Annotated in this window: 76 protein-coding genes, 10 tRNA genes, 1 other RNA gene, 1 pseudogene and 2 riboswitches; of the genes and pseudogenes, 48 read left to right on the forward strand and 40 right to left on the reverse strand. The window is 70.9% G+C overall.

Annotated elements, in window-relative coordinates:
* The first annotated feature begins 126 nt into the window (after positions 1–126).
* Positions 127–3,333 carry a bifunctional cytochrome P450/NADPH--P450 reductase gene (locus ACFY1E_RS09125; protein WP_389073170.1) on the forward strand — a complete coding sequence of 1,069 codons (3,207 nt, stop codon included), beginning with the start codon at positions 127–129 and terminating at the stop codon, positions 3,331–3,333.
* Between the two features lie 195 nt (positions 3,334–3,528).
* A complete protein-coding gene (locus ACFY1E_RS09130; RefSeq protein WP_389073172.1) occupies positions 3,529–4,728 on the forward strand; it encodes an MFS transporter in 1,200 nt (399 codons plus the stop codon).
* Positions 4,729–4,818: 90 nt separating this feature from the next.
* On the opposite strand, the gene ACFY1E_RS09135 is transcribed toward ACFY1E_RS09130, so the two are convergent.
* Entirely contained in the window at positions 4,819–5,442 is a 624-nt protein-coding gene (locus tag ACFY1E_RS09135) for a TetR/AcrR family transcriptional regulator (RefSeq protein WP_389073174.1), read from the reverse strand.
* A 172-nt stretch (positions 5,443–5,614) separates the two neighbouring features.
* Here ACFY1E_RS09135 and ACFY1E_RS09140 point away from each other — a divergent pair, with 172 nt between their 5' ends.
* The 3 genes from ACFY1E_RS09140 (at position 5,615) to ACFY1E_RS09150 (ending at position 7,466) form a co-directional block, all read left to right on the forward strand.
* Positions 5,615–6,028 carry a hypothetical protein gene (locus ACFY1E_RS09140; protein WP_389073176.1) on the forward strand — a complete coding sequence of 138 codons (414 nt, stop codon included), beginning with the start codon at positions 5,615–5,617 and terminating at the stop codon, positions 6,026–6,028.
* Positions 6,029–6,087: 59 nt separating this feature from the next.
* On the forward strand, positions 6,088–6,738 hold the full coding sequence (locus ACFY1E_RS09145) for a hypothetical protein (RefSeq protein ID WP_389073178.1): 651 nt from the start codon (positions 6,088–6,090) through the stop codon (positions 6,736–6,738).
* A gap of 92 nt (positions 6,739–6,830) precedes the next feature.
* Positions 6,831–7,466 (forward strand): hypothetical protein, encoded by a 636-nt coding sequence (locus ACFY1E_RS09150; RefSeq protein ID WP_389073180.1) that lies wholly within the window; start codon positions 6,831–6,833, stop codon positions 7,464–7,466.
* Here ACFY1E_RS09150 and ACFY1E_RS09155 read toward each other — a convergent pair.
* The gene (locus tag ACFY1E_RS09155) at positions 7,444–11,184 is read right to left on the reverse strand and encodes a hypothetical protein (protein WP_389073182.1); all 3,741 of its coding nucleotides are present in this window, start codon (positions 11,182–11,184) and stop codon (positions 7,444–7,446) included. The genes ACFY1E_RS09150 and ACFY1E_RS09155 overlap by 23 nt on opposite strands.
* Before the next feature lie 299 nt (positions 11,185–11,483).
* On the opposite strand from ACFY1E_RS09155, the gene ACFY1E_RS09160 reads away from it, so the two are divergent.
* The 4 genes from ACFY1E_RS09160 (at position 11,484) to ACFY1E_RS09175 (ending at position 15,865) form a co-directional block, all read left to right on the forward strand.
* A complete protein-coding gene (locus ACFY1E_RS09160; protein WP_389073184.1) occupies positions 11,484–11,645 on the forward strand; it encodes a hypothetical protein in 162 nt (53 codons plus the stop codon).
* Between the two features lie 146 nt (positions 11,646–11,791).
* Positions 11,792–12,322, forward strand: coding sequence for a SigE family RNA polymerase sigma factor (locus tag ACFY1E_RS09165; protein ID WP_389073186.1), 531 nt, complete (start codon positions 11,792–11,794; stop codon positions 12,320–12,322).
* On the forward strand, positions 12,319–13,104 hold the full coding sequence (locus tag ACFY1E_RS09170) for a hypothetical protein (protein ID WP_389073188.1): 786 nt from the start codon (positions 12,319–12,321) through the stop codon (positions 13,102–13,104). Before ACFY1E_RS09165 ends, ACFY1E_RS09170 begins: the two co-directional genes overlap by 4 nt.
* Positions 13,105–13,369: 265 nt before the next feature.
* Complete coding sequence (locus ACFY1E_RS09175; protein WP_389073190.1) at positions 13,370–15,865, forward strand: non-reducing end alpha-L-arabinofuranosidase family hydrolase; 2,496 nt, start codon at positions 13,370–13,372, stop codon at positions 15,863–15,865.
* Positions 15,866–16,173: 308 nt separating this feature from the next.
* Here ACFY1E_RS09175 and ACFY1E_RS09180 read toward each other — a convergent pair whose 3' ends face one another.
* Positions 16,174–17,955: an RICIN domain-containing protein gene (locus ACFY1E_RS09180; RefSeq protein WP_389073192.1), complete on the reverse strand. Its 1,782-nt coding sequence runs from the start codon at positions 17,953–17,955 to the stop codon at positions 16,174–16,176.
* A 323-nt stretch (positions 17,956–18,278) separates the two neighbouring features.
* Here ACFY1E_RS09180 and ACFY1E_RS09185 point away from each other — a divergent pair, with 323 nt between their 5' ends.
* Positions 18,279–18,740: a hypothetical protein gene (locus tag ACFY1E_RS09185; RefSeq protein WP_389073194.1), complete on the forward strand. Its 462-nt coding sequence runs from the start codon at positions 18,279–18,281 to the stop codon at positions 18,738–18,740.
* A gap of 48 nt (positions 18,741–18,788) precedes the next feature.
* Here ACFY1E_RS09185 and ACFY1E_RS09190 read toward each other — a convergent pair whose 3' ends face one another.
* Positions 18,789–19,004: a hypothetical protein gene (locus tag ACFY1E_RS09190; RefSeq protein WP_389073196.1), complete on the reverse strand. Its 216-nt coding sequence runs from the start codon at positions 19,002–19,004 to the stop codon at positions 18,789–18,791.
* Between the two features lie 28 nt (positions 19,005–19,032).
* On the opposite strand from ACFY1E_RS09190, the gene ACFY1E_RS09195 reads away from it, so the two are divergent.
* Positions 19,033–19,173 carry a hypothetical protein gene (locus ACFY1E_RS09195; protein ID WP_389073199.1) on the forward strand — a complete coding sequence of 47 codons (141 nt, stop codon included), beginning with the start codon at positions 19,033–19,035 and terminating at the stop codon, positions 19,171–19,173.
* 249 nt (positions 19,174–19,422) lie between these two features.
* Here ACFY1E_RS09195 and ACFY1E_RS09200 read toward each other — a convergent pair whose 3' ends face one another.
* Together ACFY1E_RS09200 and ACFY1E_RS09205 are read right to left on the reverse strand one after the other, a co-directional pair.
* Positions 19,423–19,848 carry a PIN domain-containing protein gene (locus ACFY1E_RS09200; protein ID WP_389073201.1) on the reverse strand — a complete coding sequence of 142 codons (426 nt, stop codon included), beginning with the start codon at positions 19,846–19,848 and terminating at the stop codon, positions 19,423–19,425.
* Positions 19,845–20,123 carry a CopG family transcriptional regulator gene (locus tag ACFY1E_RS09205; protein WP_356029913.1) on the reverse strand — a complete coding sequence of 93 codons (279 nt, stop codon included), beginning with the start codon at positions 20,121–20,123 and terminating at the stop codon, positions 19,845–19,847. Before ACFY1E_RS09205 ends, ACFY1E_RS09200 begins: the two co-directional genes overlap by 4 nt.
* Positions 20,124–20,358: 235 nt before the next feature.
* Between ACFY1E_RS09205 and ACFY1E_RS09210 the strand changes: the two genes are divergently transcribed.
* Both ACFY1E_RS09210 and ACFY1E_RS09215 read left to right on the forward strand, forming a co-directional pair.
* Positions 20,359–21,078 (forward strand): hypothetical protein, encoded by a 720-nt coding sequence (locus ACFY1E_RS09210; protein ID WP_389073204.1) that lies wholly within the window; start codon positions 20,359–20,361, stop codon positions 21,076–21,078.
* Positions 21,075–21,335 carry a DNA-binding protein gene (locus ACFY1E_RS09215; protein WP_356029915.1) on the forward strand — a complete coding sequence of 87 codons (261 nt, stop codon included), beginning with the start codon at positions 21,075–21,077 and terminating at the stop codon, positions 21,333–21,335. The genes ACFY1E_RS09210 and ACFY1E_RS09215 overlap by 4 nt, the downstream gene beginning before the upstream one ends.
* A 367-nt stretch (positions 21,336–21,702) precedes the next feature.
* Here the strand turns inward: ACFY1E_RS09215 and ACFY1E_RS09220 are convergent.
* A tRNA-Ser gene (locus ACFY1E_RS09220) sits at positions 21,703–21,787 on the reverse strand.
* Positions 21,788–21,860: 73 nt separating this feature from the next.
* Here ACFY1E_RS09220 and ffs point away from each other — a divergent pair.
* An RNA gene (ffs, locus tag ACFY1E_RS09225) (signal recognition particle sRNA small type) lies at positions 21,861–21,957 on the forward strand.
* A gap of 23 nt (positions 21,958–21,980) precedes the next feature.
* Entirely contained in the window at positions 21,981–22,517 is a 537-nt protein-coding gene (locus ACFY1E_RS09230) for a hypothetical protein (RefSeq protein ID WP_389073206.1), read from the forward strand.
* A gap of 555 nt (positions 22,518–23,072) precedes the next feature.
* Here ACFY1E_RS09230 and ACFY1E_RS09235 read toward each other — a convergent pair.
* Positions 23,073–23,657, reverse strand: a pseudogene (locus ACFY1E_RS09235) (histidine phosphatase family protein); the annotation flags it as partial.
* A 129-nt stretch (positions 23,658–23,786) separates the two neighbouring features.
* Between ACFY1E_RS09235 and ACFY1E_RS09240 the strand changes: the two are divergent.
* The 5 genes from ACFY1E_RS09240 to ACFY1E_RS09260 all read left to right on the forward strand — a co-directional run bounded on the left by ACFY1E_RS09240 (position 23,787) and on the right by ACFY1E_RS09260 (position 32,408).
* Positions 23,787–26,057: a DNA polymerase III subunit gamma and tau gene (locus ACFY1E_RS09240; protein WP_389073207.1), complete on the forward strand. Its 2,271-nt coding sequence runs from the start codon at positions 23,787–23,789 to the stop codon at positions 26,055–26,057.
* A 209-nt stretch (positions 26,058–26,266) separates the two neighbouring features.
* Complete coding sequence (gene purD / locus ACFY1E_RS09245) at positions 26,267–27,520, forward strand: phosphoribosylamine--glycine ligase (RefSeq protein ID WP_389073210.1); 1,254 nt, start codon at positions 26,267–26,269, stop codon at positions 27,518–27,520.
* 356 nt (positions 27,521–27,876) lie between these two features.
* Complete coding sequence (locus tag ACFY1E_RS09250) at positions 27,877–29,688, forward strand: hypothetical protein (protein WP_389073380.1); 1,812 nt, start codon at positions 27,877–27,879, stop codon at positions 29,686–29,688.
* Between the two features lie 212 nt (positions 29,689–29,900).
* Positions 29,901–31,400 carry a N,N-dimethylformamidase beta subunit family domain-containing protein gene (locus tag ACFY1E_RS09255; RefSeq protein WP_389073212.1) on the forward strand — a complete coding sequence of 500 codons (1,500 nt, stop codon included), beginning with the start codon at positions 29,901–29,903 and terminating at the stop codon, positions 31,398–31,400.
* A gap of 108 nt (positions 31,401–31,508) precedes the next feature.
* A complete protein-coding gene (locus tag ACFY1E_RS09260; protein WP_389073214.1) occupies positions 31,509–32,408 on the forward strand; it encodes a phosphoribosylaminoimidazolesuccinocarboxamide synthase in 900 nt (299 codons plus the stop codon).
* A gap of 44 nt (positions 32,409–32,452) precedes the next feature.
* Here the strand turns inward: ACFY1E_RS09260 and ACFY1E_RS09265 are convergent.
* The 8 genes from ACFY1E_RS09265 to ACFY1E_RS09300 all read right to left on the reverse strand — a co-directional run bounded on the left by ACFY1E_RS09265 (position 32,453) and on the right by ACFY1E_RS09300 (position 36,932).
* A tRNA-Gly gene (locus ACFY1E_RS09265) sits at positions 32,453–32,525 on the reverse strand.
* Between the two features lie 22 nt (positions 32,526–32,547).
* Entirely contained in the window at positions 32,548–33,162 is a 615-nt protein-coding gene (locus ACFY1E_RS09270; protein ID WP_365839374.1) for a response regulator transcription factor, read from the reverse strand.
* Positions 33,159–34,394, reverse strand: a complete 1,236-nt coding sequence (locus tag ACFY1E_RS09275) for a sensor histidine kinase (RefSeq protein WP_389073216.1) — start codon at positions 34,392–34,394, stop codon at positions 33,159–33,161. The genes ACFY1E_RS09270 and ACFY1E_RS09275 overlap by 4 nt, the downstream gene beginning before the upstream one ends.
* 17 nt (positions 34,395–34,411) lie before the next feature.
* Positions 34,412–35,191 (reverse strand): ABC transporter permease, encoded by a 780-nt coding sequence (locus ACFY1E_RS09280; protein ID WP_389073219.1) that lies wholly within the window; start codon positions 35,189–35,191, stop codon positions 34,412–34,414.
* Positions 35,188–36,126, reverse strand: coding sequence for an ABC transporter ATP-binding protein (locus ACFY1E_RS09285; RefSeq protein WP_389073220.1), 939 nt, complete (start codon positions 36,124–36,126; stop codon positions 35,188–35,190). Before ACFY1E_RS09285 ends, ACFY1E_RS09280 begins: the two co-directional genes overlap by 4 nt.
* 138 nt (positions 36,127–36,264) lie before the next feature.
* Positions 36,265–36,337, reverse strand: a tRNA-Gly gene (locus ACFY1E_RS09290).
* A gap of 81 nt (positions 36,338–36,418) precedes the next feature.
* Positions 36,419–36,490 (reverse strand) — tRNA-Gly (locus tag ACFY1E_RS09295).
* A 124-nt stretch (positions 36,491–36,614) separates the two neighbouring features.
* Positions 36,615–36,932: an Lsr2 family protein gene (locus ACFY1E_RS09300; RefSeq protein ID WP_389073223.1), complete on the reverse strand. Its 318-nt coding sequence runs from the start codon at positions 36,930–36,932 to the stop codon at positions 36,615–36,617.
* Between the two features lie 280 nt (positions 36,933–37,212).
* Here ACFY1E_RS09300 and purS point away from each other — a divergent pair, with 280 nt between their 5' ends.
* From purS to purL, 3 genes are read left to right on the forward strand one after another with little or no spacing between them, the layout of a single operon-like run.
* A complete protein-coding gene (gene purS / locus ACFY1E_RS09305) occupies positions 37,213–37,476 on the forward strand; it encodes a phosphoribosylformylglycinamidine synthase subunit PurS (RefSeq protein WP_007383088.1) in 264 nt (87 codons plus the stop codon).
* Positions 37,473–38,153 (forward strand): phosphoribosylformylglycinamidine synthase subunit PurQ, encoded by a 681-nt coding sequence (purQ, locus tag ACFY1E_RS09310; protein ID WP_389073225.1) that lies wholly within the window; start codon positions 37,473–37,475, stop codon positions 38,151–38,153. The genes purS and purQ overlap by 4 nt, the downstream gene beginning before the upstream one ends.
* Complete coding sequence (gene purL / locus ACFY1E_RS09315; protein ID WP_389073228.1) at positions 38,150–40,408, forward strand: phosphoribosylformylglycinamidine synthase subunit PurL; 2,259 nt, start codon at positions 38,150–38,152, stop codon at positions 40,406–40,408. The genes purQ and purL overlap by 4 nt, the downstream gene beginning before the upstream one ends.
* 67 nt (positions 40,409–40,475) lie before the next feature.
* Here purL and ACFY1E_RS09320 read toward each other — a convergent pair whose 3' ends face one another.
* On the reverse strand, positions 40,476–41,060 hold the full coding sequence (locus tag ACFY1E_RS09320; protein ID WP_389073230.1) for a Uma2 family endonuclease: 585 nt from the start codon (positions 41,058–41,060) through the stop codon (positions 40,476–40,478).
* 122 nt (positions 41,061–41,182) lie between these two features.
* Here ACFY1E_RS09320 and ACFY1E_RS09325 point away from each other — a divergent pair, with 122 nt between their 5' ends.
* The 4 genes from ACFY1E_RS09325 (at position 41,183) to purM (ending at position 45,543) form a co-directional block, all read left to right on the forward strand.
* Entirely contained in the window at positions 41,183–41,980 is a 798-nt protein-coding gene (locus ACFY1E_RS09325) for a sterol carrier family protein (protein WP_389073233.1), read from the forward strand.
* Between the two features lie 40 nt (positions 41,981–42,020).
* Positions 42,021–42,845, forward strand: coding sequence for an META domain-containing protein (locus tag ACFY1E_RS09330; protein ID WP_389073235.1), 825 nt, complete (start codon positions 42,021–42,023; stop codon positions 42,843–42,845).
* Between the two features lie 61 nt (positions 42,846–42,906).
* Positions 42,907–44,436 (forward strand): amidophosphoribosyltransferase, encoded by a 1,530-nt coding sequence (gene purF, locus ACFY1E_RS09335; RefSeq protein WP_242767941.1) that lies wholly within the window; start codon positions 42,907–42,909, stop codon positions 44,434–44,436.
* 42 nt (positions 44,437–44,478) lie between these two features.
* Positions 44,479–45,543 carry a phosphoribosylformylglycinamidine cyclo-ligase gene (purM, locus tag ACFY1E_RS09340; protein WP_389073238.1) on the forward strand — a complete coding sequence of 355 codons (1,065 nt, stop codon included), beginning with the start codon at positions 44,479–44,481 and terminating at the stop codon, positions 45,541–45,543.
* A 122-nt stretch (positions 45,544–45,665) separates the two neighbouring features.
* Here purM and ACFY1E_RS09345 read toward each other — a convergent pair whose 3' ends face one another.
* The gene (locus ACFY1E_RS09345) at positions 45,666–45,923 is read right to left on the reverse strand and encodes a DUF3073 domain-containing protein (RefSeq protein WP_115907239.1); all 258 of its coding nucleotides are present in this window, start codon (positions 45,921–45,923) and stop codon (positions 45,666–45,668) included.
* Positions 45,924–46,213: 290 nt separating this feature from the next.
* Positions 46,214–47,317: a Leu/Phe/Val dehydrogenase gene (locus tag ACFY1E_RS09350; protein ID WP_389073241.1), complete on the reverse strand. Its 1,104-nt coding sequence runs from the start codon at positions 47,315–47,317 to the stop codon at positions 46,214–46,216.
* A 251-nt stretch (positions 47,318–47,568) separates the two neighbouring features.
* Between ACFY1E_RS09350 and ACFY1E_RS09355 the strand changes: the two genes are divergently transcribed.
* Positions 47,569–48,411 (forward strand): hypothetical protein, encoded by an 843-nt coding sequence (locus ACFY1E_RS09355; RefSeq protein ID WP_389073243.1) that lies wholly within the window; start codon positions 47,569–47,571, stop codon positions 48,409–48,411.
* A gap of 565 nt (positions 48,412–48,976) precedes the next feature.
* Positions 48,977–49,183 (forward strand): developmental transcriptional regulator BldC, encoded by a 207-nt coding sequence (bldC, locus tag ACFY1E_RS09360; RefSeq protein ID WP_003949541.1) that lies wholly within the window; start codon positions 48,977–48,979, stop codon positions 49,181–49,183.
* 492 nt (positions 49,184–49,675) lie between these two features.
* On the opposite strand, the gene ACFY1E_RS09365 is transcribed toward bldC, so the two are convergent.
* From ACFY1E_RS09365 to ACFY1E_RS09410, 10 genes are all read right to left on the reverse strand, one after another.
* The gene (locus tag ACFY1E_RS09365) at positions 49,676–49,864 is read right to left on the reverse strand and encodes a DUF6274 family protein (RefSeq protein ID WP_389073245.1); all 189 of its coding nucleotides are present in this window, start codon (positions 49,862–49,864) and stop codon (positions 49,676–49,678) included.
* A gap of 434 nt (positions 49,865–50,298) precedes the next feature.
* Positions 50,299–50,373 (reverse strand) — tRNA-Asp (locus tag ACFY1E_RS09370).
* A 94-nt stretch (positions 50,374–50,467) separates the two neighbouring features.
* Positions 50,468–54,472: an ATP-dependent RNA helicase HrpA gene (gene hrpA, locus ACFY1E_RS09375; protein WP_389073247.1), complete on the reverse strand. Its 4,005-nt coding sequence runs from the start codon at positions 54,470–54,472 to the stop codon at positions 50,468–50,470.
* An 82-nt stretch (positions 54,473–54,554) separates the two neighbouring features.
* Positions 54,555–54,872, reverse strand: a complete 318-nt coding sequence (locus ACFY1E_RS09380) for a hypothetical protein (protein ID WP_389073249.1) — start codon at positions 54,870–54,872, stop codon at positions 54,555–54,557.
* Positions 54,873–54,957: 85 nt separating this feature from the next.
* Positions 54,958–55,143: a DivIVA domain-containing protein gene (locus tag ACFY1E_RS09385; protein WP_389073251.1), complete on the reverse strand. Its 186-nt coding sequence runs from the start codon at positions 55,141–55,143 to the stop codon at positions 54,958–54,960.
* Between the two features lie 58 nt (positions 55,144–55,201).
* Positions 55,202–58,042: a PKD domain-containing protein gene (locus ACFY1E_RS09390; protein ID WP_389073254.1), complete on the reverse strand. Its 2,841-nt coding sequence runs from the start codon at positions 58,040–58,042 to the stop codon at positions 55,202–55,204.
* Positions 58,043–58,223: 181 nt separating this feature from the next.
* Positions 58,224–58,300, reverse strand: a tRNA-Phe gene (locus tag ACFY1E_RS09395).
* Positions 58,301–58,324: 24 nt separating this feature from the next.
* Positions 58,325–58,399, reverse strand: a tRNA-Asp gene (locus ACFY1E_RS09400).
* Positions 58,400–58,440: 41 nt separating this feature from the next.
* Positions 58,441–58,513: transfer RNA gene (locus tag ACFY1E_RS09405), tRNA-Glu, on the reverse strand.
* An 80-nt stretch (positions 58,514–58,593) separates the two neighbouring features.
* Positions 58,594–60,171: a metallophosphoesterase gene (locus tag ACFY1E_RS09410; RefSeq protein ID WP_389073256.1), complete on the reverse strand. Its 1,578-nt coding sequence runs from the start codon at positions 60,169–60,171 to the stop codon at positions 58,594–58,596.
* A gap of 85 nt (positions 60,172–60,256) precedes the next feature.
* Here ACFY1E_RS09410 and ACFY1E_RS09415 point away from each other — a divergent pair, with 85 nt between their 5' ends.
* From ACFY1E_RS09415 to ACFY1E_RS09435, 5 genes are all read left to right on the forward strand, one after another.
* Positions 60,257–60,607 (forward strand): metallopeptidase family protein, encoded by a 351-nt coding sequence (locus tag ACFY1E_RS09415; RefSeq protein WP_389073259.1) that lies wholly within the window; start codon positions 60,257–60,259, stop codon positions 60,605–60,607.
* 76 nt (positions 60,608–60,683) lie between these two features.
* The gene (locus ACFY1E_RS09420) at positions 60,684–61,205 is read left to right on the forward strand and encodes a hypothetical protein (protein WP_389073261.1); all 522 of its coding nucleotides are present in this window, start codon (positions 60,684–60,686) and stop codon (positions 61,203–61,205) included.
* Positions 61,206–61,422: 217 nt separating this feature from the next.
* Positions 61,423–63,549, forward strand: coding sequence for a DEAD/DEAH box helicase (locus tag ACFY1E_RS09425; protein ID WP_389073264.1), 2,127 nt, complete (start codon positions 61,423–61,425; stop codon positions 63,547–63,549).
* 338 nt (positions 63,550–63,887) lie between these two features.
* Positions 63,888–65,471 (forward strand): amino acid permease, encoded by a 1,584-nt coding sequence (locus tag ACFY1E_RS09430; RefSeq protein WP_389073266.1) that lies wholly within the window; start codon positions 63,888–63,890, stop codon positions 65,469–65,471.
* Between the two features lie 99 nt (positions 65,472–65,570).
* Positions 65,571–65,643 (forward strand) — tRNA-Lys (locus tag ACFY1E_RS09435).
* Positions 65,644–65,771: 128 nt separating this feature from the next.
* Here the strand turns inward: ACFY1E_RS09435 and ACFY1E_RS09440 are convergent.
* A complete protein-coding gene (locus ACFY1E_RS09440; RefSeq protein ID WP_389073269.1) occupies positions 65,772–66,149 on the reverse strand; it encodes an ArsR/SmtB family transcription factor in 378 nt (125 codons plus the stop codon).
* A gap of 80 nt (positions 66,150–66,229) precedes the next feature.
* Positions 66,230–66,433: riboswitch (cobalamin riboswitch) on the forward strand.
* Between the two features lie 26 nt (positions 66,434–66,459).
* Between ACFY1E_RS09440 and ACFY1E_RS09445 the strand changes: the two genes are divergently transcribed.
* Both ACFY1E_RS09445 and ACFY1E_RS09450 read left to right on the forward strand, forming a co-directional pair.
* The gene (locus ACFY1E_RS09445) at positions 66,460–67,569 is read left to right on the forward strand and encodes a HoxN/HupN/NixA family nickel/cobalt transporter (protein WP_389073271.1); all 1,110 of its coding nucleotides are present in this window, start codon (positions 66,460–66,462) and stop codon (positions 67,567–67,569) included.
* A 427-nt stretch (positions 67,570–67,996) separates the two neighbouring features.
* Entirely contained in the window at positions 67,997–68,263 is a 267-nt protein-coding gene (locus ACFY1E_RS09450; protein ID WP_389073274.1) for a hypothetical protein, read from the forward strand.
* A gap of 92 nt (positions 68,264–68,355) precedes the next feature.
* Here the strand turns inward: ACFY1E_RS09450 and ACFY1E_RS09455 are convergent, their stop codons facing one another.
* On the reverse strand, positions 68,356–68,613 hold the full coding sequence (locus ACFY1E_RS09455; protein WP_389073276.1) for a hypothetical protein: 258 nt from the start codon (positions 68,611–68,613) through the stop codon (positions 68,356–68,358).
* A gap of 305 nt (positions 68,614–68,918) precedes the next feature.
* Between ACFY1E_RS09455 and ACFY1E_RS09460 the strand changes: the two genes are divergently transcribed.
* Positions 68,919–69,068: a hypothetical protein gene (locus ACFY1E_RS09460; RefSeq protein WP_389073279.1), complete on the forward strand. Its 150-nt coding sequence runs from the start codon at positions 68,919–68,921 to the stop codon at positions 69,066–69,068.
* Between the two features lie 283 nt (positions 69,069–69,351).
* Here the strand turns inward: ACFY1E_RS09460 and ribA are convergent, their stop codons facing one another.
* Positions 69,352–69,984: a GTP cyclohydrolase II gene (ribA, locus tag ACFY1E_RS09465; protein WP_389073282.1), complete on the reverse strand. Its 633-nt coding sequence runs from the start codon at positions 69,982–69,984 to the stop codon at positions 69,352–69,354.
* Between the two features lie 122 nt (positions 69,985–70,106).
* Positions 70,107–70,622, reverse strand: a complete 516-nt coding sequence (locus tag ACFY1E_RS09470) for a MarR family winged helix-turn-helix transcriptional regulator (protein ID WP_389073284.1) — start codon at positions 70,620–70,622, stop codon at positions 70,107–70,109.
* 66 nt (positions 70,623–70,688) lie between these two features.
* Here ACFY1E_RS09470 and ACFY1E_RS09475 point away from each other — a divergent pair, with 66 nt between their 5' ends.
* From ACFY1E_RS09475 to ACFY1E_RS09500, 6 genes are all read left to right on the forward strand, one after another.
* Positions 70,689–71,819 carry a dihydrofolate reductase family protein gene (locus ACFY1E_RS09475; protein ID WP_389073286.1) on the forward strand — a complete coding sequence of 377 codons (1,131 nt, stop codon included), beginning with the start codon at positions 70,689–70,691 and terminating at the stop codon, positions 71,817–71,819.
* Positions 71,820–72,060: 241 nt separating this feature from the next.
* Complete coding sequence (locus ACFY1E_RS09480; RefSeq protein ID WP_389073289.1) at positions 72,061–73,284, forward strand: alginate lyase family protein; 1,224 nt, start codon at positions 72,061–72,063, stop codon at positions 73,282–73,284.
* Between the two features lie 206 nt (positions 73,285–73,490).
* Positions 73,491–73,564: transfer RNA gene (locus tag ACFY1E_RS09485), tRNA-Met, on the forward strand.
* 107 nt (positions 73,565–73,671) lie between these two features.
* Entirely contained in the window at positions 73,672–74,754 is a 1,083-nt protein-coding gene (locus ACFY1E_RS09490) for a PP2C family protein-serine/threonine phosphatase (protein ID WP_389073291.1), read from the forward strand.
* A 164-nt stretch (positions 74,755–74,918) separates the two neighbouring features.
* A riboswitch (cyclic di-AMP (ydaO/yuaA leader) is annotated at positions 74,919–75,076 on the forward strand.
* 11 nt (positions 75,077–75,087) lie between these two features.
* Positions 75,088–76,113: a M23 family metallopeptidase gene (locus ACFY1E_RS09495; protein ID WP_389073294.1), complete on the forward strand. Its 1,026-nt coding sequence runs from the start codon at positions 75,088–75,090 to the stop codon at positions 76,111–76,113.
* Positions 76,114–76,221: 108 nt separating this feature from the next.
* The gene (locus tag ACFY1E_RS09500) at positions 76,222–77,172 is read left to right on the forward strand and encodes an aldo/keto reductase (protein ID WP_389073296.1); all 951 of its coding nucleotides are present in this window, start codon (positions 76,222–76,224) and stop codon (positions 77,170–77,172) included.
* A gap of 12 nt (positions 77,173–77,184) precedes the next feature.
* Here ACFY1E_RS09500 and ACFY1E_RS09505 read toward each other — a convergent pair whose 3' ends face one another.
* The 4 genes from ACFY1E_RS09505 to ACFY1E_RS09520 form a co-directional block, all read right to left on the reverse strand.
* Positions 77,185–78,504 (reverse strand): PrsW family intramembrane metalloprotease, encoded by a 1,320-nt coding sequence (locus ACFY1E_RS09505; protein WP_389073298.1) that lies wholly within the window; start codon positions 78,502–78,504, stop codon positions 77,185–77,187.
* Between the two features lie 69 nt (positions 78,505–78,573).
* Positions 78,574–79,422: a tRNA (guanosine(46)-N7)-methyltransferase TrmB gene (trmB, locus tag ACFY1E_RS09510; RefSeq protein WP_389073300.1), complete on the reverse strand. Its 849-nt coding sequence runs from the start codon at positions 79,420–79,422 to the stop codon at positions 78,574–78,576.
* 185 nt (positions 79,423–79,607) lie between these two features.
* The gene (lhgO, locus tag ACFY1E_RS09515; RefSeq protein WP_389073302.1) at positions 79,608–80,828 is read right to left on the reverse strand and encodes an L-2-hydroxyglutarate oxidase; all 1,221 of its coding nucleotides are present in this window, start codon (positions 80,826–80,828) and stop codon (positions 79,608–79,610) included.
* An 81-nt stretch (positions 80,829–80,909) separates the two neighbouring features.
* A complete protein-coding gene (locus ACFY1E_RS09520) occupies positions 80,910–82,334 on the reverse strand; it encodes an MFS transporter (protein ID WP_389073303.1) in 1,425 nt (474 codons plus the stop codon).
* A gap of 683 nt (positions 82,335–83,017) precedes the next feature.
* Between ACFY1E_RS09520 and ACFY1E_RS09525 the strand changes: the two genes are divergently transcribed.
* Entirely contained in the window at positions 83,018–85,117 is a 2,100-nt protein-coding gene (locus ACFY1E_RS09525; RefSeq protein WP_389073304.1) for an asparagine synthase-related protein, read from the forward strand.
* Positions 85,118–85,820: 703 nt separating this feature from the next.
* Positions 85,821–89,183 carry a BTAD domain-containing putative transcriptional regulator gene (locus ACFY1E_RS09530; RefSeq protein ID WP_389073307.1) on the forward strand — a complete coding sequence of 1,121 codons (3,363 nt, stop codon included), beginning with the start codon at positions 85,821–85,823 and terminating at the stop codon, positions 89,181–89,183.
* 44 nt (positions 89,184–89,227) lie between these two features.
* Here the strand turns inward: ACFY1E_RS09530 and ACFY1E_RS09535 are convergent, their stop codons facing one another.
* Positions 89,228–91,177 (reverse strand): sigma-70 family RNA polymerase sigma factor, encoded by a 1,950-nt coding sequence (locus ACFY1E_RS09535; RefSeq protein ID WP_389073309.1) that lies wholly within the window; start codon positions 91,175–91,177, stop codon positions 89,228–89,230.
* A gap of 350 nt (positions 91,178–91,527) precedes the next feature.
* Entirely contained in the window at positions 91,528–92,295 is a 768-nt protein-coding gene (locus tag ACFY1E_RS09540) for a TetR/AcrR family transcriptional regulator (RefSeq protein WP_389073311.1), read from the reverse strand.
* Positions 92,296–92,681: 386 nt separating this feature from the next.
* Between ACFY1E_RS09540 and ACFY1E_RS09545 the strand changes: the two genes are divergently transcribed.
* Together ACFY1E_RS09545 and ACFY1E_RS09550 are read left to right on the forward strand one after the other, a co-directional pair.
* Positions 92,682–94,061, forward strand: coding sequence for an NAD(P)/FAD-dependent oxidoreductase (locus tag ACFY1E_RS09545; protein ID WP_389073381.1), 1,380 nt, complete (start codon positions 92,682–92,684; stop codon positions 94,059–94,061).
* Positions 94,062–94,283: 222 nt separating this feature from the next.
* Positions 94,284–95,936: a SpoIIE family protein phosphatase gene (locus ACFY1E_RS09550; protein ID WP_389073314.1), complete on the forward strand. Its 1,653-nt coding sequence runs from the start codon at positions 94,284–94,286 to the stop codon at positions 95,934–95,936.
* Between the two features lie 6 nt (positions 95,937–95,942).
* Here the strand turns inward: ACFY1E_RS09550 and ACFY1E_RS09555 are convergent, their stop codons facing one another.
* Positions 95,943–97,217 carry an MFS transporter gene (locus ACFY1E_RS09555; protein WP_389073383.1) on the reverse strand — a complete coding sequence of 425 codons (1,275 nt, stop codon included), beginning with the start codon at positions 97,215–97,217 and terminating at the stop codon, positions 95,943–95,945.
* Between the two features lie 122 nt (positions 97,218–97,339).
* On the opposite strand from ACFY1E_RS09555, the gene ACFY1E_RS09560 reads away from it, so the two are divergent.
* Positions 97,340–97,891, forward strand: coding sequence for a MarR family transcriptional regulator (locus ACFY1E_RS09560; protein ID WP_365844555.1), 552 nt, complete (start codon positions 97,340–97,342; stop codon positions 97,889–97,891).
* Positions 97,892–98,246: the final 355 nt, after the last annotated feature.

Here is a 98,246-nt window from a genome sequence, read left to right on the forward strand (position 1 = left end):
CCGGCCGTCCCGACGGTTCTGTCGAGCGACCGTGTCATGCAACACAATCGATCGACATTGTCGAGTGACAATGTCGCCTGTATGTTGATCGCAAGCGACAGCCGGTGCGGCACGAAAGGCAGACCCATGACCAAGACGCCCCTGCGTGGAACCGAGCCGATCCCCCAGCGTCCGGCCCTCCCGCTGGTCGGCCACGCCTTCAGCGTCCCCAGCGGTGCCGACGGCCTGCTCCATGTGATGAAGGAGGCCAAGGAGCTGGGGCCGCTCTTCCGGCTCCGGATCTTCGGCAACGACATCAACTTCGTCTCCGGCCTGGACCTCGTCACCGAACTCGCCGACGAGACCCGCTTCCGCAAGAACGTCCACCCGGACCTCGTCGTCCTCCGGGCGATCGGCGGAGACGGGCTGTTCACGGCCTTCAACGACGAGCCCAACTGGCGCAAGGCGCACGACATCCTCATGCCGGCCTTCTCGCTCGGCGCGATGCGCGGCTACCACGCGACGATGCTCAAGGTCGCCCGGGAGCTGCTGGGGAAGTGGGACCGGGCGGCGGGCACCGAGCCGGTGGACGTCGCCGCCGACATGACACGCCTCACGTTCGACACGATCGGCCTGTGCGGCTTCGGCTACGACTTCGAGTCGTTCGCCCGCGAAGAGGCGCACCCCTTCGTCACCTCGCTGTCACGGGCGCTCGGCTTCGCCCAGGACAAGGGGGAGTCGATCCCCGGCATGGACATCTTCAAGTGGAGGCGGGCCGAGCAGTTCCGCGGCGACGTCACCCTGATGCAGGACCTGGTCGACGACGTGATCCGGCAGCGCAGGGCATCCGGCGACCGGAGCACCGACGACCTGCTCGGGCGGATGCTGCACACCCGTGACGCCGTGACGGGCGAACCGCTCGACGACGTGAACATCCGTCACCAGGCGATCACGTTCCTCATCGCCGGGCACGAGACCACCAGCGGGGCGCTGTCCTTCGCGCTGTACTACCTGACCAAGCACCCCGAGGTGCTGGCCCGTGCCCAGGCGGAGGTCGACGCGCTGTGGGGCGACACGGACGCGCCCGAACCGGACTACGCGGACATCGGGAAGCTGACGTACATCCGTCAGGTGCTCAATGAAGGCCTGCGGCTGTGGCCCACGGCGCCCGTCTACGCGGTGGAGCCGTTGGAGGACACGGTCATCGGCGGGAAGTACTCCGTGCGCAAGGGCGAGTCGCTGCTGGTGCTCATTCCGCAGCTGCACCGGGACCCGGCCTGGGGCGACAACGTGGAGCTGTTCGATCCCGACCGGTTCCTTCCCGAGCGCGAGGACGCACGCCCCGTCCACCTGTTCAAGCCGTTCGGCAACGGCGAACGCGCCTGCATCGGCCGCCAGTTCGCGCTGCACGAGGCGACCCTGGTCCTCGCGCTCCTGGTGCACCGCTACCGCCTGATCGACCACACCGACTACCAGCTGAAGATCAAGCAGTCCCTCACCCTCAAGCCCGACGAGTTCACCCTCGGCCTGGCCCGGCGCACCGCCGCGGAGCGGCGCCGTCCCGCCGCCGTGACCGGCCTGCCCGCCCCGGAGCAGCCCGCGGCCCGCCGCGCCACCGGCACCGCACTGACCCTGCTGCACGGCTCCAACCTGGGGACCTGCGCGGGCATCGCCCGTGATCTGGCCGAGGACGGCGGCGAACGGGGATTCACCGCGACGGTCTCACCGCTCGACGAAGCGGTGGGCAAGCTGACGCCCGGCGCGGGACCCGTGGTGATCGTGGCCGCCTCCTACAACGGCAGGCCGACCGACGACGCCGCCAAGTTCGTCGCCTGGCTGGAGGGACTCGAGCCAGGCTCGCTCGACGGAGTCCAGTACGCCCTGCTCGGCGTCGGAGACCGCAACTGGGCCGCCACCTACCAGCGCGTCCCCACACTCATCGACGAACGGCTCACCGCCGCAGGAGCCACAAGCCTTCTGGAGCGCGGTGCCGCCGACGCCTCCGGTGACTTCGGCGGCACCGTCGACCGGTGGACGGGCGACCTGTGGACCGCCCTGCTCGACCGCTACGGAGCCGAAGGGCAGACGGCCGCGGGGGAGACGGCGGCCGACCAGGACGGGGGTCTGTACGAGCTGCAGGACGCGACCGACTCGGTCATCGGCGGGCTCGCGGCACGCCACGGCGTCCAGCCGATGGAGGTGCTGGAGGCGTACGAACTGGTCGACACGGACCATCCGCTCGGCCGCTCCAAGCGGTTCCTGCGGCTGCGGCTGCCCGACGGCGTCACCTACCGCACCGGGGACCACCTGGCCGTACTCCCGCGCAATCCCGACGCCCTGGTCCAGCGGGTCGCCGACCGGTTCGGCCTGGACCTGGACCGCACCGTCCGGCTGCGCGCCCGCCGTCGCAGCCGGGGCGCGCTGCCCGTCGACCGCCCGCTGACCCTGCGCCGGCTGCTGAGCGACTTCGTGGAACTGCAGGACGCGGCGACCCGGGAGCAGGTCGCGGTGCTCGCCGAGCACACGGCCTGCCCACCGGAGAAGCGCCCCCTGGCGGAACTGGCGGTGGCGGAACCCGAGGCCTTCCGTGAGCAGGTGACGGTCGCCGGGCGGAGCGTCCTGGACCTCCTGGAGCGCTACCGCGCCTGCGAGCTGCCCTTCGAACGCTTCCTGGAACTGCTGCCGGTCCTGCGCCCGCGCCACTACTCGATCTCCTCCTCCGCGCCGGCGGCTCCGGGCGAGGCGGACCTGATGATCTCGCTGCTGGCGGCGCCCCACCGCGGTGGCGAAGGAACCTTCCGGGGCATCGCCTCGCACTACGTCCAGACCCTCCGGGCCGGGGACACCGTCCAGGCCAGGGTGCTTCCGTGCAGCGAGTCCTTCCGCCTGCCGCAGGACCCGTCCATACCCGTGATCCTGGTCAGCGCCGGCACCGGCCTCGCTCCCTTCCGTGGAGCCGTCCTCGACCGCAGGCACTCGGGGGCGACCGGGACGCTGCTGTGCTACTTCGGCTGCGACCACCCCGACGTCGACTACCTCCACCGCGAGGAGTTCGCGGCGGCCGAGGCGGCGGGAGCCGTCAGCATGCGGCCCACCTTCTCCTACGCCCCCGAGGACGGCGCCCGCTTCGTGCAGGACCGCATCGCGAAGGAGAGCGACGAGGTCTGGGCCGCGCTGGAGGCCGGCGGACGCGTCTACGTCTGCGGCGACGGCCGCCGCATGGCTCCCGCCGTGCGCGAGGCGTTCATGGCCGTCTACCGGAAGTACACGGGCGCGGACGACGAGGAGGCCACCGCCTGGCTCGCCGCCCTGATCGAGTCCGGCACCTACGTCGAGGACGTCTGGGCCGGCTGAACACGCCGGATCACCTCCACGGGCACGGGCGTCCGCAGCGCCCGTGCCCGCCCCGTTCCGAAGGCCACCTGCTCTCCCCCACGTGAGGTTCCCCATGCCTGTCGCACGCTCGGCGGTCCGCCGAGGACCCACGCTCTTCCCGTACCCGTACCCGTACCCGTATTCGTCTTCGTCTTCGTCGCAACGGAGCGGCCGGTGAAGGCGCGCGGCGGCACCGTGCTCACCTTCGGTGTCGCGGTGGCGCTCATCGCCGGAGTGACGCTCGGCAACGGCGGCGCGAATGTGATGCCCGTCTTCGTCGACGACTTCGCCTCGCGCTTCGCCCTGTCCAACTCCGGTGCCGGACTCGTCGCCGCGACCCAGCTGCTGGCGACCGCCGTCGTGACCCTGCTGCTGGCCCGGCGGGCCGCGCGGCCGGGCCGTGTGCGGCTGACACGTCTCGGCCTCGCCTGCGCGGGAGTCGGCTTCCTGGCCGCGACGGCAGCGCCGGACGCGGTGACCCTGATCCTGGCGAACCTGGTCCTGGGAGCAGGACTCGGTGCGGTCTACGCCGCTGCCACAGCGGCGCTCGCCGCCACCGACGACGCTGACAAGGCCTCCGCGGTCACCATCTCGGGGACGGTCGGGGTGACGGCGCTGCTGATCATGGCGGTTCCGGCAGCCAACCATGATCTGGGCGAGGGCACCGGGTTCGTCCTCATGGCGTTGTGCTGCCTGGCCGCCTGGCCTCTCGTGCGCCGGCTTCCGGACGGCCCGCCGGCCTCCGGCGGCGCCTTCGACGGCCCGGCGGGCAAAGGCGCCGCGGCCCGCCCTTCGGTGATCCTGCTGGCCGGAACCGCGCTCCTGTGGGCGGTCACCCAGGGGGCCTGGTCCTACGCCTCGGTGCTGGGCCGCCGGCACACCGCCATGTCGGACTCGCTCGTGTCCGCGGTCCTCGCGGTCTCCAGCGTCGTGGCACTCGCCGGCGCGGTCGTCGGCCCCGCGGCCGCACGCCGCTTCGGGCGCATGCGGTCGATGGCCGCGTTCGTCACCGCACAGGCCCTGGCGATGGCCGTCCTGATCTCCACCCACGACACCGTGCTCTTCATCGCCGCAGCCGTGATCTGGCAGGGCTGCCAACTGGCTGTTCTGGTGCAGATGCTGGCTGCCGCCGCGCTGATCGACCCGACCGGGCGCCTGGTCGCATCCCTCAGCGGTGCCGGTGCGCTGGGCACCGGCGTGGGACCACTGGCCGTCGGTGCCGTCCTGGACGCGGCGGGGGCCGGCGTCCTCAGCATCACTCTGGCCCTCGGAACCTTCCTCGCCTCGCTGCCGCTGCTCAGGATGACGGTGGCAGGCGCGGGTGCCCCCGCCGAGCGGCACCCGGCTCCGGCGCCCGCTGCCGAGGCGGGCTGAGAGCATCCGGCACTACGGCCGGGTTCCGGCCGGCGGCTCATGCCGCCGGGCGGAACCCGGCCGTTGGGCGTGCGGGTGGCGTCGGCCCGTTCAGCCCGCAGGCACGGGCACGAGGTCCAGTCGGCCGCCCGCCAGGGCCACGACCGCGGAGACCAGCGCCTGGAGCGCGGTGTGTTCGGCCGCCTCGTCGGGCAGTGACAGGTGCTGCATGGTCAGCCCGTCGAAACCCGCGAGGAAGAACCGCGCGATCGTCTCGGCCGGCTGACCGAGCCGGTGGCCGGTGCGCTCGGCCGCCTCGTTCAGCAGCTTCGTGGTCACGTCCACGATCCCGCCGTAGTGGCTGCGCAGGGCCTCGCTCAGCGAAGGGGTGCGCAGCGCGAACATGGACAGCTCCGTGAGCAGCTGGTAGCTGGTGGGCTGCTCATCGACGGTGCGCCACAGGGCTGCGGCGAAAGCCGCGACCGTCGCCTCGAAACCGGCGTCCTCGGGTGCCGCCCGCTCGACCTGCGCGACCAGGTCCTCGGTGAGCTGCTCCATGACGGCGCGGTAGAGGTCCTCCTTCGTGCCGAACGTGTAGTGCACGGTGGCCTGTGCGACGCCCAGCTCGGCGGCGATGGCGCGGGTGCTTCCGGCGGCCACGCCCTCCCTGGTCATGAGGTCGATGGCCGCTTTGATCAGTTGGGGGCGGCGTTCGGCCGCGGAGACGTGAGCCATGCTCCCATTGTATCGACTTAGTTGGTCGGTCAAGTCACTCGATCAAGTCGGTGGGCCGCACGCGATCGAGCCGCTCGGAGTTGATTACCCGCCGGATCGGACTGCCTGATCAACCCCCCTCCCCCGAGATTCGGACGTGCCCGAACCCAACCGGACAGAAGGGAGCGGGGCCGTGTCCCGTTCACTCCGTAAGAGAATCGTCGGCGCCCTGGCCGTGGTCGCCCTCGCGGGTGGGTCGCTGACCCTGGCCGCCGGTGAGGCCAGTGCCGTCCCCGTCCCCAACCCGCCCTGCCACTCCCCTGTCTTCACCGCCTGCGTCGCGATCTCCAACCACAGCGTGGACGCGTCCAGCTGGCGCATCAGTGTCACCGAGCCCAACGGCCACCGGTGGAACCGGTGCCTCCAGGGCGGCCGGGAGCACACGACGAGCCACTGGACGCAGGTGTGGTTCTCCAACAGCGACCAGGTCTCGCTGACGGCCTACCGCGGCGGGAGCTGCGAGGGCTGGAGCCAGAACGACGACTGGTGGGGCGACTGGCGCTCGACCCCGGACCAGTACCACCTGATCGTCGTCAACAGGCACTGACCGCCGCTCACCGCTCGCACCACCCAGACCCCCCTCATTCCCCGCAAGGAGCCACCCAAGTGCGCCCCCACGCTCTGACGACCCCCGAAGCAGCGCCCACAGCGACCAAGAAGAGCAAGCACCGCCGCTGGCTGGCGCCGGTGCTGAGCCTCGGTCTCGCCCCGCTCCTCCTGCTGGCCTCGCCCGGCTCCGCCTCGGCGGACACCTGGTGCTGGAAGCCGGACGGCTACGACATCCGCAAGGGCGACACCACCTGGGCCAAGGCCACGAGCCAGGCCGGCAACACCTGGCAGGACTGGGTGTGGCGCGGCCCCACCTTCCGCTGCCCCCCGAACGCACCCAGCTGCTCCTACGCCTGGCAGGAGTCGAAGACGACCGGCTGGCAGTGGTCGGTCGGCGTCAGCGTCAGCAACCCCGTCCCCTGGCTCAACCAGGTGCTCGCCGGCATCACCCCCTCCTACGGCCGCAACGGTTCCACCACGACCTCGTTCACCTTCACCACGAACCTGAAGCCGGGGCAGTACGCCCAGCCGATCCAGGTGGTGGAGCGTCGCTGGACGCAGGGCACCTTCGTCGGCGCCTTCCGCACCGACCACTCCGGCTGCGAACACGGCAGCGAGCGGTACTGGTGGGACGGCAACTACCAGTGGGGCCACTGGCAGGCCAACCTCCGGGTCAACGACTACGGCTCCTACAACATCTGGAACTGACCGCCCCAGGCCGGCCCGGCCCCGGTGTTCTGCACCTCACCGGGGCCGGGCCCTCTCTCTCCCGACCTCAGACCCCGCGAGGAACCCCAGCCATGCACCCGCGCCGTCTCCGCCGCCTGTCCCGCACCGCCCTTCCCGCAGCCGCCGCCGTCCTGTGCGGGCTGCTCACCTCCTGCTCCACGGGCAGCGCGTCCCCGGTCGCGGCCAGTGCTCCCCCCAGCCGTGCCGCTCAGGGGACCAGCAGCTCGCCCGCCCCCACGGTCGACTCCTCGCCGAAGACCCTGCCGCCCTCGCGGCTGTGCCGTGTCCTGGACGAGTCCGCCGCCCGGCTGGTGCTCACCGCCCCGAAGCAAGCCCCGCGCGTCGCCCCCAACAAGGGCACGGCCCCGGACTCGTGCAGCTACGCCTCCGGTGACGGGACGGCCATGCTGACCCTCAACCCGTCCGCACGCTCCTACGAGGCCGAGGTCTCCGCCTCCCACAACCTGGTCCGCGACCCTGCCTCGGCGGGCATGCGCGATGTGAAGGCCACCGAGGTCACCGGGCTGGGACAGGGGGCCTTCCGCGAGACGGCGCAGGTGCTGCAGCCGCCGCAGAACGTCGCCTACGTGGTGTGGCGCGCGGGTTCCAGGACCTGGGTGCTCACCCTCGCGGAGACGGCCGGGGCGACGGACGCCGACCGCCTCGTGTCGCTGGCCCGGCAGATCACCCCCCGGCTCCCGCACTGACCCCGCACACCCGCCGGTACGGCGCGTCCGGCACGTACGTCCGCCACTGCTCCCGGGTCAGACCGTTGCCGCCCGTCCGGGCGCAGACCCGCGCCAGCGCCCGTCCGGGATCGACGGCGTAGCGCTGGAGCGGGACGTGCGCACTCGCCGCGTACAGGGTCCTGCCGTCGGGCGAGAAGGCCAGGGACTGGATGCCGTCGCCGGGCGTGGTCAGCGGAGTGCCGAGGGGCTGGCGGGTCGCCACGTCCCACAGCTGTACGCTGCCGGCGTCGCCGCCCACCGCCAGCGTCCGGCCGTCCGGGCTGACGGCCAGCGCGTTCACCGCCTCCGGGCGGTCACCGAGTGGCTCCGGGAAGACGTTGCGCAGCACACCGGCACGCCGGCTCGCCGTCCTGTCCCACAGGGCGACCCGGCCCATCTGGTCGCCGACCGCGAGCAACGAGCCGTCGGCCGAGAACCCCACCGCGCCCACCTGCTCACCCTGCACCAGGTCACGGCCGGTGACCTTGGCCGACGGCAGCCCGGCGATGCGTCCGTCACCGACCAGCAGCCCGCCGTCGGGGCGGACGGCCAGGTGGACACTGGCCAGATTCCGCAGCACCGCCGTCCTGCGGTGGGCCGCGGTCTCCCACACCTCGCCGTACAGGTCGCCGCCGGGCCGAAGAGAGGAGCGGGCGGTGTACAAGGTGCGCCCACCGCGTCCGAGAGCGGTCTTCACCACCGGGTCGCCGGGCAGGACCATGGTGGAACGGACACGGTGACGGGCGATGTCCCACACCGTGAAGGACTGTGCGACGACGTCCTGGCCGGTCGCCGAGACACCGTACGCGAGCGCCGTGCCGTCCGGGCTGAACGTCAGCAGAGGGAGGGGGTCGACGGGGATCACCGGGTCGGGATCGCGGGCGACGGGCACGTTCACCGGGGGCAGCGTGCTCAGCAGACGGCCGTCGGCGGTGGCGCGGAGCCGGAAGAGGTAGCGGCCGCCGGACCGCTCGGCCGTGGCGTACGTACGGCCGTCCGGGCTGGAACCGACGGCGTCCAGCGGGGCGGCGCGCCAGGCCGGGGTGGTCGCCGGGCCGAGGTCGAGGGTGTGGACGGTGCTGCCCTCGAGGTAGCGCAGGGTGCGGCCGTCCGGGGCCCAGGCCAGGTCGCCGTAAGGGCGCTGGTTGTTCAGGGAGTGCCGGAAGACCGGCACGTCGGGGGTCGCCGGCCGCCAGACCCGGATCTCCTCGTGGTCGGCCGTCGCCAGGAAGGCACCGTCCGGGCTGAAGGAGGCGTGGTTCACGCCGTCGTCGGCGAGGTCGGCGATCCGCTTGCCGGTCCCGGTGTCCCAGACCCGCAGCTCGTTGCCGGTGGCGGCGGCCAGCCGTTCTCTCCCGAGCACGAGGAGCGTCGTGTTCGAGTCCGGGTCGCAGAGGCGGTCCCTGCGCCAGTCGCCGGGCAGTGCTCGGCGACCGGGGATGTCCCACAGCTGCGGGGCCTGCCCGCCGGAGCAGACGGCCGCGCGCCGTCCGTCGCCGCTGAGCGCAGTGACCGTCATACCCGGTGCCGGGGCCTCGAACAGCACGCGGCCGTCGGCGACCGAGCGCAGCCGCATCCGGTCGCCCTCGGTGCTCAGGAAGGTGCGGTCGTCGTCGGTGAAGTGGACGTCGGTGTCCGGCGGCAGCGGGTCACCGCCGCCGGTCCAGTGCCCGGTGGTGGTGTCCCACAGCCGTATCCCGTCATGGCCGTCGATCACGAGCACCCGCACGTCCGGGCTCGCCCCGAGGACCATGCCGCCCGGCAGCCGGCCCGAGCCGGTCCGCCGGCCCGTTCGCACGTCCCAGGTGCGCCAGGTGCGGTCGTCGGGGCTCAGCAGCGTGCGGCCGGAGGCGGAGAGGGAACGCCAGGCGGAATCGCCCGGCACCGGGTCGGTGAAGGTGGCCGTCTCCTGCTGGGCGAGGGAGCCGAGCAGGGCGCGGCGGGTCTCCGGCAGCTCGGCGACGCGCCAGGCGGCCGCGCCCAGCAGCAGCGCGGTGTGCGGGTCGGTGGTGCGCAGCGCGTCCGCCACATCGGCGACCTGGCGGGCCGCTTCCTGCGTGCGCCGGCGCTGGTTGTCGTCGTAGGCCTGCCAGACGGCGAGGGCCGTCAGCAGCGCCACCGCGAGGACGGCGGACAGCGACCCGGTCAGGATGCGGTGCCTGCGGCCGATCCGGGCCGCGGCCCGGTGCTCCGCGGCCCGGGCGTCCAGCGCGGCGGACAGGAAGTCCCGCTCCGGCACCGTCAGCGCGAGGTCGGCGGCGGGGTCCGGGAACAGCTCCTCGGCGCGGGCCAGCCGGTTGCCCCGGTACAGGTCGCCGGGGTCGCGGTCGTGCTCCAGCCAGGCCCGGGCCGCGTCGGAGAGCATCCGGTGGTGGCGCAGCCGCTCCCGGTCCTCCTCGATCCAGCCGTGCAGCCGGGGCCAGCAGGTGATCAGGGACTCGTGGGCGAGCTGGACGCCGTCCTCGTCGGCGGTCAGCAGCCGGGCCCGGGTCAGCCGCTCCACCACCACCCGCACATCGGCATCCGCCCACTCGTCCAGCTCGGCCCGGGTGAGCGGGCGTCGGGTGTCGGGGGTGCCCTGACCCGGCTCGACCATCCGCAGCAGCACCCGCCGGGCGGCACCCGCCTGGGCAGGGGACAGCCCGCCGTACACCTCCTCCGCGGTCGCCGCGATCGCGCCGCGCACTCCGCCGGCGGCCTCGTACCCGGCCAGGGTGAGCAGCCGGCCCCTGCGGCGGCGCCAGGTCTCCAGCAGGGCGTGCGAGAGCATCGGCAGCCCCCCGGGCTCGCCCTGCACCTCGTCCACCAGGCGGGCGGTCAGCGTCCGCTCCACCCGGCATCCGGCCGCCTGCGCCGGTCCGACCACCGCCTCCCGCAGCTCCTCGGCCGTCATCGGGCCGAGCAGCAGCCCGGCGCCGCGCAGCGCGTCGGCGAGGCCGCGGTGCTCGGCGCAGCGGGCGTAGAAGTCGGCGCGCACGGCGACCAGCACGCGCAGTCTGCTGTCCGGGGCGCGGGCGGCAAGCAGCAGGTCGACAAAGCGGGAACGTTCCTGCGGATCGCGGCAGAGGGTGAAGGCCTCCTCGAACTGGTCCACCACCACCCAGCTCTCCGGCTCGCCCTCGGCCGGGCTCAGCAGATGGCCGTACGTCGTGACCGGCGTGGCCCCGGGGGTGAGGATCCGCAGGGCGGCCGGGCAACCGCGCGCCGCGATCTCCTCCTGCAGCCGCGGGACCAGCCCGGCCCGCAGCAGCGACGACTTCCCGCTCCCCGAGGGGCCGAACAGCACCGCGAACCGGTGCTCGCACACCAGGTGCCCGACCTCGTCGACCATCCGGTCGCGTCCGAAGAACACATGCCGGTCGTCCGGCTCGAACCGGGCGAGACCGCGATACGGCGAAGGGGCGTCCTCGATGTCCTGAGCGGGAGCCTGGTTCACCGCCGCCTCGGCGGCCTTCCAGCGCGGCTCCCACTCGGCGGGATCGCCCCCGCAGGCCCGTACATAGCCCTGGACCACGGCGAGAGACGGAAGGCGTTCACCGGCGGCGGCCAGTGACAGCGCGGTCGCCGAGAAGCCCGCCGCCTTCACCATCGTCCGGTAGGAGGGGCTGCCAGCGGCCTTCCGCAGCTCGCGCAGCTCGTGCGCGAGCCGCTGGACGGGCCCGGCCGTCGGGTCCACTGGTCTCTCGGGCCGCCCCATGAGGCGTACCTCCGTAGGTGCGGTACAGGACATCCTGACATTGACGACCCTACGGACAGTCGGATGACCTCCGGGTTTCCTGCGGGTGAGGGGCAGGTGACCGCGGTTGGACGGCCGGGGATTCACCTGGCCGGCCGTGTTGCTCGCGGCGTTCGGCGTGGGGGCGGGTGACGGGGCTTCGGCGCGGGAGGCCGCCGACGCGGGCCGGTCGCCGAGAAATGACGTCGGGGCGGCAACCTTTTCGTCTCCTGCGGCAACTGGGATCCGGAAGGGCGAACCGAACTACCGGATGGACGGGCATGAGGGCAACGAAGCACGCCGCGCCGCGACCGTGGCGCAGGCGCGGACTGGTCACGGGCATTCCCTTGGGCTTGCTGGTCGTCGGTGTGCCGGCGTGCCCGGCCCCGACCGTCCTCACCGGGGCGGTGCACCCCACCGGCGTCCAGGACGCCGGGCATTGACCAGCTCGCCGGCCGGCCTGCACCGGCTCGCAACCGAGCACGGCCGCTGTTCGAATCCTGGGCCGGGCACTGTTAGGCTGCGCCCCCCGTTGTTGTTAAACGCGCAACTAACGCGCACATCATTGCCAGGAGAGGGCGACCGGGGGATGGTCCTCGATGACGCGTCCGCGGAGTTCCACGAATTCTTCGAACGCCACTATGCCGAACTCGCCCGTCTGGCCCACCTCCTGACCGGTGAGGCCGACGCGGCGGACGACCTAGCAGCGGATGCCCTGGTCGCCCTGTGGCAGCGCTGGGACCGGTTGCGGCAGGCCGACCACCCGCTCGCCTACGCCCGCGGTGTGGTGGCCAACATGGCGCGGGGACGCATCCGCAGTGCGATGCGCGAGCGCCTGAGGATCACACTGTTCTGGTCCCGCAGCCCCGAGAAGGTGGAGGGGCCGGACACGGCGGCCGTACTGGACGTCCGCGCGGCGCTCGCCCGGCTGCCGTTCCGCAAGCGGGCCTGTGTGGTGCTGCGGCACGCCTTCGACCTGTCGGAGAAGGACACGGCGGTGGCGCTGGGCATCTCGGTCGGAACGGTGAAGAGCCAGACCTCGAAGGGAATGGCGGAGCTGCAACGGATACTTGGCGCACGAGCGGCCGGGGACTTGATGCCAGGGAGGAGGAACCGGTGAACGAGGAGATCGCCCGTCAGCTGCGCGAGGCCGCCGAGGCCCACCGGCCCGACCGCGCGCGGATGCTGGCCCGGGTGGAACGCGGCATGGCCGGCCCCACCGTCCGTCATCGCGCGCGGCCGTTCGCGAGGTCCGGTACCAGGGTCGCGCTCGCCGGGCTCGCCGCCGCCGGCATCCTGGCGACCGGCGGCCTCGCCGTCGCCGCCATCGTCACGCACTCGTCGCCGTCGGCCACCGTGACCACGCCGGCCACCCCGTCCCCGGACGCCACCTCCCGGCCACCGAGATCGGCCCGCCCCACCCCTGTCGCGCCGGCCCCGGTCACCACCCCGGTCAGCCCGCGCCCGACTCCGCCGTCCGCCGGTCCGTCACCGTCCGCCGATGAGAGCCAGAACGGGCCGCTGTGGTCGGCCGGCTCGCTGGACCCGCAGAGCACCGTCTACTGGACGCAGACCAACCTCCTCCTCAAGACGACCAAGCCGCTCACCTCGCTCACGATCGAGATGCGGATCGTGCAGACCGGCGGGGTGAAGAAGACCGGTACCTGGCAGACCCTGCCGAGCGACGACTTCACCATCACCACCCAGGAGGCCGACGGCATGCTGGTCTACCGCTGGGTCCTCAAGCCGGGCCTGACCGTGCCGGCCGGGAGCTACGAGATGGCCGCCCAGTTCAACAACGGCACCGGCGTGCGCAATGCCGCGGGCGACGCCTACCGCGTCGACGCGCAGGGTTCGGGCGGCTCCGCGTCGGTCCGCGGAAGGTTCGTGCCCACCCGGTGAACGCCGCTGTGCGGCAAGCGGGCGACGCCTCTTGCCGCACAGCTCGACGGCCGAGCAGATCCCGGTCCGCGCGCACCCGCGCGGACCGGGACGGGCTCGTTGCCCACCTGGAAGCCGATCACGGCCGGACGGGCCGCGTGGCGGGCGAGGGTGGCCTCGGCCGCGTGCCGTGAAAAATCTTCCCTCGATCGCGGCAACCTTTGCGTGCGCGGCGGCAACTGCCCGGTAACCGAGGCCGGATCAAGGCCCGTCGTGCCAGAAGGACATGCCGTTGTCAGATCAGAACCGCTCTCATCGCCGCAGACCGGCCACCCGTCGCGTGCTCGCCGCCGCCGTGGTCATCGCCGCCGCGGGTGCCGCTGTACCGCTGGTCGCTCTGGCCGCACACACGCCGAACGACCGCACGCTGGCCGCGGCGGCCGGCAGCAGCCGCTACTTCGGTACGGCAGTGTCCTCGGGCAGGCTCGGCGATTCGACGTACTCCACGATTCTCGACCGGGAATTCAACATGATCACCCCGGAGAACGAGATGAAGTGGGACGCCACCGAACCGTCCCGCGGCAACTTCAACTTCGGGCCGGCCGACTCGATCGTCGCCCACGCCTCCGCGCACGGTCAGCGGATGCGCGGCCACACCCTGGTGTGGCACTCGCAGCTGCCCGCCTGGGTCAAGTCCATCACCGACGCCAACACCCTGCGCAGTGTGATGGACAACCACATCACCACCGAGATGAGCCACTTCAAGGGCAAGATCTACGCCTGGGACGTGGTCAACGAAGCCTTCGCCGACGGCGGCAGCGGTCAGCACCGCAGCTCGGTCTTCCAGGACGTGCTGGGCAACGGCTTCATCGAGGAGGCCTTCCGCACCGCCCGGAACGCCGACCCCTCCGCCAAGCTCTGCTACAACGACTACAACATCGAGAACTGGACCGACGCCAAGACGCAGGGCGTCTACGCGATGGTCAAGGACTTCAAGTCCCGCGGTGTGCCCATCGACTGCGTCGGCTTCCAGAGCCACTTCGGCGCAGGCGGCCCACCGCCCAGCTTCCAGACCACCCTGTCCAAGTTCGCCGCGCTCGGCGTGGACGTCCAGATCACCGAACTCGACATCGCCCAGGCGTCCGCCACCGCGTACACCAACGCCGTCCAGGCGTGCATGAACGTCGCCCGCTGCACCGGCATCACGGTGTGGGGGATCAGGGACAGCGACTCGTGGCGCACCGGTGAGAACCCGCTGCTGTTCGACGCGAGCGGCAACAAGAAGCCCGCCTACGACGCGGTCCTGACCGCCCTGGGCGGCAGCGGCAGCGGCAGCGGCGGCGGCGGCGGGACCACCGCGGACGGGGGCCTCACCTCCGGCACCGTCTACACGCTCTCCAGCGCGGCCGCCGGACGCGTTCTCGACGAGCCCGCGGGATACAACGGCAACGGCACCCCGCTCCAGGTGTGGGACGCCAGCGGTGCCGCCAACCAGCAGTGGCGGGCCACCAAGAACGGCGACGGCTCCTACACGCTGACCAACGTCGCCAGCGGCCGGGTCCTGGACGAGCCGGGCAACCAGACCGGCAACGGAACGAAGACGCAGGTCTGGGACTCCAACGGCGGCGCCAACCAGCACTGGAAGGCCACCAAGAACGGCGACGGCTCCTACACCCTGACCAACGTCGCCAGCGGCCGAGCCCTGGAGACCCCCGGCGGCAGGACCGCCAACGGCACCCCCGTCCAGATCTGGGACTCCAACGGCGGCGGCGCCAACCAGCACTGGAACTTCAGGACGTCGACTTCGACTTCGACTTCGACTTCGACGCCGACGCCGACGCCGACTTCGACAACGCCCACGTCTACGAACGCCACGTGCGCTCTTCCGTCGACGTACCGGTGGAACTCGACCGGTCCGCTGGCGCAGCCGGCGAACGGGTGGGCCGCGCTGAAGGACTTCACCACCGTGACGTACAACGGCAAGCACCTGGTCTACGGGACGAACTACTCGGGATCGTCCTACGGCTCCATGGCCTTCAGCCCCTTCGCGAACTGGGCGGACATGGCCTCGGCACGCCAGACCGGCATGAGCCAGAAGGCGGTGGCGCCCACGCTGTTCTACTTCGCGCCCAAGAAGATCTGGGTGCTGGCGTCCCAGTGGGGCGCGGCGCCCTTCGTCTACCGCACGTCGAGCGACCCCACCGACCCCAACGGCTGGTCCGCGCCGCAGGCGCTGTTCACCGGCAGCATCCCGGGCTCCGGCACGGGCCCGATCGACCAGACCCTGATCGCCGACGGCCAGAACATGTACCTGTTCTTCGCCGGTGACAACGGCAAGATCTACCGGGCGAGCATGCCGATCGGGAACTTCCCGGGCAGCTTCGGCTCGTCGTACACCACGGTCATGAGCGACACGGAGAAGAACCTCTTCGAGGCGCCGCAGGTCTACAAGGTCCAGGGCCAGAACCAGTACCTCATGATCGTCGAGGCCCGGGGTGCCAATGAGCAGCGCTACTTCCGCTCGTTCACGGCCTCCAGCCTGAGCGGCTCGTGGACCCCGCAGGCCGCCACCGAGTCCAACCCCTTCGCGGGCAAGGCCAACAGCGGTGCCACCTGGACCAACGACATCAGCCACGGCGACCTGGTCCGCAACAACCCCGACCAGACCATGACCATCGACCCCTGCCACCTGCAGTTCCTCTACCAGGGCAAGTCCCCCACGGCGACCGGCCCCTACGACCAACTGCCGTACCGGCCGGGTGTCCTCACCCTGCAGCGCTGACCCGCCTCACCGCCTCAAGGAACCCCACCCGTACGTCGGGTGGGGTTCCAGTCGTCTGGGGGCTGGGGGCTGGGGGCTGGGGGCTGGGGGCTGGGGGCTGGGGGCTGGGGAAGCTGGGGACCGGGGGACCAGGCGGAGGCCCGGCGGGGCTTGTCCGGCAGATGGGTGTGCTCCTGATCCTGCGCGGCGTGGCCGGTACCGACCGGTGAAGACCGCAGGCCCGGCGAAGATGACGAAGCGCCCCCATCGGGGAGATGGGGGCGCTTTCGTGCCTGTGCCTACCTTTGCTTACCTTCGCCTACGGTCGCCTACTTGAGTGCTGTGCCACCGGAGTTGTGGTAGGCGATGGTCTTGTTGATCAGGTTTCCGCCGTCGGACTCGACCGTGGTCTGTTCCTGCTGCCCCGGACCGAAGAACAGGCCGGCGACATGGGCGTTCGCCACCTGGTCCATGTGTGAGAAGAGCCAGTCGACCTTGTCGTCCTTGTAATGGTTGAGGGTGTTGTTCTGCGCCATGTTGCCCACGGGGATCTGCCACAGAACGACCGGCTTGCCCACGGACTCGGCCATCGTCTTGTAGAACTGCAGCGCGGCGGCGGCCTTCTGGTCGGTCCAGAAGTGGTCACTGCCGCCGTGGGCGGGCTGTGCGTACCAGCCCGCGTCACGGTCCGACACATCGGTGGCCAGGAAGTCGGCGTTCTTCGCGCCGAAGCTCTCGTAGGACTTGACGCAAGCCTGCGTGTTGGTCTGCCAGTCGAAGCAGGAGAGGTGCATCCCCGCCTCGGCGTTCGGCGCGTACTTGTGCGCCATCGAGATCAGGCACTGGGCGAGCCCGGTGGCGCTGTTCTCCTGCGATCCGCAGTCCGTCGGATTCGCGCTCTTCACCTGTGCGGGAACCTGGTGCGGATCGCCGAGCGAGCGGACGTAGCCCCAGAAGTCGGGCTCGAGGTCGATCGCGGCCTGCGTCTTGCCGATCTTCTGGAGGAAGAAGCGGTAGTCGTTCAGGTAGCGGGTGAGCAGGTCGGTCCGGTTGATGGCCTTGACCTCCCCCGGACCGTCGCCCTCGCCCGCCGCATCGCCGAGGTCGCGCAACGAGTACCAGGTCCACAGCATCTTCTGCGGGCGCGAGCTGCCCTTGTACGTCGCCTGGGACACCACGTCGTCCCGCCAGGTCACGTACGTGCCGGGTGCCGTGGTGCTGCCGTTCCAGCAGCCCCACCACCCTGACCAATCGTCGTGGCATTTCGCCGCCGTGTAGTAGTCAGACGAGGGCGCGGGCTGGCTGTGCACATAGGCGTACCGCACGTCGAACGGCGCGGCGGCCGCCGAGGCGTCGGACATCGAGCCGCCGATGAGCACCGTGCTGCTGCCCATGAAACGCTTCGTCGAGCTGCTGTTGGTGGCGGTCGGAGACGGCGTCGACGACGGGTGCGAGCTGCTCGGAGCCGGGCTGGTGGGAACGCTGCTGCTCGGCGCGGTGGGCGTACCGGAGCTGCCGACGCTCCCGGCCGGGACGAGTTGCCACTGCTGAGTGGCGCCGCCCCGGTCGCGGTTCTGGACGACACCGCTCCCGTCGGTCCTGGCGGCGTTGTGGACGTCGACAGCCATTCCGCTGAAGCGATTGACCAACCGCACGTAGCCGTTCGACGACTTGGCCAGTTTGAACTGCTGGTTGGTGCCGTTCAGGTCTTTCCACTGCACGAGGGCGGAGCCGGCGGTCTTCGACCAACCGAGGTCGTCCAGCACCTTGCCGGAGTTCCGGTTCTGCAGCCGGTAGTACCCGTCACCCGCGTCGATGAACCGCCACTGCTGGTTGGGGCCGCCATGACGGCTCCACTGCACCACCGCCGCGCCGTCGTTCTTGGCGGAGCCGCGGTCGTCCAGCACCTTGCCGCTGTTGCGGTTGACGAGTACGTACCACTTCTTCAGATCCAGGGTTTTCTGCTCCGCGGAAGCCTGGCTGACCACGACAGCCGAGCCGGCCACGACCACCGTGGCGAGACCCGCCCACAGACCCCGACGCGCGAGCAACCGACGGCCACGGTGCTTCGGGCGGCCACCGCGAACGCCGCCGTCGGTGCGGGACGCCATCGATGACGTGGGTGGGCCGGGGACATGTCTGTGCTCTCGTTCCAGGGACACGCCTGTGCTCTCTTTCAGCCGTTGCATCGGACCGGACCACTTGGCCGGACAACACTCAGTGGTTCGAGAGGCCGAAAAGGTTGCCGCGAAGAGCCACAGATTTTTTTCGCCTTGACCGTCTGACGCCGTGAGGCCGCCCCGAAACAGAACCCACCGGCAACACACGGCAGGCACCGCCCAGTTCGACGCCCGAGACCGCTGCAGCCTGCCCGCAGAGGTACCCCGCCCCAGGGACGCTGGCATGGTTCCGGCACGAGGGGGATCATTCGCACGTGGATGACGTGCGAGACGGCACTGTTGGTGTGTGGCGGGTCGGCTGGTCTGGCCGGCTGATGGGCTACGTGCTGGCTGTCGGCCCGGCGTGCGGGGCGCTGTCCGCCTGGCTGGGCGTGCTCTCCCATCCGGACCCGCATTCCGCGGGCTCCGCGGGGATCGCCACTGCCGTCGCGCTGGGGTTCGCCCTGTTCGCTTGGTGGGGGCTCCTTCGCGTGCGCCTGGAAGTCAAGACGGACCTGATCGTCATGGTGAATCCCTGGGGCACTCAACGTCTGCCGTGGTCGCGTGTCAGCGCGGTGAGCCTCGGCAATTGGGGTGCGCAGTTCCACACCACGGACGGGTTCACGTATACGGCGTACGCCCTGAGTGATCTAGCAGGCGGCACTCGGCAGGACGAGCGGTTCGCCGATCTGCGGCGGATCGTCGACGCCCAACTCCGCAGTGGACCACCGCTTTAGGAGTTGTCACGACCGGCCGTTGGCGTCGCGGGCGGCTGTGTCGCGTCGCTACGACGAGGCATTCGTGTCCCTGCGGCCGGCGAGCCGGCGCCCGGCCACCCAGAGATTGATCACAAGCAGCGCCCCACCCGCGATGGGCCAGCCCACGGATCCACCGTCACGGTACGTGTCAATGCCTACCACCAGCAGGATGACGCCGATCACCGGGCCCATCAGGTCCATCACGGCGTCCAAACGATCTGCGATCTTCGACAGGTCAGCCACGGCTTGATCGTGCCAGGACCCGGACGTCGTGGTCGACGCGATCATGGGCTGGGAGCCCGGGGAAGCGGCCCGCATGCGCGCTCGCTACATGCACGGCACCGGATCTTTGCTGCGCAAGGTCGCCCAGCACGTCGGCGACGCCCTCTGGGGGCCTCCGAAGAAGAACTGAGACGGACAACGTCGAAGGGCCCCACCGCGAACGGTGGGGCCCTTCGACATCGTGCCCGGTGAGGCACTGGCGGAGGATACGAGATTCGAACTCGTGAGGGGTTGCCCCCAACACGCTTTCCAAATGTTCGTCTGATGGTTCGAGGCCGCTCGGGGGCGTCCTGACCTGCGGCGGGAGTGGGGCATTGGGTGGCGGTGGACCGTGCTGGACGGGGATGAATGAGACCAGAACTGAGACCAGGGCGTCGGGTCATACCTTCTTGACGACGATGGTGTCCGGGAGGAGCTTCTCCAGGTCGTCCACGTCCGAGGTGAAGACGGTGACCTGCCCCTTCTGCTGGCGTGCGATGACAGCCAGCACGGCATCGATCGCGTACTTGTGACCGTGCAGCTTGGCGTCAGCCAGGAGGCGCCGGGCCTGGCGTGCCTCGTCCTTTCCGATGTCGGCGACCTTCAACCGGGAGAGCACCCAGTCCCAGCGCTGTTCGGTTGTTCTGCCGTCGTACGCCTCGACCAGCGTCAGCGGGGACGTCACCACCTCGGCTTCACCCCGGGCCGCGAGGTCGAGCCAGGCGATCATCTTCCGGTCGCCGCGCACGGCCAGGGACAGGGCTTCGCAGTCGAGCACGAAGACGCGCAGTGGCCGCTGGCTGTGCTCACCGGCGCGCTTCTTCACGCGGCCTCTCCGGCGTTGTGTCCTCCGGTGGTGCGGCGGCGCTCGTGCTCGGCGTCGAGATCTTCCAGTTCCGCGAGTGCTGCCGCGTGCTCGTCCTCGGTAACCGGGCCGTGTTCCTCCTGCAGCCAGTCGACCAGCTCCAGCAGCCGGTCCCGATCGCGCTTGAATCGCAGTGCTTCGGCTACATACGCCGAAAGTCCCCGCTCAGCCGCGTCGGCGCGGATCTCGTCGAGGAGATCTTCGGGGATCGTCACAGTGACTTTTTTCGTCGCCATACAGGAGACCATACTCCTGGTGCAAGCGCCCTTACCAGGGTCGCTGAACCAGTCAGGTTCGGAATGCGGATGGTTGACCCAGGAGTCTTCCCCGCGGTTGATCGCTGGGTCACGTCGCTTCACTCGGTCACCCCGTGTCGTTCACTCCCGCCAGCGCATGCGGCGGCTGGTGCGGATAGTTGCCCTTCGAGGCGGTGAGCCTCCTGCCGTCGACGGAACCACAAGAGGAGGGGCCGTGTCCCTGCTGCCTTCGGCAGACATCTTCAGGTCGATCGAGCTAAAGGTTTCGCAGTTGCTCAGCAGACAGTTGGTCTGTCCGCATACACCCGGGGAGAGGTGTTCGGTGGGTGAGCACCTCACGCTCTCGGAGGCGAAGGCTGCAGCGGCGCGCGATGCCACTGACGTTGCTCTTCGCGATGCGCTGTGGCGGTGCGTAGGCCGCGATGCCCGTAGCGACCTGCCGAACTTGGCTCAACGTAGCCAGTTGCTCGCGCTGTATTTCGTCATCCCCTACCTCCGGAAGTCGGCCGGGAGAGTGTCGAGGAGGCTCTGCGTCGATGTCGCCGAGGTGAGGTCGGCCATGGTGTTCGGTGCGTTGTACGGTCTGGCGCTGGCCGTCGAAGGTGACGATGTCCGTGACGAGGTCGTCCGATCTGCCCATGCGGCCGGGTGGGCGGTGGAACGGGCTGATCCGGCCGAGCGTACGACGGATCCGCACAGCCTTGTCGACCGCGCGAGCCGATTTGATGACGGCTACTCGCCCATCCGCAACGAGTCGGACATCAGGGTGGTCGACGAGATGGACCCTTTGTTGTGGGAGCGCCTCAGCGGCGAACGCATGGGCGCTACCTTGCACCGCCTTGGACTCTTGGACGAGTTCCTCGCCTCGGGCCCGCATCAGGTGCCCGAGGGTGAGTCCGGTGAACTCGACGGACCGCAGAGGGAAGCGGAGTGAGCCCGAGCACAAGGCGACTGTCGCAGTGGCTGGCCGAGCCAGTGCCCCTACGCAAGGTGGCAGATCTCCTCGGGGTCGATGCATCGAAGGCGTCTGGACTGGTGAGGGCGGACCGCTTTCCCTGCCGTGTCACGAAGGTGAAGGGAAAGTACGTGGCCTTTCCCGCCGATGTGATGGCGGCCATGGGAATCGATGATCCGATCGTGCGGATCGGCGACCTGCTGGCCGGAGCTGAGTTCGCGAGGCGATGGGACTGAGGACCGGTCGCCGGAGTCTGAGTGCAACGTCAGAGGGCCGGGCCCGCGCAAACGGCCCGGCCCTCTCGGCCAGCGCGCGACATGGAATGGGCTGGTAGGGCGGACGTGGATGGCCAGTGCACTCGTCGAGCGGCTCCGTCCTGCGGCACAGGTGTGCTGGCGGTGCTCGGTGGCCGTCATATCGCCTCCGTGGCTCCTTTGAGCGGCATTGCGACCGCGGCTCGCCGGAGCGGCGTAGCGGGGGTGTCGAGCGAGAAGAATGACCTGACTGCCGGAAATAAATGAGACCAAAACCGAGACCAGGGCACACCGAGGACCCCGGCCGCTAAGCGGTCCGGGGTCCTCGTTTCGCCTGTTCAGGCGGCTGCGGAGGATACGAGATTCGAACTCGTGAGGGGTTGCCCCCAACACGCTTTCCAAGCGTGCGCCCTAGGCCTCTAGGCGAATCCTCCGCCGGAAACATTACATGACGTCGGAGGGTGCTAGCGAACTCGTTCGGGCGTCCGGCGATCGGGTAAGGTGGGGCTCAGCCCCTCACGCGGCGCTATCTGACTGAACTCCCCCAGGGCCGGAAGGCAGCAAGGGTAGGTCGGCTCTGGCGGGTGCGTGGGGGGTCTTGTGTTTTCCGGGGGACAGATCGCGACGGTGGGCGCGGAGGAAGGTCCGCTCGTCGACGTAGACCGCGAGGAAGAAGACGAGCGCGACGCCCAGGCCGATGACCGAGGGATGGCGGCCGGTCGTGGGGGCGAGGACCGCGGTCATGGCGAGCCACAGGAAGACGTTGGGCGTGTTCTGCGTGATGAACATGTCGCGGCCGAGGCCGCTGCCGTGCGGGCGCAGCCTGAGGAAGAGCGCTGTGAGCATCCGGAGGGCCGTCAGGGCCGCGGCGGTGACGGCGGTCGTCAGCAGCAGGTGGGTGACGAGCGCTGCCGTGAGGCCCGTCGGCGGGGTCAGCGCGAACGTGGCCAGGCCCGCCAGGGGGATCAGGGCGAGGCCGCCCAGCCAGTTCCAGTTGGTGCTCAGGGCGCCCGCGCGGATCGGGTCGCGCCGGCGCAGCGCCTGGGCGCACGCGCCGGGCAGGACGAGGGCGGCGAGCAGTACGGCCGCATAGGTGAGCAGCGCCGGTTCGAGGGTGGTGAGCGTATGGGCCTGCGCCACGCCCCCCGGCAGCATGACCGGTAGCGCCAGACCCGCCAGCAGCAGCACCGGGAGGGCCAGGGAGGCGGCCACCGTGTGGCGTACGGCGAAGAAGTAGTCGCCTCCCCAGAGGAGGGAGAGAGTGGGTACGACCAGGGCCGGGGGGAGCAGGAGGAAGAGGCCGGCGAGTTGCAGGGGGAGGGAGTGGCCCGCCCAGAGCAGGACCAGGCCCAGCGTCAGGCGGGGCAGGAGCAGGGGCCAGGCCGTGTGGAGGCTGGCGAGCGGGCGGCGGAGGGTGCGCGGGTTGACGCGGAGCATGGCGAAGAAGGAGCCGACCGAGAGCAGGGCCGTCAGTGTCACCGTGAACACTAAGGCAGGCACCTGTACACCCAGGGCGAGCTGGGCGACCGTCCCCGCCAGGGCCGCCGCGGCGACCAGCAGCGGGAGGCGGATCTCCACGATCTCGCCGAGGTCGTTCAGCAGGCCGGCCGCCGCCGGAGCCGCGACAGCGCGGCGCAGGTCCTCCTCGGAGAGCGGGCGGGCGTTGGGGATCTTGAAGTCGCGGTAGGACTCGGGGCGGGCGCCCGCGACGATCAGCGCGAACATCTCCACGATGTACTTGTGGGCGACGACCAGGACGGTGCGGCCCGCGCGGGAGGCGGGCAGGAGCACCTCGTCGTAGTACGAGGCCACGCGCGCGTACATCTCGCTCCAGGCCTCGCCACCGGGCGGCCGTCCGGTCGGGGAGTGGAACGCCTCGGTGTAGCCGGCGAAGCCGATGGTCTTCTTCACCAGGCTCTTGTTGCGGCCGCTGTAGACACCGAAGTCGCGTTCTATGAGGGCCTCGTCGATGGTGACCCGGTCAGGGGGTTCGGGCAGCCGGTCGATGATCGTCCGGGCGGTCTCCTGGGCGCGGCGGAGGGTGGAGGTGTGCACTTCGTCTATGCGTATACCGCCGGCCGCGAGGGCGGCGACCCGTTCGGCCGCCTGCTCGGCCTGGCGGAGGCCGAGCGTGGTGAGCGGGGCGTCCAGCCGTCCGGCGAACCGGTTCTGCTCGTTCGCCTGGGACTCGCCATGACGAATGAAGTAAAGGGGCATGAGTGTCCTTGCGAGGTGTGGGGGGTGTGGGGGGTGTGGGGAGAGGGGCGGCAGGGGCACTGTGCGTTTGCTGTTGTACTTGAGCATTCAACTTAAACGTGAGGGCTGTTCGGTTTCTGCGAAACGGCAGTCAAAAGACGCTTGTGTTTCGTCGGGCCGCCCGTCGCGGCAGCCGGGCGGCCCGCGTTGTCAGTGGGCGCCTATAACCTCGTATGCGTGTCGTCTCTCGCGCTGTACCGCCGCTATCGCCCGGAGTCGTTCGCCGAGGTCATCGGGCAGGAGCATGTAACCGACCCGCTGCAGCAGGCGCTGCGCAACAACCGGGTCAATCACGCGTACCTGTTCAGCGGGCCGCGCGGCTGCGGCAAGACGACGAGCGCACGCATCCTGGCCCGCTGCCTGAACTGCGAACAGGGACCCACGCCCACGCCCTGCGGGGAGTGCCAGTCCTGTCGCGACCTGGCGCGCAACGGACCGGGCTCCATCGACGTCATCGAGATCGACGCCGCTTCGCACGGTGGTGTGGACGACGCGCGTGAACTGCGTGAGAAGGCCTTCTTCGGGCCCGCGGCCAGTCGGTACAAGATCTACATCATCGACGAGGCCCACATGGTCACGTCGGCCGGTTTCAACGCGCTGCTGAAGGTCGTCGAGGAGCCCCCGGAGCACCTCAAGTTCATCTTCGCCACCACCGAGCCCGAGAAGGTCATCGGGACGATCCGCTCGCGGACGCACCACTACCCGTTCCGTCTCGTGCCGCCGGGGACGCTGCGCGACTACCTCGGCGAGGTGTGCGGCAAGGAGAACATCCCGGTCGAGGACGGCGTGCTGCCCCTGGTCGTCCGGGCCGGTCAGGGTTCCGTGCGTGACTCCATGTCCGTCATGGACCAGCTGCTCGCGGGGGCGAGGGAGGAAGGTGTGACGTATGCCATGGCGACGTCCCTCCTCGGCTACACCGACGGTTCGCTCCTCGACTCCGTCGTCGAGGCCTTCGCGACCGGTGACGGGGCCGCCGCCTTCGAGGTCGTCGACCGCATCATCGAGGGCGGCAACGACCCGCGCCGCTTCGTCGCCGACCTGCTGGAGCGACTGCGCGACCTGGTGATCCTCGCCGCCGTGCCGGACGCCGCGGAGAAGGGGCTCATCGACGCCCCGGCCGATGTCGTCGAGCGCATGCAGGCCCAGGCGGGCACCTTCGGCGCCGCCGAGCTCAGCCGCGCCGCCGACCTGGTCAACGAGGGCCTGACCGAGATGCGCGGCGCCAACTCGCCCCGCCTCCAGCTCGAACTGATCTGCGCGCGCGTGCTGCTGCCGGCCGCGTACGGAGACGAGCGTTCGGTGATGGCCCGCCTCGACCGGATCGAGCGGGGCGTGAACTTCTCCGCGGGCGGCGGGGCACCGGCCATGGGCTATGTGCCGGGGCCCGAGGCGCACGGGGGGCCGATGCCCGGGGCCGTCGGCGGTCCGGCAGGCGGCCCGGTTCCGCCGGGCGGCGGCCCCGCTGCGGCTCGGGCGGCGGTACGGAATTCGGGAGCGCCATCGGCAGGCATGCCGACCGCTGGTGCCGGTGCCGGCACAGCCGCGCCGGCCGGCCCGGCAGCACCTGCAGCCCCCGCGCCCCCCACCACCGCCGCACAGCCTGCCGCCCCGGTCGCCTCACCGCCGCCCTCTGCCCCGGCCTCCCCTGCCCCGACCCCGGCCACCCCCGCCCCCGCCTCTGCTCCCGGAGCCTGGCCCACCGCGGCCCCCGCGGGCGGCGGCCGACGCCCCGGCGGCTGGCCCACGGCAACCCCGGCAGGCGGGCAGCCCCCGGCCACGCCCAGCGCGCCGGCTGCTTCCGCACCCGCGCCCACGCCCGCCCCGCAAGCGGCGGCACCCGTCCCCGCCTCCTCCTACGCGCCCCCGAGCGGCGGCCCGGACCCCCGCATGCTCTGGCCGAACATCCTGGAGGCCGTCAAGAACCGCCGCCGCTTCACCTGGATCCTGCTCAGCCAGAACGCCCAGGTGGCCGGCTTCGACGGCACGACCCTCCAGCTCGGCTTCGTCAACGCGGGCGCCCGCGACAACTTCGCCGGCAGCGGCAGCGAGGACGTACTGCGCCAGGCGCTGGCCGAGCAGTTCAACGTGCAGTGGAAGATCGAGGCGATCGTCGACCCGTCCGGCGGCTCGGCCCCGCCGCCCGCCCCTTCCAACGGCTCCTACGGCGGAGGTGGCTACGGCAGCACCGGCACCGGCACGCCCCCACAGCGCCCGGCGACGCCTCCGCCCCCCACCTCACCCGCGCCCACATCACCGCCCCCGACGGCCCAGTCCACCCCCGCACCCACCCCCCAGCCCAGGGCTCCGGAACCCCCGCCCCCGGTCTCCCCCGAGGACGACATCCCCGAGGACGACGACCCCGACCTCAACGAATCGGCTCTCTCCGGCCACGAACTGATCGTGCGCGAGCTGGGGGCAACGGTCGTGGAGGAGTTCACGAACGAGTAGGCCGCACGGCCTTGCCGTGGCCGCCGGTCACGGCACTCCAGCCCGTCCGGTGTTTGAGGACGAGGCCGTTCAGGCCGAAAGCGGGGGTCCAGGGGCGGCAGCCCCGAGGTCCGGCAACCCCACCACCCGGCACTGCTTGGAGGAACGTACAGCTCACCGTCCCCCTCCCACTCGGCACGCCGCACAAAACCCCCGTTAGGCTGACCCCCGTGAAGGTCCTCGTCATCGGCACCGGCGCCCGCGAACACGCCCTGTGCCGCTCCCTGTCCCTCGACCCCGACGTCACCGCGCTGCACTGCGCCCCAGGCAACGCCGGCATCGCCGAGGTCGCCGAGCTGCACCAGGTCGACGCCCTGAACGGCAAGGCCGTCGCCGCGCTGGCCACCGAACTCGGCGCCGACCTCGTGGTCGTGGGCCCGGAGGCACCCCTCGTCGCCGGGGTCGCCGACGCGGTGCGCGAGGCGGGCATCCCGGTCTTCGGCCCCTCCCAGGAGGCAGCGCAGCTCGAGGGCTCGAAGGCCTTCGCGAAGGACGTCATGGCGGGAGCGGGCGTGCCCACCGCACGCTCGTACGTCTGCACGACCCCGGAAGAGGTCGACGAGGCACTCGACGCCTTCGGTGCCCCGTACGTCGTCAAGGACGACGGCCTCGCCGCCGGAAAGGGCGTCGTCGTCACCGCCGACATCGAGGCGGCGAGGGCGCACGCCAACTCCTGCGAGCGTGTGGTCATCGAGGAGTTCCTGGACGGCCCCGAGGTCTCCCTCTTCGCCGTCACCGACGGCGAGACGGTCGTCCCGCTGCAGCCCGCCCAGGACTTCAAGCGCGCGCTCGACGGGGACGAGGGTCCGAACACCGGCGGCATGGGCGCGTACTCGCCGCTGCCGTGGGCCGACCCGAAGCTGGTCGAGGAGATCCTGCAGACGGTCCTGCAGCCGACCGTCGACGAGATGCGCCGCCGCGGCATCCCGTTCTCGGGTCTCCTCTACGCCGGTCTCGCGATCACCTCGCGGGGCGTCCGGGTCATCGAGTTCAACGCCCGCTTCGGCGACCCAGAGACCCAGGTGGTGCTGGCCCGTCTGAAGACCCCGCTGGCCGGCGTCCTGCTCGCCGCCGCGAACGGCACCCTCCAGGACCTGCCGCCCCTGCGCTGGAGCGAGGACGCCGCGGTCACCGTGGTCGTCGCCTCGCACAACTACCCCGGCACCCCCCGCACCGGCGACCCGATCACCGGCCTCGACGAGGTGGCCGCCCAGGACGCCCCGCACGCGTACGTCCTGCACGCCGGCACGAAGCAGGACGGTGACACGGTGGTCAGCGCCGGCGGCCGCGTGCTGTCCGTCACGGCGACCGGCAAGGACCTCACCGAGGCCCGCGACCGCGCGTACCGGGCCGTCTCCCGCATCCACCTCGACGGCTCCCAGCACCGCACGGACATTGCGGCGAAGGCGGCGCAGAACGCCTGATCCCACCGCGGCGTCCACACCCGCCGACCAACCCGTCGGGCCCCGAATCCGTCTAAGGATTCGGGGCCCGACGCGTTCGCGGCGGGGCTCCGGATCGGGTTCGGGACCAGAGGCCTGATCCTTGCTTTCCGTCATCCACCTCTCCCCAAAGCCATTCCATCGAGTGACCGATACCCCATCCGGCTGACGTGGGCCGAGGCCCCAACTAGGGTGCGGCGCAAGCGGTCCGGCACTTGGCCCACCGGCATTGCGATGTCAGTGGCGGGTGCCACAGTGGGGGAGTGAGCAACGCCAGGACAGCCGCGCAGCCAGGACAGCTTGGGAGGGGGTGAGGACCGGCCGTGACCGGTACCGGCATGGGTGTGGAAGCGGGCGCGCAGGCCGCGCGCGCGAGGGCCCTCGCCGTGCTGCGCATCCGCAGCAGGGCGCTGGCCGTGGCGGTGCTGCCCGCGGCGGTCTCCGTGATCCTGCTGGCCGGCGGTTCCACGGACCACCTGGTGGGCCCGTTCTGGCACGCCGCCCGCTGGGCCATGACCCCCCTCGCCGTCCTCGTCCTGCTCGCCGCGGGCGCCATCGCCCTGGTCGTCGCCCGCGCCCGCCCGGCCGTCAGCCCGACGGTCCCGATCGCCGAGGAGTCCGCCCCGGACCTGTACCGGATGGTGCGCGACCTCGCCGACCGGCTCGACGTCCCCGCCCCCTCGGCGATAGCGCTCACCCCGGACTGCGACAGCTGGCTGGAGGACCGCACCCACCCGGCGCACGGCCCGCCCCCCGCTGCGGGACGGGACGAGATAGCGGGCATGCGGGGCGGCCACCGGCGCACGGCCGCCGCACCGGTCCTGGTCATCGGCTCCCCCTTCCTGTGGTGGATGCGCGTCGGCGAACTGCGCGCGGTCCTCGCTCCGGTCGTCGCCGGCACGGGGCCCTCCGCCCATCCGGACATAGCAGCGGCCCGCCGCTTCGTACGGGGTCTGGACGCGGCGGTGGCCGTCGGCTCGACCCCCGGCCGCTGCCCCCTGACCCGCGGGGTGTGCGCGAGCATCGGCTGGGTGGCCCGCCTGCTGCTGCGCAGCTGCCGGGAGCATGCGGCGCAGATGGAGCGAGGCGTGGCGGCCGCGGCCTCCGAGCGTGCACAGGCTGTGGACTACGGCCTCAGGATCGTCGCCCAGGAACAGGTGGGCCTGGCCTACGCCGGCTGGGACCGCCTGCTGACCCGCGTCGCGCTGCCCGCCTGGCGGATGGGCCGCTGGCCCTCCCGCCTGGACGCGGGAGTGGTGGCGGCCCTCACCGAACTCTCCCGTCGCGACCGTCTGGCCGAGGGCTTCGCCTCCCGTCTCGGTGAGCGCCCCGCCTGCGACCTGCTGGAAGAGCCCGGTGCGGTGGACGGTGCGGCCTCACTCCTCGCCGCCCGCCTCTTCCACGGCGGTCCCGCCGAGTCCGGCCCCGACTGGGCGCCGGTCGACTGGGACGAGTACCCGGAGGAGGTCGTGGACCGCAAATGGCGCACCGACGCGGCCCGCCTCCACCGGGTCCTCGACACCCTGGGCGTCAGCCACACCCCCGACCCCGGCACCCCGCCCGCCGACGGCCCCACCCTCTCCAGAATCCTCGACCACCTGTCGAGCCCACATCTCCCCGTGAAAGACCCGGCAGTCGCCGACGGCGAGACCCACCCACAGGGACCACCCGCACTCGACGACGAAAGCAGCACGGGCCGTGCGGGTGGGAACACCCGGGCCGAAGGCGGAGCCGAGGCCGAAGAACCCGAGCCGGAAAACGAACGCACGGCCACCCTCGCCGCAGGCCTCACCGCCGAACTGGCCCGCGAGGAAGCCACAGCCGCCACCCCCACGGAGCGAACCGCCCCCGACGCCGCCTTCTGGGACGAAGCCACGCTCCCGCTCTTCCCGCTCCAACCACCGAGAACGGCCCGCGAGTTGCTCGCGGACCACGTCACCGCGATGGTCTGCTGCGCCGCCATGGACACCGCGGGAGCCACCCCCGGCCTCGACTGGCTCGACGGCCCGTCCCTCCTCATCAAGGGCGAACGGGCCACGGACCTGACCCCCCGCGTCCTCAGCCTCGTCGAGGACGGCGACCCGGCTCCCCTGCGGGCCTGGCTTCTCGAATCCGGCATACGCCCGGAGAAGCCCGTCCGGCTTGTGTGACGGTCACCGGTTCCGGAACCTCGCATTCCACTTTCGGCCAATTCGCAACGAATAGTGACCACATGGGTGCGCAATGTGATGTGCTGGGACCGATCGAGCACATGGCAAGGGCTTGCGGCACAAGCCAGGTACGCCAGGGCCACAAGCCGGGCACGCCACACCATGCGACAGGCACACCACGCGACCGCGGGGATCGAGGGAGGGGAGCGACCATGGGGCAGGAGCAGATCCGCCGCTGGGAATCCGGGGCGCTGGCGCATGCCGTGACCGACCCCTTCGGCCAGGGCCCGCTGCCCTGGCTCCGCGGCAGCGAGACGTACTTCGACGACACGGGCCAGGTGGTCCCCTGGTATGTGGACGCCCCCCAGCAGTCGTCGGGCGACTCCCCGGACACCCCCCGCGTCCCGGCCCCGCGAGCCTCCGGCGGCCCCCGCTCCGCGGACGACGTCCACCGCCAGATCAAGGGCTTCATCTCCACCGGCGCGGTCGCCCCCGGTGAGGCCGTCGACTTCCACATCACGGTCGACCCGCCCCAGGAGTTCAGCGTCGACATCTACCGCATCGGCCACTACGGAGGCGACGGCGCAGCCAAGATCACCACCAGCCCCCGTCTCTCCGGCATCGTCCAGCCCCCGCCGCTGGCCGCGGACCGCACGGTCTCCTGCCACCACTGGTGGCTCTCCTGGCGCCTGCAGATCCCGAGCTACTGGAGCATCGGCGCCTACGTCGCCGTACTCACCACCCTCGACGGCTACCGCTCCCACATCCCCTTCACGGTCCGCGACAAGCACCCCGCGGACCTGCTCCTGCTGCTGCCGGACGTCACCTGGCAGGCGTACAACCTCTACCCGGAGGACGGCCGCACGGGGGCGAGTCTCTACCACGCCTGGGACGAGCAGGGCCGTCTGCTGGGCGAGTCCGACGCGGCGACCACGGTCTCCTTCGACCGGCCGTACGCCGGAGCCGGCCTCCCCCTGCACGTCGGCCACGCCTACGACTTCATCCGCTGGGCCGAGCGCTACGGCTACGACCTCGCCTACGCCGACGCCCGCGACCTGCACGCGGGGCACGTGGACCCCACCCGCTACCGAGGCCTGGTCTTCCCGGGACACGACGAGTACTGGTCGGCCGGCATGCGCCGCACCGTCGAACTCGCCCGCGAGCACGGCACGTCCCTCGTCTTCCTCTCCGCCAACACCATGTACTGGCAGGTCGAGTTGGGCCCGTCCCCGTCCGGCGTCCCCGACCGCCTGCTGACCTGCCGCAAGCGCAAGGGCCCGGGCCGGCCCGTCCTGTGGCGCGAGATCGACCGCCCCGAGCAGCAACTGGTCGGCATCCAGTACGCGGGCCGGGTCCCCGACCCCCACCCCCTGGTCGTCCGCAACGCCGACCACTGGCTGTGGGAGGCGACCGGTGCCCATGAGGGCGACGAGATCGAAGGGCTGGTCGCGGGCGAGGCGGACCGCTACTTCCCGCGCACCCCGCTCCCGGAGCACGAGGAGCGCATCCTGCTCGCCCACTCCCCGTACACCGACTCCGAGGGCGTCCTCCGCCACCAGGAGACGTCTCTCTACCGCGCCCCTTCCGGCGCTCTGGTCTTCGCCTCGGGGACCTTCGCCTGGTCCCCGGCCCTGGACCGTCCGGGCCACGTCGACACACGCGTCCAGCGCGCCACGGCCAACCTCCTGGACCGCATCTGCAAACGTGACTGAACTCACGTAAGCCCACGTCACCGCGTCTTTCGAACCCACCCCACTCCAGGGGCGACCCCCGGCATACGGGAGAATCGACCCCATTGGACAGAACCACGGGGAGGAACCGTGTCCGGATTCGTAGAAAAGCCCGAGCCGATCCAGGTTCCGGGCCTGGTTCATCTCCACACCGGCAAGGTGCGCGAGCTGTACCAGAACGAGGCCGGCGACCTCGTCATGGTCGCCAGCGACCGCATCTCCGCCTACGACTGGGTGCTGCCGACCGAGATCCCCGACAAGGGCCGCGTCCTCACCCAGCTCTCCCTGTGGTGGTTCGACCAGATCGCCGATCTGATCCCCAACCACGTGATCGGCACCGACCTGCCCGCCGGCGCCCCCGCCGACTGGGCCGGCCGCACCCTCGTCTGCAAGTCGCTGCAGATGGTCCCGGTGGAGGCCGTCGCCCGCGGCTACCTCACCGGCTCGGGCCTGCTGGAGTACAACGAGTCCCGCACGGTCTGCGGCCTCGCCCTTCCCGAGGGCCTGGTCGACGGCAGCGAACTCCCCGCGCCGATCTTCACCCCGGCCACCAAGGCCGAGGTCGGCGAGCACGACGAGAACGTCTCCTACGAGGAGGTCGCCCGCCGGGTCGGCGCGGACACCGCCGCCCGACTGCGCCAGGCCACCCTCGCCGTCTACGGCCGGGGCCGGGACATCGCCCGGGACCGCGGCATCATCCTCGCGGACACCAAGTTCGAGTTCGGCTTCGACGGCGAGACCCTGGTCCTCGCGGACGAGATCCTCACCCCGGACTCCTCCCGCTTCTGGCCGGCCGACCAGTGGCAGCCGGGCCGCGCCCAGCCGTCGTACGACAAGCAGTTCGTGCGCGACTGGCTGACCTCGCCGGAGTCCGGCTGGGACCGCAGGAGCGAGCAGCCCCCGCCGCCGCTGCCGCAGGAGGTCGTGGACGCGACCCGGGCGAAGTACATCGAGGCGTACGAGCGCCTGACGGGCACGAGCTGGTCGTAACGCGAAAGGCCCCCGGTGAGAACCGGGGGCCTTTGCCGAAACAGAGCGAACGACGAGGTTCGAACTCGCGACCTCAACCTTGGCAAGGTTGCGCTCTACCAACTGAGCTACGTTCGCATGCGCCGTGGCGCGAGAACCACTATACCCAACCCCGCTCCCGCGCGAGCCGCACCGCCGTATGACGGTTCTCGGCTCCGAGCTTGGAGACGGCCGACGACAGGTAGTTCCGTACCGTCCCCTGCGACAGCGCGGCCCGCTCGGCGATCTCCGCGACGGGCGCCCCGTCGGCGGCGAGCTCCAGCACCTCGGCCTCCCGCGCGGTCAGCGGCGAGTCCCCGGAGGCGATCGCATCGGCGGCCAACTCGGGGTCCACATAACGGTTCCCGGCGTGCACGGTCCGGATGATCTCCGCGAGCCGCTGCGCGCTGACCGTCTTCGGAACGAACCCCCGCACACCCGCCGCAAGCGCCCGCTTCAGATGCCCGGGCCGCCCGTGGCTGGTGACGATCAGCACCTGGCAGCCGGGCAATTCGGACCGCAGGGATGTGGCGACCTTCACACCGTCGGCGCCCGGCATCTGGAGATCGAGCACGGCCACGTCCGGCTCGTGAGCCCGCGCCATCGCCAGCGCCTCGGGACCGGACGCGGCCTCCGCCACGACCACGAGATCGTCCTCCAGGGCGAGCAGCGCGGCGAGCGCCCCCCGGATCAGATGCTCGTCGTCGGCGAGCAGGAGCCGTACGGCCGCGGTCATGCCATGACCTCTTCCACACTCAGCGGCACCTCGGCCGTCACCCGGAACACATCCGCCCCCACCCGGCCCGCCTTCAGCGTCCCGCCCACCGCCGACAACCGCTCCCGCAGCCCGGCCAGTCCGGACCCGCCGCCACCGGCGGAATCGGAGGCCCCGTCGTTCTCCACGGTCAGCACCACGCATCCCTCACCGGTCCGCAGCGCTATGTCACATCGCACCGCGTCCCCGTGGCGCAGCACGTTCGTCGTCGCTTCCCGCACCACCCACCCGAGCACCGACTGGACCCCGACCTCAAGCCCACCGGCCTCCCCGCTCACCTCGCAGCGGATCCCGGCTGCGCTCAACACGCCCTGTGCACCCGCGAGTTCGACCCCGAGGTCGGCTCCCCGATACCCCCGTACGACATCCCGGACCTCCCGTTGCGACTCCTGCGCGATCCGCTGGACCTCGATCATCTGCTCCACCGCCTCGGCCCGCCCGCGCCGCGCCAGCTGCACGGCCAGCTCGCTCTTCAGGGCGATCACGGCGAGATTCCGCCCCATCACGTCGTGCAGATCCCGCCCGAACCGCAGCCGTTCCTCGGCGACGGCGAGCCGTGCCTCGACCTCCCGGGCCCGTTCCGCCTCCCAGAGCACCGACAGTGTCCAGGCCCCGCAGCGGCAGGCGAGCAGCGAGAAGAGCGTCCCGAAGCCGGTCAGGACCCCGATCATGACGATCCCGGCGGGGTCCGGATCGGTCCAGGCGAACGCGAACATCAGCACCCCGGCGAGCACGGCGGACCTGAGTACGAACACCTGTATGGACACGACCAGCCCGTACAGCAGCCCGAAGGGCAGCAGCGCGGCACCGACGACCAGCCTGATCGTCACCGCGTCGGCTCCGCCCAGCGCGGCAAGGGCCAAGGTCAGGGCCAGTGCGAGAGCCATCAGGACGGCGGAGGGGCGCAGGGCGCGGGCCGGGAGTTCGGCGCGGCCCAGGTAGTGGTCGAGCACGGGCCGGGTGAGCCGGTTGGCCTCCACGCACTGCAGCGCGCTCACCAGGAGAAGCAGGCCCGCGACGACCGTCGGCGCGGGCCGCCGCTCGAGTCCGCCCACCAGCGGCAGTGCCAGCCAGGACAGGGAGAAGACCCAGGTCGTGATGTACCAGGTCACCAGGGTCTGCAGTTCGACCCGCTCGGCCTTGCTCCGCTCCCGCCAGTACCGCCGCTGCCACCCCCGTATCAGCCCGAACATCACCGCTCCCCCGTCTGTCAGCGTCGAGGTTCCCAGCGGAACCACCGCCGTACAGCAAACACCGCGAGCACGGTCCAGGCCAGGGCGGTCGCCACGGCGCCCAGTGCCTCGTACCCGCTCAGTTCTCCGGTCCAGCCGCCCCGGACCAGCCGTATCGCGGGGGAGAGCGGCAGCAGTTCGCACACGGAGCGCAGCCGGTCCGGCAGGACCTCCGCGGGGATCGCGATGCCCGAGCCCATCATCGACACCAGCACCAGCGGCATCGCGGTGACCTGGGCGCTCTCCGCGGTCCTGGTGAAAGAGGCGGTCAGCGCACCGAGCGCGGCACACAGCACCAGGCCCGACAGCACGCCCAGGACGGTGAGATACGGAGCTCGGGGCACCCCCGCGTCAAGCAGCACGGCGCAGCCGACGGAGAGCACGACGGACTGCGCCAGGCCGATGCAGACGGCGGGCAGGGCGGTGCCGGTCAGGATCTCCACGTCGTCGAGTTCACCGGTGCGCAGCCGCTTGAGGACCAGTTCCTCGCGGCGGGCGACATAGGCACTCACCAGGGACGTGTACACGGCGAACAGGAAGGAGAACCCGACCGCGGCCGTCAGCGTCACCGTGCCGATGCTCAGCCCCTGCGCCTTCAGGTCGACCCGGTCGACCGCGGGCCGCACGCTGAACGGCAGCGCCAGCGGCATGAGCAGTGCCGTGAGCACCGCACCGCGATTGCGCCCGAGCAGAGTCAGCTCGGCCCGCGCCAGCGCCCGCAGCCGCCGCCCGACCGGAGCAAGAGCCACCGCGTTCACGCCGCCACCGCCCTGTCCCGCGCGATCCCCAGGAACGCCTCCTCCAGCGAGGCCGACCGCACGTCCAGCCCCCGCAGCTCCACCCGGGCCCCCTCGGCCCACACCAGCAGCGCGGTGGCCGCCCGTTGCAACTCCCGCGTCCGCAGCCGTACGACGTTCCCGTCCACCTCGTGCCCGCACACCCCCAGCTCACCGAGCGGCGGCAGGTCCCCGAGGAAGTAGCCGTCGGGCAGCTGGAAGGAGATCCGTGAGGGCTGCGCGGCGGTCACCTCGGCCGGCGTCCCGGTCACCGCGACCCGCCCCTCGTGCAGAATCGCGATCCGGTCGGCGAGCCCCTCCGCCTCCTCCAGGTAGTGCGTGGTGAGCAGCACGGTGGTGCCGCCGTCGCGCAGCGCCCGTACCAACTCCCAGGTGTCCCGGCGCCCTTCGGCGTCGAGCCCGGTCGTGGGCTCGTCCAGGAACAGCACCTCGGGCCGGCCGAGCAGTGCGAGCGCCAGGTCCAGCCGCCGCCGCTCACCCCCGGACAACTGCTTCACCCGTACGTCGGCACGTTTCCGGAGGCCGACGAGTGCCAGCGCCTCGTCCTGGGGCCGTGCCCCGCTCACACACCCCGCCCACATCCGGGCGGTCTCCGCGACGGTCAGCTCGGACGGAAACCCGCCCTCCTGCAGCATCACCCCGACCCGAGGCCGAACGGCGGCCCGCTCCTCGTGGGGATCGTGGCCGAGCACCCGCACCCGGCCGCCGGCCGGCCGGGCGAGTCCCTCCAGCAGTTCGACCGTGGACGTCTTGCCCGCGCCGTTGGTGCCGAGCAGCGCGAAGATCTCGCCGCGGCGCACGGAGAAAGAGATTCCGCGCACCGCCTCGAACCCGCCCCCGTACACACGCCGCAGGTCAGTGACCTCAATCACGTGTTCGCGTTCGTTCGTGTCCATGACTTCAGCGTCCCGTCGACCGGGACCTGTCAGCAGTGCGCGCTGTCATCACTCGGCATGACAAATGTCAGACGGACGGCGGGGAGAGGCCTCGAACACGACGAAGGCCCCAGCCATAAGACTGGGGCCTTCAATCAGAGCGGACGACGAGGCTCGAACTCGCGACCTCAACCTTGGCAAGGTTGCGCTCTACCAACTGAGCTACGTCCGCATTGCCTCCGACCGGCTCCCACCGATCGGCGCGAGCACCAGCCTACCTGATCCACAAGAGTGGTCCGGACCGGCGGTGCAGAGCGGGTGACAGGAATTGCACACTGCGCCTTCCCCCTGGAAGGGGGATGTTCTGCTACTGAACTACACCCGCATGTACTCCGGGAGCCGGGCCTTTCGGCCTTGCCCCTCGGCGTGCTCCAGACTCTAGCTGACCAGGAGGGGTGCAGCGCAAGTCGGTTCTCCCGAGGGGCCGGTGACCGGTCGTCGGGCGGCGGCTACTGCGCCTCGCTGAAGGCCTCGTAGACCTTCTTGGGGATCCGGCCGCGGGCCGGGACGTCCATCTTGTTGGCCTGGGCCCAGGCGCGGACGGCCGCCGGGTCGGGGGCGACCTCCGTCTGCCGGTAGGTCCGGCCCGACTTCGACCGCTTGCGGCCGGCCTCCACGTACGGCGCGAGCGCCTTACGCAGTTTCTTGGCATTGGCTTGATTCAGGTCGATCTCGTACGACTTGCCGTCGAGTCCGAAGGCGATCGTTTCCGCCGCTTCCGAGCCGTCGATGTCGTCAAAGAGAGTGACCACGACCTTCTGCGCCACGAATAATCGGTCCCTTCGTGCGGCACGCTGACAATTCATTTGTACAGTGCCCGACAATGCAATGTGAAGCCCGACTAAATCCTCCCGCGTGTCCGAGCGCAATAGGTTTCGTATGTCGATCCGGGATCTTTCCCGGAAATTTCCTGGAGGGGCCCGCCGCCCCGCCGGATCGTGACAGGCGTCACGTAGATTCCTACAAGTCGACGCGCGTAGAAATTTTGTGCAGGTAGTCTGAAACCACTGCAGGAACCTGCTCCGCACCACACCACCGGGAGTGCACGTGGCACGCGTCGTAGTCGACGTCATGCTCAAGCCGGAGATCCTCGACCCCCAGGGCCAGGCGGTGCAGCGCGCACTGCCGCGTCTGGGTTTCGACGGCATCTCCGACGTACGTCAGGGAAAGCGATTCGAACTGGAAGTTGACGGGCCGGTCGACGAGGCCGCCCTCGCCCGCATCCACGATCTTGCGGAATCCTTCCTCGCCAACACCGTGATCGAGGACTTCACCGTCAAGGTGGAGGAAGTCGCGGAGGCCGCGAAGTGACCGCTCGTATTGGCGTCGTCACTTTCCCGGGCAGCCTCGACGACCGGGACACCCAGCGCGCGATCCGCCTTGCGGGGGCCGAACCGGTCGCCCTCTGGCACAAGGACAAGGACCTCCACCAGGTCGACGCGGTCGTCCTCCCCGGTGGTTTCTCCTACGGGGACTATCTGCGGGCCGGCGCCATCTCCCGCTTCTCGCCGGTGATGGAGACGGTCATCGAGCAGGCGAAGGCCGGGCTTCCGGTCCTCGGTATCTGCAACGGCTTCCAGATCCTCACCGAGGCCCACCTCCTCCCGGGCGGCATGCTCGGCAACGACCACCTGCACTTCATCTGCCGCGACCAGAAGCTGCGGGTGGAGAACGCGGACACCGCCTGGACCGTGGACTACGAGCAGGGCCAGGAGATCCACATCCCGCTGAAGAACATGGACGGCCGGTACGTGGCCGACCAGTACACGCTGGACAAGCTGGAGGCCGAGGGGCGGGTCGCGTTCCGCTACCTCGACTTCAACCCGAACGGCTCGCTCAACGACATCGCCGGCATCACCAACGAGGCCGGCAACGTCGTAGGCCTCATGCCGCACCCCGAGCACGCCACCGAGCCGCTGATCGGTACCGGCCGCACCGACGGCCTCCCCTTCTTCACCTCGATCCTCAAGAAGCTGGTCAACGCATGAGCCGGACGCCTCTGGACACGGTCGAGCACGCGGCCGCGACCCCCGACGTCGAGCTGCCCTGGGCCGAACTCGGTCTGAAGAAGGACGAGTACGAGCGCGTGGTCGAGATCCTCGGCCGCCGTCCCACCGGCGCCGAGCTCGCCATGTACTCCGTCATGTGGTCCGAGCACTGCTCGTACAAGAGCAGCAAGGTGCACCTGCGCCAGTTCGGCGAGAAGGCACCCCAGTCGGACGCTCTGCTCGTCGGCATCGGTGAGAACGCGGGCGTGGTCGACGTCGGCCAGGGCTACGCGGTCACCTTCAAGGTCGAGTCGCACAACCACCCGTCGTACGTCGAGCCCTACCAGGGCGCGGCCACCGGCGTCGGCGGCATCGTGCGCGACATCATCGCGATGGGCGCCCGCCCGGTCGCGGTCGTGGACCCGCTGCGCTTCGGTGCGGCCGACCACCCCGACACCAAGCGCGTCCTGCCGGGCGTGGTCGCCGGCATCGGCGGCTACGGCAACTGCCTGGGCCTGCCGAACATCGGCGGCGAGGTCGTCTTCGACGCCTGCTACCAGGGAAACCCGCTGGTCAACGCCGGTGCCATCGGTGTGATGCGGCACGAGGACATCCACCTGGCGAAGGCCTCAGGCGCGGGCAACAAGGTCATCCTGTACGGAGCCCGTACGGGCGGTGACGGCATCGGCGGTGCGTCGATCCTGGCCTCGGAGACCTTCGACGACGCCAAGCCCTCGAAGCGTCCCGCCGTGCAGGTCGGCGACCCCTTCCAGGAGAAGCTGCTCATCGAGTGCACCCTGGAGGCCTTCAAGGAGAAGCTGGTCGTCGGCATCCAGGACCTGGGTGCGGCGGGTCTGTCCTGTGCGACGAGCGAGCTGGCCTCGAACGGCTCCGGCGGCATGCGCGTGACCCTGGACGACGTACCGCTGCGCGACTCCACGCTCTCGCCCGAGGAAATCCTCATGAGCGAGTCGCAGGAACGCATGTGCGCGGTCGTCGAGCCGGAGAAGGTCGACCGGTTCCTGGAGATCTGCGACAAGTGGGACGTCATCGCCACCGTCATCGGAGAGGTCACGGACGGCGACCGCCTGGAGATCTACTGGCACGGCGGGAAGATCGTCGACGTCGACCCGCGGACGGTCGCGCACGACGGTCCGGTCTACGAGCGGCCGTACGCCCGCCCGTCCTGGCAGGACGAGCTGCAGGCCGACGACGCGAACAAGCTGCCGCGGCCCGCTTCGAGCGAGGAGCTCAAGCAGCAGGTCCTCCAGCTGGTGAGCTCACCCAACCAGGCCTCCAAGAAGTGGATCACCTCGCAGTACGACCACTTCGTGCAGGGCAACACGGTGCTGGCCCAGCCCGAGGACTCGGGCATGATCCGCATCGACGAGGAGTCCGGGCTCGGCGTCGCGATCGCGACGGACGGCAACGGCCGCTACGCCAAGCTCGACCCGTACGCGGGCGCGCAGCTGGCCCTCTCGGAGGCGTACCGCAATGTCGCCACGACCGGCGCCAAGCCGCTGGCCGTCTCCGACTGCCTGAACTTCGGCTCGCCCGAGGACCCGGCCGTGATGTGGCAGTTCGCGGAGGCCATCCGCGGTCTCGCCGACGCGTGTCAGCAGCTGGGCACCCCGGTGACCGGCGGAAATGTCTCGCTCTACAACCAGACGGGCGAGGTGGCCATCCACCCGACGCCCGTGGTCGCGGTCCTGGGCGTCATCGACGACGTCGCCCGCCGCACACCGGTCGCCTTCCAGGAGGAGGGGCAGCTGCTGTACCTCCTCGGCGACACCCGCGAGGAGTTCGGCGGTTCGGCCTGGTCGCAGGTGGTGCACGACCACCTCGGCGGCCTGCCCCCGAAGGTCGACCTGGAGCGCGAGCGCCTGCTGGCCGAGATCCTGATCTCCGCCTCCCGCGACGGCATGATCGACTCCGCGCACGACCTGTCCGACGGCGGCCTCATCCAGGCCGTGGTCGAGTCGGCGCTGCTCGGCGGCAAGGGAGCGCGCCTGGTCGTACCGGACGGGCTCGACGCGTTCACCTTCCTCTTCTCCGAGTCGGCGGGGCGCGCGATCGTCGCCGTGCCGCGCTCCGAGGAGGTCCGCTTCAACGACATGTGCGGGGCCCGGGGTCTGCCCGTCACGCGCATCGGTGTCGTGGACGGCGACAGCGTCGAGATCCAGGGCGAGTTCGAACTGTCCCTGGAGGAGCTGCGCGAGGCGCACGAGGGGACGATCCCGGCGCTGCTCGCGTAGGCAGTGGTACGACGGTGAAGGCCCCGCCCGGATCATCCGGGCGGGGCCTTCACGGCTGGTCGGGCGTTCAGCGGACGTAGTTCTTGAGGATCTCCGTGTCCAGTTCGATGTCCATGGGGCCGGGTACGGACACCTTCTCGCCGAACTTCGAGGTCTGGATGCTGCGGTAGCCGCCGACCTGCCGGTCCGGGTTGCTGTGCACCGTGACCGTGCAGGAGTCCCGGTCGATCAGGAGGTACAGGGGGATCCCGGCCTGCCCGTACGCGGTCGGCTTCTCGTGCCGGTCCCGCCGGTCGGTGTCCGAGTCGTACGAGGTGACCTCGACGACCATGAGCGCGCCGTCCGGGTCGGCCCACTCACCCTGTCCTGCGAAGTGGGCCTCCGGTACGAGCACCGCATCCGGTTTCACCCTGCCTTCCCGATATGCCTCTACCCTGAGCCCTCGGCCCTGGTACAGGTCCAGGTCAGGCCTGGTCTGCATACAGCGCCGGGCCAGCCAGGTGACGATGGTGTCGTGGTCTCCGTCCGCCACCTTCTTGACTCCGATCCGTCCGTTGATGAACTCCAACGTGACGGTCTCGGGAGCGGCGGAGGCGATCGTTTCGAACTCCTCCACCGACATCTGAGACGTGCGCTCGGCCATAACCGTCATGTTGCACCCCCTTCCAGGCGAAGGCCAGCATTGCCTGGTCCCGACGGAGCGGGGGCGGCTATCGCCGGTGATCACTCGCACGGGTGATCGGCTCCTCGGTGGTCTCCCCTAGGCTCGCTGTCATGCCACCGGCCAAGAAACGCGCCCGTACTTACGACCCCGTCAAGATCCGCAAGGCCGTACTGGCCCAGTTCGGGAACGTACGGGAGGCCGTGCGCACCTTGACCGCCGAGCAGTTGGGCGGGCGGACCCGGCTCGGGGAGTGGACCGTGCGGGAGCTGGTCGCGCACATCGGGATGGCGGTGACCGCCGTACACCGGTCGCTCGACAAGCCGGAGCCCGCCAAGCAGGACGCCGTGCTGCTCGACTGGGCCTTCGCCACCGCCGCCAACTCCTCGGCCATCGACGAGTTCACCCGGCACCTCGCCGAGGAGCACACCGACCTCGACGCCTACCTCGCGGACATCGAGCAGAGCCTCGGCCGGCTGCTCGACGAGTACCCCGGCTCCCGGCTGCTGGAGACCAACGTCGGCGCCCTGCCCCTCGCCGACTACCTCGTCACCCGCACCGTAGAACTCGTCGTCCACACCGACGACCTGAACGCCGCCGTACCGGGACTGAAGGTGCCGTACGACCGTCAGGCCCTCGCCGCCTGCACCCGGCTGCTCGCCGACGCCCTGGCCGCGAAGGCGCCCGGCGGCTCCACCGAGGTGCGGATCCCGCCGTACGCCGTCGTGCAGTGCATCGAGGGCCCCCGGCACACCCGTGGCACCCCGCCGAACGTCGTCGAGACCGACCCACTGACCTGGATCCGGCTCGCGACCGGGCGCGTGACCTGGGCGGATGCCGTCCAGGAGGCCCAGGTCAGCGCCAGCGGGGAACGAGCCGACCTGAGCGGCCTGCTACCGCTGATGAGGTGAACGGGGGGAACCGCTGTTCCGTCCCTTCCGTCCCATCGGTATGGACAAACTGGGCAGGGACAAACAGCGACTCACCCTCGCCGTCCTGACCGTCCTTCCGCTGGTCATGGCGTGCGGAAGCGACACGGGCAGCACCTCGGGCAGCACCTCCGTCGCCTCGGAGGTGTCCGGCGTCCACTGGAAGGTCGACAGCGTCACCGTGGACGGCACCACCCGGCGCGCTCCCGCCGACGCCGACCTCCGGATCCGCGCGGACGGGACCGCCGTGGGCGACTACGGCTGCAACGAGTTCGGCGCGAAGGCCGCCTTCAAGGACCACCGAGTCGAACTGACGAACGCCCGCCAGACCCTGATGGCCTGCGAGCCCCGGCGCATGGCCTTCGAGCGGGCCCTCGCCGCCACCCTCACCGACCACTCGCTCACGGTCGAGACCAAGGGTGACGGCCTGACGCTCACCACCCACGAGGGCGACCGCATCCGGCTGACCAAGGAACCCCGGGAGAAGGGCGCCCCGCTGTACGGGACGAAGTGGACGATCACGGCGCTCGGTGACTCCAACGGCACGGCGACCGGCCTGCCGAGCCGGCAGATGACCTCCGCGTACCTCACCTTCGACAAGAAGACCGGCAAGGTCACCGGCCGCCTCGGCTGCAACCACGTCACCGCGGCCGCCACGGTCCGCGACGGACATATCACCCTCGGCGCCCCGTCCACCACACGAATGATGTGCGACACCTCACTCATGCATACGGAGAAGGGCCTCCTGCGCCTCTTCGACGGCACCGCGAACTACCGGTTGGATAAGCAAACCCTCACGCTGACCAGCGCAAACGGAGAAACCGCCACGGCGGTCGCCGATCGGTGATCCATTGGCGGCAGCGTTCCCCAATTCGGACCAGTGGTCGATCTCGCCTACACTCGGAGCCGTGCCACGTGGTGACGGTCGACTCAATCATGATCTGCTCCCCGGTGAGAAGGGCCCCCAGGACGCCTGCGGCGTCTTCGGAGTCTGGGCTCCCGGTGAAGAGGTCGCCAAGCTCACTTACTTCGGGCTCTACGCCCTCCAGCATCGGGGCCAGGAATCCGCGGGAATCGCGGTCAGCAACGGCTCCCAGATCCTCGTCTTCAAGGACATGGGCCTCGTCTCCCAGGTCTTCGACGAGACCTCGCTCGGTTCGCTCCAGGGTCATATCGCGGTCGGTCACGCCCGCTACTCGACCACCGGCGCCTCCGTGTGGGAGAACGCCCAGCCGACGTTCCGCGCCACCGCGCACGGCTCCATCGCGCTCGGCCACAACGGCAACCTGGTCAACACGGCGCAGCTCGCCGAGATGGTCGCCGACCTCCCGAAGAAGGAGGGCGGCCGTACGCCTCGCGTGGCGGCCACCAACGACACCGACCTGCTGACGGCGCTGCTCGCCGCCCAGGAGGACGCGGACGGCAAGCCGCTGACCATCGAGGAGGCCGCCCACACGGTCCTCCCGAAGGTGCGCGGCGCCTTCTCCCTCGTCTTCATGGACGAGCACACCCTCTACGCCGCCCGTGACCCGCAGGGCATCCGCCCGCTGGTCCTCGGCCGCCTGGAGCGCGGCTGGGTCGTCGCCTCCGAGTCCGCCGCCCTCGACATCTGCGGCGCGAGCTACGTGCGCGAGATCGAGCCGGGCGAGTTCGTGGCCATCGACGAGAACGGTCTGCGCACCTCCCGATTCGCGGAAGCGAAGCCCAAGGGCTGTGTCTTCGAGTACGTCTACCTGGCCCGCCCGGACACCGACATCGCCGGCCGGAACGTGTACCTCTCCCGCGTGGAGATGGGCCGCAGGCTCGCCAAGGAAGCCCCGGTCGAGGCCGACCTGGTCATAGCGACCCCGGAGTCCGGCACCCCAGCCGCCATCGGCTACGCGGAGGCCTCCGGCATCCCCTTCGGTGCGGGTCTGGTGAAGAACGCGTACGTCGGCCGGACCTTCATCCAGCCCTCGCAGACGATCCGCCAGCTCGGCATCCGTCTGAAGCTGAACCCGCTGAAGGAAGTCATCAAGGGCAAGCGCCTGGTGGTCGTGGACGACTCGATCGTGCGCGGCAACACCCAGCGGGCCCTGGTGCGCATGCTGCGCGAGGCGGGCGCGGCGGAGGTCCACATCCGGATCTCCTCCCCGCCCGTGAAGTGGCCCTGCTTCTTCGGCATCGACTTCGCCACCCGCGCCGAGCTCATCGCCAACGGCATGACCATCGACGAGATCGGCACCTCGCTGGGCGCCGACTCCCTGGCGTACATCTCCATCGACGGCATGATCGAGGCGACCACCATCGCCAAGCCGAACCTGTGCCGCGCCTGCTTCGACGGCGAGTACCCGATGGAGCTCCCGGACCCCGAGCTGCTCGGCAAGCAGCTGCTGGAGACCGAGCTGGCCGCGGGTCCCGCAGCCACGGCCGCGGCCGACGCCATCCGTCGCCCGTAGAGCCCGCCCTACCTGCCGTACGACACGAAAGCTCTCATAGCCATGTCTGAGACAACTGGTGCCAGCTACGCAGCCGCGGGCGTCGACATCGAAGCGGGCGACCGCGCCGTCGAGCTGATGAAGGAGTGGGTGAAGAAGACGCAGCGCCCCGAGGTCCTCGGCGGCCTCGGCGGGTTCGCCGGCCTCTTCGACGCCTCCGCCCTCAAGCGCTTCGAGCGTCCCCTCCTCGCCTCCGCCACCGACGGCGTGGGCACCAAGGTCGACATCGCGCGCCAGTTGGGTGTGTACGACACCATCGGCCACGACCTGGTCGCGATGGTCATGGACGACATCGTGGTGTGCGGCGCCGAGCCGCTGTTCATGACCGACTACATCTGTGTCGGCAAGGTCCACCCCGAGCGGGTGGCCGCGATCGTCAAGGGCATCGCGGAGGGCTGTGTGCTGGCCGGCTGTGCCCTGGTGGGCGGCGAGACGGCCGAGCACCCGGGGCTGCTCGGCCCGGACGACTTCGACGTCGCCGGCGCCGGTACGGGCGCGGTGGAGGCCGACCGGCTGCTCGGCCCGGATCGTATCCGTACGGGTGACGCGGTGATCGCCATGGCGGCCTCCGGACTTCACTCGAACGGGTACTCGCTCGTCCGGCACGTCCTGCTGAACCAGGCGGGCCTTTCGCTCGACGCGCGGATCGAGGAGTTCGGCCGCACCCTCGGCGAGGAGCTGCTGGAGCCCACCAAGATCTACTCGCTGGACTGTCTGGCCCTGACCCGCACCACCGAGGTCCACGCGTTCAGCCATGTCACCGGTGGTGGCCTCGCCGCGAACCTCGCCCGTGTCATCCCGGACGACCTGCACGCGATCGTCGACCGCTCCACCTGGACCCCGGCCCCGGTCTTCGACCTCGTCGGCAGGACGGGGCAGGTCGAGCGCCTGGAGCTGGAGAAGACCCTCAACATGGGCGTGGGCATGATCGCCATCGTCCCCGAGGAGTCCACGGACGTGGCCCTGGCGACGCTGGCGGACCGCGGGGTCGAGGCGTGGGTGGCCGGCGAGATCACCGAGCGCGGGGACCACGCGACGGGCGCGGAGCTGGTGGGCGACTACTCGTAAATCCAGCCCCTCCGGCGTTTGAGGGGCGGGGTCCGGGGCAGAGCCCCGCGGCGGCAGCATGAAACCCGGTCCGGCGCTGAAGCTCCGGACCGGGTCAGTCAACGGCTAAGCCGCTGCAAGCACTACGCGCCGCGGCGATGTTGCGACGACGGACCGGACTGATCGTCCTCGTCCTCATCGTCGTCGTTGTAGAGATCCGCGTACTGGGCGTACGGGTCGTCTTCGTCCTCGTCGTCCTCGAACGGCTCGCCGTTCGGCGGCTGGCTCGAAGTCGAAGCGCCCAGCTCGCTGGCCAGACGCGACAGGTCAGTCCCGCCGCTGTTGTACTTCAGCTGGCGGGCGACCTTCGTCTGCTTGGCCTTGGCCCGGCCGCGCCCCATGGCTCGACCCCCTCGGTGACGGGGCTCGACGGCCCCAGAGTCTTGACACGCGTTCATGATCTGGAACGGGCTCTCCGCGGAGAGACCGGTCCGTAGGGCTTCCACGGTACCTGAGCCCGCGCCCATACGGTACGTCGCCCGCAGGACGGGCCCGGGTCCAGGACCCTCGGGGCGCCCCGTCCCCGCTGGTCAACCGCGATTTTAACCACTTCTCGGCAGGCGACCCGCCGACGAACGTGAGAGTTCTCTCTAAGTGTGCGCCGACGGGTACCGGCCAAACCTCCCGGAGGTCAGAGACTGCGTCCTGCGGCCGCCTCGTGCATCCGCTGCTCGGCGATCCGGTCGGCCGCCGCGGCCGGCGGAATCCCGTCCGTCTTCGCACGTGCGAATATGGCCAGCGTGGTGTCGAAGATCTTCGCCGCCTTCGCCTTGCACCGGTCGAAGTCGAAGCCGTGCAGCTCGTCGGCGACCTGGATGACACCGCCGGCGTTGACCACGTAGTCCGGGGCGTAGAGGATCCCGCGGTCGGCGAGGTCCTTCTCGACGCCCGGGTGGGCGAGCTGGTTGTTGGCGGCACCGCAGACGATCCTCGCCGTCAGCGCGGGCACGGTGTCGTCGTTCAGGGCTCCGCCGAGCGCGCAGGGGGCGTAGATGTCCAGGCCCTCCACGCGGATCAGGGTCGCGGTGTCGGCGACGGCGCTCACGCCCTCCGGGTGCGCCGCGAGGATCCGGCCCACGGCCTCCTCGCGCACATCGGTGATGACGACCTCGGCGCCCTCGTCGCGCAGATGCCGGACCAGGTGGTGGCCGACCTTGCCGACGCCCGCGATGCCCACCTTGCGGCCGCGCAGCGAGGGGTCGCCCCACAGGTGCTGGGCGCTGGCGCGCATGCCCTGGTAGACGCCGAAGGCGGTGAGGACGGAGGAGTCGCCGGCGCCGCCGTTCTCCGGGGAGCGTCCGGTCGTCCAGTGGCACTCCCGGGCCACGACGTCCATGTCGGCGACGTACGTGCCGACGTCGCACGCGGTGACGTAGCGGCCGCCGAGGGAGGCGACCATGCGCCCGTAGGCGAGCAGCAGCTGCTCGGTCTTGTCCCGCTCCGGGTCGCCGATGATCACGGCCTTGCCGCCGCCGTGGTCGAGACCGGCCATGGCGTTCTTGTACGACATCCCGCGCGCGAGGTTGAGCGCGTCGGCGACGGCCTCCGCCTCGTTCGCGTACGGGTAGAAGCGGGTGCCGCCGAGGGCGGGGCCCAGGGCGGTGCTGTGGATGGCGATGACGGCCTTGAGACCGCTGGCGCGGTCCTGGCAGAGCACGACTTGCTCATGTCCGCCCTGGTCCGAGTGGAACAGGGTGTGCAGTACATCAGCAGGTGCGCCGGTTACGTCGGTCACTGTGGTGACTCCTGAGTAGCTAGCGGCGGTCGGAGACCAGCTCCCTGGGGGTCCCCCCACGCTTTTGGCAGAGGGGGAGGGTGGCGGGGGCTGTGAGCATGAGATTAGAGCCTGGGCGCCCCCGTCACCGCGCAGTGCTCAGGATCACCCACTCCCGGAGTACGTCCGTGCGACGATTTGCATAGATTTCCCGCCGGTTTGTGAGCGGGTTCCGCAGGTTTTCCCGGTGGTGGGCGGGGGAGGGAGCAGGCGTGCCCAAGGTGTCCTCGGTGATCGTCCCGTACGCGACGTATCTGCGCGTGTACGAGCCACTGGCCGCCTTCCCCGAGCCGGAGCGCAGCCACTGGGCGCGCTACGCCCGGCGCGCCGACCGCCCCTCGTACCAGGACGAACTGCGCCGCTCCCTGGCCGACTTGGTGCCCACCCCGCCGATCCCGGTGCCGGTGCACGAGAGCAGCGACGCGTTCGTGCTGCAGGCCGAAGGGGTGCTGTGCGTGTGCCCCTGGCGGACCCGGCTGCGCGGCTGGCAGGCCCTTCAGGAGCTCCCCGAGGAACTGCCGAAGCCGGTCCTGGACGCGGTGCTCCCGGAGGTCGTACGACGCCAGGCGGCCCAGGACTACGAGCGCTGGCTGGTGCGCAACCCGGACGCCCGCCCGTGGATCCGCACGGCGACCTGGCAGGTGCCCCTGCACTGGTTCGTGCTGGTGGCGGACGAGGAACGGCGCTTCGACAAGGGCTCCGGCGAGATCCCTCCGATGCTGCGCTACCAGACGCCGATGGTGCAGGCGCGACGGCGGGTGGCGCGGGCGCTGCGGGCCCTGAAGGACGGCATCGACGAGGGGCCGCTGATCGACGGCCTGGTGGACGTGGGGCGCTGGCTGGAGGAGTTCCATCCGCGCTCGACGGTGGAGCTGGACTACGGCGGCCTGGTGCACGCGCTGCCGGCCGGCGAGCTCGAGGACGATCACTCCGCGGCGGACGTCGCCGAGGGCATCGAGGCGCTGCGGCAGGGCGACGGAGTGGCCGCGGGGGCGGCGTACGCCCGGCTGGTGGAGCGCTGGCGGGCGGTCCGGGACCGGCGCTCGGCCAACTGAGAGCCACCTCAGGTAACGAACTGACGTTTGACGAATCGCCCGTTTTGGGGTTTCGTCCTCGCACCGAAGTGTGCTCTGAGTTTCCTGAGGTTTCGTCAACATGGGACGTAGGTCCCGATCCGGGCGTTCATCTCAAGCTGTGCCAAGCGTGACGGACCGCACTTACGCGGCCCTTGCGCCCCTTGCCCCTCCTCGTGCCAAAATAGGACAAGGAGTCCGGGGAGGGCTCCGTCCGTCCCAGTGCGTACCACTGTGGGCGGAATCTCAGCATTGCACGCTTTGGGGGGTCTCGTGGCTCCTGATTGTCCTGTGACTGATCGTCACAGTGGCGTGACTGTCCGCTATGGCATGGTCCATCGGCTTCCGTCGCTGATGAACACCTGGAGGGGCAATTCCATCGGTTTGGCCGACGCGGCTGGACAGATGGTGTAGTTGTAGTGCCGAGGACAAGCCGTTCGTCCTATAACCGACTCGACCCGCGTCCATCATTTCGGGCAACGCGGGTCAAGGTGCAGAATTTAGAGGAAAGAACCGAGAAGGTTCGGTTCTCCCGAGGAGGCCGCTCATGACCGCTCGCACCCCTGATGCCGAGCCGCTGCTGACCCCGGCTGAGGTCGCCACGATGTTCCGCGTCGACCCCAAGACGGTCACGCGGTGGGCGAAGGCCGGAAAGCTCACTTCGATTCGAACGCTCGGCGGGCACCGCCGCTACCGCGAGGCGGAGGTCCGTGCACTGCTCGCGGGCATCCCGCAGCAGCGCAGCGAGGCCTGAACAACTGCATAACCGGGCAAACCGGCAGGTCCCCCACTTGCCGCAGCGCCCGAACCCTGGCTCCAAGCGACGCGGGGTCTGCCCCAACAGGCTCCACGCCCACGCTCTTCAGAGCTTTCCAAGCAAGTAACAGGGTGCGTCGTCGATCGCGCTGGACTCCGCCGGGTCCAGCGCGATCTTTTTTGTGCGCCCGGAGTGCCCGGGCGGGGGTGCTGTGAGCGGCCTTGTCGGAGTCTGGGGGCGGGTGTCGGATCGCCTGTGGGGCGGGGCTGGGTGGCGTCCTGCGGCGGCCTCCCGGAGGGGTCCCCGAGTGGTGCAATTGCACATATAAAATTGACCACTTGTAGGCGGGGTGTAAGTACCGCGGTTTCAGAAACTCATGCGGTGACACCCGTCACATGCCGCGCTCCTTGTTGCCGTCGGCGTCCGTGCGCTAGAGGAGTTACGCGGTCCAGATCCCCTTGGCTGAGCGGGCGTTGGGGTGGGCGGCCGTCATGCGCCGGCGGCGCTTTCGTCCTCGACGACCTCGTCCGGGATCTCAGCGCTCCTCGGCGAGTCCAGCGCCAGCCGCAGCAGGTGGTGGCATATCGGGCAGTGGCGGGTCAGGTGGCCGTACGAGGAAGCGGCCGACAGATGCGCACGGAGCAGGGCCCGTGTCTCGTGCCTGACCGACGCCGCCATACGCCACCTCCACGGGGCCGAACGGGGAACGGCCCTGTCTTCTGGGTACCGATGGAATGTGACGCCGTCAAGACGGCATGGGGCTCCGCCGAACGCCTGAGCATGGGGTGACCACGCTGCCGTGACCGCCCTGGGGCTGCCGGCCCCGGCCCCCGCTTCGGCCCCGCGCCGGGCATGAAGAAGGCCCGCACCGTGTTGGTGCGGGTCTCTCGCTGCGGTCCTGACGGGATTTGCTGTACTCGATTGCGGCTGCGCCGCGGGCGCGGCCTCCACCTGTGTGGGCATGGAGAAAGGCCCGCACCGTGTTGGTGTGGGCCTCTCGCTGCGGTCCTGACGGGATTTGCCGTACTCGATTGCGGCTGCGCCGCGGGCGCGGCCTCCACCTGTGTGGGCATGAAGAAGGCCCGCACCTTGTTGGTGCAGGCCTCTCGCTGCGGTCCTGACGGGATTTGAACCCGCGGCCTCCACCTTGACAGGGTGGCGAGCACTCCAAACTGCTCCACAGGACCAGGTTTCGCGGCGCCATTCGTGCGTTGCGCTGCGAGAAGAGACTGTACAGGAGGGTGAGCCCGCTGGTCGAACTCACCCCCTGTGTGCGGGCGGTTACGGGACGGCCGCGTCGATCGCCTTCACGATCCGCTTGTCGGAGACCGGGTACGCCGTGCCCAGCGCGTGGGCGAAGTAGCTGACCCTCAGCTCCTCGATCATCCAGCGGATGTCCGTGACGGAGGACGGGACCGGGCGGCCCTGGGGCAGCTGTTCCAGCAGCCACGCGTACTCGTCCTGCATCTCGTGGACCTTCTCCATGCGCGTCGTGTCCCGCTGGACACCCGTCGGCATCTGCTGGAGCCGACGGTCCGCGGCCACCAGGTAGCGCATCAGGTCCGGCAGCCGCCGAAGGCCCGTCTCCGTGACGAAGCCGGGCTTCACGAGGCCGTCCAGCTGCCCCCGGACGTCCTGGAGGTTCGGGAGCAGCGCGGGGCTGCGTACGGCCTTCAGACGGCGCTCACAGGCCTGCCAGGCGGCCAGCACCTGCTGCACCTGCCCCACCGTACGGACCGTGGTGTCCACGATCTCCGCGCGCACCTTGTCGTACAGCTTCCGGTACGACTCCTCGTCCCAGGCCGGGCCCCCGAAGTCCCCGATCAGCTTGTCCGCCGCCGCCATCGCGCAGTCGTCGAACAGGCCCTGGATCGAGCCGTGCGGATTCGCGGACAGGGCGAGCTTCTGGGCGTTCGTCAGCTTCTCGGACGCGAACTTTGCAGGGTTGACCGGGATGTTGCGCAGGATCAGCCTGCGCGTGCCCTTCCACATCGCCTCCGCCTGTTCCGCCTCCGTGTCGAAGAGGCGGACCGAGACCGTGTCGCCGTCGTCGACCAGCGCCGGGTACGCCTTCACCGGCTGGCCCGCCCGGCGCGTCTCGAACACGCGGGTCAGGGAGCCGATCGTCCAGTCCGTCAGGCCCTTGCGCTCCAGGGACTGGCCGCCCTCGCGCGAGGCGGTGGCCGCGGCGGCCTGGGAGAGGGCCTTGCGGGCCTTCGGCTTCAGCTGGAGCCGAAGCGCCTCCAGGTCCTTGTCCTCGGCGAGCTTGCGCCGCCGCTCGTCGACGATGCGGAAGGTGATGCGCAGATGGTCCGGGACCTTCGACCAGTCGAAGTCGGACGCCTCGAAGGGGGCGCCGACCATGCGCTTCAGCTCGCGCGCCATCGTCACCGTCAAAGGCTCCTGCAACGACTGTGCCTGATTGCGCCCCTCCGGGGACGACGCCGTGTCCAGGAAGCGCTTGGCGAAGTTCGGTGCCGGCACGTAGTTGCGGCGGATCGGCTTCGGCAGGGAGCGGATCAGCTCGGTGACGAGTTCCTCCCGCAGGCCCGGGATCTGCCAGTCGAAGCCCTCGTCCGTCACCTGGTTGAGGACCTGGAGCGGGATGTGGACCGTCACACCGTCGGCGTCCGAGCCCGGCTCGAACTGGTACGTCACACGGAACTTCAGCGGCCCCTGCCGCCAGGAGTCCGGATAGTCGGCCTTGGTGACCGCCTCCGCCGACTCCCGGATGAGCATTTCCCGCTCGAAGTCCAGGAACTCCGGCTGCTCCTGACGCTTCCGCTTCCACCAGGAGTCGAAGTGGGCGCCGGAGACGACGTGTTCGGGCACCTTCTGGTCGTAGAAGTCGAACAGCGTGTCGTCGTCGACGACGATGTCCCGGCGCCGGGCGCGGTGCTCCAGCTCCTCGACCTCGCTCAGCAGCCTGCGGTTGTCGGCGAAGAACTTGTGGTGCGTGCGCCAGTCGCCCTCGACGAGCGCGTTGCGGATGAACAGCTCGCGGCTGACCTCGGGGTCGATCCGGCCGTAGTTCACCTTGCGCTGGGCGACGATCGGGACGCCGTACAGCGTGACCTTCTCGTACGCCATCACGGCCGCCTGGTCCTTCTCCCAGTGCGGTTCGCTGTACGTCCGCTTCAGCAGATGCTCCGCGAGCGGCTCGACCCACTCCGGCTCGATCTTCGCGTTGACGCGGGCCCACAGCCGGGACGTCTCCACCAGCTCCGCGGACATCACGAACCGCGGCTGTTTCCTGAACAGGGCCGAGCCCGGGAAGATCGCGAACTTGGCGTTGCGGGCGCCCAGATACTCGTTCTTCGCTGTGTTTTTCCCGCCCTCCCCCCCGGCGTTCTTCACGTCCTTCATGCCGATGTGCGAGAGCAGCCCGGCGAGGAGCGACACATGGATGCGGTCGGCGGGGGCGTCTTCCTCGTTGAGGTGGATGCCCATCTGCTTGGCGACCGTCCTCAACTGCGTGTAGATGTCCTGCCATTCGCGAATGCGCAGGAAGTTGAGGTACTCCTGCTTGCACATACGGCGGAAGGAGCTCGAACCCCGCTCCTTCTGCTGCTCGCGGACGTACCGCCACAGGTTGAGGTAGGCGAGGAAGTCGCTCGTCTCGTCCTTGAAGCGGGCGTGCTGCTGGTCCGCCTGGGCCTGCTTGTCCGCGGGGCGCTCGCGCGGGTCCTGGATGGACAGTGCGGCGGCTATGACCATGACCTCGCGGACACAGCCGTTCTTGTCGGCCTCCAGGACCATACGGGCCAGCCGCGGGTCGACCGGCAGCTGGGCGAGCCTGCGGCCGGTCGGGGTGAGCCGCTTGCGTACGTCCTTCTCCGCCGGGTCCAGCGCGTGCAGCTCCTGGAGCAGCTGCACGCCGTCGCGGATGTTGCGGTGGTCCGGCGGGTCGATGAAGGGGAACTTCTCGATGTCGCCGAGGCCGGCCGCGGTCATCTGCAGGATGACGGACGCCAGGTTCGTACGGAGGATCTCCGCGTCCGTGAACTCCGGGCGGGCGAGGAAGTCGTCCTCGGAGTAGAGGCGGATGCAGATGCCGTCGGACGTACGGCCGCAGCGGCCCTTGCGCTGGTTGGCGCTGGCCTGCGAGATCGGCTCGATCGGCAGGCGCTGGACCTTGGTGCGGTGGCTGTAGCGGCTGATCCGGGCGAAGCCGGGGTCGATGACGTACTTGATGCCCGGGACGGTCAGCGAGGTCTCGGCGACGTTCGTGGCCAGAACGATCCTGCGGCCCGTGTGCGGCTGGAAGACGCGGTGCTGCTCGGCGTGCGAGAGCCGGGCGTAGAGGGGCAGCACCTCGGTGAACCGGTAGTTCTTCTTGACCAGCGCGTCCGCCGTGTCGCGGATCTCGCGCTCGCCCGAGAGGAAGACGAGGATGTCGCCCTTGCCCTCGCCCTGGAGCTCCTCGACCGCGTCGCAGATCGCGGTGATCTGGTCGCGGTCGGAGTCGTCGCCGTCCTCCTCGAGGAGCGGGCGATAGCGCACCTCCACCGGATACGTCCGCCCGCTGACCTCGATGATCGGCGCGTCGCCGAAGTGCCGGGAGAAGCGCTCGGGATCGATGGTCGCGGAGGTGATCACGACCTTGAGATCGGGCCGCTTCGGCAGCAGCTGCGCGAGGTAGCCGAGCAGGAAGTCGATGTTGAGGGACCGCTCGTGGGCCTCGTCGATGATGATCGTGTCGTAGGCGCGCAGCTCGCGGTCGGTCTGGATCTCGGCGAGCAGGATGCCGTCCGTCATCAGCTTGATGAAGGTCGAGTCCTGGTTCACCTGGTCGGTGAACCGCACCTTCCAGCCGACGGCCTCGCCGAGCGGGGTGTCCAGCTCCTCGGCCACGCGCTCGGCGACCGTACGGGCGGCGATACGACGGGGCTGGGTGTGCCCGATCATCCCCCTGACCCCACGCCCGAGCTCGAGACAGATCTTGGGGATCTGGGTGGTCTTTCCGGACCCGGTCTCACCGGCGACGATGACGACCTGGTGATCGCGGATGGCCTCCGCGATGACGTCCTTCTTCTGGCTGACCGGCAGCTGCTCGGGATACGAGACGGCGGGGACCCGGCCGCGCCGCTCGCCCATCCGCTCCTCGGACTTCGCGATCTCCGCCTCGATCTCGGCGAGGACGGCGGCCTGGGCCTCGGGCTTACGGATCTTGCGCGCGCCTTCGAGCCTGCGCCCGAGCCGGTGCGCATCGCGCAGGGACAGCTCGGTCAGGCGGGGGGCGAGGGTGCCGAGGGCCGGGGTGGCGGGGGCAGGGTGCGTAGACATACGCGATCCAGGATCTCATCCCGGGGAAATCCGTGGCGAACGAATTGTCGCCCGGCGGCCCGGCGGCCCGGCGGGGGGCGGCTCAGCCCGTCCGCTGCGCCGGAGGCGGCGCGGGCGCGGGCGGCTGCTGGCCTTTGCCTCCGTCGCCCAGCGCGATGGACCTGGCGGTGTTGGAGACGGCCTTGATCCCCAGATAGGCGGTGGTCATGCTGCTCACCGCGGTGAAGGCGGCCGAGAGCACGCCCACGATCACCGACTTGTCCCCGTCGAGTCGCCACACTCCGAAGGCCGCCACGCCCACGATCGCAAGATTGCTGATCACCACGGCCAGCAGCCCGTACCGGGCCCGGTCCTTCTCCAGCTCGACATCCCGGATGGCCCTGGCCTCGTCCCGGCTCATCGTCCCCCGCCCCCCTTGGCCCTACGCCGACCAGCCAGAACGTAGCGCTGCGGCGGGTCGCTGCCAAGCCGCCCGACCGCCATCCTCAGCCGGCCCGCAGTTCGGCGATCCGGGCGTCGACCTGCGCCCGGTCGTAGCCGCGGCGGGCGAGGTCGAAGGCCGGGGGTGTGTCGGGAGTCGTGCCCGCGGCCAGCTGTGCGAGGTAGGCATCGACCTGGGCGCGGTCGTAGCCACGCCGGACGATCGCGAAGGCGAAGATCTCGGGTTCCATCCTGTCCCCTGTCAGTTTTCCTGTCCGGTTTCCTTGCTCGTTTTCCTTGTTCGTCGACTCAGCCCGCCGGGAAGACGTCGTAGTGCCCGAGAAGGTCGGCGATGACGTCGACCGGGCCGGAACCCGCGTTGTAGAGGTCGATCTCGCCGTCGGCGCCGACCTTCACCAGCGCGCGGTTGGCGGCCGTGTGTCCCTTGGTGAAGTTCAGGGAGTAGACGCCGGGGCGCGAGGTGCCGTCGGGGTACGCGACCAGGTAGCCGCTGCCGGACGGGGACGGCACGGTGAGGTTCAGGTCGACGGCGGTGACTCCGGCCGCGGGGACGCCACGCGCGCCGGTGACCTTGAGCCTGAGGGTGGAGTGCGCGGCCAGCCGGGCGATCCTGCCGGTGCCGGTTCCGGTGCGGGTGTTGAGGATGCGGGCGGGGGCGGCGGGCAGGAACTCCGAGCCGTTCGCCGTGGTGCCGTACCAGCCGACGAGGTCCGTGACGAGGTTCGCGGAGCCCCTGCCGGTGTTGCGCAGCACGACCTTGCCGTCCACGAGGGGGAGCGTGATCTGGGCGGAGGCGGTCTGACCGGTGGTCCAGTACGGGCCCGTCACGGTCGAGCCGGTGGTGCCGTGGGTGGAGACGGCGAGGCTGCCGGACGACTTGGTGGTGGTCGCGGTGACATTGAGGACCACCGCCTTCGCTCCCGACGGGACGCCGTGGGAGCCGGCGACGGGCAGCGTGACCGAGCGGCCGCCGGCGACCGGGCCGGTTGCGAGCAGACGGACCGGGGAGGCCGGGTGGTAGGTGTCGGCGTACTGGGCGTGCGACTGGAGGCCGACCGTGGCGACGTCGACCGTGACCGCGCCGGAGCTGCCGTTGTAGATGTCGACCGAGCCGGTCGGGGTGACCTTGACCGTCGCTTCGTTGAGCGCCGTGCGGCCGGGCTCGAAGTTGAGGGTGGAGGTGCCGGGGCGGGTGGTGCCGTCGGTGTACAGGGTGAGCGAGCCGCTCGCCTTGGCGTTGGTGGTGGTGAGCTGCAGTTGGGCCGCGTCGACGCCGTCGGAGTCGGCGTTCAGGATGGCCGCCGAGAGCTTCAGGACCCCGTGGGCGGCGATGGTCTTCTCGGTGTCGTGCAGGGGGGTTACGGCTACGAAGGCGTCCGCCGCGTGGAAGGTCGTGGTGGCGGTGGTGGTGCGGCCGAGGCGGTCGGTCTGGGTCAGGGTGGCGGTGTAGGTGCCGGGGGCCGGGTACTGGTGGAACGTCTGCGGGACCCCGTCACCCAGGCTGGTCCGGCTGCCGTCGCCGAAGTCCAGGTCCCGGCCGAGGACCTCCCAGGAGTCCGGCGGTTCCGGGACGGTGAAGTGCGCGGCCCCGGCATCGGTCTGGCCGTCGTTCGTGGTGTCGGCGGCTGCGGTCAGCGACGCGGGCGGTGGCGTGGGCGTACCCGCCACCATGCTGTACGCCGCAGTGCTGCTCGTCCCGTCGGAGTCGGTGACCGTGAGGCGCGCGAGGTAGCGGCCCGGCGTGGTGTACGTGTGACTGACCGGCGTGCCCGCGGAGCCGGTGGCCGGGGCGGTGCCGTCCCCGAAGTCGAGTGAGTACGTGAGTTTCTCGGGCCAGGAACTGCCGGCGTCGGTCTTCAGCACCGCGTCGAACGGCGCGACCCCGCTCGAGGGCGACGGGGCGTCGCCGGACGGGAGGGTGATGACGTCCTGCCGCTCGACGGCACCCCGGTCGGGAGGCGGGGTGCCGGTGCCGGTGTTGTCGACGAGCGGGTCGTCGGCACGCGGGTGGCCCGCGTAGTCGGTGGTGAGTTCGCCGGGCGCGGCGGCGTCGGCGGAGTCGATGAGGGGGGAATGCTCGGGCGGCAGCCCCCCGACGTACGCGTGGAGCCCGTCGATGTCGTGCGTGCCCTGCCCGGTCCCGGCCCGGAAGGCCGCGCTGGTGGCGTAGGAGGTGCCGGCCCAGGAGTATTCGGTGCGCGGCGGGGCGGAGGAGGCCGCGTCGTTCGCCGCCACGTTGTAGTCGGCGGCGACCTGGGCCGCGGAGTCGGCCGACACCGCGTAGAGCGGAGCGGTCGGGGCCGGGCAGGTGCTGCTCTGTGCCGAACCCTGGGTGATGACCACGTTGTTCTCCACCGCGCCGGAGCTTCCGCCGTCCAGGGAGATTCCACCGGCGCACGACGCCAGGACCGTGTTGCTCGTCACGTCCGCGCCGGACGTCCCCCTCACCACGATCCCGCCCTGCCGCACCGTGGTGATCACGTTGGTCGTCACGGTGACCCGGGCCGCTCCCGGCTCGACCCGCACGCCGTACGCGTAGGAGGGGCCCATCCAGCTCCGTGACACGGTGACGTCCGAGGAGGTGCCGTCCACGCTGACCGCGGATCCCGTGGCGGGGGCCTGCAGGGCCGGGTGGTTGATCGCCAGCCGGTCGAGGGTCACGTCCGTGGACCCCGTCACCGCCACGCCGTTCCCGCCGTCGTCGGTGAAGGCCAGCGAATCCACGTGTACGTGGTGGACCGCGTCCAGCGTCAGTGCGGGTGCGGAGCCGGGCCAGCCGAACACCGCCCGGGAGTTGCTCGTGCCCGGCTGCGCCCCGGTGAACGTGATCGGCGCGTCACCGGTCCCCGACCGTGTCAGGGTCACCGCTCCGGAGTACGGGTCGCCGTTCGGCGACAGGATCCGCACCGTGTCCCCCGGCTCCACCACGTCCGCCGCTGCCTGCACGGTGCAGAAGGGCAGGCTCTGCGTCCCCGTCCCGCTGTCGCTGCACGCCACGTCATGGTTGACGTACAGCGTCCCGCCGGTCCCCGGGTCCGCCACCGCCGGCCCGCTGCCCAGGCCGCTCATCACCCCCGCCACGGCGATCACGGCGAGGGACAGCCCGAGGGCGGCGCGGGGTCTGTGCATGGGATCTCCCGGGAGCGTTCGCGGTGCGGTCACGAGAACGCCGGTGGGGCAGCGTTGACATGCAGCTGTCATAGTGGCAGCCCCGGTTCAAAGGAACGCCATGATCCACTCTGCTCTTGGCAACGGGCATGAAAAACCCCCTCCGGGAAGCTCCCGAAGGGGGTTTGCCCTGACAGGGCGGTGGTGGCTGGGGCCGGGGTCGAACCGGCGACCTATCGCTTTTCAGGCGATCGCTCGTACCAACTGAGCTACCCAGCCACGAGGCTTCCGAGGAAACCTCAGCGGTCCTGACGGGATTTGAACCCGCGGCCTCCACCTTGACAGGGTGGCGAGCACTCCAAACTGCTCCACAGGACCAAGCTTTGTGAGCGACCACCAGTGTCGCACACGGTTTTGCGTGCCCCCAACGGGATTCGAACCCGTGCTACCGCCTTGAAAGGGCGGCGTCCTAGGCCGCTAGACGATGAGGGCTATCGGCCCGCCTGGGCGCTTCTCAGCGCGTCGGGGACGTGAGAAGCATATGGGATGGCGGGAGGTATCGCCAAAACGGTTTACGGGGCTGAGGTGGCAGGGGTCGGTGAGGTGGGGGTGGAAGGGGAGGGGGAAGCTCCCGGCTGGTTCTCCTTCGGGAGGTGGCGGGTGACCTCCGCCGTCGTCTCGCCCAGGCCGCCCAGTTTGATCGCGTCCCAGGCCTGGAGGTGGCGGGTGTCGCGGTCGAAGTAGAGGATCGAGGCCTCGACGGGGGCCGGGTACTTGTGCTCCAGGGCGCGCAGGCCGCTGCCGCCCGTCGAGCCCTCCATGCGCAGCCGGGTGCCGCGCGGGAGGATCTCGTCGCCCTCGTGGTGCAGGTGCCCGCACAGGACCAGCGGCACCTCGCCGTCGACCCCACGGGCCGCCGACGGCTCGTGGACCATGGCCACGTCGACGGGGGTGCCCGCGCTCTTCTGGTCGCTCAGGGCCGTCGCCAGGCGGGCACCGGCCAGTTCCTCCGACTGGGCGGCCCCCAGGGCCTTCGAACGGTCGGGGGTGAACTGCGGATCGCCCATCCCCGCGAAGCGCAGGCCCCCGACCGTCTCCGCCCGGCCGCCGTCCAGCACGTGGACGTTCTTCATGCGCTGCAGATAGCGCTGCGTGAGGTCCGAGTCGTGGTTGCCGCGGACCCAGACGTACGGCGCTCCCAGGTCCGCGATGGGGTCGAGGAAGCCGTTCTCCGCCGCCGAGCCGTGGTCCATCGTGTCGCCGGTGTCGACGATCACGTTCACCTTGTACTGGTCCACCAGCGACGCGATGATCTTCCAGCTCGCCGGGTTGAGATGGATGTCCGAGACGTGCAGGACACGGATGGTGGACGGGTCCGGCTGGTAGGCGGGGAGCGTGGACGTGACGTCGTAGAGCTTCGTCACGTTGGTCACCAGACGGGCCAACTCCTTCTGGTAGACGTTGAATTCGGTGACGATGTTGCGGGCGTTGCCGACCAGCGAGGGCGCGGAGGAGAGCAGGCCCGAGTACTTCGGTTCGAGGACGGACTCGGGGTTCCAGGTCGCGTACACCGAGGCGCCGCAGGCCATGAGGAGGGCCAGGGCCGTGCCGCCGGCGGCGAGGGCGCGGCGGGGGCGGCGGTAGACCGCGAGGCCCAGGGCGGTGGCTCCGGACACGACGGCGACGCAGGAGCGCAGGGCCACGTCGAGGGTGCCGTGCTCGACGTCGTGGGCGACCTCGTCCTGGAGGCCGGCGAGGCGTTCGGGGTGGTCCACCAGGGCCTGGGCGCGGACCGGGTCGAGCTGGTCGACGTTCACGTCCAGGCGGAGCGGCGCATGGTGGCTGTTCAGCTGCAGGGCGCCGAGCGGTGAGACGTTGATCTTCGTGCCGCCGCTGAGGGACGGCCGCAGGGTCATCGTCGTGTCCATGGGGCCGACCGGCACCCGTACGTTCCCGACGATCAGCAGCCCCAGCCAGGCACCGAGCAGGACGACGGCTGCCAGACCCAGGGCGCGGGGCCAGGGGTGCGGCTGCCGGACCAGCTCGAGGGTCGGGTGCGGACGGCGGGCGCGGTAGTGGCGGGCGAGGGTGCGCGGGGACTTGCGTACCCGGTTCAGGACGGTGGCGGCGATGGCGGGGACGCGGGCCATTGGTCCCGTATGCCCAAGTGCGGGCGCGGATATGCGAGCGGGTCCATGGCTCTCGTACGGACGGGCCGTGGCCGACAATGGGCCTGTGCTGGAGATGACGCGCGAGGAGTTCGAGGAACTGGTCGCCGAGGCGCTCGACCGGATCCCGCCGGAGCTGACGCGACTGATGGACAACGTCGCGGTGTTCGTCGAGGACGAGCCGCCGACGGACGATCCCGAGCTGCTCGGGCTCTACGAGGGCACTCCGTTGACGGACCGGGGTGAGTGGTACGCCGGGGTGCTGCCGGACCGCATCACCGTCTACCGGGGCCCGACGCTCAGGATGTGCGCGTCGCGGGAGGACGTCGTCGCGGAGACCGAGGTGACCGTGGTGCACGAGATCGCGCACCACTTCGGGATCGACGACGCGCGGCTGCACGCCCTGGGATACGGATGACCGGGGCGCGTGTCCTCTTGTGGGCGGCGGGAGTTGGGCAGGTTGACTCCTTCCCCCGCCTCGGAGGTGGCTTTCCGTGCGCCGCTTGTACGTACCCGTCCGTCTGGCCGCCACGGTCATGGCCGTCGCCGCTGCCGCCGGCTGCATGAGCGTGGGCGAGGACGGTGGCGGCGGCGCGAAGCCGTCGCACTCCGCGGGGCAGCGCGGCGGTGAGGCGCCCGACGGCGGTTCGGGCGTGTCCGGCAGGGGGTTCGGGGCCGGCGTGGCCGACGGCAAGCACAAGGGCGGCAAGCGGGAGAAGGAGAAGGACGGGGAGTCGGCGTCCCCCTCGGCCTCGCCGTCCGCGAAGGACGGCCGGTCCGCCCCTCCGGCGGGCAAGCCCGGGAACGGGAAGAGCGAGAAGCCCGGGGTTCCCGCGCCGCCCGTCGCGTCGCCGACCCCGACGCACACGGCCGAGCCGCAGCCGACGCCGACCGAGCAGCCGACCCCCGCCTCGCCGGAGCCGACCGTCGCCGAGCCGTCCTCGTCGGCGCACGAGGAGACGGCGCCGCAGTGGGCGGAGCGGGAGCCGGCGCCGACGGCGGGCTCACCCGCGTAGGGACGTGACGAGCGTCTCGGGGGATCGGTTTGCCACGGGGTGTGCAGGGTGCGTATGGTGGTAGATCGTTTGATCCCATTGCCCGGCGCCATTGCAGAGAGCGCCGCGTGGCGCGTTCTCTCCCTTGCCGTGGCTGACCGCATAGAGGCGGTCGTGATGCGAAATCACGGAGTTGACGGGCGCGTGCCGACGAGACTCCGGAAGGTTTCGCTTACGCATGTCCATTTCCAGTACTGATCACGTCGTCGTGCCCGAGAACGAAGGCATTGAGGGCGCGGCGGACGCTGTCGAGGTCACCTTCGCGGACCTCGGCCTCCCCGAGGGTGTCGTCCGCAAGCTCGCCCAGAACGGCGTGACCACCCCCTTCCCGATCCAGGCCGCGACCATCCCGGACGCCCTGGCCGGCAAGGACATCCTCGGCCGTGGCCGTACCGGCTCCGGCAAGACCCTCTCCTTCGGTCTGCCCACCCTGGCGACGCTCGCCGGCGGCCGCACCGAGAAGCACAAGCCGCGCGCGGTCATCCTCACCCCGACCCGCGAGCTCGCCATGCAGGTGGCGGACGCCCTGCAGCCGTACGGCGACGTCCTCGGCCTGAAGATGAAGGTCGTCTGCGGCGGTACGTCGATGGGCAACCAGATCTACGCCCTGGAGCGCGGCGTCGACATCCTCGTCGCCACGCCCGGTCGTCTCCGCGACATCATCAACCGCGGTGCCTGCTCCCTGGAGGACGTGCAGATCGCCGTTCTCGACGAGGCCGACCAGATGTCCGACCTGGGCTTCCTGCCCGAGGTCACCGAGCTGCTCGACCAGGTCCCGGCCGGCGGTCAGCGCATGCTCTTCTCCGCGACCATGGAGAACGAGATCAAGACCCTCGTCGACCGGTACCTCAACAACCCGGTCTCGCACGAGGTGGACGCCGCCCAGGGCGCGGTGACGACCATGTCGCACCACATCCTGATCGTGAAGCCCAAGGACAAGGCGCCGGTCACGGCCGCGATCGCCTCCCGCAAGGGCCGCACCATCATCTTCGTCCGCACGCAGCTCGGTGCCGACCGCGTCGCCGAGCAGCTGCGCGAGGCGGGCGTGAAGGCGGACGCGCTGCACGGCGGCATGACGCAGGGCGCGCGCACCCGCACGCTGGCCGACTTCAAGGACGGCTACGTCAACTGCCTGGTGGCGACCGACGTCGCGGCCCGCGGCATCCACGTCGACGGCATCGACCTCGTGCTGAACGTCGACCCGGCCGGTGACCACAAGGACTACCTGCACCGCGCCGGCCGTACCGCCCGCGCGGGCCGCACCGGCACGGTCGTCTCCCTGTCGCTGCCGCACCAGCGCCGCCAGATCTTCCGGCTGATGGAGGACGCGGGCGTCGACGCCGGGCGTCACCTCATCAACTCCGGTACCGCCTTCGAGCCCGAGGTCGCCGAGATCACCGGCGCCCGTTCGATGACCGAGGTCCAGGCCGAGTCCGCGGGCAACGCGGCGCAGCAGGCCGAGCGTGAGGTCGCGCACCTCACCAAGCAGCTGGAGCGGGCGCAGCGGCGCGCGACCGAGCTGCGCGAGGAGGCCGACCGACTGGTCGCCAGGGTCGCCCGCGAGCGCGGCGAGGACCCGGAGGCCGCGGTGGCCGAGGCGCAGGCGGCGGTGGCCGAGGCTGCCGTCGAGGCGGCCGAGGTGGCGGTTCCCGAGCAGCCCGCCGCGCAGGACGTGGACCGGACGCAGGCGCCGTCGTCGTACGAGCGTCGTGAGCGTCGGGACAACGACCGTGGCGGGTTCCGCCGTGACGACCGTCGGGACGACCGCGGTGGCCGTTCCTTCGAGCGTCGGGACAACGACCGGGGCGGGTTCAACCGCGACCGTGACCGTGGTTTCGAGCGTCGGGACAACGACCGTGGCGGGTTCCGTCGTGACGACCGTCGGGACGACCGTGGTGGCCGTTCCTTCGAGCGCCGTGACGACCGTGGTGGCCGTGGCTTCGAGCGTCGGGACAACGACCGTGGCGGGTTCCGCCGTGACGACCGTCGGGACGACCGTGGTGGCCGTTCCTTCGAGCGCCGTGACGACCGTGGTGGCCGTGGCTTCGAGCGTCGGGACAACGACCGCGGTGGCTTCCGCCGTGACGACCGTCCGGCCGGACGCTCCTTCGAGCGCCGTGACGAGCGCGGCGGTCACCGTGGCAGCGACCGCCCGTTCAACCGCGACCGCCAGGGCGACCGCCCGGGCTTCCGCTCCGGCGGCCACGAGCGCCCCTACGGCCGTCGTGACGACCACCGTGGCACCGGTGGCGGCTCCTCCTTCGGCCGCCGCGACGACAAGCCGCGCTGGAAGCGCAACGGCTGACGCCGCGTGAACTGAGCGACTGAGCTGAGCTGAGGGCCCGTACGACGTCGGTCGTACGGGCCCTTCGCATGTCCCGGACGCCGGAGGCCGGTGCAAAGGTCTACGGCGGTCGGGGAGTGGCCTGCGAGACGCTCGTCGGCGTCGGCCAGAGCGGCGGTGACGGGAAGAACGGGCTGGTCGTACGGGGCAGCGCGGGGCGCCTTCAGCACAACGGCGGCAGGGGCAATGGTTCCTGCGGCGGGCGGGCGCGGAACGGGGGCGTCGGGCAGGCCGGAAGGGGCATTTTTTGGCCATGCTGTGATGCATGTCACGACTCTGACGAGGGAATCGCTGGGGGCATGACAGATGACGCCATAGCGAGCGGGAAGTCGGGACCCTCCGACTCGGGGTTGTCCGACGAAGAACGGCTTGCCCAGCTCGGCTACACGCAGGTCCTTGCCCGCCGCATGTCGGCGTTCTCCAACTACGCGGTCTCCTTCACGATCATCTCGGTCCTCTCCGGCTGCCTGACCCTGTATCTGTTCGGCATGAACACGGGCGGCCCGTCGGTGATCACCTGGGGCTGGGTCGCCGTAGGCCTGATGACCTTGTTCGTCGGTCTGTCGATGGCCGAGATCTGTTCGGCGTACCCGACCTCCGCGGGCTTGTACTTCTGGGCCCACCGGCTGGCGCCCCCGCGGACGGCCGCCGCCTGGGCGTGGTTCACGGGCTGGTTCAACGTGCTGGGCCAGGTGGCGGTGACGGCGGGCATCGACTTCGGTGCCGCGTCCTTCCTCGGCGCGTACCTGAACCTGCAGTTCGACTTCAAGGTCACACCGGGTCGTACGGTCCTGCTCTTCGCGGCGATCCTGCTGCTGCACGGCCTCCTGAACACCTTCGGCGTGAAGATCGTCGCGCTGCTCAACGACATCAGCGTGTGGTGGCATGTGCTCGGCGTCGGCGTCATCGTCGGCGCGCTGGCCTTCGTACCGGACCACCACCAGTCAGCTTCCTTCGTGTTCACCAAGTTCGTGAACAACACGGGCTGGGGCAGCGGCGTGTACGTGGTGCTCCTCGGCCTGCTGATGGCGCAGTACACGTTCACCGGCTACGACGCCTCCGCCCATATGACGGAGGAGACGCACGACGCGTCGACGGCCGGCCCGAAGGGCATCGTCCAGTCCATCTGGACGTCCTGGATAGCGGGCTTCGTGCTGCTGCTCGGCTTCACCTTCGCCATCCAGTCCTACGACAAGGAGCTCGCCTCGCCCACGGGGGCGCCGCCGGCCCAGATCCTGCTGGACGCCCTGGGCGCCACGGCGGGCAAGCTGCTGCTCCTGGTCGTCATCGGCGCCCAGCTGTTCTGCGGGATGGCCTCGGTCACGGCCAACAGCCGCATGATCTACGCCTTTTCACGCGACGGCGCGCTGCCCTTCTCGCACGTGTGGCACACGGTGAGCCCGCGGACCCGGACGCCCGTGGCCGCCGTATGGCTGGCGGCGGTCGGGGCGCTGCTCCTCGGCCTGCCGTACCTGATCAATGTGACGGCGTACGCGGCAGTGACGTCGATCGCCGTCATCGGCCTGTACATCGCGTACGTCATCCCGACGCTGCTGCGGGTGCGCAAGGGCGACGACTTCGTGCGGGGGCCGTGGCACCTGGGCCGCTGGTCGCGTCCGGTCGGCATCGTCTCGGTGGCGTGGGTGGGCGTGATCACGGTCCTCTTCATGCTGCCCCAGGTCTCGCCGGTCACCTGGGAGAGCTTCAACTACGCCCCGGTCGCCGTCCTGGTCGTCCTCGGCTTCGCTGCGGCGTGGTGGGGCGCGTCGGCGCGGCACTGGTTCCTCAACCCGGGCCACGAACGCACGCTCGCCCGGGAGGCGTCCCGTGCGGCGGCCGCCGGGGGTGCTTCCGCGGGCGCCCCCGAAAAGGTAGATCCCTGACACTCCGGCTGGATCTTCACCTCCGGCACGGCCGTGTCCCCGATACCCGATCGGAGACGCGGCCGTGTCCGGCTATGCTCGGGGAGGCAACATCGCCAGGGGCCCTTAGCTCAATTGGCAGAGCAGTGGACTTTTAATCCATTGGTTGTGGGTTCGAGTCCCACAGGGCCTACCGGTGGTGGTCGGGGGATATGCCCTCCGACCTGCTATGCAGCGCCTGAGTCGGCTTCGGTCGGGTCGGGCGCTGCTGCGTTTTCGGGCCGGTGCGCGAGCAACCACCCGGACCGTCAGTCCGGACCGTCAGTCCGGGCCGCGTTCGCCTGCCGATTCCGGCGTGCAGTGTTTCAGCAGCGCGGAGATCGGGCCCTCGACGAGTCGGTAGCGCACGATCCGGCCGTCCTTCTCCCCCTCGACGATGCCCGCGGTCCGCAGCAGACGCAGCGCCTGGGAGACGGCCGTGTCCCGCATCCCGCTGGCGACGGCGAGGTCGGACACGGCGATGGGGCCGGCCTCCTGGAGGGCGAACAGCAGGGACAGGCGTCCGGGATCGGAGAGCAGTGAGAAGCGATCGGCCCAGGCGCGCACGCGCTCGGGGTCGCCGACGGCGGCGATGGCATCGCAGACCCGATGGCCGTCAATGGTGCGCCGCCCGGCGTGTTCCGCGGGGACGAGATGCATGCGTCCATCATCGCAGCGAACAGGTGCCGATCTCCATACCTGTTCAGCTGTGCAGCCTTGCAGCCGCTGCCGGTGGCCTTCTAGGGTGAGCGGGCCGTGGTGTTCGGGAAGCCGGTGACAGCCTTCAGAGGCTCAGTCCGGAGCGGCCCTCGCCACTGTGATCGGGGAGTTCGTCGCCCATGTCCCGCAGGGACAGCCACTGGCCGCCGCAAGGCGGTTGGGAAGGCGGACGGCGGACGTACGACCCGTCAGCCAGGAGACCGGCCACGGCATCACGAAGCTGATCCACGAGGTGCTGGAGCGTGTCCGTATGACCGTGTCCCCAGGCGTGCCCGAAACGGCCGCCGTCCCGTCCTTTCGCTGGCGCCGCGAGGACACCGTCAGGACCGCGGGCCTGCTGACCGTGATCGTCGCTCTGCACGTGGCCGCCTTCGGGATCCTCTTCCTCCTGGTGATCCCGCATCACTACGCGGTCGGCACCCAGGCGTTCGGGGTCGGTCTCGGCGTCACCGCCTACACGCTCGGCATGCGGCACGCCTTCGACGCCGACCACATCGCCGCCATCGACAACACCACCCGCAAGCTGATGGCCGACGGCAAGCGGCCGGTGTCGGTGGGCTTCTGGTTCGCGCTCGGACACTCCAGCGTGGTGGTCGTCATGGCCGCGCTGATCGCCGGGGGCACGCACCTCGCCGGCACCCTGATGAACGACAACTCCCGGACCCACCAGGTGCTCGGCACGGTGGGCACCACGGTCTCCGGCAGCTTCCTGTACCTCATCGCCGCCCTCAACCTCGTCGCCCTGTTCGGCATCGTGCGCGTCTTCCGTGCGATGCGGGCCGGACGCTACGACGAGGCGGAGCTGGAGGCGCACCTGGACTCGCGCGGCTTCATGAACCGCATTCTCGGCCGCCTCACCAAGTCCATCCGCCACCCCGGACAGATGTTCCCTCTCGGCTTCCTGTTCGGGATCGGCTTCGACACCGTGACCGAGGTCCTGCTGCTCGCCCTGGCCGGCAACGGCGCCGCCGCCGGGCTGCCTTGGTACGCGATCCTGTGCCTGCCCCTGCTCTTCGCTGCGGGCATGAGCCTGTTCGACACCCTCGACGGCACCTTCATGAACTTCGCCTACCAGTGGGCGTTCTCCAACCCCGTTCGCAAGGTGTTCTACAACCTCGCGATCACCGGGCTGTCCATCGCGGTGGCCTTCTTCGTCGGCACGATCGAACTGGTCGGCGTGCTGCACGACAAGCTCGGTCTGCGGGACGCCGTCACCGGCTGGATATCCGGGCTGGACCTGGACAACGTCGGCTACGTCATCGTCGGTCTGTTCGTGCTCGTCTGGGCCATGGCGCTGGCGTACTGGCGCCTTGCCAAGGTCGAGGAGCGCTGGAGCGCCCGCACCGCCGACACCGGCTGACGGCATCCGGCTCCCGCAGAAGCGCGCCCGAGCCGACGCCGACGACTACATCGACATGCCGTCCACTACATCGACATGCCGTCCACACCGCTCTACCCGTTCGGGGCGGGCCTCGGTCACACCACGTTCCGCTACGACCGGATCCGGCTGACCGACGACACCATCGGGACCGGCGCCACGACCCGGGTGCGTCGAACCGGGCACGTTCGAGATCAAGGTGGGGCGCTCCTCGACGGACATCCGCCGACGGGCGGTTCTCCGCGTCATCTGACGCCGTCCGCCGCGGCGCTTCCGGGTGAGATCACGTTTGGAGATCACGAAACCTGGCGCGCTGCCATCCGTTTTGGGGTATTTCGCACTAATCTCCCGTGGCAGCAAGGAGTTGATCTGTCACAGGTCGCATCCACTTCGCTCCACCGGAGATGACATGCACAAGCTTCGCAAGGCCGCCGTCCTGGTCGCCGCCCTCGGGAGTGTCGGGTTTCTGAGCGCCGGCGGCGCCCACGCCGACGGTGGCGTCGGCGTCCAGCAGAGCACCACCTGCAGGTCGCACGACCTGAACATCAGCGTCCTCGGTGAGGTCGGGCTCATCAACGGCCTGTTGGGCAACGCGCTCAACGGCGAGGGCAACACGGGGGCGCAGAGCACCTCCGAGGGCTCGGACATGGGCTGCAGCAACGCCTTCGGCAAGTAAGCCGTAGGCGGCTGCTGCCGGATGAACGGCCTGCCGGGCGGAGCGCCCGGCAGGCCGTGGCCGTTCGTCTCGGCCTGCCGGGCGGCGCTTCGTTACTTGGATGCCGGCGGAGTGACGTTCCCGAGGTTGAAGTCGCTCCCCGTCGTGAAGGAGGGGGCCGCGTCCGGGCTGCCGTGGCGCCCGCTGCGGCTGTCGTCGTCGTAGGCCACGGCGTTGGACTGCGAGTTGGCCACCGCGGTGACGCCCTCGTCGTCGTGGCCGTGGTCGTGGGCGGAGCTGACGCCGGCACCGAAGGCGGAGAGGCTCGCGATCGCCGCGGCTACGACGGCAACACGCTGAAACTTGCGCATGGTTAGACCCTTTCTTGCCCGGGCGCGACGCCCTGGCTTGGCTACGTATTGTGACAATATATGCACTGATAGTAGTCATTTGGGATCTTTGGGTTGTTTGCGCGCCGTGTCGTTTTTTCGTACGACCGTCAGCCGCGGCGCGGCCGCCCCACCACCGGTGCGGACATGGACAGGCCCCCCGGGTGACGGTCGAGGAGAAGGGCGTCCGGCAGGGTGCACCCTTGTACACAGACTGTGGGCACCAACTCGCCTCCGCCACAACATGTTGGGGTTGAAAATAGAGGCGGGAGGACGGACGAGCGGCTGTGGCGGACATCGTGGAGCCCGCCTGCGTGAGGATCCCGGTGCGGCGGGAGACGGTCGGCGTGGACGGAGGCGTCGGCGATCCGGAGGTGCGCCGCCAACTCACGGAGGTGTTGGGGTTGTTGGCGGCCCGGGCGGTCGGGGTCGCGTGAGGCAGCGGGCAGCCTGCGGCGCCTGTGGGCGTCGCGGTGGCTCTCCGTGGGCAGTGCGCCGGCGGTCGGCAGGGCTCGCAACCCGGTGCTGTCGGGTGCCGCCTACCCCATCCGTGTCGCCCCAGCGGCACGACTGCCCGCAGGCCGACCGGGCGGGCCCGTAGGCGCACTCGACGCTCGGGGCCGGCGTCCCGGGCCACGCCCTGCGGTCTGACCCGGCAGATCGCCCGCGCGCTGACCGACGCCGCCAAGTACAGCGGCTCGCCGCGGTCATCGGCCCGGCTCAGCCCGCGCTCAGCTCCGCCAGCGGCAGCGTGTGCTGGGTCTGGAGGACCTTCGCGCGCAGGTAGCGGACGTTGTGGGCGGTGGTGAAGACGCCCGTGGGGACGCGGTCCTGGACGTCGATGCCCAGGTTGCGGAGCTGGCCGGCCTTGTCGGGGTTGTTGGACAGCAGGTCCAGGCTGCCGATGCCGAGGGCGCCCAGCATCTGCGCGGCCGCCGTGTAGTCGCGGTCGTCCTCGGGCAGCCCCAGGGCCGCGTTCGCCTCGTACGTGTCGAGGCCCTGGTCCTGGAGGGCGTACGCGTCCAGCTTGTTGTAGAGGCCGATGCCGCGGCCTTCCTGGCGCAGGTAGAGCAGCACGCCGCCGCGGTCCGCGATCCGCTCGACCGCCTCGCGCAGCTGCGGACCGCAGTCGCAGCGGGCCGAGCCGAACACGTCACCGGTCAGGCACTCGGAATGCAGGCGGACCAGGGGCGTTGTACCGGGAGCAGGGTCGCCCAGGACGACGGCGACGTGCTCCTGGCCGTCGGTCAGGCCGTGGAAGGTGACCAGTTCGGCGTCGACGCTGTAGCCGTCCTGGAAGCGCAGCGGCACCCGGACGCGGGAGCGCGGGGTGGCGGCGGGGAAGTCGGGCATGCGGGTCTCCGGTGTCGTCCATATCTGCTTCAGTTTTGAAGCAGGTGCATGGTCGGGAACCCTACCTCATGTTTTAAATTTGAAGCAACAGCTTTTCGGGATGCTTCAGATTTCCGGGCGCCTCAGGAACACGGACCGGAGGAGCGGCGGCGCCAGGGGACCTCTTCCGGGGTGGGGCGCTCCTCATCCCGCTCCAGCGCCTGCGCCACTCCCGAGAAGATCTCCTCCATCTGCTCCACCTGCTGCGGGGTCAGCTGGTCGAAGAGCAGCGAACGCACGGTCTCCACATGGCCCGGCGCCGTCCGCTCCAGCACGGCCATCCCCTCGTCGGTGAGCATGGCGAAGCTGCTGCGCTTGTCCCACTGGCAGTCCTCGCGCCGGATCAGACCGTCCTTCTCCAGCCGGGTCACGGCGTACGTCAGCCGGCTGCGTGTGATCTTCGCCCGCTCGGCGAGATCGGTCATGCGCAGCCTGCCGTCCGGCGCCTCGGAGAGGTTGGCCAGGATGGAGTAGTACAGATGCGGCATGCCGGCGTCCTGCTGGAGCTGCCGGTCGATGGCGTCCTCCAGGAGGTGCGTCGCCGCGATGTACGCGCGCCAGGCGCGCTGCTCCTTCTCCGTGAGCCAGCGAGTCGTCATACGTCCAGTGTAGGTTTGTTTCAAACTTTAACCAAGACCGTCCGCCGCCGAGAGTGAGCGCGTCCGATGCCGTTCCCGTACGTCCTGCTGTCCGCCGCCGTCTCCCTCGACGGCTACCTCGACGACACCGGCCCCGAGCGCCTGCTGCTCTCCAGCCCGGCGGACTTCGACCGCGTGGACGAGGTCCGGGCCTCCGTCGACGCGATCCTCGTCGGCGCCGGCACCATCCGCGCCGACAACCCCCGCCTGCTGGTCAACTCGCCCGAACGCCGCGCCGCCCGGGTGGCTGCCGGACGGCCGGAGTACCCCCTCAAGGTCACCGTCAGCGGCTCCGGAGACCTGGACCCGGACGCCAATTTCTGGCACACGGGCGGTGAGAAGCTCGTCTTCACGACCGACAAGGGAGCCGAGCGCGCACGCGCCCTCGGCCTCGCCGCCGACGTCGTCCCGCTCGGCCCCGACCTCGACTGGCGCCGCCTCCTTGAACATCTGTACGAGGTGCGCGGTGTACGGCGCCTGATGGTCGAGGGCGGCGGCACGATCCACACCCAGCTCCTCCAGCAGGGCCTCGCCGACGAACTCCAGCTCGTCCTGGCCCCCCTCTTCGTGGGCGACCCGGACGCGCCCCGCCTCTTCGGCCCCGGCGCCTACCAGCCCGGACGTCTGCGCCTGACGGAAACCCGCCGGATCGAGGACGTCGTCCTCATGCGCTACGAGCCCACGGCCCCCGGCACCGGCCCGCTCCCCACCGCCGCCGACCACCACTGGCTGGCCCTCGCCTGCGACCTCGCGGCCGAGTGCCCGCCCTCGCGCACGGCCTTCAGCGTCGGCGCGGTGATCGTCGCCGCAGACGGCACGGAACTCGCCCGCGGCCACTCCCGCGAGGGCGACGACCCGGTCGTCCACGCCGAGGAGGCGGCCCTCGCCAAGCTCGATCCGGCCGACCCCCGGCTGGCGACGGCGACGGTCTACAGCAGCCTGGAACCCTGCGCCCACCGCTCCTCCCGCCCCAAGCCCTGCGCACGGCTGATCCTCGACGCGGGGGTACGGCGGGTGGTCACGGCCTGGCGCGAGCCGGACACCTTCGTGACGGGGGCGGACGGGAGCGGGTTGCTGGCGGGGCGGGGGGTCGAGGTCGTCGTACTGGAGGAGTACGCGGAGCGGGCAAAGGCGCCGAACGATCATTTGTTGCGGTGACTTGACGGAGTGACTTCGGTGGGGTGACTTGGCGGGTGGTCTTTCAGCGCCGGTCGGCATCTTTCAGCCCGTCCGGCGTTTGAGGACGAGGCCGTTCAGGCCGAAGGGGGATCTGGGGGCGCAGCCCCCAGCACCGCCGGCCACAACCACCCCGCACCGGCCAATCGGCCCAACAGATCCTGCGGCCGACTCCCCGAAGGGCCACGCTTCCAGTGACCGGCCGGAGGCGATCGCGGAGGTAGTGCCAGTGAGGTCAGTTCCCAGACGTGCGGCGGCAGTTCTCCTCGTCCTCCTGCTGACGGCGCTCGTCGCCTCCTGCGGCACCGACCCCGGCACCCGCACCATGGCGAGGGCACTGCCCCCGGGCGCACCGTTCACCCACCCCGGTGTCCTCGTCAGCCAGGCCCAGCTGGACGTCGTACGCAAGAACGTCATCGCGGGCAAGCAGCCCTGGCTGCAGGCGTTCCTCGACATGCGGGACAGCAAGTACGGCTCGTACAAGTACACGGCCCAGCCGACCGCGGTCGTCAACTGCCCCTGGGGCGGCAAGGGCGCGAAGGGCTGTCTGGAGGAGCGGCAGGACGCCATCGCCGCCTACACACAGGCCCTCCTGTACAGCGTCACCCGGCAGCACGAGCACGCGGTGAAGGCCCGGGAGATCATGGACGCCTGGTCGGCGCAGCTGAAGCGGCACACGGCACAGGACGCCCGGCTGCAGTCCTCCTGGGCCGGGTCGACCTGGGCGCGGGCCGCTGAGATCATCCGGTACGCACCGGGCGCCGGCTGGCCCGCCGACCGCGTACGGCGGTTCACGGCCATGCTGCGCACCGCCTACCTCCCCGAGGTCACCAGGGACCTGCCCGACTACAACGGCAACTGGGACCTTGCGATGACCGATGCAGCCATTGGGATCGCCGTCTTCACCGACGACCACAAGACCTTCGACGCCGCCGTCAAACGCTTCCGCGGCCTGGTGCCCGACTACTTCTATCTGCGCAAGGACGGCAAGATCCCGCTCACCCCGGCCGGCTCCGACGCCAACACCGTGCAGAAGCTGGAGACGTACTGGTTCAAGGAGACGAAGTTCGAGGACGGCATCGCACAGGAGACCTGCCGCAACTTCAAGCACGTCGGCTACTCCCTCGCCGCCACCGCGCACATCGCCGAGACCGCCTGGCACCAGGGCGTCGACCTGTACGGAGACGTCAAGGACCGGCTGAAAGCGGCCCTCGACTTCCACGCCCGCTACGAGATGGGGGCCAAACCCCCGCGGTGGCTGTGCGGCGGCAGGGTCGTCGGGAACATGGGCCCCGACCTGGAGGTCGCCCTCAACCACCTGGAGAACCGGCTCGGCACCCCCGTCCCGGCCGCCCACAAGCTGGCCGAGCAGACCCGCCCGGCCGGCACCGACGACCTCTTCGTCTCCTGGGAGACCCTCACCCACGCGGACAACCCGGCCGCCTGACCGAGGCCGCGCGGGCCCCGGGCTGCGTTTTTCCGGGGGACGGCCCCCGGACCCCCGGCAGAAAAGCGGGTCGGTCGGGACCATCCAGGCGGACAGTCCGGCCGCCTGACCGAGGCCGCGCGGACCGGAAAACGCAGGTGAACGAGGGTGGACGTTAACCCTGGCGCAGACAGCCCCGCGGATGGCGTATGCTGGTGACACACCGACGCGGGGTGGAGCAGCTCGGTAGCTCGCTGGGCTCATAACCCAGAGGTCGCAGGTTCAAATCCTGTCCCCGCTACTCAAGGCTCAGGGCCGGAGTCCAGTCACTGGACTCCGGCCCTGAGTGTTTCCCCCGTTCGGGTCATCCGGCTCGCCCCGCGCCGCCGCACCGGGAAACCTGGAGGGGTGGAGCAGGAGGGGCCGATCTCATACGCACGCACCTTCGTGCGGCTGCTCCCGGCGCTGCTGATCGTCGGCGGGACCTTCTACGACTACCTCACCCCGTCGCGGTTCACGGCGGGCCCCCTCTTCACGGCCGCACCCCTGGTCGCCGCCCCGCTCTACTCGCGCCGCGGCACGGTCCTCACCGGCCTCGCGACCGTCCTCGTCGTCACCGCGATCCACGCCCAGGTGGGCATCCTCCTCCAGGTGGAGGCGATCACCGAGCTGGCCACCGTCGCGACGGTCTCCGTCCTGGCCGTCCTCATCAACCTCCTCGTCCGCCGCGGACGCGAGGAACTCGCCTCGCAGCGCGAGATCGCCGAGGCCGCCCAGCGCGCCGTGCTGCCCGAACCCGCCGAGCGGATCGGAGGGTTCACGATCGCGGCACGGTACGAGGCCGCGCAGGCGGACGCATCCATCGGCGGCGACCTGTACGCCGTGCAGGACAGCCCGCACGGCGTACGGCTGGTCGTGGGCGACGTGCGAGGAAAGGGGATGGGGGCGGTGGCCGCCGTGGCGGTCGCCATCGGGGCGTTCCGGGAGGCCGCCGAGCAGGAGGCCACGCTGGAGGCGGTCGCGCAGCGGCTGGACCGGGCGCTGGCGCGCGAGGCGGCGCGGCGCGAGGGCATCGAGTTGTTCGAGGGGTTCACCACCGCCGTGCTCGCCGAACTCCCGCACGGCGAGGGCGTCGTCCGCATCGTCACGCGCGGCCACCCGCCCCCGCTGCTGCTGTGTCCCGACGGCGCCGTGCACACCCTGCACGCCTGCGAGCCCGCGCTGCCGCTCGGCATGGGTGACTTCGGGAGCCGGCCCGACCGCGCGGAGGAGACCGCGTTCCGCAGCGGGGCCACACTGCTGCTGTACACCGACGGGCTGTCCGAGGCGCGGGACGAGCACGGGCGGTTCTTCGAACCCGCGGACCGGCTCGTAGGCCGGGTCTTCCACGATCCCGCCGCGCTGCTCGCCACGCTCGCGCGGGAGGTGCGCAGATATGCCGGTGAGGCCATGGCGGACGACATGGCGCTGCTCGCCGTACGACGGCCCTGAGGGTCCTGAGGCGCGGTCAACTCGCCCGTTTTTTGCCGTTCATGCGCCGTCTGTCCAGGTCGGAAAGGTTAATGATCAAGCGGAACACCTTGGAAACGACGCCCCGGGTCTATTAACGTTCGATAACGCAGCGCGGTCGTCCCAGCCGTCACAAGAGGCGGCTCCGTGCGCACGCGCCGAATCCCGCAAGGGAACCGGGGAACCACCACCCTGGGGTGAATCGCGCCGACACCGCCGTGGCAACACGGCAGGTATACGCGCGTAGGAGACCTTCCTGCTCCGAACCCGTCAGCTAACCCGGTAGGCGAGAAGGAAGGAAAGGAGCACGCCCACGTGGCGTCCAACCCGCCTGCCCCGGCAGCCCCGTTCGTGCCGAGCACCGAACCCTTCGGCTTCGCCGGCCGACGCACCGACGAGGGCCCCTGGGAGGAGTGGAATCCCACCGAGGACTCCATCGCCCCGGTCCGCGGCCGGCACCGTGTCGCCAAGCAGCGCGGCGGGGGACTCGCCCGCAGCTCCACGGTCCTGGGCGTCGGCGTCATAGCCGCCGTCGGCGCGGGCGGCATGGCCAGCGCCAACACCGGCAAGCCGCCGGTGTCGATCTCCATGCCCGATCTCGCCTCCGTGAGCCATGTCTTCGGCGGCGGCTCCGACGCCCCCAAGGGCTCCGCGACCGCGCTCAGCGATGTCGCCACCACCTCCGCGGGCACCGCGCAGGGCGCCAAGGGCGCCGGTGAGGCGCTGCGCGACCGGATCATGGCGCAGGCCGAGTCGCAGCAGGTCCAGATCGACAGCAAGAGCCAGGCAGCCGTCGAGGCCGCCCTCGCGAAGCAGATCGACGACGCGGCCGCACAGGCCGAGAAGGACGCGGCCGCCAAGGCCCAGGCCGCCAAGGAGAAGGCGGAGGCGGCGGCCAAGAAGGCCGCCGAGGCCGCAAAGCTCGCCGAGCTGGCCAAGCAGTACACGCTTCCGGTCGTCTCCTACACGATCACCGGTACCTTCGGTCAGGCCGGCTCCATGTGGTCCTCCGGCTACCACACGGGCCTCGACTTCGCCGCCCCCACGGGCACGCTCATCAAGGCCATCCACTCCGGCACCATCACGCAGGCCGGCTGGGCTGGGGCGTACGGCTACCGCACGATCCTCACCCTCGACGACGGTACGGAGCTCTGGTTCTGCCACCAGTCGTCGATCAGCGTCAGCGTCGGCCAGAAGGTCAGCACGGGCGATGTCATCGGCCGCGTCGGCGCCACCGGCAACGTGACCGGCCCGCACTGCCACCTCGAGGTCCACCCCGGCGGCCAGGCCACGGGCATCGACCCGATGCCGTGGCTGCGCAGCAAGGGCCTCAACCCCTGACACCCGTACGTTCTCCGTCCGTACCCGGAGTGCCGTAGTCCCCTTGTTTACGGGATCTTTGCGCCCGCCGCGGAAGACCGGCCTCCGGGGCGGGCGTTGACGTAGGGCATGACTTCTCCTTCTCTGCGCAAGCTCGGTTCCTCCGGCCTCGAGGTCTTCCCGCTCTCCCTGGGCGGCAACGTCTTCGGCTGGACCGCCGACGAGGCCACCTCCTTCGCCGTGCTCGACGCCTATGCGGCCGCCGGCGGCAACTTCGTCGACACCGCCGACTCCTACTCGGCGTGGGTCGACGGCAACCAGGGCGGCGAGTCCGAGGCGATCATCGGAAAGTGGGTCAGGTCGCGCGGCAACCGCGACGACGTGGTCATCGCGACCAAGGTCAGCCAGCACCCCGACTTCCAGGGCCTGTCCGCGGCCAACATCAAGGCCGCCGCCGAGGCCTCCCTGCGCCGCCTCGACACCGACCACATCGACCTCTACTACACCCACTTCGACAAGCCCGAGGTGCCGGTCGAGGAGATCATCGGGGCGCTCGACGAGCTGGTGAAGGCGGGCAAGGTCCGGCACATCGCCGCGTCCAACATCTCGCCCGACCGGCTGCGGGCCTCCCTGGAGTTCTCCGACCGCGAGGGCCTGGCCAAGTACGTGGCCCTGCAGCCGCACTACAACCTGGTCTCGCGCGACACGTACGAGGGCGAGCTGCAGGACCTGGCAGGGCGCTACGGCCTCGCGGCCGTCCCCTACTTCTCCCTGGCCTCCGGCTTCCTCACCGGCAAGTACCGGCCCGGCACGACGGTCGACAGCCCGCGGGCGGGCGGCGCGGCCAAGCACCTGGAGTCCGAGCGGGGGCAGCGGGTCCTGACCGCCCTCGACGCGATCGCCCAGGCCCATGACGCCCAGGTCGCCACGGTCGCCCTGGCCTGGCTCGCCGCCCAGCCGACGGTCGCCGCCCCGATCGCCTCCGCGCGGACAGTGGAGCAGCTCCCGGCGCTGCTGGCGGTGGGCGAACTGACGCTCACCGAGGCCGAGGTCGCCCGCCTGACGGAAGCGTCGGCCTGACCCCCTCGGGCTCTACGACCGGTACGGGTTGTACGCGGGATTCGGCACCGCCGGGTACCCGTACGCCCCGTACACCGGCCAGGGCGGCGCCGCCACCGGCACCGGGGGCGCCGTCATCCGCGCAGCGTGGTCCAGCGCCGGGCGGGCCACCTCGCGGCGGCGCCACAGCTCGTGCAGCAACTCCCGTTCCCTGGCGACGAAGTCGGCGCCGGCGCGGCCACGGCGGCCCCGGTGCCGCAGGAAGGCCAGGGAGGTCGCGTACGCCTCGTACTGGGCGACCTCGCGTGCGGCGGGCTTGCCGAGGTGCTGGGCGGCGTGTTCGCGGGCCAGTCGGCGCGCCCGCATCGAACCGAGGGCGTAGGGCTCGGCGGGGGTGAGCCAGCCCGCGACGGCGTAGGCGGGCAGTTCCTCGCGCACGGTGCGCAGTTCGCGCTGGCGGGTCCAGATGACCAGCCAGGTCAGCAGTCCGAACGCGGGGACCATGAAGGCCGCGTACACCGCGAAGAAGCCGTAGTCGCCGAAGTTCGAGGAGCCGTTCCAGATCGCGTGCATGCCCATCGCGAGCAGCAGGCCGCAGAGCGGGACGAGGACCCGCCGCAGGTGCTGGCGTTCCGCGGAGAGCGCGGCGATGCCGAAGCCGATGCCGCTGAGGACGGTGAAGAGCGGGTGCGCGAACGGGGACATGATGATGCGGACGAAGAACGTCGCCGCGGTGACGGAGGCGATACCGCGGTCGCCGTTGAGCTGGTCGGTGCCGAAGGCGGTGCCGAGGTAGAGGATGTTCTCGGTGAACGCGAAGCCGGTGGCGGTGACCCCGGCTATCACCACCCCGTCGACGATCCCGGTGAAGTCCCGTCTGCGGAACAGGAACACGAGCAACACGGCCGCCGCCTTCGAGGACTCCTCGACTATGGGCGCTATGACGGTCGCGCCGAGGGTGTCCGCGCTGGACGGGTCGGCGGTCGCCGTCGCTATCCACTTCGTGGCGAAGCTGTTGGCGACGATCGCTATCAGCGCCGCCGCACAGGCCCCCCACGCGAAGGCGAACAGCAGGTTGCGCCAGGGCCCGGGCGCAACCCGGTCCAGCCAGCGGAACGCCGCTATGAGCAGCGGCACGGGCAGTACGGCCAGCCCGAGCCCGACCAGGAACCCCTCGGTGCCGGTCTGTTCGCGCACCAGGGCGAGGATGACGAGCCCGGAGAGCGCGAGCAAGGTGATGAGCGCGCCGTACCGCACCGCCCTGCGCTGCCACCAGTGAGCGTGCCCGAGCGCACCGCCGGCCGGGACGCCGGGGTGTGGCGGATGCGTCGGGTACGGGGGAAAGGTGGCCACGGCATTGACCCTAACGAGGGAGGGCGCCGCCCGCGACGGTACTTCGGTTGCCCGCAGGGCCGTGGGGCTTCAGGCGCCGGTGGGGGGCTGGTTGTCGTGCTGTACGCGACGGAAGAGCAGGTCGTTCACGACATGTCCCTTGTCCAGTCCCTGGCCCTCGAAACGGGTCAGCGGGCGGAAGTCGGGACGGGGCGCAAAACCGCCCTCTGGCTGCGTGTTCTCGAACTCCGGATGCGCCGTCAGCACTTCGAGCATCTGTTCGGCGTACGGCTCCCAGTCGGTCGCGCAGTGCACGATGCCGCCCGGCTTGATCCGGGCCGCGGCCAGGTCGAGGAACTCCGGCTGGATCAGCCGCCGCTTGTGATGCCGCTTCTTCGGCCACGGGTCGGGGAAGTAGACCCGCAGCCCGTCCAGCGAATCCGGGGTGAGCATCTCGCGCAGCAGGATGATCGCGTCCCCGTTGGCCACGCGGACGTTGGACAGCCCGTCGTGGTCGGCGAGGTTGAGCAGATTCCCCTGTCCCGGGGTGTGCACGTCCACGGCGAGGATGTTCGTGTCCGGGTCCGCGGCGGCCATCTGCGCGGTGGCCTCACCCATCCCGAACCCGATCTCCAGCACGACGGGATTGCCGTTCCCGAACAGCTCGCCGAGATCCAGGGTCCGCTGCCCGTCGACGTCCAGCCCCCACTTGGGCCACAGCCGCTGCAGCGCATCCGCCTGCCCGGCGGTCACCCGGCTCCGCCGCGGCTGAAAACTCCGGATCCGCCGCTCGAAGTGCGACCCGGCAGGATCAGCCTTCGGCCCGTCCGGGAACCGCGGCTCCCCTTTGGCCCGGGTATGCCGGATCGACACTCCGGGGATGTGCGGCACGTGATCGCCGGAGCGGGGGGCTTCTGGGGCGTTGAGGGAGTCAGACACAGTGGGGTCGATTTTACGGGCACGGTGACGACCAGCCCGTCCGGCGTTTGAGGACAAGGCCCCTCAAGGGCCGAAGCGGGGGTCTGGGGGCGGCAGCCTCCAGGTACGGGACGGGTAGGGGCGGCGGGGGCGAGCTGCATCCGTCGGCGGATCCGCCGCGAGTCCGACCCCGGCGCCGGGCCACCTCACACCGAGCCCAGCATGGCCAGCGCCCGCCCAGCCACCTCCCGCCCGATCGGCAGCGAAGCGGTCGCCGCAGGCGAGGGCGCATTCAGCACATGCACGGCCCGAGCCCCCTCCTTGATCAGGAAGTCGTCCACCAGCCCCCCGTCCCGCAGCACCGCCTGCGCCCGCACCCCCGCCGCAGCCGGCACCAGATCATCCGCGGTCACCGCCGGCAAGAGCCGCCGCACGGCCGTGGTGAACGCCCCCTTGGACACCGACCGCGCCAGCTCACCCGCCCCGTACCGCCAGTGCCGCCCCGCCATCCGCCACGCCCCCGGCCAGGCCAGCGTCCGCGCCACCTCCCGCGGCCGTACGACCCCCCAGTCGTACCCCTCCCGCGCCAGCGCCGGCACCGCGTTCGGCCCGATGTGCACACCGCCGTCGATCCCGCGCGTGAGGTGCACACCGAGGAACGGGAACGCCGGGTCCGGCACCGGATACACCAGCCCGCGCACCAGGTCGGGGCGGGCCAGCTCGTAGTACTCGCCGCGGAACGGCACGATCCGCATCTCGGGGTCGTCCCCGGTCAGCCAGGCCACCTCGTCGCAGTACAGCCCGGCGCAGTTCACCAGCACGCGCCCCCGGACGACGTCACCGCTCGTCGTCCGCACGGCCACCCCGAGCTCGGGCCGCCGGTCGATCCGCTCGACCCGTGCCCCGTACCGGATCTCCGCCCCGGATGCCTCGGCGAGCTGCCGGGCGACCCCCACGAAGTCGCATATCCCGGTCGTCCCGACGTGTATGGCGGCGAGCCCGCGCACCTCCGGCTCGTACTCCGCGATCTGGGGGCCGCTCAGCTCCCGTACCGGAATCCCGTTCTCCCGCCCGCGCTGCACCAGGGCGTGCAGCCGCGGCAGCTCGTCCTTCTCGGTCGCGACGATCAGCTTGCCGGTGACGGCATGGGCGATCCCGTACTCCGCGCAGAACTTCACCATCTCGGCGGCGCCCCGCACCGCGTACCGCGCCTTCAGGGAGCCCGGACGGTAGTAGATCCCGCTGTGGATCACCCCGCTGTTGCGCCCCGTCTGGTGCCGGGCCGGCCCCGGCTCCTTCTCCAGCACGGTCACCCGCGTCCCCGGCGCGACACGCGTGATCGCGTACGCCGTGGACAGCCCGACGATGCCACCCCCCACCACCAGCACATCACAGTCGTAAGCGATCCCCGGCCGCACACGCACCACCTCCCCTACCGATAGTGCACTGCGCCACTGACAATCACTTCAAACGTGGAAGGAAAGAGCTCCTGCTGCGCCTTCCCCGGTTCAGGCCGGGGCCATCAGCAAGGGCCGGGCCCGCTCCCGCAACTCCACCACCCGAGGCTCGTCCCCGTACGGCTCCAGCCGGTGCAGGAGGTCCTTCACATACTCCGTGGTCCGCGCGGACGAGATCCGCCCGGCCACCTCCACCGCCCGCACCCCCTGCTCGCACGCCGCATCGAGGTTGCCCGACTCCAGCTCGGCCACCGCCGAGACGACCAACCGCAGCCCGTGCGACCGTACGAACTCCTCCGTCGGCTGCGACAGCGCCTGCTCGGTGAACCGCCGCACCTGACGCGGTGCCTTCAGATCGCGGTAGCACTCCGCAGCATCTGCGGCAAAACGGTCGTACGAATAGAAACCCAGCCATGACGGGTCATTGTCACCGTCACGGGCCCGTTCCAGCCACCCTTCGGCAGCCCGCAGGGCCCCGCCCGCCGCCTGCGCGTCACCCGCGCGCGCGTGCGCCCGTGCCTCGACGAGCCGGAAGAAGCTCATGGTGCGGGCGGTCGCCAGGCCCCGGTTGCGCTCGAGGGCGGCCTGCGCGAGGTCGACGCCCTCGTCGCCGAAGCCGCGATAGGTGGCCTGCAGCGACATGGACGCCAGCACATACCCCCCGAGGGGCACGTCGGCGGCGGCCCGGGCCAGCCGCAGCGCCTGGATGTAGTACCGCTGTGCGGCCTCCTGCTGACCGGTGTCGAAGGCCATCCAGCCCGCGAGCCGGGTCAGTTCGGCGCTCGCCCCGAACAGCGCGCGCCCGACCTCGTCCGAGTACGCCCCGAGCAGCAGCGGAGCCGCCTCCACCCGCAAGCACTCGGGCACCATGGACGAACGCCAGTCGCCTCCGCCGTACTTGGAGTCCCAGCGCCGGGCGTCCTCGGCGGCCTCCCGCAGCTTCTGCACATCGCTGTGGCCGACTTTGAGCGGTGCGCCCGAGCCGTCGGCGGCGTTCGCCTCGCGCGCGACCGAACTGTCGGCCGGTGTTATCAGCCATCGTGAGGCGGGCGTTGCGTATGCGCTTACTGCGAACGATCCGGCCAGCGACTGCCAGATGCCGCCGGAGCCGGCCCGGCGGCCGGCGAGGTCGAGACGGTAGAGCTCCGTCGCCGACCGCACCGCCTGTCCTACGTCCCTGGGGAAGGCGAGGCCCACTTCGGGTGCGGGATCCGCGTCCGCGAGGCCGATCTCGTGGAGCGGCACCGGGCGGCCGAGCTTCTGCCCTATCGCGGCGGCGATGAGGTGCGGCGCGGCACCCTGCGGCACCATGCCCTTCGACACCCAGCGCGCCACCGAGGTCTTGTCGTAGCGAAGAGTCAACCCGCGTTGAGCGCCAAGATCGTTGACGCGACGCGCGAGTCCTGCGTTGCTGATTCCCGCGAGGGCGAGAACGGCGCCGAGTTTTTCGTTCGGCCCGCGTTGCTCCCTGGACATGCGCCACCCCTCGACACAGACGGCTGCCGCGCTGGCATAACCACGCGGCATTCGTAAACCCAGCGTAGTTCGCCGCATCCCAAGCGTTAAGGGGCATTGTTCCGGATGGCGGGATTGTGGTCCGTACTGAAGTGCGGGACCGATACGCGCAGTTGCGCCATGCTCCCGCTGTGTGGCCGTGCGCCCGTCCGTGCGCTCTTCTCCGGCCATGCCGGGAGCGCTTCCATGGGCGGTGCGTGGGTCGGCCCGCTGTACTGGATCCAGCGGGCTGGGGGACACCGCCGCCTTCATCCCCGCGGGCGGCGGACGGGCCCGGGGGGCGAACTCCGTCTCCCGGGCTGCGCGCGGGTGAGGCGATGCTCAGAGCATGTACGGAGCGTGTCCAAGCCTGGCCCGTCATCACCGATTTGGCTGAAAATCGCCTCCGCGTTTCCCGGGTAATTGCCGCTCCCACCACGGAACTTGAGGGCGCGAAGGGCGTTCTCGGGGAGCATTCCGGGGGCGCATTCGCGTCGCAGACGCCGTACCGGGTACGGGTGTTCGGTCCTGCGGGCGGTTGAGCGCCGAAGCGTCGCCCGGGGGTCGTAAGCGGCTCCACCACGCCTCCGGCGTGCGCCCTTCATGGCAGCATGGTGAACCAGTTCGTACGGTGCACTGGTTGTCCACAGCCTGTGGAGGCGTCCATGCGGTGGTTGGTGGGGTGGAGCAGCACCGCCGCGGGGGCTTCGGAGATCGGTTCCGCGGGGGCCACCGGACAGGACGGCGAGACCGTGCACCCGGTGGGATCCCAACTCCTGTGGGGCGACCCGGACCCGCTCTGGGCGGTCGGAGACTGGCGGCCCGACGAGGTGCGGGTGGTCAAGGCCGACGCCCAGACCAGGATCGCGGTCCTGGGCACGTGCGGGGCCTCCGACGAGCAGCTGCGGGTCGGTCTCTTCGCCGCACGCGGGGGCGCACTGCGCCATCTGACGGCCTGGCCGGGCAGCTACACGGCGATCGTCCAGGTCGGCCGCCGGGTCACCGTCTGCGGCGACCTGGCGGGCGCCCGCCCCGTCTTCTACACCCCGTGGGCGGGCGGTACGGCCTACGCCACCGCCGCGCTCCCCCTCGCCGACCTCATCGAGGCCAACCTCGACTTCGGCCACCTCGCCGCGCTCCTCGCCGCCCCCGACGTACCGGCCGCGCTGCACGACTCCACGCCCTACGACGGCGTGCGGCGCATTCCGCCGGGGCATGCGCTGATCCTGCGCGCGGGCGCGCGTGAGATCGCCGGCTACGAGCCGGTCGCCTCGCTCGCGGTGGCGGCGCCCTCGGCGGACCCGGACAGCGCGGTCGACGCGGTGCGCGACGCGCTGGTGGAGGCGGTACGCACGCGGCTGGCGGCGCCGAGACACGTCCCTGGAGTCGACATGGACCCGGGTCCCGTTCCCGGCATGGGCCCGGCGGAGCGCCGCGCCGCGCGCGGGATGCCGGTGGCGGGCATCGGCGCGGACCTCTCCGGCGGCCCGGCGTCCGGGACGCTCGCCCTGCTGGCGGCCGGCCTGCCGGGCATGCCGGGCACGGTCCTGGGCCACGGCACGGGCGCGGGCGAACGCCTGCTGGCGGTCACCTTCAACGACCTGGCGGTCGGCGGCCGCGAGGCGGAACTGGAGCGGGCGGGCTCGCTGGCCGCCAACCCCCGCCTGCACCACGTGGTGGTGACCGGGGGCGAAGAGGCGCTCCCCTACGCCGAACTCGACGGCCCTTTGACGGACGAACCGGGCCAGTCCCTGGTGACGGCGGCCCGCCACCGCACCCGCCTGGCCTCCGGCAGCGCGGACCACTTCACGGGCTACGGCGCCCGCCAGGTCCTGGACGCGCACCCGGCCCGGCTGGCCGACCTCTTGATGGACCGCAAACGCCGCCACCTGGTCCGTCCCGTCGCGGCACTCGCGAAGGCGGACGGCTCGGTGATGGTCCCCGCGCGCGTGTACGGCGCGGCCCGGAAGCTGGCGAGGACCCCGTACCGGGCGGGCCTCGAACTCCTCGCCGAACGCCTCCTGCAACGCCGCTTCGACGAGCCGGGCGGCGCTGTCGGCGCGTCCCTCGCCGCCCTCACCTGGGCCAGACCCGGCCCGGCGGCGCGCTGGCTGACCGGCGAGGCCCTCGCTGAAGTATCGGTTCGCCTGCAGGCGTCGACGGGCCGCGCGGGCGTGGGCCCGGCCCAACGCCCGGGCGACTACCGCGCACGAGCGGCCCTGGCCCGCCACGCCGCCGACCTGCGCATCCTGGAACAGGCAGCCGAGATCCGCTCCCAACGCCTGCACGCGCCGTTCCTCGACAACCAGGTGGTCCGCGCCTGCCGCGCCCTCCCCGAAGCGCTGCGCGTGCAGCCCGGCGCGCGTGCCGAGATCCTCCGTACGGTCCTGGAAGGCGCCGGCGTGAGCGATCTCCCGCCCGGCTGGGGTGCCCCTTCCCACGCCTCGGCAGCGGTGGCGGCCCGCACCGGGCTGAGGGTGGCCGCCGACTCCCTGATGGCCCTCTTCGGCACTCCCTTGCTGGCGGAGGCGGGCCTGGTGGAGGCCCGAGTGGTCCGCAAGGCCCTCCGCGCAGCAGCAGCAGGCGAGCCCCTGCCTCTGGACGGCCTGGCAGACCTGGTCTCCCTGGAACTCTGGCTCCGCCGCCTCCTCTCCCGCCGAGGAACCTGCTGGACAGGCACCCCGGCCCGCCAACGAGCAGTACCGGCGGGTATCACCCCCCGGAGGGGGGCCCTGGCTTCGGGCGGAGGAGCGGGGGTTGCGTGAGCCCGCCCCCCTGAACGGCCGCGAGACGCAGCTCGGGATGCCACCCGTCCGGGCGGGTGAGGCCGCCGCCGGCATTCACCCGCGTGACGCGGTCTTTGGGCGCGGGTGGTTTTCCCAGCTGGTTCGGTGTGTGGGGCCTGTGGGGTGCGGTCTTTGGGCGCGGGTGGTTTTCTCGGCTGGTTGGGTGTGTGGGCCTGTGGGGTGGGGTCTTCGGACGGGGGTGGTTTTCTCGGCTGGTTCGGTGTGTGGGGCCTGTGGGGTGCGGTCTTTGGGCGCGGGTGGTTTTCTCGGCTGGTTCGGTGTGTGGGGCCTGTGGGGTGCGGTCCTCGGGCGCGGGTTGCTTTCCCAGGCGGTCGGACGTGTGGGGGCCCCGTGGGGGCGCGGCTTTCAGACGTCGGCCGCTTTCCCAGCCCGTCCGGCGTGTGAGGCCCGCGGGGCGCAGTCTTCAGGCGCGGGTCGCTTTCTCAGCCCGTCCGGCGTTTGAGGACGAGGCCGTTCAGGCCGATCGGGGTCCGGGGCGGAGCCCGCGGGGTTCAGGGGCGGAGCCCCTGGCGGGGCCGAAGGGGCGGAGCCCCTGGGGACGGGACGGGTAGGGGCGGCGGGGGCGAGAAAACACCCGGTGCCCGGCACCCGTAGCGGCCCCCGAGCCCCCGGCCTCCACAAACCACGTGCCCCAGTCCCACCCCCCGGCGACAATGACCTGGTGCGGTACAGAATCCTGGGCGTCACCCAGGCAGAGGACGACCACGGCACCGCCCTACCCATCCCCGGCCAACGCCTCCGCACCCTCCTCACCGCCCTGGCCCTGCGCCCAGGCCGAGTCACCACCCCCGACACCCTCATCGACGAGGTCTGGTCGGACACCCCGCCCCAGGACGCCCCCGCCGCCCTCCAGGCCCTCGTCGCCCGCCTCCGCCGCACCCTGGGCAGACAGAGCATCACCTCCGCCCCCGGCGGCTACCGCCTCGAGGCGACCCGCGACGACGTGGACCTGTTCGTCTTCGAGCGACTGGTACGCCAGGGCACCACCGCCCTCGACCACGGCGACCCGCACACCGCCGCACACACCCTGGACCAGGCCCTCGCCCTGTACCGCGGCCCCGCCCTCGCCGACCTCCCGGACCGCCTCGCCGCCACCCGCCCCGAAGCGCTGCACCGCGAGGCGACAAGGGCGCGCATCGACGCGGACCTGCACCTCGGCCGCGCCCACGCCGCCGTACCGCATCTGAAGGAACTGACCGCGGCGCACCCGTACGACGAACCGCTGCACGCCCTCCTCATCCGCGCCCTGCGCGACACGGGCCGTACGGCCGACGCCCTCGCCGCATACGAGACCGCCCGCCGAGCCCTCGCCGAAGGCCTGGGCACCGACCCGGGCCCCCAACTACGTGCCCTGCACACGGAACTGCTCAGCCCGGCGACAACACCACCACCCACCCCCACCCCCACCCGCACCCCGGACTCCACCCCCGCCGCCCCCCAACCCGAACCCCCCACCCGCACCGGCAACCTCCGTCCCCGCCTTACCTCTTTCGTGGGCCGGGAACCAGAACTCGACGCCATCCGTTCCGAATTGCACAGGACAAGGCTCGTCACCCTCACGGGTCCGGGCGGCTCCGGAAAGACCCGCCTCGCCGAGGAGGCCGCCGCCGGGCTCCCCCAGGCGTGGCTGGTCGAACTGGCACCGCTGGACCGCCCGGAGGCGGTACCGGGCGCGGTGGTCAGTGCGCTCGGTCTGCGCGAGACCGTGCTGATGACCACCGAGCTGACGGCCCCGCAGGACGACCCGCTCGCCCTGCTCGTCGAGTACTGCGCCCCGCGCAGCCAGCTCCTGATCCTTGACAACTGCGAACATGTCATAGAAGCAGCGGCAGCCCTCGCCGAGACGCTGCTCACCCGCTGCCCCGGGCTCACGATCCTCGCCACCAGCCGTGAACCCCTGGGCGTCCCCGGCGAGTCCGTGCGCCCGGTCGAACCCCTCGTCCTCGACCAGGCACACCGCCTCTTCGAGGAGCGCGCGTCCGCCGTCCGTCCCGACGCGGCCGCCGTGCTCCGCGACCGTGAGGCGGTGGAGGAGATCTGCCGCCGCCTGGACGGCCTGCCGCTCGCCATCGAACTGGCCGCGGCCCGGCTCCGGCTGCTCACCCCCCGCCAGATCGCCGACCGCCTCGACGACCGCTTCCGCCTCCTCACCTCCGGAAGCCGTACGGTCCTGCCCCGCCAGCAGACCCTGCGCGCGGTCGTCGACTGGTCCTGGGAACTGCTCGACGAGCGGGAGCGCACGGTGCTGCGCGAGGTCTCCGTGTTCGCCGGCGGCTGGGACCTCGCGGCGGCGGAGACCGTGTGCACCGGCCCCGCGACCGATCTCCTCGGGGCGCTCGTCGACAAGTCCCTGATCGTGGCCACCCCGGCCGAGACGTCCTACGACGGGGCCGGCTCCGGCGGCATGCGCTACCGCATGCTGGAGACCATCCACGAGTACGCCGCGGAGCGCGCCGCCGAGGCCCCCGAACTGCGCGCCGCGGCCGAGCGCCGGCACAGCGCATGGGTGCGCGCGCTCGTGGCGGAGGCCGACCCCCTCCTGCGTTCCGCCGGTCAACTGCCGTGGATCACCCGTCTGGAGACCGAGCTGGACAACATCCGCGCAGCCCTCCGCCGTGCCCTCACCGCGGGCGCCGAGTCGGAGGCCGGCGCCCTCGCCCTGTCCATGGGCTGGTTCTGGTGGCTGCGCAACTACCGCCACGAGGCCGAGTCCTGGTTGGACCAGGTCCTCCGCCTGGGCGTCGCCCTGGACACCGCCGCCGCCTCGCAGGCCCCCGCCCTGGCCCCCACAGGCCCCATGGATCCCATTGGTCCCATTGATCCCATGGACGCCTACCTCTCCGCCCCCGACGCCGAAGCGCACCACCCCCGCCACACCCTCCGCATGAACCTCCGGATGCTGCACCTCTTCATGCAGTCGGACACCCAGCCGATGGACGTGCTGCTGGACGACCGGCTGCGTCAGTACGTAGGCCGGCTGCGGGAGTTCTTCGAGCGGGGCGGCCCGGAGGCGGCCCGTATGCCGGGCCTCGTCTGGCCGTTCACCACCTTCGTCCTGGACAGCCCGCAGGACGTCCGCGCCGCCCTGGACGTCTCCGTCGCCAACTGCCGTGCCCACGGCGACGACTGGGCGGTCGGCGTCGCCCTGATGTTCCGTACGCACATGGCGGTCGACTCTCCGGGCGGCATGGAGGGTGTCGACGAGGACCTCGCGGAGCTCAGGGCGCTGAGCCGGCGCGTCGGCGACCGCTGGATGCGGGCCCAGGTGTGCAGCGCGGCCGGCGAGGCGGCGATGGCCCGGAGCCGTCTGGAGGAGGCCAAGGGCGAGTACGGGGAGGCGCTGCGGCTCGCCTACGAGGTGGGCGCGTACACCGAGACACCGTTCCTGCTGGCCCGGCTCGCCGAGATCGCCTACCGGGCGGGCGACCGCGCGACCGCGCTCAGCGGCCTTGACGAGGCGACCGCCGCCGCCGACCGCTACGGCGTACCGGACTCCAGGGCGTTCGTGCTGCTGATGCGCGCCCAGCTCGCACTGGACGAGAAGGACACCGCCCGTGCCCGCACGCTGCACGAGGCGGCTCACGAGGAGATCGGGCGGGGCACGCCTCCGCCGCAGTTCATGGTGATGCTGAACGCGATCGACGCCCTGGTGACGGTCGCCGAATCGGGCCCGGCACAGGGACTGCCGAAGCTGGCCGACACCGTCCGCGAGGCGGTGGAGCGGCGCTGCGCCGACGGGATCACGGCCACCCTCGTGGACAGTACGGCCGTCCAGCTGTCCGACCTCGGAGACCATCCGCGCGCGGTCCGCCTGCTCGCCGCCGCGGACCGGCTGCGGGGCGGCCAACCGCGCCTCATGCCGGAGCGCGCCGAGGCCGAGCGTGCCGAGGCCGCCGCCCGCGCCGCGCTGTGCGCCGTGGAATTCGAGGCGGAGCGCGCCCGGGGCGCCGCCCTGGACACCGACGACCTCCTCGCGGAACTCGGCGAGGCCCTGCACAAGCACCCTGCCGAGCAGCTCCCGTAGCCGAACCGCAGCCCGAACCGCGGCCCGAACCACAGCCGTACGCCCTACGAGCAGGTGAACTTCGACTCGGCCCAGTCCGCGAGCGTCAGGGTGTCGAAGCCGCTCTGCGGCTGCACGACCAGCCGTACGGTCCGGTACCCGGCGAGGTTCACATGGGCCGGGACGGCCGGGTGGCCGGCCTGGATCAGCCCGGACTGCCACAGCCGGACGCCGTCGGCGTAGACGGAGAAGTAGACCTTGCCGAGCCCCAGGGTCATGTCGTCGACGCCGACCACGGCGTCGTAGGCGGAGCAGGTGCGGTTGAGGTCGACGGTGACGGACGACTCGCCGTGCACGGTCACGCCCTGCGGGTACTGCTTGCCGGCGATCGCCATGCCGTACCGCTGCCACACCCAGCTGCTCTGGCCGATCCGCATCTCGGGCTTGGTGCCGTCGCCGGTGAGGTCGTACGACAGTCCGCTCCACTGGTAGACGGCCGTAACCGGCGGCGGAGTCGGGGTGGGAGTGGGCGTCGGCGTGGGCGTGGGCTTCGGGGTCGGCCTCGGTTTCGGCTTGGGGGCGGGAGTGGGGGTCGGGGTGGCCTTCGGCCGGGGAGCCGGGGCCGGAGTCGGCGCGTGTGCCGCCACGGGCTCGATCACCGGCGGCTTCGGCTCGGGCTTCTTCTTCGGTGGCGTCGGCTCGGGCGACTCACGCCGGACGGCCGGCGCGGAGGCGGGTGGCTTCGCGTCCGGCTTCCTGACCGGGGTGCCGCTCCCGGACAGCGCGAGGGCCACCGCCACACCCGCGGCGGCGAGGACACCGGCGGCGAGGCCGATCTTGGCGGGCGCACCCAGCCCCTCGGAGGCCGCCGCGCCACCGGCGCCCGCTCCGCTGGAGGAGCCGCCGCCCGCCGCGGCGGCCGCTCCCGCGACCCCCGCCGCACCGGCTCCGGTGCCGCCCGCGACGAGCGCGGCCACCTTGGCGTACCCGGCGGCACCGAACCAGCCGATGACCGCGACCGGCACGACGCCCGGGATACCGCCGGCGACTTCCTTGATCTGGCCCGCGGCCAGCCGGCACTTGGCGCACTCCTCCAGGTGCTTGCGCAGCCCCCGCTCGGCCCGCGTGCGCAGTCCGCCACGGGCGTAGGCGCCGAGCCGGTCGGCGTAGCGGGCGCACTCCTCGTCGCCGGCGAGCGTGGCGCTGACGTGTGCCTGGAGATAGGCCTGCTTGAGGCCCTCGCGGGCGCGGCTGGCGAGGACCCGGGTGCCGTTGGCGTCGAGACCGAAGAGCGTGGCGACCTCGCTCGGCGACTCGTCCTCGACCTCGGTGTGCCACAGCACGGCCTGCCAGCGCTCCGGCAGCGACCGGAAGGCCTGCATGGCCATGGACTGCTCGGCCTCGTGCATCGCGCGGACGTCGGCGCCGAGCTCCAACGTGTCGTCTTCGGACACCTCGGAGGAGCGCGCGGCCTGCGCCGCGAACACCGCGAAGTCGTCGACCAGTTGCTCACGCCTGGCGGACTTCGTCCAGTTCGCGGCCACCCGCCGGACCGTGGTGAGCAGATACGCGCGTACGGCGTGCTCGGGGCCGTGGCCGCCGCGCACCGCCTGGAGCATGCGGGCGAAGACCTCGGCGGTGAGGTCGTCCGCGGTGTGCGCGTCGCGGCAGCACGTGCGGGCGTAGCGGCGCACCGCGTCCGCGTGGCGCCGGTACAGCTCCTCGTACGCGGTGTCGTCGCCCGAGCGCATCCGCCCGATCAGATCGGCGTCGGAGGGCGGCTGGTCCCTGGGCGGCGGCAGGACGCCGTCCTCCCGCCGGTCGCGCTGCGCCGGGACACTGCCCTCGACGGGCTCGACCGGCTCGCCGCCCTGCGGTGGGATGACGGTCTCGGGGCGACCGCCGCGCGGGACACCCGCCCGTCCGCCCGGCCCGCCCTGACTCGGCACCTGCGGCGAACCACCGGCCTCCGGGTCACCGTCACCCAGTGGCTCGTCCCGCCCGTCAACGCTCATCGCGGAAAGCCCCCGACGCCTGCCCAACCAGTCCCGAACACCGGGTCAGAGTGCCATATTGGCTTTTGTTCAGGACCCATCAGAGCGGACCATCCACCCGTCCGTGGGGACTTGTCGTGCCGTAGTACTAGTCGTCGCTCATTCGGGGAAGGCTCAATTGACGCCCGACAGGCGGAAATTGAGCGGCAGTTGAGTGGCATGCCGGAAATGTCGCGCTCATTCCGGGCTCACGCCGGGCGCGCGGGCCGTGCGGTGCCCACGCCCCACCATCACCTCTTCGAGTTACGGACCGTTCGAGTTACGGGCCACCGGAGACGCTGACACGCCCCTCCCGCCGACGGGCCGCACCCTCAGGCCGGCCGTGACCGCAGCCCTTCCAGCAGGATGTCGAGCAGCCGTGCCGAAGCGGCCGCCTGCTGCGCCGCGTCCGGCAGCGAGGGCGCCGCCGTCGCGATGACCAGCAGTACGTCCGAGACCGACACGTCGGCCCGCAGCTCACCCGCCGCGCGCGCCCGCTCCACGAGCTGGCCCACGACCTCGAGCAGCGCGCCCGCACCCGTGTCGTCCTCGGCCGAGACCCTGGGGGCCCCTTCGGGAACGAGCCGCAGCTCCCCGGAACCCGGCTGGGTCCGCTGCTGCGGCACCCGGGCCTCGTCGAAGACCGTCCCGTCGGACCCGTCGTCGCCGACCGAGACCCGCAGCACCTGCGGCGGCAGCAGCCGCCCGGCACCCGAGGCCACCGACGTCCGCAGGAAGCGCGAGAGCGCCGACCACGGCTCGTCCTCCTGGCCGAGCGCCGCCCGGGCCTGGTCGGTGAGCCGGGAGGTCTCCTCCTCGGCTATCCGCCGCACCAGGACGTCCTTGCTCGGGAACCGCCGGTACACGGTCCCCACACCCACCCGCGCCCGCCGCGCCACGTCCTCCATCGGCGCGCCGTACCCCAGCTCGCCGAAGACCTCGCGCGCCGCGCGCAGTACGTGCTCCAGATTGCGCTGTGCATCCACGCGCAGCGGCGTCGTGCGCGAGGTGTCCCCGCGTCCGTTGCCCGTCGCCGCGCTCACCATGCCGCCCGTTGTCAGTGCTGACGCGGACGACCAATGAGAGTCCTGAACATGCATAAGTGTTCCCCCGGTAATGACGTCTCCCCCCGGAGACTCTCCCCGCCATTCATTGGTTGCCGGAGCGTGGGAACAAGCCCGGTTCACCGGCCCGCCCGTCGCGGACTCGACGACCGATGAGTGCATCCCCCTACACCCCGTCGAGACACGAACATAGTTGAGAGGGAGTCAATTCAGAAGGGGCAGGTTCCGCACGGAGCGCCCCCCGATCGGAGTACGGGTCGCATACGTCCCGATTGCGCCCCCCAAGGTCATCCGGCGCACACCCGCTGACCTGCGGCGCTTCCGGGCAGTCGGGCAATTCGGCCAACCCTGGGCTTCCCCGGCCCCGCGTCACACAAATTGTCGGGGCTGTGGACAAAATCAAGCGCCGGGTGCGTCATGGGATGGTGAAGGAACGTGCGCGCATTCTCGTTGTCGGCGGCGGCTACGTCGGGATGTACACGGCCCTGCGCCTCCAGCAGAAGCTGAAACGGGAACTCAGGCGGGGCGAGGCCGAGATCACAGTCGTCACTCCCGACCCTTACATGACCTATCAGCCATTCCTTCCCGAGGCGGCCGCCGGTGCCATTTCACCCCGGCACGTCGTCGTACCGCTGCGCCGCGTCCTGGACCAGTGCCATGTCGTCGTCGGCGAGGTCCACTCCATCGACCACGCCAAACGCACCGCCACCCTCAGCACCCTCGCCACGGAGGAGGAGGGAGCGGGACCCGAGCACATGACGTACGACGAACTGGTCCTCGCCCCCGGTTCGATCTCGCGCACGCTGCCCATCCCGGGCCTCGCCGACCACGGCATCGGTTTCAAGTCGGTCGAGGAGGCCATCGGCCTGCGCAACCACGTCATCGAGCAGATGGACATCGCCTCCTCCACCCGCGACCCCGCGATCCGCGACGCGGCCCTCACCTTCGTCTTCGTCGGCGGCGGCTTCGCCGGGGTCGAGGCGCTCGGCGAACTCGAGGACATGGCCCGCTACGCCGCCCGCTACTACCACAACGTCCGGCCCGAGGACATGAAGTGGATCCTCGTGGAGGCCTCGGACCGCATCCTGCCCGAGGTCGGCGAGGAGATGGGCCGCTACACGGTCACCGAACTGCGCCGCCGCAACATCGACGTACGCCTGCACACCCGCCTGGAGTCCTGCGCGGACCGTGTCGCCGTCCTCAGCGACGGCGCCCGCTTCCCGACCCGTACGGTCGTCTGGACGGCCGGTGTGAAGCCCAGCCCGCTGCTCGCCGCCACCGACCTGCCCCGTACCGAACGCGGTCGGCTGAAATGCACCCCCCAGCTGACGATCGACGGCGTCCCGCACGCGTGGGCGGCAGGAGACGCGGCCGCCGTCCCCGACGTCACCGCCGCCGAACCCGGCACGGAGACCGCACCCAACGCCCAGCACGCGGTCCGCCAGGCCAAGCTCCTCGGCGACAACATCGCGCACTCCCTGCGCGGCGAACCCCTCGAGACGTACTCCCACAAGTACGTCGGCTCGGTCGCCTCCCTGGGCCTGCACAAGGGCGTCGCCCACGTCTACGGGCGAAAGCTGAAGGGCTACCCTGCCTGGTTCATGCACCGCGTCTACCACCTCAGCAGGGTGCCAACCTTCAATCGCAAGGCCCGTGTCCTGGCGGAATGGACCCTTTCGGGCCTCTTCAAGCGGGAGATCGTCTCCCTGGGTTCGCTCGAACATCCCCGAGCGGAGTTCGAACTCGCGGCCGGTGGAAAGCCTCCTACCGACCCGATGAACGACCCGAAGGGGTCGTCCTGACCGGACCGAGGAACTCCACCGACCGACCGGGCGTCTCACGGATGTCGCCCCGGTAGGCCACACTGCCAGACTGATCCCCGCCCAGGGCGAGCAGATGCCCGCCCTTCGAACCCAAGAGGCTCTCTCCACCGTGCTGCATCCCGGGGGCGTCACCCCCCAGCCCTCCGGACGGGTCCGGAGCCGGCCGAAGACGCCGAAGACGACGACACGAGGCAAGGATTCGTGAACTTCACGCGCTGGAGCGCCCGGCTCCCCGGAACGCAGCGCCGCGCCGCAGCGCGGACCGATCACACGGCCGCCCCCGACCGGCAGGCCGACACCCCGAACCCCGTGCCCGCGGCCCGCGCCGAACAACTCACCGACGAGCACGCCCCCGTACCGGCCGTCGACGAGCTCCCCGTCCGCGAGGTCCTCGACCGCGTCCCGGCCCTCGTCGCCCTCGTCCACGGCCCCGACCACCGCGTCGCCTACATCAACGACGCCTACGTGACGGCCTTCGGCGTACGGCCGCTCGGCGAGCCCACCCGCGAATCCCTCCCCGAACTCGACGAACTGGGCCTGCTCCCGCTCCTCGACCAGGTCCTGCGCAGCCGCAAGCCCCGCACCCTCAAGTCCCGCAAGGCCCCCGACGGCCGCTCCTACACCTTCACCTGCACCCCCGTGACGGAGGGTGAGAACGCGGGCGTACTGGTCTTCGCCACCGACGTCACCGACCACGCCGAAGCCGCCGAACGCCTCCGCGCCAGCGAACGCCGGCAGCGCGAGACAGCCGTCACCCTCCAGCGCTCGCTGCTGCCCCAGGAACTCGAAGAACCCGACGACCTGCGCATCGCCGCCACCTACCAGCCCGGCGGCACCGAGGCGGCGGTCGGCGGCGACTGGTACGACGTCATCACCCTCGGCGGCGGCCGCACGGCCCTGGTCATCGGCGACGTGATGGGCCGGGGCGTAAGAGCCGCGGCCGTCATGGGCCAACTCCGCACCGCGGTCCGCGCGTACGCCCGCCTCGACCTCCCCCCGCACGAGGTCCTCCAGCTCCTCGACGGCCTCGCCACGGAGATCGACGCCAACCAGATCGCGACCTGCGTCTACGCCATCCACGACCCGAACGAGGGCCGCCTGGTGTACGCCTCCGCCGGCCACCTCCCGATCCTCGTACGCGACGAGAGCGGAGTAGTCTTGCGCGCCGACGAGCCGACCGGCCCGCCGCTCGGCACGGGCGGCTGGATGCACGCGTCGGGCTCGATCCCCCTGGGCCCCGGCTCCACGGCCGTCCTCTACACGGACGGCCTGGTGGAACGCAGGGACGAGGACCTCGACGAGGGCATCGCAGCCCTGGAGCGCGCGCTGGCCGGCGCCACGGGCACGCCCCAGGTCGTCTGCGACCGCCTGGTCCGCTCGGCGGGCGTGACGGCGGACCACGACGACGACGTCGCCGTCCTGGTCCTCCAGCACCCGGCCCGCACCGGCCCGGACAGCGACCTCTTCCGCAACGCGGCCCTGGAACTCCTCGGCGGCATCGAAGCGGCCCCACGCGCGCGTGCCTTCGCCTCCGGCGTCCTGACGAGCTGGCGCTTCCCCACAGACCTCCACGACCTCGGCGTCCTCGCGGCGAGCGAACTGGTCGCCAACTCCCTCCAGCACGGCACGCCACCGATGCGCCTGCGCCTGCGCCGCACCGACCGCCGCCTGATCATCGAGGTCACCGACGGCGACGACCACCTGCCCCGCCGCCGACGCGCGGAACCCGGCGACGAGTCGGGCCGGGGCATCGCCATCGTCGCGACGATCGCCTCGAACTGGGGCTCACGCCGCACACCGGGCGGGGGCAAGGCGGTCTGGTGCGAGTTCGTCCTCCCCAAGGGCTCGACCTGACCGGGCTCAGGCCTCCGCGACCACCGGCTCCGCAGCAGCCCCGCCCCGGGCGACCACCCGGCTCCTCCCGAGCCACGGCTGATCCTGTACAGCGGTGAGCTGCCGCCCGAGGCGCAGCGCGAGGAAGGTGATCCCGAGGGAGAACAGCAGGAACGTCACGATGTAAGGCGCGGGCAGCGAGGCCCCCAGCGGCCCGCCCACCGCCGGCCCGACGGCCAGCGCAAGCTGCTTCACCAGGGCGAAGGCGGAGTTGTACTGCCCCGCCATCCCCGTCGGCGCGAGATCGGCGACCAGCGGGGCGACGGTCGGCGACAGCATCGCCTCACCCAGCCCGAACAAGGCATACGTCGACACGAACGCGGCCGTCGCCATCTCCTGGCTGCCGTGCCCGAGCCCGGCGTAACCGGCCATGACCCACGCCACGGCCCAGATCAGCCCGACAACGGCGATCACCCGGGACCGGCGCCGGCGCTCGACGAACCTCAGCACGGCGAACTGCGCGACGACGATCATCAGGGTGTTGGCGGCGAGCGCCGTGCCCAGCGCCGACGTCGAGATGCCCGCGGCCTCGACCCCGTACGCGCTCAGCCCCGACTCGAACTGCCCGTAGCAGGCGAAGAACAGCACAAAGCCGAGCACGGACAGCTGCACCATGGCCCGGTTGCCGAGCAACTGCTTCCAGCTGCCCTTCGCCGACTGCGCGGGCGCGTCCTCGATGCGCGGGGAGTGCGGCATCCGCACGGTTGCCATCACGACCGCGAGCAGCAGGAACACCGCAGCCTCGATCGAGAACAGCATCGTGAAGGAGTCGACGCGCGTAGAGTCGACGAGATGGCCGCCGATGAGCCCGCCGACACCCAGCCCCAGGTTCTGCAGGAAGAACTGCATGGCAAAGGCGCGCGAGCGCGTGTCCGCCGTGGAGCAGTCCACGATCATCGTCGCGAGCGCCGGCTGCATCACGGCCTGACCGGCCCCGAGCGCGGCCGCCGACAACAGCACGGCGGTGCTGTTGGCCGCCAGTCCCAGGCTCAGTGCCCCTACGGCAGCAGTGACCAGGGCGGCGAGCAGGACCGGCCGGGGACCGCGCCGGACGATGGCTCGCCCGGCGAACGGCAGCACGATCAGCGCAGCCACAGCAAAGACAGCGAGCACGAGCCCCGCCGTCATGGCCCCAAGCCCCCGCACCTGCGCCACATAGACGTACAGGTAGGGGACGGTGAAGCCGAGCCCGAATGCGCTGAGTGCGTTACCCACGTGGATCCGGCGCATCGCTGCGCCCATCGCCCTGGTCACGTTCACCTCTCTCAGTAGTTAGGAGTGAAGACTTCGAAGCTAAACTTCGAAGCTAAACAGTACACCTAGAAGAACTTCAACGCCAAGCATGCCCGTGCCATACTTCGCCCATGGGCGACACCCCCGGCACCCTCGGCGAGCCGACACTCGAAGAGCAGATCGCCGCCTACCAGCGCGAGTTCCGGGACCTCGACCCCCAGGTCGAAAAGATCGTCTCGGCCCTGTCCCGCCTGAACCGCCGCATGAACGTCGCCTACGGCCGCCAGACCTCCGCCCTCGGCATCAGCAACGCCGAGTGGGAGGTGCTCAAGGCCCTCGTCCTCTCCGGTGCCCCCTACCGCCTGGGTCCGAGCGATCTCGCCAAGCGCCTGGGGCTCACGCCGGCCGCGATGACCCACCGGATCGACCGCATGGTCGCCGAGGGTCTGGTGACCCGGGAACGCGACGAGTCCAACCGGGTGCGGGTGATCGTGGAGCTGACCGCCGAGGGCCGCGAGAAGTGGCTCGAGGCGATGCGCCTCGCCACGGTCTTCGAGGAGGACCTCCTCCAGGACCTGTCTCCCGACGAGCGCAGTACCCTGGGAGAGGTCCTCACCCGGCTCCTGCGCCGGGTGGAACACGCCCAGCCGGACGCGGGCGGACGCCTCACCGACCTGGACTGAGGCCGACATAAAAGATCTTGACAGAGGGTGGTTGACAACCCCCTCCCGGATCCGTAGAGTTCTTCGGGTTGCCACAGAGCCGTAACGGTTCTGCGACAGCACCTCCGCCGCACGAGCGGCACCCTCAAACCCTCAGAACGATCTCCCAATGGGATTGCTTTCGGCGCGCCCGAATTCAATTCGATTCGGACCGGCAGCCCGATTAGGAACTGCCGAAGGGATCCGCTAAGGTTTGAGACGTCGGAACGGCCCAACGGCCGGGAGGACAGCCCCTCTGACTGGGAGTCAGGCCCGAAAGGATCTGATAGAGTCGGAACCGCCGGAAAGGGAAACGCGAAAGCGGGAACCTGGAAAG

It is taken from the genome of Streptomyces sp. NPDC001604 (assembly GCF_042893475.1).
Taxonomy (GTDB): Bacteria; Actinomycetota; Actinomycetes; order Streptomycetales; family Streptomycetaceae; genus Streptomyces.

What these genes read in the sequence shown, in the direction of transcription:
- ACFY1E_RS09125 (WP_389073170.1), top strand. Translation starts at nt 127, where the DNA reads ATGACCAAGACGCCCCTGCGTGGAACCGAGCCGATCCCCCAGCGTCCG.
- ACFY1E_RS09135 (WP_389073174.1), bottom strand. Translation starts at nt 5,442, where the DNA reads ATGGCTCACGTCTCCGCGGCCGAACGCCGCCCCCAACTGATCAAAGCG.
- ACFY1E_RS09150 (WP_389073180.1), top strand. Translation starts at nt 6,831, where the DNA reads ATGCACCCGCGCCGTCTCCGCCGCCTGTCCCGCACCGCCCTTCCCGCA.
- ACFY1E_RS09155 (WP_389073182.1), bottom strand. Translation starts at nt 11,184, where the DNA reads ATGGGGCGGCCCGAGAGACCAGTGGACCCGACGGCCGGGCCCGTCCAG.
- ACFY1E_RS09160 (WP_389073184.1), top strand. Translation starts at nt 11,484, where the DNA reads ATGAGGGCAACGAAGCACGCCGCGCCGCGACCGTGGCGCAGGCGCGGA.
- ACFY1E_RS09165 (WP_389073186.1), top strand. Translation starts at nt 11,792, where the DNA reads ATGGTCCTCGATGACGCGTCCGCGGAGTTCCACGAATTCTTCGAACGC.
- ACFY1E_RS09175 (WP_389073190.1), top strand. Translation starts at nt 13,370, where the DNA reads ATGCCGTTGTCAGATCAGAACCGCTCTCATCGCCGCAGACCGGCCACC.
- ACFY1E_RS09180 (WP_389073192.1), bottom strand. Translation starts at nt 17,955, where the DNA reads ATGGCGTCCCGCACCGACGGCGGCGTTCGCGGTGGCCGCCCGAAGCAC.
- ACFY1E_RS09205 (WP_356029913.1), bottom strand. Translation starts at nt 20,123, where the DNA reads ATGGCGACGAAAAAAGTCACTGTGACGATCCCCGAAGATCTCCTCGAC.
- ACFY1E_RS09250 (WP_389073380.1), top strand. Translation starts at nt 27,877, where the DNA reads ATGGGTGTGGAAGCGGGCGCGCAGGCCGCGCGCGCGAGGGCCCTCGCC.
- ACFY1E_RS09255 (WP_389073212.1), top strand. Translation starts at nt 29,901, where the DNA reads ATGGGGCAGGAGCAGATCCGCCGCTGGGAATCCGGGGCGCTGGCGCAT.
- ACFY1E_RS09270 (WP_365839374.1), bottom strand. Translation starts at nt 33,162, where the DNA reads ATGACCGCGGCCGTACGGCTCCTGCTCGCCGACGACGAGCATCTGATC.
- ACFY1E_RS09275 (WP_389073216.1), bottom strand. Translation starts at nt 34,394, where the DNA reads ATGTTCGGGCTGATACGGGGGTGGCAGCGGCGGTACTGGCGGGAGCGG.
- ACFY1E_RS09285 (WP_389073220.1), bottom strand. Translation starts at nt 36,126, where the DNA reads ATGGACACGAACGAACGCGAACACGTGATTGAGGTCACTGACCTGCGG.
- purL (WP_389073228.1), top strand. Translation starts at nt 38,150, where the DNA reads ATGAGCCGGACGCCTCTGGACACGGTCGAGCACGCGGCCGCGACCCCC.
- ACFY1E_RS09320 (WP_389073230.1), bottom strand. Translation starts at nt 41,060, where the DNA reads ATGACGGTTATGGCCGAGCGCACGTCTCAGATGTCGGTGGAGGAGTTC.
- ACFY1E_RS09325 (WP_389073233.1), top strand. Translation starts at nt 41,183, where the DNA reads ATGCCACCGGCCAAGAAACGCGCCCGTACTTACGACCCCGTCAAGATC.
- ACFY1E_RS09330 (WP_389073235.1), top strand. Translation starts at nt 42,021, where the DNA reads ATGGACAAACTGGGCAGGGACAAACAGCGACTCACCCTCGCCGTCCTG.
- purM (WP_389073238.1), top strand. Translation starts at nt 44,479, where the DNA reads ATGTCTGAGACAACTGGTGCCAGCTACGCAGCCGCGGGCGTCGACATC.
- ACFY1E_RS09345 (WP_115907239.1), bottom strand. Translation starts at nt 45,923, where the DNA reads ATGGGGCGCGGCCGGGCCAAGGCCAAGCAGACGAAGGTCGCCCGCCAG.
- bldC (WP_003949541.1), top strand. Translation starts at nt 48,977, where the DNA reads ATGACCGCTCGCACCCCTGATGCCGAGCCGCTGCTGACCCCGGCTGAG.
- ACFY1E_RS09365 (WP_389073245.1), bottom strand. Translation starts at nt 49,864, where the DNA reads ATGGCGGCGTCGGTCAGGCACGAGACACGGGCCCTGCTCCGTGCGCAT.
- hrpA (WP_389073247.1), bottom strand. Translation starts at nt 54,472, where the DNA reads ATGTCTACGCACCCTGCCCCCGCCACCCCGGCCCTCGGCACCCTCGCC.
- ACFY1E_RS09380 (WP_389073249.1), bottom strand. Translation starts at nt 54,872, where the DNA reads ATGAGCCGGGACGAGGCCAGGGCCATCCGGGATGTCGAGCTGGAGAAG.
- ACFY1E_RS09385 (WP_389073251.1), bottom strand. Translation starts at nt 55,143, where the DNA reads ATGGAACCCGAGATCTTCGCCTTCGCGATCGTCCGGCGTGGCTACGAC.
- ACFY1E_RS09390 (WP_389073254.1), bottom strand. Translation starts at nt 58,042, where the DNA reads ATGCACAGACCCCGCGCCGCCCTCGGGCTGTCCCTCGCCGTGATCGCC.
- ACFY1E_RS09410 (WP_389073256.1), bottom strand. Translation starts at nt 60,171, where the DNA reads ATGGCCCGCGTCCCCGCCATCGCCGCCACCGTCCTGAACCGGGTACGC.
- ACFY1E_RS09425 (WP_389073264.1), top strand. Translation starts at nt 61,423, where the DNA reads ATGTCCATTTCCAGTACTGATCACGTCGTCGTGCCCGAGAACGAAGGC.
- ACFY1E_RS09430 (WP_389073266.1), top strand. Translation starts at nt 63,888, where the DNA reads ATGACAGATGACGCCATAGCGAGCGGGAAGTCGGGACCCTCCGACTCG.
- ACFY1E_RS09440 (WP_389073269.1), bottom strand. Translation starts at nt 66,149, where the DNA reads ATGCATCTCGTCCCCGCGGAACACGCCGGGCGGCGCACCATTGACGGC.
- ACFY1E_RS09445 (WP_389073271.1), top strand. Translation starts at nt 66,460, where the DNA reads ATGACCGTGTCCCCAGGCGTGCCCGAAACGGCCGCCGTCCCGTCCTTT.
- ACFY1E_RS09450 (WP_389073274.1), top strand. Translation starts at nt 67,997, where the DNA reads ATGCACAAGCTTCGCAAGGCCGCCGTCCTGGTCGCCGCCCTCGGGAGT.
- ACFY1E_RS09455 (WP_389073276.1), bottom strand. Translation starts at nt 68,613, where the DNA reads ATGCGCAAGTTTCAGCGTGTTGCCGTCGTAGCCGCGGCGATCGCGAGC.
- ribA (WP_389073282.1), bottom strand. Translation starts at nt 69,984, where the DNA reads ATGCCCGACTTCCCCGCCGCCACCCCGCGCTCCCGCGTCCGGGTGCCG.
- ACFY1E_RS09470 (WP_389073284.1), bottom strand. Translation starts at nt 70,622, where the DNA reads ATGACGACTCGCTGGCTCACGGAGAAGGAGCAGCGCGCCTGGCGCGCG.
- ACFY1E_RS09475 (WP_389073286.1), top strand. Translation starts at nt 70,689, where the DNA reads ATGCCGTTCCCGTACGTCCTGCTGTCCGCCGCCGTCTCCCTCGACGGC.
- ACFY1E_RS09500 (WP_389073296.1), top strand. Translation starts at nt 76,222, where the DNA reads ATGACTTCTCCTTCTCTGCGCAAGCTCGGTTCCTCCGGCCTCGAGGTC.
- ACFY1E_RS09520 (WP_389073303.1), bottom strand. Translation starts at nt 82,334, where the DNA reads ATGTCCAGGGAGCAACGCGGGCCGAACGAAAAACTCGGCGCCGTTCTC.
- ACFY1E_RS09525 (WP_389073304.1), top strand. Translation starts at nt 83,018, where the DNA reads ATGCGGTGGTTGGTGGGGTGGAGCAGCACCGCCGCGGGGGCTTCGGAG.
- ACFY1E_RS09535 (WP_389073309.1), bottom strand. Translation starts at nt 91,177, where the DNA reads ATGAGCGTTGACGGGCGGGACGAGCCACTGGGTGACGGTGACCCGGAG.
- ACFY1E_RS09540 (WP_389073311.1), bottom strand. Translation starts at nt 92,295, where the DNA reads ATGCATGTTCAGGACTCTCATTGGTCGTCCGCGTCAGCACTGACAACG.
- ACFY1E_RS09545 (WP_389073381.1), top strand. Translation starts at nt 92,682, where the DNA reads ATGGTGAAGGAACGTGCGCGCATTCTCGTTGTCGGCGGCGGCTACGTC.
- ACFY1E_RS09555 (WP_389073383.1), bottom strand. Translation starts at nt 97,217, where the DNA reads ATGGGCGCAGCGATGCGCCGGATCCACGTGGGTAACGCACTCAGCGCA.
- ACFY1E_RS09560 (WP_365844555.1), top strand. Translation starts at nt 97,340, where the DNA reads ATGGGCGACACCCCCGGCACCCTCGGCGAGCCGACACTCGAAGAGCAG.